Source organism: Streptomyces sp. NPDC007164 (assembly GCF_040634135.1).
GTDB lineage: Bacteria > Actinomycetota > Actinomycetes > Streptomycetales > Streptomycetaceae > Streptomyces > Streptomyces sanglieri.
In genome coordinates, this window is sequence record NZ_JBEYFB010000016.1 from 36,623 (window position 1) to 151,679 (window position 115,057).

97 protein-coding genes and 2 pseudogenes are annotated in these 115,057 nt (G+C 71.4%); 62 read left to right on the top strand and 37 right to left on the bottom strand.

Features of this window, described 5'->3' with window-relative positions; all coding sequences use genetic code 11:
- Positions 1–185: hypothetical protein (locus tag ABZ622_RS20980; RefSeq protein WP_360545219.1), on the bottom strand; the 185-nt coding region annotated here is incomplete at its 3' end.
- On the opposite strand from ABZ622_RS20980, the gene ABZ622_RS20985 reads away from it, so the two are divergent.
- Positions 184–1,386 carry an amidohydrolase gene (locus tag ABZ622_RS20985; protein ID WP_360545221.1) on the top strand — a complete coding sequence of 401 codons (1,203 nt, stop codon included), beginning with the start codon at positions 184–186 and terminating at the stop codon, positions 1,384–1,386. The genes ABZ622_RS20980 and ABZ622_RS20985 overlap by 2 nt on opposite strands.
- A 31-nt stretch (positions 1,387–1,417) precedes the next feature.
- Here ABZ622_RS20985 and pcaB read toward each other — a convergent pair whose 3' ends face one another.
- Together pcaB and ABZ622_RS20995 are read right to left on the bottom strand one after the other, a co-directional pair.
- Positions 1,418–2,779 carry a 3-carboxy-cis,cis-muconate cycloisomerase gene (gene pcaB, locus ABZ622_RS20990; RefSeq protein WP_360545223.1) on the bottom strand — a complete coding sequence of 454 codons (1,362 nt, stop codon included), beginning with the start codon at positions 2,777–2,779 and terminating at the stop codon, positions 1,418–1,420.
- A 149-nt stretch (positions 2,780–2,928) separates the two neighbouring features.
- A complete protein-coding gene (locus ABZ622_RS20995; RefSeq protein ID WP_360545225.1) occupies positions 2,929–3,696 on the bottom strand; it encodes a VOC family protein in 768 nt (255 codons plus the stop codon).
- A 141-nt stretch (positions 3,697–3,837) separates the two neighbouring features.
- On the opposite strand from ABZ622_RS20995, the gene ABZ622_RS21000 reads away from it, so the two are divergent.
- The 3 genes from ABZ622_RS21000 (at position 3,838) to thrS (ending at position 7,466) form a co-directional block, all read left to right on the top strand.
- Positions 3,838–5,526, top strand: a complete 1,689-nt coding sequence (locus tag ABZ622_RS21000; RefSeq protein ID WP_360545227.1) for an FUSC family protein — start codon at positions 3,838–3,840, stop codon at positions 5,524–5,526.
- Complete coding sequence (locus ABZ622_RS21005) at positions 5,523–6,029, top strand: MarR family transcriptional regulator (protein WP_360545229.1); 507 nt, start codon at positions 5,523–5,525, stop codon at positions 6,027–6,029. Before ABZ622_RS21000 ends, ABZ622_RS21005 begins: the two co-directional genes overlap by 4 nt.
- 186 nt (positions 6,030–6,215) lie before the next feature.
- On the top strand, positions 6,216–7,466 hold the full coding sequence (gene thrS / locus ABZ622_RS21010) for a threonine--tRNA ligase (protein WP_360545231.1): 1,251 nt from the start codon (positions 6,216–6,218) through the stop codon (positions 7,464–7,466).
- A 107-nt stretch (positions 7,467–7,573) separates the two neighbouring features.
- Here the strand turns inward: thrS and ABZ622_RS21015 are convergent, their stop codons facing one another.
- Positions 7,574–8,329: an IclR family transcriptional regulator gene (locus ABZ622_RS21015; protein WP_360545233.1), complete on the bottom strand. Its 756-nt coding sequence runs from the start codon at positions 8,327–8,329 to the stop codon at positions 7,574–7,576.
- Positions 8,330–8,737: 408 nt separating this feature from the next.
- Here ABZ622_RS21015 and ABZ622_RS21020 point away from each other — a divergent pair, with 408 nt between their 5' ends.
- The 6 genes from ABZ622_RS21020 (at position 8,738) to ABZ622_RS21045 (ending at position 14,829) form a co-directional block, all read left to right on the top strand.
- Complete coding sequence (locus ABZ622_RS21020) at positions 8,738–10,363, top strand: ATP-binding protein (protein WP_360545235.1); 1,626 nt, start codon at positions 8,738–8,740, stop codon at positions 10,361–10,363.
- Entirely contained in the window at positions 10,360–10,767 is a 408-nt protein-coding gene (locus ABZ622_RS21025) for a roadblock/LC7 domain-containing protein (protein WP_093896207.1), read from the top strand. The genes ABZ622_RS21020 and ABZ622_RS21025 overlap by 4 nt, the downstream gene beginning before the upstream one ends.
- Positions 10,764–11,135 (top strand): DUF742 domain-containing protein, encoded by a 372-nt coding sequence (locus ABZ622_RS21030; protein WP_360545237.1) that lies wholly within the window; start codon positions 10,764–10,766, stop codon positions 11,133–11,135. The genes ABZ622_RS21025 and ABZ622_RS21030 overlap by 4 nt, the downstream gene beginning before the upstream one ends.
- On the top strand, positions 11,116–11,730 hold the full coding sequence (locus ABZ622_RS21035) for an ATP/GTP-binding protein (RefSeq protein ID WP_360545239.1): 615 nt from the start codon (positions 11,116–11,118) through the stop codon (positions 11,728–11,730). Before ABZ622_RS21030 ends, ABZ622_RS21035 begins: the two co-directional genes overlap by 20 nt.
- A 66-nt stretch (positions 11,731–11,796) precedes the next feature.
- Entirely contained in the window at positions 11,797–13,350 is a 1,554-nt protein-coding gene (locus ABZ622_RS21040; protein WP_360545241.1) for a cytochrome P450, read from the top strand.
- Positions 13,351–13,482: 132 nt separating this feature from the next.
- Complete coding sequence (locus ABZ622_RS21045) at positions 13,483–14,829, top strand: 6-phospho-beta-glucosidase (RefSeq protein WP_360545243.1); 1,347 nt, start codon at positions 13,483–13,485, stop codon at positions 14,827–14,829.
- A 9-nt stretch (positions 14,830–14,838) separates the two neighbouring features.
- On the opposite strand, the gene ABZ622_RS21050 is transcribed toward ABZ622_RS21045, so the two are convergent.
- From ABZ622_RS21050 to ABZ622_RS21080, 7 genes are all read right to left on the bottom strand, one after another.
- On the bottom strand, positions 14,839–16,887 hold the full coding sequence (locus ABZ622_RS21050) for a hypothetical protein (RefSeq protein WP_360545245.1): 2,049 nt from the start codon (positions 16,885–16,887) through the stop codon (positions 14,839–14,841).
- A complete protein-coding gene (locus ABZ622_RS21055; protein ID WP_360545247.1) occupies positions 16,884–18,077 on the bottom strand; it encodes a VWA domain-containing protein in 1,194 nt (397 codons plus the stop codon). The genes ABZ622_RS21050 and ABZ622_RS21055 overlap by 4 nt, the downstream gene beginning before the upstream one ends.
- Positions 18,074–20,449: a DUF5682 family protein gene (locus tag ABZ622_RS21060; protein ID WP_360545249.1), complete on the bottom strand. Its 2,376-nt coding sequence runs from the start codon at positions 20,447–20,449 to the stop codon at positions 18,074–18,076. The genes ABZ622_RS21055 and ABZ622_RS21060 overlap by 4 nt, the downstream gene beginning before the upstream one ends.
- Positions 20,449–21,582: an AAA family ATPase gene (locus ABZ622_RS21065; RefSeq protein WP_360545251.1), complete on the bottom strand. Its 1,134-nt coding sequence runs from the start codon at positions 21,580–21,582 to the stop codon at positions 20,449–20,451. The genes ABZ622_RS21060 and ABZ622_RS21065 overlap by 1 nt, the downstream gene beginning before the upstream one ends.
- Positions 21,579–25,205 (bottom strand): DUF4132 domain-containing protein, encoded by a 3,627-nt coding sequence (locus tag ABZ622_RS21070; RefSeq protein WP_360545253.1) that lies wholly within the window; start codon positions 25,203–25,205, stop codon positions 21,579–21,581. The genes ABZ622_RS21065 and ABZ622_RS21070 overlap by 4 nt, the downstream gene beginning before the upstream one ends.
- A 287-nt stretch (positions 25,206–25,492) precedes the next feature.
- Entirely contained in the window at positions 25,493–25,936 is a 444-nt protein-coding gene (locus tag ABZ622_RS21075; RefSeq protein ID WP_360545255.1) for a hypothetical protein, read from the bottom strand.
- Positions 25,930–26,388, bottom strand: a complete 459-nt coding sequence (locus ABZ622_RS21080; protein WP_360545257.1) for an ATP-binding protein — start codon at positions 26,386–26,388, stop codon at positions 25,930–25,932. Before ABZ622_RS21080 ends, ABZ622_RS21075 begins: the two co-directional genes overlap by 7 nt.
- Positions 26,389–26,596: 208 nt before the next feature.
- On the opposite strand from ABZ622_RS21080, the gene ABZ622_RS21085 reads away from it, so the two are divergent.
- The 3 genes from ABZ622_RS21085 (at position 26,597) to ABZ622_RS21095 (ending at position 28,630) form a co-directional block, all read left to right on the top strand.
- The gene (locus ABZ622_RS21085) at positions 26,597–27,457 is read left to right on the top strand and encodes a helix-turn-helix transcriptional regulator (RefSeq protein ID WP_360545259.1); all 861 of its coding nucleotides are present in this window, start codon (positions 26,597–26,599) and stop codon (positions 27,455–27,457) included.
- Positions 27,457–27,693 carry a DUF397 domain-containing protein gene (locus ABZ622_RS21090; protein ID WP_124720717.1) on the top strand — a complete coding sequence of 79 codons (237 nt, stop codon included), beginning with the start codon at positions 27,457–27,459 and terminating at the stop codon, positions 27,691–27,693. Before ABZ622_RS21085 ends, ABZ622_RS21090 begins: the two co-directional genes overlap by 1 nt.
- A 127-nt stretch (positions 27,694–27,820) precedes the next feature.
- Positions 27,821–28,630: an SAM-dependent methyltransferase gene (locus ABZ622_RS21095; RefSeq protein WP_360545261.1), complete on the top strand. Its 810-nt coding sequence runs from the start codon at positions 27,821–27,823 to the stop codon at positions 28,628–28,630.
- A 108-nt stretch (positions 28,631–28,738) separates the two neighbouring features.
- Here ABZ622_RS21095 and ABZ622_RS21100 read toward each other — a convergent pair whose 3' ends face one another.
- On the bottom strand, positions 28,739–29,155 hold the full coding sequence (locus ABZ622_RS21100; protein ID WP_360545263.1) for a cupin domain-containing protein: 417 nt from the start codon (positions 29,153–29,155) through the stop codon (positions 28,739–28,741).
- Positions 29,156–29,207: 52 nt separating this feature from the next.
- Between ABZ622_RS21100 and ABZ622_RS21105 the strand changes: the two genes are divergently transcribed.
- Together ABZ622_RS21105 and ABZ622_RS21110 are read left to right on the top strand one after the other, a co-directional pair.
- A complete protein-coding gene (locus ABZ622_RS21105; protein ID WP_360545265.1) occupies positions 29,208–30,173 on the top strand; it encodes a helix-turn-helix domain-containing protein in 966 nt (321 codons plus the stop codon).
- 30 nt (positions 30,174–30,203) lie between these two features.
- A complete protein-coding gene (locus ABZ622_RS21110) occupies positions 30,204–30,653 on the top strand; it encodes a YchJ family metal-binding protein (protein ID WP_360545267.1) in 450 nt (149 codons plus the stop codon).
- 28 nt (positions 30,654–30,681) lie between these two features.
- Here the strand turns inward: ABZ622_RS21110 and ABZ622_RS21115 are convergent, their stop codons facing one another.
- Both ABZ622_RS21115 and ABZ622_RS21120 read right to left on the bottom strand, forming a co-directional pair.
- Positions 30,682–32,757, bottom strand: coding sequence for an MDR family MFS transporter (locus ABZ622_RS21115; RefSeq protein WP_360545269.1), 2,076 nt, complete (start codon positions 32,755–32,757; stop codon positions 30,682–30,684).
- 58 nt (positions 32,758–32,815) lie between these two features.
- Positions 32,816–33,643 (bottom strand): hypothetical protein, encoded by an 828-nt coding sequence (locus ABZ622_RS21120; RefSeq protein WP_360545271.1) that lies wholly within the window; start codon positions 33,641–33,643, stop codon positions 32,816–32,818.
- An 80-nt stretch (positions 33,644–33,723) separates the two neighbouring features.
- Between ABZ622_RS21120 and ABZ622_RS21125 the strand changes: the two genes are divergently transcribed.
- Positions 33,724–34,977: a cytochrome P450 gene (locus ABZ622_RS21125; RefSeq protein WP_360545273.1), complete on the top strand. Its 1,254-nt coding sequence runs from the start codon at positions 33,724–33,726 to the stop codon at positions 34,975–34,977.
- Between the two features lie 44 nt (positions 34,978–35,021).
- On the opposite strand, the pseudogene ABZ622_RS21130 reads toward ABZ622_RS21125, so the two are convergent.
- The 4 genes and pseudogenes from ABZ622_RS21130 to ABZ622_RS21145 form a co-directional block, all read right to left on the bottom strand.
- Positions 35,022–36,233: pseudogene (locus ABZ622_RS21130) on the bottom strand (acyl-CoA dehydrogenase family protein); the annotation flags it as partial.
- A 4-nt stretch (positions 36,234–36,237) separates the two neighbouring features.
- Entirely contained in the window at positions 36,238–36,711 is a 474-nt protein-coding gene (locus tag ABZ622_RS21135) for an SCP2 sterol-binding domain-containing protein (RefSeq protein WP_360545275.1), read from the bottom strand.
- Positions 36,712–36,798: 87 nt separating this feature from the next.
- A complete protein-coding gene (locus tag ABZ622_RS21140) occupies positions 36,799–37,062 on the bottom strand; it encodes a hypothetical protein (RefSeq protein WP_360545277.1) in 264 nt (87 codons plus the stop codon).
- Between the two features lie 213 nt (positions 37,063–37,275).
- A complete protein-coding gene (locus ABZ622_RS21145; protein ID WP_360545279.1) occupies positions 37,276–38,490 on the bottom strand; it encodes a helix-turn-helix domain-containing protein in 1,215 nt (404 codons plus the stop codon).
- A 963-nt stretch (positions 38,491–39,453) separates the two neighbouring features.
- Here ABZ622_RS21145 and ABZ622_RS21150 point away from each other — a divergent pair.
- The 17 genes from ABZ622_RS21150 (at position 39,454) to ABZ622_RS21230 (ending at position 56,645) form a co-directional block, all read left to right on the top strand.
- Positions 39,454–40,104, top strand: a complete 651-nt coding sequence (locus ABZ622_RS21150; protein ID WP_360545281.1) for a hypothetical protein — start codon at positions 39,454–39,456, stop codon at positions 40,102–40,104.
- Positions 40,105–40,234: 130 nt separating this feature from the next.
- Positions 40,235–41,701: a DUF6801 domain-containing protein gene (locus ABZ622_RS21155; RefSeq protein WP_360545283.1), complete on the top strand. Its 1,467-nt coding sequence runs from the start codon at positions 40,235–40,237 to the stop codon at positions 41,699–41,701.
- A gap of 52 nt (positions 41,702–41,753) precedes the next feature.
- The gene (locus tag ABZ622_RS21160) at positions 41,754–42,713 is read left to right on the top strand and encodes a hypothetical protein (RefSeq protein ID WP_360545285.1); all 960 of its coding nucleotides are present in this window, start codon (positions 41,754–41,756) and stop codon (positions 42,711–42,713) included.
- Between the two features lie 569 nt (positions 42,714–43,282).
- Positions 43,283–44,278, top strand: coding sequence for an ATP-binding cassette domain-containing protein (locus tag ABZ622_RS21165; protein ID WP_360545287.1), 996 nt, complete (start codon positions 43,283–43,285; stop codon positions 44,276–44,278).
- Positions 44,275–45,135: an ABC transporter permease gene (locus ABZ622_RS21170; RefSeq protein WP_360545289.1), complete on the top strand. Its 861-nt coding sequence runs from the start codon at positions 44,275–44,277 to the stop codon at positions 45,133–45,135. The genes ABZ622_RS21165 and ABZ622_RS21170 overlap by 4 nt, the downstream gene beginning before the upstream one ends.
- 3 nt (positions 45,136–45,138) lie before the next feature.
- Positions 45,139–45,942, top strand: coding sequence for an ABC transporter permease (locus tag ABZ622_RS21175; protein WP_360545291.1), 804 nt, complete (start codon positions 45,139–45,141; stop codon positions 45,940–45,942).
- Entirely contained in the window at positions 45,942–47,255 is a 1,314-nt protein-coding gene (locus ABZ622_RS21180) for an MCE family protein (protein ID WP_360545293.1), read from the top strand. The genes ABZ622_RS21175 and ABZ622_RS21180 overlap by 1 nt, the downstream gene beginning before the upstream one ends.
- On the top strand, positions 47,252–48,283 hold the full coding sequence (locus tag ABZ622_RS21185) for an MCE family protein (protein ID WP_360545295.1): 1,032 nt from the start codon (positions 47,252–47,254) through the stop codon (positions 48,281–48,283). The genes ABZ622_RS21180 and ABZ622_RS21185 overlap by 4 nt, the downstream gene beginning before the upstream one ends.
- Entirely contained in the window at positions 48,280–49,299 is a 1,020-nt protein-coding gene (locus tag ABZ622_RS21190; protein WP_360545297.1) for an MCE family protein, read from the top strand. The genes ABZ622_RS21185 and ABZ622_RS21190 overlap by 4 nt, the downstream gene beginning before the upstream one ends.
- Position 49,300: 1 nt before the next feature.
- Complete coding sequence (locus ABZ622_RS21195) at positions 49,301–50,410, top strand: MCE family protein (protein ID WP_360545299.1); 1,110 nt, start codon at positions 49,301–49,303, stop codon at positions 50,408–50,410.
- Positions 50,407–51,558 (top strand): MCE family protein, encoded by a 1,152-nt coding sequence (locus ABZ622_RS21200; RefSeq protein ID WP_360545301.1) that lies wholly within the window; start codon positions 50,407–50,409, stop codon positions 51,556–51,558. The genes ABZ622_RS21195 and ABZ622_RS21200 overlap by 4 nt, the downstream gene beginning before the upstream one ends.
- On the top strand, positions 51,555–52,817 hold the full coding sequence (locus tag ABZ622_RS21205; RefSeq protein ID WP_360545303.1) for an MlaD family protein: 1,263 nt from the start codon (positions 51,555–51,557) through the stop codon (positions 52,815–52,817). Before ABZ622_RS21200 ends, ABZ622_RS21205 begins: the two co-directional genes overlap by 4 nt.
- Positions 52,814–53,335, top strand: coding sequence for a hypothetical protein (locus tag ABZ622_RS21210; protein ID WP_360545305.1), 522 nt, complete (start codon positions 52,814–52,816; stop codon positions 53,333–53,335). Before ABZ622_RS21205 ends, ABZ622_RS21210 begins: the two co-directional genes overlap by 4 nt.
- Complete coding sequence (locus ABZ622_RS21215) at positions 53,332–53,961, top strand: hypothetical protein (protein WP_360545307.1); 630 nt, start codon at positions 53,332–53,334, stop codon at positions 53,959–53,961. Before ABZ622_RS21210 ends, ABZ622_RS21215 begins: the two co-directional genes overlap by 4 nt.
- 88 nt (positions 53,962–54,049) lie before the next feature.
- The gene (locus ABZ622_RS21220; RefSeq protein WP_360545449.1) at positions 54,050–54,547 is read left to right on the top strand and encodes a hypothetical protein; all 498 of its coding nucleotides are present in this window, start codon (positions 54,050–54,052) and stop codon (positions 54,545–54,547) included.
- A gap of 98 nt (positions 54,548–54,645) precedes the next feature.
- Complete coding sequence (locus ABZ622_RS21225; RefSeq protein ID WP_360545309.1) at positions 54,646–55,401, top strand: hypothetical protein; 756 nt, start codon at positions 54,646–54,648, stop codon at positions 55,399–55,401.
- A 23-nt stretch (positions 55,402–55,424) separates the two neighbouring features.
- Positions 55,425–56,645 carry a lytic murein transglycosylase gene (locus ABZ622_RS21230; RefSeq protein ID WP_360545311.1) on the top strand — a complete coding sequence of 407 codons (1,221 nt, stop codon included), beginning with the start codon at positions 55,425–55,427 and terminating at the stop codon, positions 56,643–56,645.
- 37 nt (positions 56,646–56,682) lie between these two features.
- On the opposite strand, the gene ABZ622_RS21235 is transcribed toward ABZ622_RS21230, so the two are convergent.
- The gene (locus ABZ622_RS21235; RefSeq protein ID WP_360545313.1) at positions 56,683–57,750 is read right to left on the bottom strand and encodes an ATP-dependent DNA ligase; all 1,068 of its coding nucleotides are present in this window, start codon (positions 57,748–57,750) and stop codon (positions 56,683–56,685) included.
- A 76-nt stretch (positions 57,751–57,826) separates the two neighbouring features.
- On the opposite strand from ABZ622_RS21235, the gene ligD reads away from it, so the two are divergent.
- Positions 57,827–58,858 carry a non-homologous end-joining DNA ligase gene (gene ligD / locus ABZ622_RS21240; RefSeq protein WP_360545315.1) on the top strand — a complete coding sequence of 344 codons (1,032 nt, stop codon included), beginning with the start codon at positions 57,827–57,829 and terminating at the stop codon, positions 58,856–58,858.
- On the top strand, positions 58,855–59,937 hold the full coding sequence (locus ABZ622_RS21245; RefSeq protein WP_360545317.1) for an ABC transporter permease: 1,083 nt from the start codon (positions 58,855–58,857) through the stop codon (positions 59,935–59,937). Before ligD ends, ABZ622_RS21245 begins: the two co-directional genes overlap by 4 nt.
- Positions 59,938–59,949: 12 nt before the next feature.
- Here the strand turns inward: ABZ622_RS21245 and ABZ622_RS21250 are convergent, their stop codons facing one another.
- On the bottom strand, positions 59,950–62,190 hold the full coding sequence (locus ABZ622_RS21250) for a family 16 glycoside hydrolase (RefSeq protein WP_360545319.1): 2,241 nt from the start codon (positions 62,188–62,190) through the stop codon (positions 59,950–59,952).
- The gene (locus ABZ622_RS21255; protein WP_360545321.1) at positions 62,187–64,679 is read right to left on the bottom strand and encodes a ThuA domain-containing protein; all 2,493 of its coding nucleotides are present in this window, start codon (positions 64,677–64,679) and stop codon (positions 62,187–62,189) included. Before ABZ622_RS21255 ends, ABZ622_RS21250 begins: the two co-directional genes overlap by 4 nt.
- Positions 64,680–64,872: 193 nt before the next feature.
- On the opposite strand from ABZ622_RS21255, the gene ABZ622_RS21260 reads away from it, so the two are divergent.
- Entirely contained in the window at positions 64,873–65,928 is a 1,056-nt protein-coding gene (locus ABZ622_RS21260; RefSeq protein ID WP_360545323.1) for a multicopper oxidase domain-containing protein, read from the top strand.
- A 57-nt stretch (positions 65,929–65,985) separates the two neighbouring features.
- Here the strand turns inward: ABZ622_RS21260 and ABZ622_RS21265 are convergent, their stop codons facing one another.
- Together ABZ622_RS21265 and ABZ622_RS21270 are read right to left on the bottom strand one after the other, a co-directional pair.
- On the bottom strand, positions 65,986–68,199 hold the full coding sequence (locus ABZ622_RS21265; protein ID WP_360545326.1) for a DEAD/DEAH box helicase: 2,214 nt from the start codon (positions 68,197–68,199) through the stop codon (positions 65,986–65,988).
- 97 nt (positions 68,200–68,296) lie between these two features.
- Positions 68,297–69,079 carry an IclR family transcriptional regulator gene (locus ABZ622_RS21270; RefSeq protein WP_360545328.1) on the bottom strand — a complete coding sequence of 261 codons (783 nt, stop codon included), beginning with the start codon at positions 69,077–69,079 and terminating at the stop codon, positions 68,297–68,299.
- 207 nt (positions 69,080–69,286) lie between these two features.
- On the opposite strand from ABZ622_RS21270, the gene ABZ622_RS21275 reads away from it, so the two are divergent.
- The 7 genes from ABZ622_RS21275 (at position 69,287) to ABZ622_RS21305 (ending at position 75,179) form a co-directional block, all read left to right on the top strand.
- The gene (locus ABZ622_RS21275) at positions 69,287–69,397 is read left to right on the top strand and encodes a putative leader peptide (RefSeq protein WP_311309001.1); all 111 of its coding nucleotides are present in this window, start codon (positions 69,287–69,289) and stop codon (positions 69,395–69,397) included.
- 163 nt (positions 69,398–69,560) lie between these two features.
- The gene (locus ABZ622_RS21280) at positions 69,561–70,586 is read left to right on the top strand and encodes an ABC transporter substrate-binding protein (RefSeq protein ID WP_360545330.1); all 1,026 of its coding nucleotides are present in this window, start codon (positions 69,561–69,563) and stop codon (positions 70,584–70,586) included.
- A 13-nt stretch (positions 70,587–70,599) separates the two neighbouring features.
- Positions 70,600–71,613 carry an NrtA/SsuA/CpmA family ABC transporter substrate-binding protein gene (locus ABZ622_RS21285; protein WP_360545332.1) on the top strand — a complete coding sequence of 338 codons (1,014 nt, stop codon included), beginning with the start codon at positions 70,600–70,602 and terminating at the stop codon, positions 71,611–71,613.
- Positions 71,610–72,440: an ABC transporter permease gene (locus tag ABZ622_RS21290; RefSeq protein WP_360545334.1), complete on the top strand. Its 831-nt coding sequence runs from the start codon at positions 71,610–71,612 to the stop codon at positions 72,438–72,440. The genes ABZ622_RS21285 and ABZ622_RS21290 overlap by 4 nt, the downstream gene beginning before the upstream one ends.
- A complete protein-coding gene (locus ABZ622_RS21295; RefSeq protein WP_360545336.1) occupies positions 72,437–73,195 on the top strand; it encodes an ABC transporter ATP-binding protein in 759 nt (252 codons plus the stop codon). The genes ABZ622_RS21290 and ABZ622_RS21295 overlap by 4 nt, the downstream gene beginning before the upstream one ends.
- The gene (locus tag ABZ622_RS21300) at positions 73,196–74,101 is read left to right on the top strand and encodes an ABC transporter substrate-binding protein (RefSeq protein WP_360545338.1); all 906 of its coding nucleotides are present in this window, start codon (positions 73,196–73,198) and stop codon (positions 74,099–74,101) included.
- Between the two features lie 4 nt (positions 74,102–74,105).
- Positions 74,106–75,179, top strand: coding sequence for an LLM class flavin-dependent oxidoreductase (locus ABZ622_RS21305; protein WP_360545340.1), 1,074 nt, complete (start codon positions 74,106–74,108; stop codon positions 75,177–75,179).
- Positions 75,180–75,245: 66 nt separating this feature from the next.
- Here ABZ622_RS21305 and ABZ622_RS21310 read toward each other — a convergent pair whose 3' ends face one another.
- Both ABZ622_RS21310 and ABZ622_RS21315 read right to left on the bottom strand, forming a co-directional pair.
- Positions 75,246–78,332 (bottom strand): alpha-L-rhamnosidase, encoded by a 3,087-nt coding sequence (locus tag ABZ622_RS21310; protein ID WP_360545451.1) that lies wholly within the window; start codon positions 78,330–78,332, stop codon positions 75,246–75,248.
- 125 nt (positions 78,333–78,457) lie between these two features.
- Positions 78,458–80,749 carry a beta-galactosidase gene (locus ABZ622_RS21315; protein ID WP_360545342.1) on the bottom strand — a complete coding sequence of 764 codons (2,292 nt, stop codon included), beginning with the start codon at positions 80,747–80,749 and terminating at the stop codon, positions 78,458–78,460.
- Between the two features lie 30 nt (positions 80,750–80,779).
- Here ABZ622_RS21315 and ABZ622_RS21320 point away from each other — a divergent pair, with 30 nt between their 5' ends.
- Positions 80,780–81,517: a heparinase II/III family protein gene (locus tag ABZ622_RS21320; protein ID WP_360545344.1), complete on the top strand. Its 738-nt coding sequence runs from the start codon at positions 80,780–80,782 to the stop codon at positions 81,515–81,517.
- A 9-nt stretch (positions 81,518–81,526) separates the two neighbouring features.
- Here ABZ622_RS21320 and ABZ622_RS21325 read toward each other — a convergent pair whose 3' ends face one another.
- Complete coding sequence (locus tag ABZ622_RS21325) at positions 81,527–82,549, bottom strand: LacI family DNA-binding transcriptional regulator (RefSeq protein ID WP_360545346.1); 1,023 nt, start codon at positions 82,547–82,549, stop codon at positions 81,527–81,529.
- A 363-nt stretch (positions 82,550–82,912) separates the two neighbouring features.
- Here ABZ622_RS21325 and ABZ622_RS21330 point away from each other — a divergent pair, with 363 nt between their 5' ends.
- The 4 genes from ABZ622_RS21330 (at position 82,913) to ABZ622_RS21345 (ending at position 86,343) form a co-directional block, all read left to right on the top strand.
- On the top strand, positions 82,913–83,710 hold the full coding sequence (locus tag ABZ622_RS21330) for a VOC family protein (RefSeq protein WP_360545348.1): 798 nt from the start codon (positions 82,913–82,915) through the stop codon (positions 83,708–83,710).
- Between the two features lie 73 nt (positions 83,711–83,783).
- Positions 83,784–84,032 (top strand): WhiB family transcriptional regulator, encoded by a 249-nt coding sequence (locus ABZ622_RS21335; RefSeq protein WP_124720677.1) that lies wholly within the window; start codon positions 83,784–83,786, stop codon positions 84,030–84,032.
- Positions 84,033–84,150: 118 nt separating this feature from the next.
- Positions 84,151–85,788, top strand: coding sequence for a GMC family oxidoreductase N-terminal domain-containing protein (locus tag ABZ622_RS21340; protein ID WP_360545351.1), 1,638 nt, complete (start codon positions 84,151–84,153; stop codon positions 85,786–85,788).
- A gap of 54 nt (positions 85,789–85,842) precedes the next feature.
- Positions 85,843–86,343 carry a tetratricopeptide repeat protein gene (locus ABZ622_RS21345; protein ID WP_360545353.1) on the top strand — a complete coding sequence of 167 codons (501 nt, stop codon included), beginning with the start codon at positions 85,843–85,845 and terminating at the stop codon, positions 86,341–86,343.
- Positions 86,344–86,400: 57 nt separating this feature from the next.
- Here the strand turns inward: ABZ622_RS21345 and ABZ622_RS21350 are convergent, their stop codons facing one another.
- The 3 genes from ABZ622_RS21350 to ABZ622_RS21360 all read right to left on the bottom strand — a co-directional run bounded on the left by ABZ622_RS21350 (position 86,401) and on the right by ABZ622_RS21360 (position 88,732).
- Entirely contained in the window at positions 86,401–87,375 is a 975-nt protein-coding gene (locus tag ABZ622_RS21350) for an acyl-ACP desaturase (RefSeq protein ID WP_360545355.1), read from the bottom strand.
- A gap of 304 nt (positions 87,376–87,679) precedes the next feature.
- Positions 87,680–87,871, bottom strand: coding sequence for a hypothetical protein (locus ABZ622_RS21355; protein ID WP_360545357.1), 192 nt, complete (start codon positions 87,869–87,871; stop codon positions 87,680–87,682).
- A gap of 9 nt (positions 87,872–87,880) precedes the next feature.
- On the bottom strand, positions 87,881–88,732 hold the full coding sequence (locus ABZ622_RS21360) for a helix-turn-helix transcriptional regulator (protein WP_360545359.1): 852 nt from the start codon (positions 88,730–88,732) through the stop codon (positions 87,881–87,883).
- 288 nt (positions 88,733–89,020) lie between these two features.
- On the opposite strand from ABZ622_RS21360, the gene ABZ622_RS21365 reads away from it, so the two are divergent.
- The gene (locus ABZ622_RS21365; RefSeq protein ID WP_360545361.1) at positions 89,021–89,353 is read left to right on the top strand and encodes an ATP-binding protein; all 333 of its coding nucleotides are present in this window, start codon (positions 89,021–89,023) and stop codon (positions 89,351–89,353) included.
- Between the two features lie 56 nt (positions 89,354–89,409).
- Here the strand turns inward: ABZ622_RS21365 and ABZ622_RS21370 are convergent, their stop codons facing one another.
- A complete protein-coding gene (locus ABZ622_RS21370; protein WP_360545363.1) occupies positions 89,410–89,826 on the bottom strand; it encodes an SsgA family sporulation/cell division regulator in 417 nt (138 codons plus the stop codon).
- A 178-nt stretch (positions 89,827–90,004) separates the two neighbouring features.
- On the opposite strand from ABZ622_RS21370, the gene ABZ622_RS21375 reads away from it, so the two are divergent.
- Entirely contained in the window at positions 90,005–91,117 is a 1,113-nt protein-coding gene (locus ABZ622_RS21375) for an oxidoreductase (protein WP_360545365.1), read from the top strand.
- 87 nt (positions 91,118–91,204) lie between these two features.
- On the opposite strand, the gene ABZ622_RS21380 is transcribed toward ABZ622_RS21375, so the two are convergent.
- Both ABZ622_RS21380 and ABZ622_RS21385 read right to left on the bottom strand, forming a co-directional pair.
- Positions 91,205–92,014 (bottom strand): phosphotransferase, encoded by an 810-nt coding sequence (locus tag ABZ622_RS21380; protein ID WP_360545367.1) that lies wholly within the window; start codon positions 92,012–92,014, stop codon positions 91,205–91,207.
- Between the two features lie 27 nt (positions 92,015–92,041).
- Positions 92,042–92,341, bottom strand: a complete 300-nt coding sequence (locus tag ABZ622_RS21385) for a YciI family protein (RefSeq protein ID WP_360545369.1) — start codon at positions 92,339–92,341, stop codon at positions 92,042–92,044.
- Positions 92,342–92,420: 79 nt separating this feature from the next.
- Between ABZ622_RS21385 and ABZ622_RS21390 the strand changes: the two genes are divergently transcribed.
- Both ABZ622_RS21390 and ABZ622_RS21395 read left to right on the top strand, forming a co-directional pair.
- A complete protein-coding gene (locus ABZ622_RS21390) occupies positions 92,421–93,098 on the top strand; it encodes an endonuclease V (protein ID WP_360545371.1) in 678 nt (225 codons plus the stop codon).
- A 66-nt stretch (positions 93,099–93,164) separates the two neighbouring features.
- On the top strand, positions 93,165–93,308 hold the full coding sequence (locus tag ABZ622_RS21395) for a hypothetical protein (RefSeq protein WP_360545373.1): 144 nt from the start codon (positions 93,165–93,167) through the stop codon (positions 93,306–93,308).
- Positions 93,309–93,356: 48 nt separating this feature from the next.
- Here the strand turns inward: ABZ622_RS21395 and ABZ622_RS21400 are convergent, their stop codons facing one another.
- Together ABZ622_RS21400 and ABZ622_RS21405 are read right to left on the bottom strand one after the other, a co-directional pair.
- Positions 93,357–94,316, bottom strand: a complete 960-nt coding sequence (locus ABZ622_RS21400) for a peptidoglycan-binding protein (protein ID WP_360545375.1) — start codon at positions 94,314–94,316, stop codon at positions 93,357–93,359.
- Positions 94,317–94,707: 391 nt separating this feature from the next.
- Complete coding sequence (locus ABZ622_RS21405) at positions 94,708–95,898, bottom strand: saccharopine dehydrogenase NADP-binding domain-containing protein (protein ID WP_360545377.1); 1,191 nt, start codon at positions 95,896–95,898, stop codon at positions 94,708–94,710.
- A gap of 203 nt (positions 95,899–96,101) precedes the next feature.
- Between ABZ622_RS21405 and ABZ622_RS21410 the strand changes: the two genes are divergently transcribed.
- The 4 genes from ABZ622_RS21410 (at position 96,102) to ABZ622_RS21425 (ending at position 101,940) form a co-directional block, all read left to right on the top strand.
- A complete protein-coding gene (locus ABZ622_RS21410; protein ID WP_360545379.1) occupies positions 96,102–97,253 on the top strand; it encodes a CaiB/BaiF CoA-transferase family protein in 1,152 nt (383 codons plus the stop codon).
- A gap of 83 nt (positions 97,254–97,336) precedes the next feature.
- Positions 97,337–98,479 (top strand): acyl-CoA dehydrogenase family protein, encoded by a 1,143-nt coding sequence (locus ABZ622_RS21415; protein WP_360545381.1) that lies wholly within the window; start codon positions 97,337–97,339, stop codon positions 98,477–98,479.
- Positions 98,480–98,514: 35 nt separating this feature from the next.
- Positions 98,515–99,729, top strand: a complete 1,215-nt coding sequence (locus tag ABZ622_RS21420; protein ID WP_360545383.1) for an acetyl-CoA C-acetyltransferase — start codon at positions 98,515–98,517, stop codon at positions 99,727–99,729.
- 39 nt (positions 99,730–99,768) lie between these two features.
- Positions 99,769–101,940: a 3-hydroxyacyl-CoA dehydrogenase NAD-binding domain-containing protein gene (locus ABZ622_RS21425; protein WP_360545385.1), complete on the top strand. Its 2,172-nt coding sequence runs from the start codon at positions 99,769–99,771 to the stop codon at positions 101,938–101,940.
- 34 nt (positions 101,941–101,974) lie between these two features.
- Here the strand turns inward: ABZ622_RS21425 and ABZ622_RS21430 are convergent, their stop codons facing one another.
- The gene (locus ABZ622_RS21430) at positions 101,975–102,706 is read right to left on the bottom strand and encodes a MerR family transcriptional regulator (protein ID WP_360545387.1); all 732 of its coding nucleotides are present in this window, start codon (positions 102,704–102,706) and stop codon (positions 101,975–101,977) included.
- A gap of 128 nt (positions 102,707–102,834) precedes the next feature.
- On the opposite strand from ABZ622_RS21430, the gene ABZ622_RS21435 reads away from it, so the two are divergent.
- The 5 genes and pseudogenes from ABZ622_RS21435 to ABZ622_RS21455 all read left to right on the top strand — a co-directional run bounded on the left by ABZ622_RS21435 (position 102,835) and on the right by ABZ622_RS21455 (position 110,155).
- Positions 102,835–103,311, top strand: a complete 477-nt coding sequence (locus ABZ622_RS21435) for a macro domain-containing protein (protein WP_360545389.1) — start codon at positions 102,835–102,837, stop codon at positions 103,309–103,311.
- Between the two features lie 162 nt (positions 103,312–103,473).
- Positions 103,474–104,496, top strand: a complete 1,023-nt coding sequence (locus ABZ622_RS21440; protein WP_360545391.1) for a helix-turn-helix transcriptional regulator — start codon at positions 103,474–103,476, stop codon at positions 104,494–104,496.
- A gap of 132 nt (positions 104,497–104,628) precedes the next feature.
- Entirely contained in the window at positions 104,629–107,325 is a 2,697-nt protein-coding gene (locus ABZ622_RS21445; RefSeq protein WP_360545393.1) for a M4 family metallopeptidase, read from the top strand.
- Positions 107,326–107,462: 137 nt separating this feature from the next.
- Positions 107,463–109,130: pseudogene (locus ABZ622_RS21450) on the top strand (IS1182 family transposase).
- Between the two features lie 128 nt (positions 109,131–109,258).
- A complete protein-coding gene (locus ABZ622_RS21455) occupies positions 109,259–110,155 on the top strand; it encodes an oxygenase MpaB family protein (protein ID WP_266909796.1) in 897 nt (298 codons plus the stop codon).
- On the opposite strand, the gene ABZ622_RS21460 is transcribed toward ABZ622_RS21455, so the two are convergent.
- Both ABZ622_RS21460 and ABZ622_RS21465 read right to left on the bottom strand, forming a co-directional pair.
- A complete protein-coding gene (locus ABZ622_RS21460) occupies positions 110,118–111,167 on the bottom strand; it encodes a LacI family DNA-binding transcriptional regulator (RefSeq protein WP_360545395.1) in 1,050 nt (349 codons plus the stop codon). The genes ABZ622_RS21455 and ABZ622_RS21460 overlap by 38 nt on opposite strands.
- 163 nt (positions 111,168–111,330) lie before the next feature.
- Positions 111,331–112,824 (bottom strand): M1 family metallopeptidase, encoded by a 1,494-nt coding sequence (locus ABZ622_RS21465; RefSeq protein WP_360545397.1) that lies wholly within the window; start codon positions 112,822–112,824, stop codon positions 111,331–111,333.
- A 212-nt stretch (positions 112,825–113,036) separates the two neighbouring features.
- Between ABZ622_RS21465 and ABZ622_RS21470 the strand changes: the two genes are divergently transcribed.
- Positions 113,037–115,031 (top strand): Xaa-Pro dipeptidyl-peptidase, encoded by a 1,995-nt coding sequence (locus ABZ622_RS21470; protein WP_360545399.1) that lies wholly within the window; start codon positions 113,037–113,039, stop codon positions 115,029–115,031.
- Positions 115,032–115,057 lie beyond the last annotated feature (26 nt).

Below are 115,057 nucleotides of genomic sequence, written 5' to 3' on the forward strand. Positions count from 1 at the left end.
GGGCTCAGCCCCATGGCGACGCCCATCCCGCGCACGACGTTGCGCACCCCCGATGGAGGGCTCAGCCCCATGGCGACGCCCATCCCGCGCACGACGTTGCGCACCCCCGATGGAGGGCTCAGCCCCATGGCGACGCCCATCCCGCGCACGACGTCGCGCACCACCGAAGGAGACCCCAGCCCCATGGCGACGCCCGCCCCCGCCCGCCCCGATGTCCTGTTCACCGCCGTCCGTTCCGCCGATGGCCGCACCCGTGACCTGCTGGTCCGCGAGGGCCGGATAGCCGCGTACGACCCGGCGGAGCCGCCCGACGGCTGTGTGACCGTGGACGCCGCGGGGGCCCTCGCGCTGCCCTCGCCCGTCGACGCGCACATCCACCCCGACAAGTCGACCTGGGGCGGGCCCTGGCTGAGCCGTGAACCCGCCGACACGCTGCGGGACCTGATCGAGGGCGACGTAAGGGCCAGGACCGCCTTCACGGATCCGGTGGCGGAGCGGGTCGGGGCGCTGATGGACCGGGCCGTCGCCCGTGGCACCCGCGCGATGCGGGCCCATGTGGACGTCGCGCCCGTCCACGGCCTCGCGGGAGTGCACGCGGTACGTGCGGCGGCCGATGCCCGCAAGGACCTCCTCGACGTCCAGGTCGTCGCCTTCCCGCAGCTCGGCCTGTTGAGCGAGCCCGGCACCGCCGAACTCATGGAGCGGGCCCTGTCCGAGGGCGCCGATGTCGTCGGCGGTCTCGACCCGATCGGCATCGACGGCGACATGGACGGCCAGCTGGACTTCGTGTTCGGGCTGGCCGACCGCAGGGGCGCACCGCTCGACATCCATCTGCACGACGGCGGACCGGCGGGCATCCGCCAGATCACCGAGATCGCCCGGCGCTCCGTCGCCGCCGGGATGCAGGGACGGGTCACCGTCGGGCACGCCTTCGCCGTGGCCGAGCTGGAGGGTGCCGAACTCGACGCGCTCGCCGTGCTGTTGGCCGATGCGGGTGTCTGTCTGGTCACCTGTGCGCTGGGCGCGGACCCGGTCCTGGACCCGGCACGGCTCACCCCGCGCGGCGTGCGGCTCGGCGTCGGTTCCGACGGGGTGCGCGATGCCTGGACGCCGTTCGGCGACGGCGACATGATCGCCCGCGCCCATCTGCTCGCGTACCGCACGGACGCCCGCACCGATGCCGAACTCGCCGCCTGCTACGAGGCGGTGGCCCAGGGCGGCGCCGCACTGCTCGGGCTGCCCGCCTCCCGGCTGGAGACCGGCGACCCGGCGGACTTCGTCCTGGTGGCGGCGGATTCGCTGCCCGAGGCCGTCGTGGACCGCCCGATTCCGTCCATGGTGGTACGCGCGGGCCGGGTGATCGCCCGCGCGGGCCGGCTGGTCTGAGGCGTGCGGGCCCCGGCGCGGCGGCGGCCGGTCAGCCGCGGTCGAGTGCGCGATCGGTGAGGGAGCCGGCGCAGCCGGTGTAGTGGGCCGGGTCGGTCAGTTCGCCCAGGTCGAGACCGGCGAGATCGGGCTCCTCGTCGAGCACATCCGCGAGGACGTCGGCCAGGTCCGTGGTCTCCGCGCGGGCCCGGTCGGCGGCGCCGGCCAGAACCTCCTCGGCGCGCTTGCGGCCGATCCGCTCGGCGAACACGGCGGCCAGCCGCTCCGAGACGATCAGGCCGTCGGTGAGCTGGAGGTTCTCCCGCATGGCGTACGGGACGACACGCAGCGAACCGGTGAGTTCGGCGGCGCGGCGCGCGGCCCCGCCGACGAGCCGCAGCAGTTCGCGCAGCGGCTCCCACTCGGCGTGCCACGCCCCGGCCGGCCGCTCGTCCTCGGCGGCGAGCGATCCGTACAGCGTCGCCGCCAGGCCCGGGGCGCGACGGGCGGCCGCCGCGATCAGCGTGGCGCGCACCGGATCTGCCCGGTGCGTCATGGCGGGTGAACAGTCGCCCTGACCCTCGGTGACCTCGCCGATCTCGGTCCGGGAAAGGCTGAGCACATCGGCCGCCAGCTTGCCGAGCGCACCCGCGGTGAAGGCGAGCGCACCCGCCAGGTCCGCGATCGGGGTACGCAGGGTGTGCCACGGCAACAGCGGTTCGGCCAGGCCGAGTTCGCTCGCGAACGCCTGGATCAGGGGCAGTCCGGGATCGATCGCGTCGATGTCCTCGGTGGGTGCGTACGCCTCGAAGGCGGCCAACGTACCGGCCATGCCGCCGAGTTGCGCGGGAAGGGACTCCCGTACGGCCGAGAGCCGGTCCCGCGCGTCGAGGATCAGTGCCCGCCACCCCGCCGCCTTGAGCCCGAAGGTGGTCGGCACCGCGTGCTGGGTGAGGGTCCGGCCGGCCATCGGGGTGTTGCGATGCGCGGTGGCGAGCAGGGCCACCGCCTCCGCGGCCCGTGCCAGATCGTCGAGCAGCGGAGCCAGGGTCCGCGCGGCGACCAGCATGGCGGCGGTGTCCAGGATGTCCTGGCTGGTCGCGCCCCGGTGCACATACGGCCGGACGTCCGGTTCCACCGCGGCGGCGAGGTCCGTCACCAGCGGGACGACCGGATCGCCGCCCGGGCGTGCGCGCAGCGCCAGATCCCGTACGTCGAACCGGCCCGCCGCGGCCGCCGCGGCCGTGACCGCCCGGCCCGCCTCCGCGGGGGCGAGTCCGCAGCCGGACTGGGCGCGGGTGAGCGCGGCCTCGGCGTCGAGCATCGCCTGCAGGAAGGCGCTGTCGCCGGTGGCCGTCTCGGCGGGGGAGCCGGCCCGCCCGGGGGCGAGCAGACCGGCATCGCTCTCGTACATCGGCTGAACTCCAGGTGGACCGTACTCGCCGCCCGCTGCGGGCGGATGTGGACCGGTGGGTGCGAAGCGGCTTCCGCGCACCGGCTGTGCGCGGAAGTCCGGGCGGTGCCGCGAGATCCCGCGGCCGTCCATCGATGGGGTGAGGGCCGTCAGCCCTCCTCGCCCATCCGGTGGATGCCGAACACCGCACCCTGCGGATCCCGTACGACCGCGATCCGCGGTCCGTCCGGGATGTCGGTCGGCGGCATCAGCAGTTCGCCGCCGGCGCCCTGGGCCGTGGCGGCCGTCGCGTCGACATCCGCCACGGCGAAGTACGGCAGCCAGTTCGACGGTGCCTCCGGCGGGAACCGGTCGTCCATGATCAGCATCCCGCCGAAGTCCTCACCGGCCACGCCCCACTGCGTGTACCGGTCCGATGCGGCGTTCACCGTCCATCCGAAGACCGCGGGGTAGAAGGCGAGCGCCGGGTCGGCCTCGCGGGTGACGAGCTCGACCCAGCCGAGCGCACCGGGGTCGTTCAGCCGCTCGGCACCGGCGAAGGCGCGTCCCTGCCACAGCGAGAACACCGCCCCGGACGGGTCGGCGACCACCGCGAACCTGCCCTGGTCGAACACGTCCATCGGGCCGACCAGCAGCGAGCCGCCCGCCGATTTCACCCGCTCGACGGTGCCGTCCGTGTCCTCGGTGGCGAAGGAGACGGTCCAGGCGGTCGGCCCGCCCGGCTGATAGACCGGGCTGAGCGCCGCCACCCGGGCATCACCGAGGTGCGCCATCGTGTAGCCGCCCGCCTCCTCGCGCGGATCGGTCTCCGAGCGCCAGCCGAACAGGGCCGCGTAGAACGACTTGGCGGCCGGGATGTCGGGGGTACTCAGCTCGATCCAGCAGGGTCCGCTGGGCACCGGTTCGGTGAGCTTCATTCGGGTTCCTCCGTGGATGCGTGGGCGCGTACGGGTGCCCGCACCTGCCGGACCCTGCGCAGTTGAACGCTATGACCTCGCGCGAGGCGCGGCCATCGGGAGGGAATGTTTTACGGGTGTAATACCTGCTAAAGTATGTGGGTGAGTGATACAACTACCCGGTCCCGGCAGCCCGCCGTCCGCAGACTCCCGCTGGCCGCCGCACTGCGTCTCGCCCGGCCCTCGGACATGTGGTTCAAACCGGCGCTGAGCGTGGTCGTCGCCACCGCCGTACCGGATCTGGTGCTGCTCGCCGTCGGCCGGCTCGACCTCGTGATGTACACGATGGCCGGTTCGCTCTGCGCGCTGTACGGCCACAACCTGCCGTACGCCCGGCGCGCCCGCGCGGTCGCCGGAGTCGTCGTGTCCATGGTCATCGGCCTGGCGATATCCCTGGTCGCGGCCTCTCTCACCGGGTCGACCACCGTTCTCATCGCCGTGGGAGCGCTGCTCGCCGCGGCGCAGAAGACGCTCTGCGACGCCACCCGCATCGGCCCGCCCGGACCGGTGATCTTCACCTTCGTCACCTCCGCCGCGCTCTTCGCCCCCCAGCACCTCGGCCAGGTGCCCGGCCACCTCGCGCTGACCCTGGCCGCCGGTGCGATCGCCTGGCTGGTCACGGCCGGCCCCGCGCTCCTGCGCCGCGAGGGCCCGGAGCGCCGGGCGACGGCCCGCGCCCTCGACGCCGCCGCCACGTACCTCGCCGACCCCGGCCACCGCACCCGGCACACCGCGGCCGCCACCGTGCACGCGGCCTGGCAGACCCTGCTCGCCGCCGGACGCCCCACACCCGTACGCCGGGACCTCGAACGCCTGGTCGTGCACGCCGAAGCCGCCCTCACCGCGGGAACCCCCGGCGCCGACCCGGCCGCCCCCGGCCCGGAGCGGCTGCGCGACTGGGCCCGGCAGACCCGCGCCCGCGGCCCCGTCCCCACCCCGGGAACGACCGAGGAACTGTTCGGCATCGACGCCGAACGGGCCGCCCGGCGGAGCGGAAGCCGTCGCGAGGCCCGCCGCGCACTGCTGCGCGGCCTCGCCCCGGGATCCCCGCTGCTGCCCATCGGCGCCCGCGCTCTCCTGGGCTGCGCCCTGGCCGGATACGTCTCCCAGGCGGCCGGCGTCGGCCGCCCCTACTGGGCGATCGTCACCGCAGCCTCCCTGTACCAGGCCAATGTGACGCTGTCCTGGAACCGGGCCCTCCAGCGCACCCTCGGCAATCTGCTCGGTGTCCTCGTCTTCGCCGCGATCCTCCCGGTCAGCCGCACCGGACCGCTGGCCCTCATCGGCTTCTGCCTGTTCTTCGGTTTCGTGGCCGAGGCCCTGATCACCCGCAACTACTGGCTCGGCTCCGTCGCCGTCACCCCGATGGCACTGCTGGTGCTGGAATTCGGCGGCACCCACCCGGCCGGTGAACTCATCGGCGACCGGGTCCTGGACACCGTCATCGGCGCCGGGGTGGGCATACTCACCGCCATGCTGGTGACCAACCGCCGCGCCGCCGGACGCCTGGAGAAGGCCCTCGCCGCGACCGACCTGGCCCGCGCCCACGCCGTACACGCACTGGCCGCCCCGCAGCCCACGCCCGCCGCGCTCGACACCGCCCGCCGCAGGCTGACCGGCTCGCTCGTCGAACTGCGCGAGGCGGACGACACGGCCGCGGGCGAATGGTGGCAGCGCGCACTGCCCCAGGAGCGGGTCCTCGCGGCCGAGCAGGCCGGACACCGTACGCTCGCCGCGACAGCAACACGGCGGGGGCCGATCGCCCGCGCCCCGGAGAACGGAGCGGTGTGACCGACGACATCGTCGCCTCGGTGGTACGGCAGTGGCAGGCCGTCAACCCGGAACTGGACACCGGACCGATGGAACTCATCGGCCGGATCAACCGCTGCGCGGCCCTGCTCCAGCAGGCCGAGGACGCCCCGCTGCGCGCCGCCGGGCTGACCCGCGCCGAGTTCGACCTGCTCGGCGCCGTACGCCGCACCGACCGCGAACTCACCCCCGGTGAACTGGCCAGGGAGACCTTCTCGTCCGGCGCCGCCGTCACCAAGCGACTGCGGGTCCTCCAGGAGCGCGGCCTCGTCGACCGCCGCGGCGACGACCGCGACCGCCGGGTCAACCACATCCGCCTCACCGAGGAGGGGCGCGGGCTGGTGGACATGCTGCTGCCCCGGCAGCTCGCGTACGAACGTGCGGTGCTGTCCGGTCTCGACGAGCAGTCGCGCACCCGGCTCAGCGCCCAGCTCAGCGAGCTGCTGGTGCAACTGGAGGGACGCATCGGCGGCGCCCGGCACTGAGAGGTGAGAGGGCGGATCAGGGGCCGGTTGTGACGGCACCGGAAAAATCCCGCGCGGATTCCCTCACGCCGCTGCTAACGTCCACCGCATGAAACGCGCTGCCATGACGACGACGCCGGAGAGTGTCCCGGTGCGCTGACAGCTGTGCAGTGAGAAGCCCCGGGGCGAGTGCCCCGGGGCTTCGCCTTGCGGTCACCCGCCGACGACCGCGAGGAGACCGCCATGCACGACCACCGCAAGCTCGGCCGCGAGCTGGGCCTGTTCGACACCGACCCGCTGATCGGCGCGGGACTGCCCTACTGGCTGCCCGACGGCGCCGCCGTGCGCCACACCCTGGAGGAGTACATCCGCACCGCCGAACGGCGGGCCGGCTACCGGCACGTGTACTCGCCGGTGCTCGGCAAGCGCGAGCTGTACGAGATCTCCGGGCACTGGTCGCACTACAGCGACGACATGTTCCCGCCGATGGACCTGGGCGGGGAACAGGTCGTGCTGCGGCCGAGCCTGTGTCCGCACCACGCCGTCATCTACCGCTCCCGCTCCCACAGCTACCGCGAACTGCCGCTGCGCATGGCCGAGCTGGGCGGCATGTACCGCTCCGAGCTGTCCGGAGTGCTCGGCGGACTGACCCGGGTGCGTTCCATCCAGCTGAACGACGCGCACATCTTCTGCACCCCGGACCAGGTGGCCGAGGAGGCACGGGCCGCCCTGGAGATGATCGGCGCGGCGTACCGGGCGCTGGGCATCAGCGCGGCCCGCTACCGGCTCTCCCTCCCCGGACCGGGCGGGAAGTACGTCGACGATCCAGAGATGTGGCGGAAGTCCACCGCCCTGCTGACCGAGGTCCTCGACAGCTCCGGGGTGGCCTACGAGGCCGCCGAGGGGGAGGCGGCGTTCTACGGCCCCAAGATCGACGTCCAGGTGGCCGACTGCGCCGGGCGGGAGTCCACCCTGTCCACCGTCCAGATCGACTTCCATCAGCCGGACCGGTTCGATCTGCACTACATCGGCGCCGACGGCGCGAAGCACCGGCCGGTCATGATCCACCGCAGCATCCTCGGCAGTGTGGAGCGGGCCGTCGCCCAGCTGATCGAGGTGCACGGCGGGGCCTTCCCCGCCTGGCTCGCCCCCACCCAGCTGGTGATCATCCCGATCACCGACGCCGAGCTCCCCGACGCCGAGGCGCTCGCCCGGCGGTGCGCCGAGCTGGGGCTGCGGGCCGGGATCGCCGGACCGGAACGCGGCACCCTCGGAGCCCGCGTCCGGGAGGCCCGTTCGGTGCCGTGCCAGGCGGTAATCGGAGCGAGGGAGGCCGCCGAGGGGCAGGTGGCCCTGCGCCTGCGCGACGGAAGCCGGCCGGCGTCGCGGCCCGCGGACGAGGCCCTCGCACGGATCGCCGCCCTGGTGGAAGCGCACGCCGTCGAACTCCGGCTGTAGGCGCCGCCGGCAGCGGACCGCCGGAGCCGGGCGCCGGAGCGGGACGGCGCGCTCCGGCGGTCCGCTCCGGCGCACCCGCGCTCGTGGGTGCGCCGGGCCGGAACCGCTCAGTCCGTGTCCAGCAGCGCGGCGGACGAGCGGAGTTCTCCGGCCAGGCGGGCGAGCGCCGCGTCGTCCCCGCGATCGGCGGGTACCGATGCCATCAGGGCGAGCCGGTCGCGCCAGCTCGACCCCGCCAGCGGCACGGCCACGGTGTTCATGCCACGGACCGACTCCCCGCGGCTGAGCGCGTATCCGAGGGAGCGGATCTCCTGGAGCTCGGCGAGCAGCGCGGAGCGCGAGGCGAGGGTGTCCGGTGTGGCCGAGGGCAGCTCCTCGCGCGGGTAGAGGGCGCAGACCTGTTCCGGCGTCATCCCGGAGAGCAGCAGCTTCCCGCCGGACGTGGCATGGGCGGGGTGCGTACTGCCGGGTTCCGGCATCACCCGTACCGGCCGGGGGGACTCGCGGCCGTCGGTGACGATGATCCGGTCACTGCTCAGCGCCGTGCACTGCACCGTCTCGCCGGTGCGCAGCACCGCGTCCTCCAGCACCGCTGCGAGCCGTTCACGGACGGCCGGGCCGAACCCCGCCGGGCGGCCGAGCCGGACCAGCTCCGGACCGGCCGAGTAGCCCCGGCCGGAGAAGTCCCGGATCGCGAAGCCGCGTCCTTCCAGCGTGCTGAGCACCCGGTGCGCGGTGGACCGGCCCACGGAGAGCAGCTCGGCGGCCTCGGAGACGGTGAGCGTGTCGTGGGCGAGGAAGAGCTGCATCAACCGGAGTCCGGTGTCCAGCGATTCGATGGTGTAGCTCCGGTTCGGTCCCATGGTGTGCCGGTTCCCCTTCGCTCGAATGTGCTCCTTTCGATCCGGTTCGATCACCTGTACGCCTGTCCCGTGTTGGGGGACGGAAGCAGGTGACCAACCGGATCGAACTGCCCGAACTTCCTTGATTCGACACTATGTTGTCCCGCTCCCCGGTACGAATCACTCTCCTTCTCGGCGGATCGCCCCGGCTGTCACTCCTTGTGTGCGCGTGACGGCGGTGCGTGTGAAAACTCGTGAGTGTATTACCGCTGGAGCGCTCGCGCAGGGGGTTGGGTGAATGTGCCGAAGCACTGATTCGATCTGACTAAGCTCACGCGCAGTGAAGTCGAGTTGATATGAATTCGAGCGCTTGTTCCCGACTGTCCTGCAAGCGTGCATACCTCCCGAATCAACCGCCAGAGGTCTTAGATGGTTCGTGTTGAATCACCGCCGAGCGACCGAGAATCCTCCGTCGCTCGCGCCGTGTTCCTGCCCGTGCTCCTGATGGGCGGCGCCACCGCCGCCGCGGCGGCACTGGTCTCCACGGCCGCGCGGATACCAGTCGTCTGGTGCGGTGCCGTCGCCACGGTCGTGGTCGCCGCCCTGAGCGTCCAACTCGCCCGCAGGGCGCGCGAACTGCGCACCCAGCGCGTGGTGTACGAACGCCGCTTCGCCGACCTGGAGCGGCGCATCGCCATCCACGACGACGAGACCGTGCGGATCAGCAAGGAGCTGCTGCCGGCCGCCATCCACCGGCTGCGCGTGGGCAATTCCCCCGAAGAGGTGCTCCGCGACGTCGTCGACGCGGACGAGATGTACCGCGACCTGCCCGACGCCCAGCGCACCCTCGTCTACACGGTGCTGCACATCATCGACAACGAAGAGGCGATGCGTGACTCCGCGCAGCGCGCCTTCGTCAACGTCGCCCGGCGCGTCCAGGCGATCGTCCACCGCCAGGCGAGTGAACTGCGCGAGATGGAGGAGCACCACGGGCGCAACCCCGACGTCTTCGACGACCTGCTCCGCATCGACCACGGCACCGCACTGATCGGCCGTCTCGCCGACTCCATCGCGGTGCTCGGCGGTGCCCGGCCCAGCCGCCAGTGGCCCAAGCCCGTACCGCTGTTCAGCGTGTTGCGCGGCGCCATGTCGCGGATCCTGGAATACCCCCGCGTCGACCTGCACTCGATCGCCAAGGTCGCCATCATCGGCACCGCCGTCGAGCCGCTCATCCACGCCTGCGCCGAACTCCTCGACAACGCCACCCGGTACTCGCCCCCGCAGACCCGGGTGCACGTCACCGCCGTCGAGGTACAGACCGGCATCGCCATCGAGATCGAGGACGGCGGCGTCTCGCTCAGCGAGGAGGCCCGCTCGCGGGCCGAGAACATGCTCGCCAGGGCCCAGGCCGGCTCCAACATGAACGACCTCGGCGAGTCCCCGCGACTCGGCATGGCCGTCGTGGGCCGGCTCTCGCGGATGTACGACCTCCAGGTCTCCCTGCGGCAGTCCGCGTACGGCGGTGTCCGCGCCGTGCTCATCGTGCCCCGCGCCATGATCACCACCGGACCCGCTCCCGGCATCGCCCACGGCATCGGCGCCACGTCGAGGCCCACCAGCGACATCGACCAGGAGGCCATGAAGCACGTCGTGCCGGCCCGCCGCAAGCCCCGTACCCCCGTGGCCCAGCGACCTGCCACCGGGCCGGTCGCACCCGCCACCCGGCCGGTCCTGCCCCCCGCCGCCATGGAGGACGACGTCCCCGTGGTGACCGAGTGGACCGCGGGCGGACTTCCGCAACGCCGCAGCCGCGGCCGGGCACCGCTCGGCTCGCACAACCTCCCGGCCCAGCCCGCCGACCCCACCGCAGGCCGGCACAACGGCCACGTCAACGGCCACACCAATGGACACGGCCCCGGCGGTGACGGCGGCGGCAAGGAGCAGCCTCCCGGGCTCTGGCTGGAGGCCTTCACCAACGCGGTCAACGGTGTGCCGCAGGACCCGAAGACCGACGAAGACTCTGACGACGCGTGGGACAAGGGAGACCTGAAGTGATCCAGCAGCGGGGAAACATGGACTGGATGCTCAAGGAACTGGCCGACGACGTACCGGACATCCACCAGATCGTGGTGCTCTCCGCCGACGGTCTGCGCATCGCCCGGCACGGCGGCGACCCCGATGTCGCCGACCGGCTCGCGGCGGCCTGTGCCGGACTGCAGAGCCTGGCCGCCGCCGTCGCCTCCGAAATCCCCTACAGCGACGGGCTCATGCGGCTCGTCGTCATCGAGGTCACCGGCGGCTTCTTCTACCTGATGGCCGCCGGAACGGGCGCGTACCTCGCGGTGCTCGCCGGTGAGACGGTCGACGCGGGGCTCGTCGGATCGCGGATGCGTGACATGGTCGTCAGGATCGGTGCCCACCTGACGAGCCCGCCGCGCCACGACGGGCAGGCCGGATGAACTCTCCCCGACGAGAACGCCGAAAAGCCGATCCGGCTCTGAGCGATCCGGAACGGCTGTACGTGATCACCGGCGATCCCGACGGCAGCGAGCGGGCGCAGCTCGACCTGGTCACGATGATCGTCGCGCAGGCACAGCCGACGCCGATGGTCCAGCCCGAGCAGGCCGTGATCCTGCGGCTCTGCCAGGCACCGTTATCCGTCGCCGAGATCTCGGCATACCTCGGTCTGCCCTTCAGCGTGGTGACCTCGCTCCTCACCGAACTCCTCGCTGCCCGGCTCATCGAATCGCGCGCACCCATCGTCCGCGCCACTCTCCCGGACAGGTCCCTTCTCGAAGCGGTGATGCATGGACTTCAGAAGCTCTGACACGATCACCGGCCCCCGGCGCGAGGACGTCCTTCCCACCACGGCGACAGCCGCGGTGAAGGTCGTGATCGTCGGCGGGTTCGGGGTCGGCAAGACGACCATGGTCGGTTCCGTCAGCGAGATCCGGCCGCTGACCACCGAAGAGACCATGACCCAGGCCGGCGTCGGCGTGGACGACAACTTCGGGGTGGAGAGCAAGACCGCCACCACCGTCGCCATGGACTTCGGCCGGATCTCCATCAGTGAGGAGCTGATCCTCTATCTCTTCGGCACCCCGGGCCAGGAACGGTTCTGGTTCCTGTGGAACGGCCTGTTCGAAGGCGCCCTCGGCGCGGTGGTCCTCGTCGACACCCGGCGCCTCGAAGTCAGCTTCGACGTCATCGGGAGACTGGAGGAGCGCGGCGTGCCGTTCGTCGTCGCCGTCAACACCTTCCCCGGCGCCCCGAAGCACCCCGTCGACGCGCTGCGGAACGCCCTGGACCTCCCCGACGAGGTCCCGATGGTCGACTGCGACGCCCGACTGCGCGGCTCCAGCCGCGACGTGCTGATGACCCTGATGCGCTATCTGCACAGTCTGGCCCTCCCACTCGCCTGACCGCAGTACCAACCCCCCTCGCGCATCCCCATCCGTCCGGTACTTGGCCTGATCCCTGGAGCGATCGTGACAACCCCATTCCACTACGAGCCCGGAGCGGCCCCCGGGCCGGTTCCGCCCCCCGAATGCCCGGCCCACGGCCTCGGCGTCGGCCCCGGCGGACTGCGCCGGTTCTACGGCCCGGAGGCCGAACGGGACCCCCACGGGCTCTACGACAAGCTGCGAGCCGAACACGGCACCGTGGCCCCCGTGTTGCTGCACGGGGACGTACCCGCCTGGCTGGTCCTCGGACACAGCGAGAACCTGCACATGACCCGTACCCCCTCGCAGTTCTCCCGCGACTCCCGGCGGTGGCGGGCCCTGCAGGACGGCAGCGTCGCCCCGGACCACCCGCTGGCCCCGATCTTCACCTGGCAGCCGATCTGCGCGTTCGCCGACGGGGCCACCCATGAACGGCTGCGCGGCGCGGTCACCGACAGCATGGGCCGGATCGACACCCGCGGCGTCCGCCGCCACGTCAACCGCTACAGCAACCGGCTCGTCAACGACTTCTGCCAGCAGGGCCGGGTCGACCTGGTCAGCCAGTTCGCCGAGCGGCTGCCGATGATGGTGATGTGCGCGATCCTCGGCATGCCCGAGGAGTACAACGACCGGATGGTCCAGGCCGCCCGCGACATGACCCGCGGCACGGCGACCGCCGTCGCGAGCAACGCCTATGTGCTCGACGCGCTGACCCGGCTCGTCCAGCGCCGTCGGCGCGAACCCGCGGAGGACTTCGCCACCTGGCTCGTCGAACACCCGGCAGGGCTGAACGACCAGGAGGTCAGCGAGCACCTCCGGCTGACCCTCATCGCCTCCTACGAGGCGACCGCCAACCTGATCGCCAACGTCCTGCGGATGGTGCTCACCGACCCGCGATTCCGGGCCAGGCTCAGCGGCGGTCACATGACGGTCCCCGAAGCGGTCGAGCAGACGCTGTGGGACGAGCCGCCGTTCACCGCGGTCTTCGGCCGCTGGGCGGTCGGCGACACCGAACTCGGCGGCAAGCAGATCAAGGCCGGCGACGCGTTGATCGTCGGCATCGCGCCGGGCAACACCGACCCGGTGGTCCGGCCCGATCTGGGCTCCGACATGGCGGGCAACCGAGCCCACCTCGCGTTCAGCGGCGGCCCCCACGAATGCCCCGGGCAGGACATCGGGCGGGCCATCGCGGACGTCGGCGTCGACGCCCTGCTGATGCGACTGCCCGATCTCGAACTCGCCGTCGAGGAGACCGAGCTGAGCTGGGTCGGGAACATCATGGGCCGGCACCTGGTGGAGCTGCCGGCCGACTTCGCCTCCCGCCCGCCGCAGGACGACAAGGAACCGCCTTCCATGGGCAGGCCCAATACGCCGCGCCAGGACTGGGAGGTGCAGTCGACCGTCCGGCACACCGCGCCCACACCCGGCCGGGCCACGGCCACCGCCCCGATCAGTACGACGTCCACGGCCACCGCCGTCGACGAATCCGGGAGTGCCGCCTTTGCCCCGTCCGCCGTCGGCGGGATCCCCCAGCAGCGCGGCGAATCCGCACCGGTGCGGCTGTGGCGCGCCGTCTCCCGGTGGTGGAGCGGCGACTGACCCGACCTGCCCCACGGGATCGAGTGCGGCACCGGCTTCCGGCCCGGTGGCCGAGGACCTTCGGGTCCCCGGCCACCGGGCCGGGCGCCGCAGGGGCCCCGGACCGGGCCCGCCCCCGTACCATGCGGAAGCGTGAAGCTGACAATTCTGGGCGGCGGCGGATTCCGGGTACCACTCGTGTACGGGGCGCTGCTCGCCGACCACGCCGAAGGCCGCGTAGACGCGGTCATCCTCTACGACACCGACGCCGACCGGCTCACCGCCGTTGCCCGGGTGCTCGGCGAGCAGGCCGCCGGCGTCCCGGACGCGCCCGCCGTCACCGCCACCACCGACCTCGACGAGGCGCTGCGCGGCGCCGACTTCGTCTTCTCGGCGATCCGCGTCGGCGGCCTCGAAGGCCGGGCGGCCGACGAGCGGGTCGCCCTCGACGAGGGCGTACTCGGCCAGGAGACGGTCGGCGCGGGCGGCATCGCGTACGGACTGCGCACCGTGCCCGTCGCCGTGGACCTCGCACAGCGCATCGCGCGGCTCGCCCCCGAGGCCTGGGTCATCAACTTCACCAACCCGGCGGGCCTGGTCACCGAGGCCATGTCCCACTACCTGGGCGACCGGGTCATCGGCATCTGCGACTCCCCGGTGGGCCTCGGCCGCCGCATCGCCCGGGTGCTCGGCGCCGACCCCGACCGGGCCCGGATCGACTACATCGGGCTCAACCATCTGGGCTGGGTCCGCGGACTGTACGTCGACGGCCGCGACGAACTCCCGAGGCTGCTCGCCGACCCGGAACTCCTCGGCTCCTTCGAGGAGGGCAGGCTCTTCGGCACCGACTGGCTGCGGTCGCTGGGCGCCGTCCCCAACGAATACCTGCACTACTACTACTTCAACCGGGAAGCGGTCCGGGCCTACCAGGACGCCGAGCAGACCCGCGGCGCCTTCCTCCGGGAGCAGCAGGAGGGCTTCTACGCCCGGATGAAGGACCCCGCCACACCCGCCCTGTCCGCCTGGGACCGCACCCGCGCCGAGCGCGAGGCCACCTACATGTCGGAGAACCGGGAGGTCGCCGGGGTCGGCGAGCGGGACGAGAGCGATCTGGAGTCCGGCGGCTACGAGCAGGTCGCGCTCGCCCTGATGCGGGCCGTCGCCCGCAACGAACGGACCTCGCTCATCCTCAACGTCCGCAACCGCACCACGCTTCCGGTGCTCGACGCGGACGCCGTCATCGAGGTGCCGTGCCTGGTCGACGCCAACGGTGCCCATCCCGTCGCCGTCGATCCGCTCCCGTACCACGCCGTCGGGCTGGTCACCGCGGTCAAGGCGGTGGAGCGCGCGGTGCTGGACGCGGCGGCGAGCGGTTCCCGCGCCACCGCCGTGAAGGCCTTCGCACTGCATCCGCTGGTCGACTCGGTGACCGTGGCCGGACGCCTCGTCGACGGCTACATCAAGGTCCATCCCCAACTCGCCTATCTCAACCGTCCGTAGGCGTAGGTACTACACGGACCCGGACCGGGGTCTCCCGGCCGGCTCGGACTCCGTCCCGCAGGAGCGGAGTTCGCTGCCGACCAGGAGGTGGAGCTGGGCGTCCAGCCATGCCCCGGATCGGGCCGCGAGGGCTTCCCCGGCCGGCCGGGCCCCGTCGTCCAGTGCCTCGGTGAAGGCGCGCAGCAGCGCCGCGGCACGGGTCAGGCCGGTGCGGGACAGCGTGGTCGCCGCTTCGTCGATCCGGGCGCGGGCGGGGACGCCGAGATGGCGCAGCCCGCTGTGCGGCACTGCCGACATCGCGGATATCGCCTCCTCCAGCGCCGCCGTCAGCGGATCGGACTGCCGCCGCGCCACCGCAACCAGGGCCGTGGAGCCGTCACCGGCGGCGAGGTCCGGCACGACCGTCCCCGCCGGGGTGAGCACCCCGAGCGGATCGATCCGCACCCCGCCACCTGACCGGTGCAGCGAACCGCTGATGTGCGTGGCGCCGCCCTCCAGCGCATCGGCCAGGGCATCCAGCGCACCGGGGCACTCCGGCCGGTACTCCGACGCCACCAGCGCCCGGCTCCCCGCCGCATCCCGCACCACGGCTTCCAGACGCTGTTCGGCGGGGTCGTAACCGACGCTCTCCACCTCGGACAGCTCGACGACATGGACCGCCTCCGCCTCGACCCGGGGCCGGATCAGCCGCGGCGGCCTGCTGTTCCAGCCTTCGGCCAGGGCGGTCAGATCCCGTACCAGCAGAGGTTCGGGCAGTTCGGTCCAGGCGGCGCCGACCGGGGTGATGGTCGTCGTGCCGAGCCTGCCCCGGGCCACCGTCAGGGCATGGCTCGGGGTACGCCGGACGCTCTCGCTGACCAGGCTTCCGGCGGCCAGCGAGGCCAGTGTGGTGCCCAGGACACGACGGGTGGCCAGCCGGTGGGCGGTCGGCACCTTGCCCTCGGCGGCCGTCCATGCCTTACGCAGTACGAGGACGGTGCCCGCGCCGGGGTGGGCGAAGTACACCTCGGAGGTCAGGGACTGCCCGGTGCCGTGGACGCGGCAGCCGAGCGAGACCAGCCGGACCCGGCGCAGCGGGGTGTCCCCGGCCTCGCGGGTGCCGAGCACACCGGGATGCGCGGCGGCCCGCCGCCGGGCGTGCACCTCGGTGAGCAGCACGGCGACCGATTCCGGGCGGTACTGGGCGGTGCGGTCGGCGTACGCGGTGAGCTGGTCGGCCAGCTCGGCGATCGCGCCCGCGGGCCAGTGCATCGACCGGGCGGTCAGCGCGGCACCGGCGCGGGCGAGGGCTCCGCCGTGCACCGGGCCGACATGGGCCACGCCCTCCGCCAGCAGTTCGTCCGCCAGCCCGAGGGCCGCGTCGAGTGCGGGCAGCGCCGTGGACGGCGTGGCGGGCCGGCCGCCGACCTGGACGGGTACGGAACGCTCGTCGGTGTCCGTGGCGTCGGCGGCCCGGAACGCCCAGACCGCCAGCGCCACCACCTCACCCCGCAGCGCGGCGGCCGCGTCCGTCAACGCGTGGGCGATCTCGCCGGGGACCGGGAAACGCACCGTGCAGGTGGGGAGTTCGACCCGGGGTTCGGGACGATCGGGGGACGGGCGGTGCACCAGGGCGGCATAGCCCCGGTCGAGGGTGCGCCGCGCCGAGGCGACCGGGCGGGTGCCGACCGCGTCGGTGAGCGCGGCGTCGTCGGTGCTGCCCGGGGACCAGTCGGTGAACGCGGCGGGGACGCCGCCCGGATCGGCCTCGGCGCTGCGCTGATGGGCCAGCACCAGGGCGATGAGATGGCGGCACACGCCCGGTGCGGCGCAGCTGCAGTCGCCCTCGTCCAGGCCGGTGCCGGGCGGCAGCGCCGTGGTGGTGCCGTCGTCGAACCTGGCCCGCACCGTGGTGTCCGGATCGGTCGTGAGCACGGGCACCGTCCCCGCGTCGAGCTCCTTCGTGGCGCGCTTGACCAGGCCCCGGTTGGCGAGCGCCGCGAGTGTTTCCGGGGTGAGGGCGAGCAGATCGGGGCGCACGGCGGCGCCGGTCCCCGCGGCGGTCGTCGGTTCGGTCATCGGCCCAGCCTCTCGGCGACGAACTCGGCGAGCCGGCCCGGCGTCATCGCCCCGATGTGCGCCCCGGCCGCCGCGAGCTTCCCGGCCGTCACCCGGTCGTAGTCCGGGTCGGCGTCCTCGTCGAGCGCGGCCAGCCCCAGCACGGTCGAGCCCTGCTCGACCAGCCCCCGCACCGTCCGCACCAGCCGGTACGGGTCGCCGCCCTCGTAGAAGTCGGTGATCAGCGCGACGACGGTGCGGCGCGGGTTCTCCACCAGGCCCGCGCCGTACTCCACGGCCCGTGCGATGTCGGTGCCGCCGCCCAGCTGGACCCGCATCAGCAGCTCCACCGGATCGGTCACGTCCGAGGTCAGGTCCACCACCTGGGTGTCGAAGACGACCAGGTGCGTCTTGAGGCCGGGCAGGCCCCACAGGCACGCGGCGGTCACCGCGGAGTGGATGACCGATCCGGCCATCGAGCCCGACTGGTCGACCAGCAGGATCAGTTGCCACTGCGTCACATGGCGCCGGGTGCGGGAGTGGAAGTGGGCGCGCTCGATGAGCAGGCGCCGTTCGGCCGGCTGGTAGTGGGCGAGGTTGGCCTTCACGGTCTGCCGGAAGTCGAAGTCCCTCGCCAGCGGCACCCGGCTGGGCCTGCGGGAGCGGGTGCCGTGGAACGCCCGGCGGACCTCCGGCTGGAGCCTGGCCATGAGCTGTCTCACCACCGACTCGACGATGCGCCGGGCCAGCCGCAACACCTGCGGGTTCATCAGATGCTTGGTGCGCAGCACGGCACGCAGCAGCGTCTGGCTGGGCTCGACCCGCTCCAGCACCGCGGGGTCGGTGACGATCTCCTGGATGCCGTACTTCTCGACGGCGTCCCGTTCCAGGCGCTCGACGGTCTCCTTCGGGAACAGCCGGTGGATGTCGTCGAGCCAGTCGACCGCGGTCACCGCGGACGGCCCGTCGCCGCCCGTCCGGGGAACCGAGCCGGAACGGCGCACCCCGCGCCGGTCGAGGTCGGGGTCGCGGCCGTAGAGCCAGTCGAGCGCGGCGTCCCGGCCGGCGTCGGCCGGACCCGGCTGTCCGGTGTGCCGTTCGGCGGCGGCGCCGAGGACCAGCCGCCAGCGCTCCAGCCCCGCGTCGGGAGCCGTGCCGGAACCCTTCTCGGGCCCGGCTGCCCGGCCGGGTACCTGTTCGGGCGTGGTCATGGGGCGGTATCCAGTTCGTAGCGGGCCAGCAGTCGGGACACGGACTCCTCCAGGGCGCGGGCCCGGGCGATCAGCAGGGGGTCCGCGGTGGTCCGCAGCAGGGAACGCGAGGAGCCGCGCACCCCGCGCCGTTCCAGCAGACGGGCGGCGATCCGGTCCCGCTCGCGCGGCGGGAAGAAGGTGAAGGCCTGCCGCAGCGCGGGCAGCCCCAACAGGAACTCCTCGTCGGACAACGCACTGACCAGGCCGTCCAGCACATCGATCAGCGACTCGGCCGCGCCGTCCGTTCCGTCGCCGTCGTCGCCCACCGCGCCGGTCACCTCGTCGCGAGCGAGCGCGAACAGCCCGGCCAGCCAGTCGCCGAGCGCATCGGCACCGGCCCTCGCCACCGTACTTGCCACCCGGGCCGGATCCCCGTACGCGCCCGGGGATCCCGGGACCCGGCCCAGGGACCGGGCCAGCCCGAACGCGGCCCCGCGCACATCGACCGGGGCCTGCGGGTCCTCGGCGATCCGCCGGGCGATCCCGGTCGCCACCTCACGGGTGACGGAGAGCAACTCCGGTGCGTGCAGCACCGCGTCGCGCACCGCGACCACGGCCCGCAGCCGGGGGAAGTCCACCCCCGACGAGCCACGCGCACCCTCCAGGAGCCACAGCAACCGCTCCGTCGCCCCGTCGATCACGGTGGCGAGCAGCGGACCGCGCGCCATGCCGAACACCCGGTCGTGCCGCCACAGCCCGAGCGCCGTGGCGAGTATCTCCCCGAGCGGGCCGGTGGCCTGCAACTCACCCACACAGGAGGAGAGTTCTTCGAGCAGCTGTTCCGAGAAGCCGCCCATTCCGCACAGCACCGCGTCGAAGAGCGCCCCCGCCGCACCGTCGGCCTCCGCAGTACCGCTCCGGGTGCGCTCGGTGAGGGCGACGGCGGCCGCCTCGGCCAGCGTGGCCCCGTACGCCCCCGCCTCCACCAGCGCGGCCTCGCGTCCCAGGACGGACTGCGCCTCCCAGCGCTCGGTGAACACCGGGTCGACACCGTGCGTGGGACCGGCGGTCCGCACCTGGCCGGGGACACCCAGCACCCGCAGCCGGTGGAGCACCCGGCTGCGCTCCAGGCCGGTGGCGTCCGTGAGATCGAGGCGGTACGTCGCCTCCGGGCCGCCGTCCAGTCCCAGCCCGGCGAGCTGCGCCGCCACGTCATGCACCAGGGGCGGCGCCGGAGTCTCCGGATGGAGCCGCCCCGTACGGTCGCCGCCGCAGGCCGCGACCATCTCGACGACCGCGGGATGGGCACCCGCCGTCAGCGTGCCCCGGCCGGTCCACGGCAGCGGCCGGTCCAGGTCGTCCGTGATCAGGGCACCCGCCAGGCCGTCCAGCACATCGATCCTGGCCGGGCTCGGGTGGCCGCGCAGCGCCGTCAGCCCGTCGGCCAGGCTGCGGGCGGCGATCAGATCGGAGGTGGACACCGGGTACTTCCGGGCCCGCAGCCGCTCGACGACCACCCGCAGCAGGCCGTCCGCCGCGGCCTCGGGGCCCGCCTCCCACACCTGCTGGTAGTAGCCGGGCGATGGCATCCCCGACTGGTACCCGGCGAACGCGTCCAGTTTCCGGAAGGAGTACGGCACCAGGAAGCTCCCGGCCATGGCGCCGTCCGGCGGTGCGGGCACCACCGGCCACCCGTCCGCGCCCCGCTCCCAGCCGGCGCCGTCCTCCCTGTCCGCCAGGTCCCCGGTTCCGGACGCGGTGAGCGCGCGGAGCGCCGGCTGGTGGAAGCCACCGGTGACCACCAGGACCGGCCGGTCACCGGCCGCCTCCACGGCAGCCCGCACCCACGCGGCCATGTACGACTCTCGCGCCCGGTCGCCCGTGTCGGCCTCCGCGTCACCGCGCACCAGCGCGAAGTACGCGTCGAGCCGCTCGGCGAGACCACCGTCCGGTTCGACCTCGAACAGGCGGTCCCACAAGGCGTCGGGGGAGTCCACCGCGAACTGCCGGCACAGCCGTTCCGTCGCCTCCGCGTACCGGGCCTCCGCGTCGGCGTAGCGGTTGGTGCGCTCGGCGAACGCCGGATGCCAGGCCGGCAGATCGATGAAGCGGACCTGCGCCCCGGCCGCCCGCCCCGCCCGCAGCGCGACCCACTCCGGCGAGTAGTCGCACAGCGGGGCCCAGGACGTCGCGGCCCGCTGTCCGTCGCGGTAGTGGCTGAACACCGCGATCGGCAGCTCGTGCCCGAGCAGCAGCTCGTCCAGCCGGCCGTTCATCTCGGCCGGACCCTCGATCAGTACCTGCGCGGGCCGGAGCTCCGCGACGGTCCGCTCGACGAGCCGTGCACAGGCGGGGGAGTGGTGACGCACCCCCAGGAACACCGCGGACATCAGTCGGCCAGCAGATGGCGTGCGTCGTGCAGGGCCTTCCACTGCGGTCCGCGACGGCGCGGCACCTGCTGCTCCAGATAGCGGCGCAGCCGGGCCAGGTCCTCCGGGCTGTCCTTCGCCGCGGTACCCGCCAGACATGCCACCACATCGGCGGCGCTGCCCGGCTCGCCGCGCAGGAACCAGCCGCGCACACCCACGGCGTGGGCGACGGACACGGCCTCCGCCGTACTCATCACCGCCGACGGACGGTCCGAACCGGCACCGCCCTTCTCACCGGCCCCGGCACGCAGCTCCCGGAACGTCCCCACCAGGACCTCCAGCACATCCCGGTCCGGCGGCGGCTCCACCCCGGAGCGCCGCAGCAGGGTCGTCACCTCCGCCTCGACCAGGGCCAGTTCGGTGTCCAGGTCCGGGATCGGGAAGACCGTCTCGAAGTTGAACCGCCGCTTGAGCGCCGCGCTCATCTCGTTGACGCCCCGGTCCCGGGTGTTGGCCGTGGCGATCACGTTGAAGCCCTGCCGGGCGAAGACCATGCCGTCCGGCCCGGTCAGCTCGGGGATGGCCACCACCCGCTCGGAGAGCAGCGACAACAGCGAGTCCTGCACCTCCAGCGGACAGCGGGTGATCTCCTCGAACCGGACGAGCCTGCCCTCCGCCATTCCGCGCAGCATCGGGGCCGGCACGAGCGACCGGGGGGAGGGCCCCTCGGCGACCAGCAACGCGTAATTCCAGCCGTACTTGATCTGGTCCTCGGTGGTGGCCGCGCCGCCCTGCACCGTCAGTGTCGAGTCGCCGCTGACCGCGGCCGCGATCAGCTCGGAGAGCAGCGACTTGGCGGTGCCCGGCTCGCCGACCAGCATCAGCCCACGGCTCGTCGCCAGCGTCACCAGGGCCCGGTCCACCAGCGAGGGGTTGCCGACGAACTTCCGGCCGATGCCGGTGTCCGCGTCACCGATGATGAACCGGCGTGCCGCACGCAGGCTCAGCTCCCAGCCCGGCGGACGCGGATCACGGTCGCCGGCGCGCAGTGCCGCCAGCTCCTCGGCGTACCGGACCTCGGCCGGGGGCCGCTGCACCGGCTCCGCCGCCCCGCCGCCCGGCGCCCCGGCACGGGTCTCCTCCCGGGCGGTCATGACGCGACGCCCTCGGTGAGTTCGGCCAGGTCACTCAGGAACTCGGACACGGTCACCGCGTCCAGGCCGGTGAAGCGGTGCTGATACTCGCCACGCCTCCAGTGATCGTCGGGCCGGCTGTCGAGCCAGACCGTCTCCAGAGTCTGGTCGGGGAACATGTCGACCACGCCGACCGCGATGCCCGGGTCCAACGCGATCACGAGATAGCAGTTGTCGCTCAGCTGCTTGGAGATCCAGCGCTCCACCCCGGCGTCCTGCGGCACCCCGCGCTCCCAGCCGCGCCGCTGCAGCCCGAGAACCTTCCCGATCGGAACCTTGAGCCCCTCGAACCGGGTGAGCCGGTACTCGTCGGTCTCCTGCCCGGAGAGCGCGAGCACACTCCGCCCGAGCTGCGGGAACGGCTGCAGGATCTCGTAGTCGGCGAACAGCTCCGACCAGGCGGCCAGTTCGTCACCGAGGTGCAGCGGGTGCGCGAGCCGCACCGTCGCGTCATCGGCCAGGACGAAGACGTCGTCCTCCGCGTCGGCGAACGTACGGTCCTCCGCCACCCGGAACGCGCTGCGCGTGCCGTCCTCCAGGTCGCTCAGCCACACCAGCCGGCGCACCAGGTGCCACAGCAGCGGATGACCGACGAACAGCTCCTGGAACTCCTGGGCCGTCCAGGAACGTCCGGTCACCATCGCGGCCTCCAGGCGCCGCACCTGGTCGGAGGCGATCGTCCGGACATCCTTCTTCAGCGCCATGAACCGTTTGCGCTCCGCCGGAGCGAGCTCCGCGTCGTCGCGGGCACCCGGCTTCGGCAGGTCCTTGCGGCGCTTGCCGTCCCCGTCCAGTACGTACGGCCGCAGCTGCTCGTCGAATCCGACCGTGAACGAACGGGGGCCGTAGTCGATGACCGTCGAGCCGTCGGCGTCCAGCCCGAGGTCGGGGACGAGGCGGTCGGAGAGCTGCTCGCCGGTCAGCCCCAGTCCCGCGGCCACCTCGGCGATCTTCTCACCGGCCCGTACCTTGAGGCCCTTGAACTTCACCCGCTGCGAGATGCCGTGCAGATGCAGCAGCGCCACATCGCTGCCGATGGCGGCCAGCACATCGAGACCCTCGACGGCCCGGTGGTGCGCCGACTCACCGGGCCAGGACCGGATCACCGGGGTGAGCCGGCGGACCGTCTCGTCGTCGCCCAGCAGCCCCAGCGCGTGCAGCGCCCACGACTCCTTCGCGGGCATGTTCGCCATCCGCCACTGCTCGAACAGGGCCCAGGCGAACTCCGCGAGCGAAGCGGACTCGGCCGTCCCGGTCAGCGCGGCGATTCCCGGGTACACCTCACCGGGCTTCGACAGCGCCAGCATCATCAGGGCGTTGCGCACCGCCGCGACCGGCAGCGCGCCGCCGGACCGGACCACGATCTGCGGCAGCACCGAAGGCTCCGCCCACCCCGGCAGCACCGGCATCTTGACGGGCAGCGCACGCTCCAGCGGATCGGCGGCCAGCAACTCGTCCACCGCTGCCGCGGCCTGCGGGCCGTACACCCGGGCGGCCTCGCGCACCACGTCGTCGCCGTGCGTCGTGGCGATCGACGTCAGTGCCTGCTCGGCGGCGTTCCGTGCGGCGCCCGCCTTGCCCACGGCAGCCGGGACCAGGAGCGGGGCGGCCGCCACGCCGTGCCGGGCGAACCAGGCACGGGCGGTCGACGCGGTGGACTTGAGGCGGACCGCCCAGTCCGCCATGTGCCGGGCGACATCCGCATCGACGAACGGGAGGAACAGCGGGGCGAGCGCGCTCGGCTGCCTGGGAACGGCGCGCAACAGCATCGGCAGCGCGGCCAGGCCGAAACGCGCGGTGATCGGCTTGAGCGTGTCCTCGCCGTCCCACAGATCGTCCGGATCCCAGGCGGCGAGCAGCGGGGCGACCACGTCCTCGTCGCCGTGCACGAACACCCACGCCGAGCGCAGATCACCGGGGGGCAGCTCCCGGCGCAGCACGTCGATGTACTCGTGCATGTCGCCGTTGTTGCGATTCCGCGTGTACCAGGAGGAGGTGGCCGCCCAGGCCGCCCGCTCCTCGGGCAGCCACTCCAGCACGGGCTCGGAGACCGCGGTCAGCCCGGTCACGGGCTTGGCCCTGGCCGTGGTGCGGGGCCGGGACCACGGCGGAGCCGTCAGCACGGCAGGCAGGACCTCCAGCGGTGCGTCGGCGACCAGATCCACCGGGTTGAGCAGTGGCTCGATGATCTCGGCGGCCTCGGGGCCGAGATCGCCGAGCGCCAGTGACACCACTTCTCGGTGGGCACCGACATGGCTCCGGAGCAGTTGCAGGGCACGGGACGTCGCTGCCGAGTTGCCGCCCGCCTCGGCGGCGAGCAGCCGCACCGCCCGCACCGGATAGCGGCGCATGGCTTCGAGGAGCGAGGGGAGGACGTGCTTGGAGTCCGCATGCGCCAGCAGGCCGAGGAAGGCGTCGTCGGTCGGCAGCTCCACCAGGGCGCCGGCGGCGAGCTTCACGCTGTCCGAGTAGTAGTGGGTGCCGCCGAGTGTGTCGGCCAGCGCCGGGGCGATGGCCGGGCCGACGCCCTCGGCGACCGTGGCGATGGTCGCGACACCGAGGGTGTAGTCCGGGCGGTAGGGCAACAGCGCCATCTGGTCGGCCGAGTACAGCGAGCTGAAGACCATGGCCCGCAGCGTGCGGTCCTGCTCCGCGTGCACCGCCGGATCCGCGCAGAGCTCGTCGACCCAGTCGGTCTCGCTCGGGACCAGATAGCAGACGATGATCCTGCGCAGGGTGTCGGTGCGGCACTCGGCCAGCGCCTCGACCGCCGCCCGGTAGGTGGCTTCGTCGGCTGCCGCGAGCAGCGCGCGGACCCGGTCGATCGGCGACCGGTGGTGCCAGGCCCAGTATTGGTGGCGGGGGCCCGGGAGCGACCTCAGCCGGGGTGCGCCCCGGGTGAGGCCGCTCTGCTGCCAGTCGGCGTCGACCGAGAACACTTCGGTCGCGGCCCGTGCGGCGAACGGGAGGCCGTAGCGCTCGGACCAGAAGTCCGCCCATCCGGAAGCGTCGGCGATCGCGGTCAGCGCGGCCGCACCGGCCGGACAGGGGTCTCCGCCGAGGTGTGCGCGCAGTGCTTCGGCCGCCGCGGTGTCCGAACGCGGCGAGTCCGCGAACTCCGCGATCCAGGCGGCGTCCTCCGCGAGCTTGGTCTCGATCGCCTCGAACGTCTCGCGCTTCGTCTTGGCCGGCCCGCGGCGCACTCCGCCGCGCCGGGGGTGCAGCACCCGCTTCCAGCTGTCGGGCAGGGTGAAGGTGTCCTCGTCGGGGAGAACGGTCGCGCTGTCGTCGACGACCGCGTCAGGGGTGGTCGCGGCCGCTGTCGGAGCCGTGCCGGTGACGGGCGTGGTGTCCGGGGCGGCGGGTGTCGAAGCGGACGCCCCGACCTCGCGGTACCCCTTCTTCTCCTTCTCCGCGATCGTCTTGACGACCTGGGCGGCGGCGGCCTCGGCCGACGCGTACTCCTTGGCCTGCGTCCGGCCCTCGCTCCCGCACCGCCCGTAGCGCACCGTCACCACGGCGCCCTCGGCCTCGGTCTCCCAGAACTTCGACGCAGTGCCCTCGACATATTCCCAGCGGCGCACAGTTCCGCCCCCTTCCCGCCCGCAGCCCGCTCCGCAGCGGGCTTTTCGATCAGTGGTGCCACAGTAGAACGGAGCACTGACAACGCAGCGTGACCGGGGTGCAGTCTGGGTAAACCCACAGGCCAGGTGCTGGGTGAGAGGCTTGCCCGCAGCGCGCGGCTCCGGACGGTGACGGCCCGCGGGACACCGGTTCGTCGACCGGCCGCACCGGCGCGCTGCATCGCCCCGACCCCTCGCCCGCCATCGATCCGTGCCTCACCGGAATCCGGTGACCGCGCCCGGCGTCGTCACGGAGCGGATACGGCTCGCTCGCCGCCGGACGATACCCAGGACGGCGTCACACCGGTGACCTGGCACACCATCAGGAACAGCGGGATGGGCGGGGTGTACGGCGTGAGGTTGTCGGGCTGGTGGATCAGCCGGGGCCGGACCGCGGGGACGAACGCCCCCTTCGCGTAGCAGGCCTGCGAGGGCCAGTCCAGATCGAGGTCGGAGCCCGCGGGCACGATCCACCACCAGCGTTCGGCGTCCGCGAAGACGCAGCCGGTGCGCGGCAGGTGGGACATCAGCCGGAAGCCGTACCGGGCGGGCACCCCCACCGCGTCGCACCCCAGGCTCGCCGACAGGGCGGGCGGCAGCGGCAGCTGGACCGTGCCGACCGGTCCGGCGGCGGGCCGCAGCTCGCGGGGGCGCCGGGTGCCCAGGAGATGGGACATCGCGTTCTTCAGCATGAGCGCTCCGAGCCGTGCGGCAGTTCCGCCCAGACGATGCGTCCCGAGCCGTTGCCCGCGTCGCGGGAACCCCAGGAACTGCACATCGCGTCGACGAGCAGCAGGCCGCGTCCGTGCTCGTCGTCCGAGGTACGGCGCAGCTGCGGCCCGCCGGGCTGGTGTCCTTGGTCCTGCACGGCTATCCGCAGCCGTCTGTCGAGGCAGCGCAGCTCGCACAGCACGCGAGCACTCATGGTGTGCACGACCGCGTTGGTGACCAGCTCCGAAACGATCAGGATCGCCGAGTCATGGGCGTCCGCGTCGAACTGCCACTGGTCGAGCCGGGCCCGGGTCAGCCGCCGCGCACCCGCCACCGATTCGGGGTGCGCGGGCAGGGCGAAGCAGTACCGGAGCGCCTCCGTCCCGGGACTGAGATCCATGAGCCGGGGGATGAGCGCACTGCCAGGTGCCACAACCGATTCCTCACAGTGGGGGCTGCGTCACGCTCCGCACACCCAGGTGAAATGAGGGCGGTCGTGACATCGTGAACTGGTTCACTCACCAACTCTCCCCCTGTCGTGAACACTTGGCAAGGGGCACTCTGAAATTTTCAGAGTGGCTGTGTTCTGGTCGGCCCGCGCATGGCACACTGCTCAAAAACAGCGCATGGGGAGGTCTGAAGTGAGCGAACCGCGGTCCGCCCCGACCGTGGGTCAGGTCGTTCTCGGCAAGCGCCTGCAGGATCTGCGGGAGCGTGTCGGCCTGAGCCGTGACCAGGCTGCCAAGGTGCTGCGGGTCGCACCTGCGACGATACGCAGGATGGAGACCGCCGAGGTCGCTCTCAAGATCCCTTATGTACAGATGCTGCTGAAGGCCTACGGGGTCTCCGACTGCGAGGCCGACGCCTTCGTGGAGCTCGCCGAGGAGGCCAACAAGCCCGGCTGGTGGCAGCGGTTCCACGACGTGCTGCCCGACTGGTTCAGCATGTACGTCAGCCTGGAGGGCGCCGCGAGCCTCCTGCGCATGTACGAGCCGCATTTCGTCCCCGGACTGCTGCAGACCGAGGACTACGCGCGCTCGGTGATGCGCACCGGAGCCGTGGGCCAGACCAGACCCGAGGACATAGAGCGCCATGTGGCGCTGCGGATGCAGCGCCAGTCCCTGCTGACACGGCCGGACGCCCCGAAGCTGTGGGTGGTGATGGACGAGACGGTGCTGCGCCGTCCCGTCGGCAGCGTCGAGGCCATGCGGGAACAGATCGACCGGCTGCTCGAAGCGACCGAGCTGCCGCATGTGACGCTGCAGATCGCCGAGTTCTCGACGGGACACCACCCGGGCACCTACGGCCCCTTCGTCCTCTTCCGCTTCGGCGTCCCCGAACTCCCCGACATGGTCTACAGCGAGTACCTGACCGGTGCCGTCTACTTCGACGCGCGCCCCGAGGTGGCCTCCTACCTCGAAGTCATGGACCGCATGGCGGCTCAGGCCGCAACTGCACAACGCACGAAGGAAATCCTCCGGGACTTCCGCAAGGAGCTGTGATGGATCCCATATACAACGGCATGCCGGCCGCCGAACTCGGCTCCGAGGGCTGGCACAAGCCGTGGAGCGGTGGGAACGGAGGCAATTGCGTCGAAGCGATGAAGCTGTCCGACGGCAGAATCGCCGTACGCCAGTCCGCCGATCCCGACGGCCCGGCCCTGATCTACTCCCCGCGCGAGATCGCCGCCTTCATCCAGGGCGCCAAGTCCGGCCAGGCGGACTTCCTGCTCACCTGATTCCGCGGCCTCCCGGGCGGGCCGGCCCCGCACCCGGACCGGCCTTCCTGCCCGAATCCGCAGCGCCGGGGCCGTCCCGGCCCCAGACTCTTGTTGTTCGCCGACCTCTGGACCCATGGAGCGCGCTATGACCGGGCACGACCCCCGAGCCATCGAGATCGACACCACCAAGCCGCATCCCGCCCGGATGTACGACTGGTTCCTCGGCGGCAAGGACAACTACCCGGTCGACGAGGAGATGGCCCGTCAGCTGCTCGCCCTCGACGCACGGGGGCGGGACATGGCCCGGGTGAACCGCGCCTTCATGCACCGGGCCACCCGATGGCTCGCCGAGAACGGCGTCCGCCAGTTCCTGGACATCGGCACCGGCATACCGACCGAGCCGAACCTCCACCAGATCGCCCAGCGGACCGCCCCGGACGCGCGCATCATCTACTGCGACAACGACCCGATCGTCCTCGCCCACGCGGCGGCCCTGCTGCGCTCCACCTCGCAGGGCGCCACCGAGTACATCCAGGCCGACGCCCGCAAGCCGGAAGCCATCCTCGAAGAGGCCGGCCGGGTACTGGACTTCGACCGGCCGGTCGCCCTGTCGCTGCTCGCCCTGCTGCACTTCCTGGACGACGAGGACGGCGCGGCCGAACTCGTCGACCGCCTCGTCGAACGGCTCGCCCCCGGCAGCTACCTGGTGCTCTCGCACACCACCGGGGACTTCGACCCCGAGCGCGCGGCGGAGGCGTCCGCCATGTACCGGGCCCGGGGGATGACGCTGCGCCTGCGCTCCCACGCCGAGTTCACCACGTTCTTCGCCGGGCTCGAACTGGTCGAGCCCGGCGTCTCGCTCTCCGCGGACTGGCACCCCGAGCTCGGCGAGGTCGTCGAGGTCCCCGGCGACGAGCCGATCCCCGGCTACGCGGGCGTCGCCCGCAAGCCCTGACCGACGCCGCACCCTCCTGGTCCGGCCGGTTCCGGGCCGTTCCGGACCAGGAGGTCCTGGCCACCACCGGCTCCGGCGCAGCGCCGGACCAGGCAGGCGCCAGCCCCTTCAGCTCCCCAGCTCATGGCCGGTCGTCGCGTCCACATGGCCGGGAACCTCGTCGTGCCGGTCGCCCACCGTCGACGTACCCGACGGCTCGAACAGCAGCAGTGAGGCCCCCTCGGCGGAGTGCGGCTTGTGCCAGGTGCCGCGCGGGACGACGAACACCGCGCCCCGGCCGAGGGTGACGGTCCGCTCCCCGTCCGCCTCGCGCAGGTGGATGTCCAGGGCGCCGTCGAGCACCTGGAAGAACTCGTCGGTGTCCTCGTGGACGTGCCACACATGCTCGCCGCGGACCTTGGCGAGCCGCACGTCGTAGTCGTTGACGCGGGTCACGATCCGCGGACTCCACAGCGTCTCGAAGGTGTCGAGCGCATCGCTCAGCAGGACCGGTCCGGGGCTGTTCTTCGTCGTGTCATCGCTCATGATCCCCATTCTCGGCGTGGTGTCCGCACCCGTCGAGTGCTAGGAATCGCACATGACGCAAGATTCCTCGCACCGGGTCGCCATGATCGTGTCGGCCGGTTCCAACCCCTTCGAGATGGGTGTCGCCACCGAACTCTTCGGGCTGCGCCGTCCCGAGCTGCCCGTGCCCTGGTACGCGTTCGAGCTCTGCGCCGGGACCCCGACCGTGCGCATGCACCACGGCTTCTTCCAGCTCTCCGGCGTCGCGGGACTCGAAGCCGTCGACCGCGCCGACACCGTCATCGTCCCCAACCGCCCGGACCCCGGCACCGCACCCGACCCGGCCGTCCTCGACGCGATCAGGCGTGCCGACGCCCGGGGCGCCAGGCTGGTCAGCTTCTGCACCGGGGCCTTCACGCTCGCCGCCGCCGGGGTGCTGGACGGCCGGCGGGCCACCACCCACTGGCGCTGGGCCGAGGAATTCGCCGCCCGCCACCCGCTGGTCCGGCTCGACCCCGACGTGCTCTTCGTCGACGAGGGCCGGATCATCACCGCGGCCGGGAGCGCCGCCGCCCTCGACACCGGACTCCACATCATCCGCACGGACCACGGCGCCGAGATCGCGGCGGCCGTGAGCCGCCGGCTGGTCTTCGGCGTGCACCGCGACGGTGGCCAGCGCCAGTTCGTCGAGCACCCGCTGCCCGACGTCCCCGACACCTCGCTGGGCCCGCTCCTCGCCTGGGCCGAGGAACGCCTCGGCTCGGACCTCACGGTGACCGGCCTCGCCGCCCGCGCCGCCGTCAGCCCGGCCACCCTGCACCGCCGCTTCCGCGCACAGCTCGGCACGACCCCGCTCGGCTGGCTGACCGAACGCCGGATCACACTCGCCCGGCGGCTGCTGGAGCGCGGCGAGGAGCGCCTCGACGTGGTCGCCCGGGCCAGCGGACTCGGTACGGCGACCAACCTGCGGACCCACTTCCGGCGCAGTACCGGACTGACCCCCGGCGAGTACCGCCGCCGGTTCACCCCGGCCCTCTGAGCCGGTCCCGCCGCAGGTCACAATGGACGCATGTCACGACGCACAAAACGACCGGGACGGCCCGCCCCCGCCGCAGCACGCATCCCCGCGGTCACCGCGGAATCGCCGTGCCCGTGCGGCCTGCCCGCGACCTACGCCCACTGCTGCGGCCGGCTGCACTCCGGGACCGCGGCCGCGCCGACCTGCGAGTCGCTGATGCGCTCCCGGTACGCCGCCTTCGTCGTCCGGGACGAGGCGTATCTGCTGCGCACCTGGCACCCGGACACCCGGCCGCCTTCCGTCGATTTCGACCCCGGGATGCGATGGGTGCGCCTGGAGGTCCTGGAGACGACCGACGGCAGTCCGTTCCACACCACGGGCACCGTCACCTTCCGCGCGCACTTCACGGACGACGGGCGGCCGGACTCGCTCCACGAGAAGAGCCGCTTCGTCCGGCACGACGGCGCCTGGGTGTACGCGACAGCGGTCTTCGTCGACTGACACCCGCGGGTGTCGCGGCCGGAGCCGGTCAGGACGCCGTTCCCGACAGAGCCTTCTCCGGTGACAGCTCCTGTGCCAGGTCCTCCGCCAGCAGCCGTTTGGCGATCACGTCCACCGCGGCCCGCAGCTGCCGGTCGTCCACCCGCTTCCCGTGCTCGTCCAGCCGCTCACCCAGCCACCGCGCCCAGGCGTCGGTGATCGCCGCCGCCTCCCGGCTCCCGGCGGCGGTGTGCGTGAACACACGACCGTCGCCGGTGAGATAGCCCTCCTCGATCATCCGGTCGAAGACCGGCACCAGCACCTCGGGCGGCAGCCGGTGCCGGGTCGCGATGAGCCGCAGACCCGCGTGGCCGACCATGCGGGTGAACAGCTCGACCTGCATCACCGCCCAGGCACCCGCCATGTCCAGCCGGGTGTCCGAATCCGCGATGATCCGCCGGGCCGTGTCGGGGCCCGCCCCGTGCAGGATCTTGGCCACGGCGAATTCGAGGAGCTTGGCCGAGTCGCCGGTGCCCGGCTGCGCGAAGCCCTCGCCCATGTCCGTCGAGCCGACCCGGGCCGTGTCCCGCAGCTGCACCTGCTTCAGGAAGAGCGCGACGAAGAACCCCAGCACCGCGACCGGCACCGTCCACAGGAACACGGTGTGCAGCGTGTCCGCGTACGCCTGGGCCAGCGGCGCGGACTGCGCGGCGGGCAGCGCGTGCAGCCCCGCCGGGCTCTGCGCCGCCTTCGCCAGCACCGCTGGATCACCGCCGGCCCGCGCCGCCGCGGCGACACCGTCGGTCAGATTGGGCTTCAGCGCGTTGGCGTAGATCGTGCCGAAGACCGCCGTGCCGAAAGAACTGCCGAGCGTACGGAAGAACGTCACGCCCGACGTCGCCGTACCCAGGTCCGCGTAGTCCACCGTGTTCTGCACGGCGATCGTCAGGACCTGCATGGCCAGACCGATGCCGACCCCGAGCACCAGCATGTACAGCGACTCCAGCCACACCCCGGTGCCGGGGCCCATCCGGGAGAGCAGATACAGCCCCACCGCCATGATCAGCGAGCCCACGATGGGGAACATCCGGTACTGGCCCGTCTTGGAGACCACGTTGCCGCTGAAGATCGAGGCGACCAGCAGCCCGAGGACCATCGGCAGCGTCCGCACACCGGACAGGGTCGCCGAGTCCCCGTCCACGTACTGCAGATAGGTCGGCAGGAAGATCATCGCTCCGAGCATCGCGAAGCCCACGATGAAGCTCAGGACCGAGCAGACGGTGAACACCGGATTCCGGAAGAGCCGCATCGGCAGCATCGGTTCCTGCGCCCGGAACTCCACGAGGCAGAAGAGCGCCAGCGCGACGAGGCCGCCCGCGAAGAGGCCGAGGATGACGGGCGAGCCCCACGCGTACTCGTTGCCGCCCCAGCTCGTCGCCAGGATCAGCGCGCTCGCCCCGACCGTGACCATCGCGATGCCCAGATAGTCGATGACGGGTCTGCCCGCGGCCTTCACCGAGGGGATCGTCCGGGCCGCGGCGACGACCACCACGATCGCGATCGGCACATTGACGTAGAACGCCCAGCGCCAGCTCAGATGGTCGGTGAAGAGCCCGCCGAGCAGCGGCCCGATCACCGTCGACACCCCGAAGACCGCGCCGATCGCGCCCTGGTACTTGCCGCGTTCGCGCAACGGGATCACATCGGCGATCAGCGCCATCGAGGTGACCATCAGCCCGCCGGCCCCGATGCCCTGCAACCCGCGCCAGACGATCAGCAGCGTCATGTTGGTCGCGAGACCGCAGAGGAAGGAGCCGGTGATGAAGATGATCGCCGACAGCTGGAAGATGATCTTCCGGCCGAACAGGTCGCCGAACTTCCCCACCAGGACCGTCGCCACGGTCTCGGCGAGCAGATACGCGGTCACCACCCAGGACATATGGGCGGCGCCGCCCAGATCCGAGACGATCGTCGGCAGCGCGGTGCCGACGATCGTCTGGTCCAGGGCGGCCAGCAGGATTCCCAGCACGATCGTCGCGAAGACGATGTTCCGGCGGCGCGGATCGAGTACGGGTGGCGCGGCGGCACTCTGCGCGACGGTCGCGGTCTCGCTGGCAGTGGTCACGCTTGCACCTTCACACCGCCCCGTCCCTCCCGCATGTGGGGGACGGCCGGACGGGTCGTCAGGCCGTCAGATCCCGCAGGGAGGCCTTCATCCGGGTCACGAACGCCTCCTGTACGGGCTCCGCCACCCGGTCCAGCGACAGATACGGATTGAGGTCCTCCAACTCGACGAGCAGCAGCTCGCCCCGCGCGGTCCGGCAGGCGTCGACCCGCTGGATGCCGTGGTCGAGGCTGTTCCACTCCACGAAGCCGCGGGCGAACGCCAGATCGGCCGAGTCCGGCGCGTACGGCTCCAGCACCCACCGCCGCTCCGGGTCCGGGGCGTACAGCGCGTACTGGAAGTCGTGGTCGATGAAGTAGAAGGACACCTCGTAGCGGAAGTCGATCCGGGGCTGGACGAGGAGCGTGCCGTCCTCGCCCTCCGGCAGCGCGGCCTCCCGTACGAACCTCAGCCCGGCCGAGTCGGCTCCCAGCTTCGGCTTGACCACGTACTCGGGGGCCTCGGGCAGCGTCCCCAGATCGGCCGCCCGGTCCACGGTGGGGATCACCGGATGACCGGCCCGGCTCAGATCGACCAGATACTGCTTGCCCGCCATGTCGCCGCGGCCGTGCAGCGGGTTGTAGACCCGGGTGCCCAGCTCCCGCGCCCGGGCGCGGAACGCGTCGTACGCCTCCTGGTAGTGGAGCACCGGACCGCTGTTGCGTATGACGACCGTGTCGAAACCGTCCAGCAGCGCGGCGGCGTCCCGGGGGTGACAGAGCGCGACATCGAACTCCTCCCGAAGCCGCGAGGTCAGCCTGATGTCCTCGTCGCAGTAGCGCCGGCCCCGCGCCTCGTAGGCGAGGTCGGTGACGAACAGGACGGACGGTCGCGAACCGGCGGGCATGGCGTTCTCCCAGGGGGTGTGTCGGCGGAGGGCTGGTCAATAGCCTTGACGGTATTGCCCGTTCACGACCCTGGAGCGTCATGACGCCTGCCCCGTACGAGCCGGTCGCACCGCAATCGCCGTCCCTGCCCGACATTCTCTCGCCCGCCTTCGCGGCCGATCCCTACGGGGCGTACCGGATCATGCGGGAGAGCGCGCCGCTGATCCGGCACGAGGCCACGAACAGTTACCTCATCTCCCGGTACGAGGACGTGGAGCGGGTGTTCAAGGACCGGGCGGGGGAGTTCACCACCGAGAACTACGACTGGCAGATCGAACCCGTCCACGGCAGGACGATCCTCCAGCTGAGCGGCCGCGAGCACGCCGTCCGCCGGGCCCTGGTCGCCCCGGCCTTCCGGGGCACGGACCTCCAGGAGAAGTTCCTGCCGGTCATCGAGCGCAACGCACGCGAGCTGATCGACGCCTTCCGGCACACCGGCGAGGCCGATCTCGTCGACGCCTTCGCGACCCGCTTCCCGGTCCTCGTCATCGCCGACATGCTCGGCCTGGACCGGGCGGACCACGACCGTTTCCACGGCTGGTACACCACCGTCATCGCCTTCCTCGGCAATCTGGCGGGCGACCCGGAGGTGGCCGCGGCCGGCGAGCGGACCCGCCGGGAGTTCGCCGAGTACATGATCCCGGTCATCCGGCGACGCCGGGACGAGCCGGGCGACGACCTGCTCTCCGCGCTCTGCGCCGCCGAGGTCGACGGGGTGCGGATGAGCGACGAGGACATCAAGGCGTTCTGCAGCCTGCTGCTCGCGGCGGGCGGCGAGACCACCGACAAGGCCATCGCCTCCGTCTTCGCCAATCTGCTCACCCACCCCGAGCAGCTCGCCGCGGTACGGGAGGACCGGAGCCTCATCGACCGGGCCTTCGCCGAGACCCTGCGCCATACCCCGCCGGTGCACATGATCATGCGTCAGACCGCGAAGGAGGTGGAGCTCAGCGGCGGTACGGTCCCGGCGGGGGCCACCGTCACCTGTCTGATCGGCTCGGCCAACCGTGACGGGTCGCGCTACCGGGAGCCCGACCGGTTCGACATCTTCCGCTCCGACCTGACCGGCACCACCGCTTTCTCGGCGGCCGCCGACCATCTGGCGTTCGCCCTCGGCAGGCACTTCTGCGTCGGTGCGCTGCTGGCCAGGGCGGAGGTGGAGACGGGGGCGAACCAACTGCTCGACGCGATGCCCGGTCTGCGGCTCGCCGACGGATTCACCCCCGGCGAGCAGGGCGTCTTCACCCGGGGCCCGCGGTCGCTGCCGGTCCGGTTCACCCCGGTCGCCGGCTGAGACCGGGGCACCCGAGCTGGAAGGGCCGGCGGGACGCGGCGGCAGCGGATGTGGCGACCGGAGATCGCCCGTGCGATGACCAGCCGCTGGATCTCGCTCGTACCCTCGAAGATCGTGTAGATCTTGGCGTCGCGGTACATCCGCTCCACGGGATGCTCCCGGCTGTACCCGGCGCCGCCCAGGATCTGGACCGCCTTCTCGGTCGCCGCCACGGCGAGTTCGCCCGCGCGCAGCTTGGACATGGAGCCCTGTCCGGCGTCGAAGGTCCGGTCGTTGCGGGCCATCCAGGCGGCCTGCCAGATCAGCAGCCGCACGGCCTCGATCTCGGTACGGATGTCGGCCAGCGCGAACGCGATCGACTGGTTCTCGATGACCGGACGGCCGAACGCCTCCCGCTCACCGGCGTACTCCAGCGCGTACTCGTACGCGGCGCGCGCGATGCCCAGTGCCTGGGCGCCGACCGTCGGGCGGCTGACCTCGAAGGTGGCCATCGCCGCCTGCCCCTTGGCGTTGGTGCCCTCGCGGGCCCGGGCCAGCCGGGCGTCCAGCTTCTCCCTGCCGCCGAGCAGACAGTGCCCGGGTACGCGTACGCCGTCCAGGAACACGTCCGCCGTGTGCGAGGCGCGCAGGCCCAGCTTCTTGAAGGTCCGGCTCGCCGCGAGGCCCTTCGTGGCGGGCGGCACGATGAACGCGGCCTGGCCGCGGGCCCCCAGAGCCGGGTCGACCGAGGCGACGACCACATGGACCCCGGCGATCCCGCCGTTGGTGATCCAGGCCTTCTGGCCGGTGAGCACCCACTCGTCACGGGCCTCGTCGTAACGGGCCCGGGTGGTCATCCCGGAGACGTCGGAGCCGGCCTGGGGCTCGGAGACGCAGAACGCGGCGACCTTCGGGTCGTCCTCGTCGCCGTAGCACTGCGGCACCCACTCGGCGAGCTGGTCCGGAGTGCCGGAGGCGAAGATCCCGGCGACGGCGAGCGAGGTGCCGAACAGCGCCATGCCGATCCCGGCATCGCCCCAGAACAGCTCCTCGTTGGCTATCTGGAGGGAGAGCCCGGTGGGGTCGCCGTACATGTCCGCGAGGGATTCGAAACCGTACAGCCCGATCCGGGCGGCCTCCTGGATGACGGGCCACGGGGTCTCTTCCCGGGCGTCCCACTCGGCGGCCGCGGGCCGGACGACCCGGGAGGCGAAGCCGTGCACCCAGTCCCGCAGATCCTGCTGCTCCTCGGTGAGGGCGAGGGAGAAACAACTCATGGGATCAGGCCTTCGGGATGTCGAAGTAGCGGGTCAGTCCCGCCGCGAGGCCGACATCGCCGGCGATCTTCAGCTTGCGCATCATGAACATGGTCACCGGATTGCCGTTGCCGGAGACCAGCTTGAGGAACTCGGCGTCCGCCATCACCAGCGTCGTGCGCGGTTCGGCCCCGGACCGGCCCTCGCCGACCGTGCAGGTGCCCTTGTCGATCGAGGTCTCGTAGACCACCTCGCTGTCGCCGGTTATCTTCCAGCGGATCAGTGCGGTCAGCGCGCCCGCCGCCTCCGGGCGGAACTGCTGCTTCATCCGGCCGAAGACCTCGCCGAGCACCCGGGAGCGCAGCTCGCCGTGCATGATCTCGCCCAGTTCCTTGGCGGACAGGCCCTTGACGATCCGGGCGAACTCCTCGGCGGAGACGGCCGCGAAGTCGAGTCCGGCCAGTTCGGCGGTGAGGTTGCCGCTGCTGTTGTCGGCCACACCAGTTCCTTACTCCGAAGTAAACTTACTTTTGAGTAAGGTAGGTGCCGGGCCGCCCCTTCGCAAGACGGGTGCCGTGCGGGGGCGTCACCAGGGGCTGCCGGGGCGCACCGCGAGCCGGGGGTGGTGCGCGGCGAGGATCTTGTTGACGCGGGCCAGGTCGGAGAGCGCCTGCTCGCGGTCGGCCCGGTCCTCGTCGCAGAGCCGCGGACCGCGGAACCTGCGTACCTCGCGCGCGGCGCAGTCGGCGTCGAATTCCGCCTGGAGGATGTGCGGCGGGATGCAGGATCCGATCAGCGCGGCGACCCGGTCCGGAATCGGCACGGGGACGAGGAGGTGCGAGGCGGTCATGGGGGGATCCCTCTCGGAATGGTCGGCCAGGAGGTGGTTCTGGGTTCGGCCGCCGGGTGCGGCGGCCGGCTTCTCCATATGTACGGGACGCGGTTCCGGGTTTCTCGTTGAGAACGTCTCCGTGTGGCAACCGTTTGAGAGTGACCGTCTATTTCGCCTTACCCGTAAGTAAGTTGACTCGTGGTGAGGACCGTGATCCGGCCGGAAGCCGACTCAGAGCGGTGTTTCGTCGCCGCGGGCCCGCAGTTGGAGCGCCCGCAGCACGGCCTCGGTGGAGAACCGGCTCTCGGGATCGGTCAGTTGCTCGCCGAAGATGGACTCCAGGTTGCGCATCCGGTAGCGGACCGTCTGCGGATGGACATCGAGCAACTCGCCCATGTGGGCCGCGGTGCCCCGGGTGTCCAGCCAGATCCGCAGGGTCTCGACCAGCCGTTCCCGGCGGGTGGCGCTGATTCCGGAGATGGGGGCCAGTTCGCGCTGGGCGAGCTGGTCGACCAGCACCGGGTCGGAGAGCAGCCACAGGGTGATGAGGTGGTTCTCGCAGAGGACGACCGGTGCGTCGTCGATGATGTTCGTGTCGACGAGTTCGAGTACGCGCCGGGCCCAGCGGATCGAGTCCGAGGCCAGGGCGATGGGCACGGTCAGGCCGATCGCGGCGTGGGTGCCGAGGAGTGCCTCGTCCAGCATGTGTCTTCGGGCGTCGTCGAAAGCTCCGGGAATCAATAAGTGCGGTTGCGGTGCGCTGAGATCGGCCAGCAGATCGCGGTCGGCCACGGCCCGGTCCAGGGCGGCGGGGGAGCGGACGGCGACCAGGGTGACCTCGTCGGGCAGCGCCCATCCGGTCTGTTCGCACAGTTCGGCGATGGCGGTACGGGGCGAGGGGCGTCCGGCGAGGATCAGGTGCAGCAGACGCCGGCGCATGGCCTCGGTCTGTTCGCCGGTCTGCGACTGCACCTCCAGGAAGCCCTCCCGGGAGAGGGATTCGAGCTCGTCGATGTAGGTGAAGAGCGCGTCGGCGAAACTGAGCATGAGGGCCGGCGAGAAGTTGTGACTCCGGCCGACCTTCTTGGCCCGGCGCAGCGCTACCCGGGCCCCGAGGCGGTAGGCGCCCTGGAGCGTCTCCATCGTGCGGCCTTCGTACGCCTCGAAACGCCCGAAGCGGCGGCACATGTCGTCGCGCAGCGAGGTCGATGCGGACGGCTCGGCGACCAGGTCCACGAAGGAGGAGAGACTCTGCTCCACGCCGACCCTGATGGTCTGTCCGTTGGGGCCGTCGAGCAGTCTGGCGTATTCCGGGTAGGCCCGGGTCACCTCGACGCCGATCTCCTTGATCAGGCTCGGCAGTTCCGGCCGCATGATGGCGGCGAATTCCTGGGGGAGCGGCCCCAGTGGATCCCCCGTGTCCAACGGCTGAATGAGTTCAGGCATGACAGTCCCCCCTGCTCTCCGGCGCCCGGTGGGGGGACGGGCGGTGGGGAAAGCGCTCCCACGAACCGACAGGTGCGTACCAAGTTCGCGATGAAGATAGACCAAGTGAGCGGTTGTGCCCACTACTTGGACAAGATCGAAGTGCAAGGGGCACATATCTCGGCCCCGTTGTGGGGCTTCGGTGCAGGTGGGACGCCAGTGCTCACTTCAGGACAATGTTTTTCGGACATCCACTCTCCCGGCAACAAGAAAGTAACCGTGGGTAACGGATTTCGGCCCGGGTGATTGGTGCGGATTCGTGCCGCTGATGTGCGTCTTCCCGGAGTGCTGTGACCGTGGCGGGGCGCGGTCATTTGCAGCCTCTCGGGCTGCGGAATTACAAGGGGAACGTGCTATTCGGGGAAGGGGAATCCTCTGGCGACGGCGGGTAAATGTCAAAACCGGTCGGCCGGAATGGATAATTCGCCGGCGGTTCGCCGGTGGTGGTGTGTTCCGCGGTCCGGGGCGGTGTTCCGCGACGCCCGGCGGGGGTTGGACCGCGCGGTGGACGCGGGGTGCCGGGGCGTCATTCGGCCGAGGTCCCGACGATCTTACCGGCGGGTATGTGGCCGGTCGGCGGGCCGGCCCGCCGACGGTGACTGCGCCTGGGATGAGTGTCCGGCGGGGGCCGGGGCGCATGACACGGCCGTAACTACTCACTTTCGTATAGAAAATCGCGGCGATCTGCTGAGTTGTCGCTAAGGCAGAATGCTTTTGCTGAGAGGCGCGGGGATTTTCTGCGCCGGGTATTGCCGCGTTGGGCTACTGGCTCGTAACGTTCGATCCGCACGGAGTTCGATCACGCAGTCGAGTCCATCGACTTCTGCGTTCCACGATGTGAGCCGCCCTTGTGCCGGGCCCATTCCCAGGGCGTGGTGCGAGGTAATCGGGTACGTCCAACTCCACTTCCCGGAGGTAAGTTCCGTGAGAAACACCCTCAGACGAGCATTGTTCGCCACGACCGTCGCCGCAGCCGCGTTCGGCTTCGCCGCCACGTCGGCCTCGGCCACCGCCCTCGCGCAGTGGACCGTGGTCAACCCCAACGCGAACGGCACCTTCACGGCCCAGCTCAAGGCGGGCACGGTGGCGACCCTGGTCGACACCAACACCAGCCAGCAGGTGGACTGCTCGGTGGGTACTGCCAGTGGCACCGCTCCGAGCGGCACGTACTCCACCGGCGTCGGCATCGCGAAGATCACCGCCGCCGCCTGGGGCTCCACGGCCAGCCCGTGCCCGGGACCGCTCGGCTCGAACTTCACGGCCTCACTCGCATCGGGTGCCGTCATCAGCATCGACGCGAGCAGCTACAGCGGTGGCATCACCTCGGGAAGCCTGTCCGGGGTCAAGGTCAACCTGACCGGTGACACCATCCTCGGCACCTGCAAGGCCGTGATCTCCGGGTCCGTGAGCAACGTGACGTACAACAACGCCACTGGTGAACTCGACATCAACACCGGCACCGGCCTGAAGGTCAACAGCGCCGACAACTGCTCGGGGCTGCTCAACGCGGGTGACTCGGCGACGTTCGACGCGACGTACAAGGTCGCTGCGCCGCTCACCATCACCTCGCCGTAACCGGACCGGAGCCGGTGGCAAGGAAGGGCCGCGGAGCGGAGTTTCACCTCCTCTCCGCGGCCCGCCGTCGGCAGGTCCCTCCGCAACACGCACGAGTGCCGAGCACCGAGACGACGGCAGGTAGGCCGAGATGAGAACAAGGACCACGGACCCGCGGCGCGCCGCGCGCATCGCCGCAGTCGGTGCGGTGACGCTCGTGGCGGGATTCATGCCGGGAACGGGAGCCGCGACCGACACCCGGACCGCCGAGGCGGACGTCGCCTACACCTGTGACCTTCCCTCCGGCGCGCAGCCGGTCGCGGTGCACATCGCGGCGGAGCTGCCGGTGACCACGAGCATCGGGACGGCGATCCGGCTCCGGGACGTGGCGCTCTCCTTCGAGCTCCCGCGTTCCGTTCTCTCCGCGTCGCCGGGGGCCGAACCGGTGGCCGTCTCGGGATCCGCGCGGATGCTGACCGAGGTCTCGCAGCGGGGCGAGTCGACGGATGTGCCCTGGCAAGGGCTGGAGATCCCGGAGCTCCCCCTCCCCGCCACGGGCGACCTCTCGCTCCGGGCGACGGGCGAGGTGCCGACGATCACGCCGAGATCCAGCGGCGACGTGCTCTTCGCCCTGGGGCAGCTGGACGTGGGCCTCGCCCCGCGCGCCGCGGAGGGCGCCGGGGACGCGCCGCCCCCGCCGGCCTTCTCGTGCAAGGTCGATCCGGACCAGAGCGCGGAACTGGCCGCGGTCACCGTTCCCCCGGAGAGCGGAACCACGCCGCCTTCAGGGGCCGCCCCCGAGCCGTCCGGGGGCACCACCCCCGACCGGTCCGGCGGCGCGAAGGCCGGACGGGCGGCGGACCTGCCGTCGGGGGGCGTGCAGCCACCCGCCGACTGCACGGTCATGACCGGTCCGCTCCCGCAGGTGCCCAAGCCGGCCCACGGCTACATGGCGGGATACTCCAACGTCAACAAACTGGCCGGGGCGATCAAGCTCAACGACCCCGGACACCTTCGCCTCAACCTGAACACGTCCGTCTCCTTCCTCAGATGCCCGACGGGCGTGAAGAGCTGGCTGACCACCGACGGCACGCTCGACTACAAGGGCAGGGCCCAGATGCCGCCGGCCGAGGCCACCTTCCTCACCTTCGGCTTCATGCCGACGACGGCGAAGGTGGAACTGATCCTCGAAGGCAGGATCGACATCGGAACGCTGGGCGACTCGGCCCCCGACCCGGAGACCAAGAAGTACAAGGAGACGACGACCGCCATCGCTCCCATGCGTGCGCGCCTCTACGACGTGGAGGTCAACGGGGAGCCGCTGGACGTCGGCCCCAACTGCCGCAGTGCGAGCCCGATGACGCTGGAACTGGTCGGCAAGGGGGCGTCCGGCGTGGGCGGCCCCGAGGGCTACACGGTGAAGACCGGGGGGCCGCTGACCGGCTACGCGGATGTGCCGCCGTTCACCGGATGCGGGGTCACGGAGGATCTCGACAACCTCTTCACCGCCTCGGTCTCCGGAAAAGCCAACTACACGAAAATGATGCAGTCCCCGCTGTGTGTCGAAGGCGTTCCGGCGAACTGTCCCGAGCCGCCGAAGCCCGAGCCCGAACGCTGAGAGCTGTTCCGCAAGCGCTGACTCCCGGACCACCAGAAAGGCTGGACCAAACATGCGAGCTGCCCCGAAAAGCGTCAGACCCGCCCTCCTCGGCGCGCTGATGGCGGTCGCCGTCGGCATTCCGCTGAGCACCTCGCCGGCGAGCGCCGCCTCCGCCCAGGAGATGAACGGCAACTGGGCGCCCTTCACCCGGTGCCCGGTCGACGACCCGGCCATGCTGGCCGCGGACGGACAGACGAACATCGCGATCTGCGTGGCCTCGCACTCCGAGAGCGGCTCCATCAAGCTCGGCAACACCCTGGCGACGACCGGTGCCAACGACCTCCAGTTCGGCGTCGTACGGAACACGGCGACGGGCGAGTCCAAGGTCGTGCCGCCCGCGGGCGGGGCGATCGTGGGAGCGCCGACGGAGATTCCCGGCGGCCTGCTCGGCCTCATGTGCCCGAGCGGGATTCCGGTGGTCAGCGACATCTGCAGGCAGTTGACGGACAACAGCCTCAACCGGGTCGTCGCCACCGTGCAGTCGGCCGGCACGCCCAGGAACTTCGACGTGGCCGCAGGGATGCAGAGCGGGAAGACGATCGTCGACATCCCGGTCCGCATCCATCTGGAGAACCCCTTCCTGGGTTCGAAGTGCTACATCGGGACCACGTCCGACCCGATCGTGCTGCGCCCGAAGAACCTCACCCAGCCGGCCATCGGCAGCAAGCGCTTCGACGCCAACGGCACGGCGAACACCGGCGGTGCGCTCAACCGCATCGAGCTGACCGGAAACGCGCAGGGCGACGCGGGCTTCGCCGTCCCCGGGGTGAGCGGCTGCGGACCCCTGACCCTCGGTGAGCTGAACTGGGCGGTCAACCTGAAGACGGCGCTGCCGTCGGCGGCCGGAAAGAACAACCTGGTGCTCAACAACGCGGCCACGTACACCGGGGGCCTGGCATTGCCCGGTGCGGCGGCTCCCCATGCCGGCCGGCTGCTTTCGGAGAGCTGGCACGCGGGAGTGGCGCGGTAGGTACCTCTCCGGTACCTCATTTCGCGGAGTACGGAGATCAGCGATGCCGCCCGCCCCGCCCGGCGCATTCTTCCGGGCGCGGCGGGCGTTTGCATACCGGTGTGCCGAAGGGCTCACTCATCGACAAACGGGCGATGCGCAATACTCACTCGCTCACAAAAACAAAAAGTCCGTCGAATGGCGTGCAAAAAGTTTACGAACCGGTATTGCGGTGGCTGGTTACCGGGCCGTAGCGTCCCGTTGAGCAGCGGGAAAACGTATCCGCTGCTGCCTGTTCGGTACCTCTGGAGCCCCAGCGGCTCCGGTTCGCCGGCCGCGGGGCCCCGGTTCGTGGGCCGGAAACCTTGCGCAGATTTCGACAAAGCCCGCATCCGGCTTTGTCACTCGGTGACAAATGATCCACACCGAGAGCCCGGTTCGTCGATTTCCGCTGTTCAACGGCTTGTCCTGGCGGTTTCGACGGACATAGCGTGCGCCTCCTGGTGCATGTGTGACGAGCCGCCAACGCATTTCTCAGAGCCGGAGCGCTGACAGATGACTTCGTTCACAACAACTTCGAAGGAGGGCCGATGGGAATCGAAGTAGTCGTCGAGGGCCTCACGAAGTCCTTCGGCAAGCAGAACATCTGGCAGGACGTCACCCTTACACTGCCCGCCGGCGAGGTGAGCGTGATGCTCGGGCCTTCCGGCACCGGAAAGACCGTCTTCCTGAAATCCATCATCGGTCTGCTGAAGCCGGAGCAGGGACGCGTCCTCATCAATGGCGTCGACATGGTGAACAGCCCGGAACGCGAGATCATGGAGACCCGTAAACTCTTCGGGCTCATGTTCCAGGACGGCGCGCTCTTCGGATCGATGTCGCTCTTCGACAACATCGCCTTCCCCCTGCGTGAACACACCCGCAAAAAGGAATCGGAGATCCGCCGGATCGTCATGGAGCGGATCGACATCGTCGGCCTGCTCGGCGCCGAGGGCAAGCTGCCGGGCGAGATCTCCGGCGGGATGCGCAAGCGGGCCGGCCTCGCCCGCGCCCTGGTCCTGGACCCGCAGATCATTCTCTGCGACGAACCGGACTCCGGACTCGACCCGGTGCGCACCGCGTACATCTCCCAGCTGCTCATCGACCTCAACGCGCAGATCGACGCGACGATGCTGATCGTCACCCACAACCTCGACATCGCGGCCACCGTCCCGGACAACATGGGCATGCTGTTCCGCCGCAACCTCGTCACCTTCGGGCCGCGCGAGGTGCTGCTCACCAGCGAGGTGCCCGTGGTCGCCCAGTTCCTCGCCGGGCGCCGCGAAGGGCCCATCGGGATGGCCGAGGAGAAGGACGCCGCCACCCTCGCCGCCGAGGAGATGAACGGGTACGGAGTCGGCATCAGCTCCGCCAACGGGCCGCGCACCGTCGTACCCCAGCTGGAGCCGTCGCCCGGCATGCCCGTACGGCAGGCCGCCGTGCGCCGCCGCGAACGGGTCCTGTCGATGATGGGCCAGCTGCCCGAGGCGGCCCGCACGGCCATCATGAAGAGCTACACCCCGGCCGCGGGCGGTGGACGCCCGTGACGGCCCCCATGCCGGTACTGCCCCCCGAGCCGCCGGCCACCGAGGCGGCCGGTGCGGCGGCGCCGAAGCAGCCGGCCCAGAAGCCCCCGAACCGGCTGCTCTCCCCGCTGCGCGAGACCGGGAAACTGTTCTCGCTCGCCGCGACCGTGAGCCGCGAGGTCTTCCGACGGCCCTTCCAGGTAAGGGAGTTCATCGAGCAGTTCTGGTTCGTCGCCAGCGTCACCATCCTGCCCGCGGCGCTCGTCTCGATCCCGTTCGGCGCGGTCATCGCCCTCCAGGTCGGCTCGCTGACCCAGCAGCTCGGCGCCCAGTCGTTCACCGGCGGCGCCAGCGTCCTCGCGGTCATCCAGCAGGCCAGTCCGATCATCGTGGCCCTGCTGATCTCCGGCGCCGCGGGCTCGGCCATCTGCGCGGACCTCGGCTCCCGGAAGATCCGTGAGGAACTCGACGCGATGGAGGTCATGGGCGTTTCGCCCATCCAGCGCCTCGTCGTCCCACGCGTCCTCGCCACCATGCTGGTCGCCGTGCTGCTGAACGGACTGGTCTCCGTCGTCGGCACGCTCGGCGGCTACTTCTTCAACGTGATCCTCCAGCACGGCACCCCCGGCGCGTACCTGGCCAGCTTCTCCGCCCTCGCCCAGCTCCCCGACCTGTACATCAGCGAGGTCAAGGCACTGATCTTCGGCTTCATCGCGGGCATCGTCGCCGCCTACCGCGGACTCAACCCGCGCGGTGGCCCCAAGGGCGTCGGCGACGCGGTCAACCAGTCCGTCGTCATCACCTTCATGCTGCTGTTCTTCGTGAACACGGTCCTCACGGCGATCTACCTCCAGATCGTCCCCGCGAAGGGGAGCTGACCGATGTCGATGCTCAGCTGGCTGGACCGATCCGGCGAACAACTCACTTTCTACGTACGCGCGTTGGTATGGGTTCCGCGAACCCTTCGGCGCTATCTGCGCGAGGTCCAGCGGCTGCTGGCCGAAGTGGCCTTCGGCAGCGGCGGTCTCGGCGTCATCGGCGGCACCATCGGCGTGATGGTCGCGATGACCCTGTTCACCGGCACCGTCGTCGGCCTCCAGGGGTACGCCGCCCTCAACCAGATCGGCACCTCCGCCTTCACCGGCTTCATCTCCGCCTATTTCAACACCCGCGAGATCGCCCCGCTGGTCGCGGGACTCGCGCTCTCCGCGACCGTCGGCGCCGGCTTCACCGCCCAGCTCGGCGCGATGCGGATCAACGAGGAGGTCGACGCACTGGAGGCGATGGGGATCCGGTCCATGCCCTACCTCGTCTCCACCCGGATCATCGCCGGGGTCGTCGCGATCATCCCGCTCTACGCGATCGGACTGCTCTCCTCGTACCTCGCCTCCCGCTACATCACCGTCCTGTTCAACGGGCAGTCCGCGGGCACCTACGACCACTACTTCAATCTCTTCCTCTCCCCGGACGACGTGCTGCTGTCGGTGCTCAAGGTGCTGATCTTCAGCGTGATGGTGATCCTCGCCCACTGCTACTACGGCTTCCACGCCACCGGCGGGCCCGCCGGGGTGGGGGTCGCGGTCGGGCGGTCGGTACGCAACGCCATCGTGCTCATCAGCGTCACCGACTTCTTCCTCTCCCTCGCCATCTGGGGCGCGACCACGACGGTGAAGGTGGCCGGCTGATGAACTCCCACCGGACGCAGACCGTCCGCCGCAGACTCGCCGGAGTCACTTTCCTCCTCGTGCCCGCCGTGCTCGTCTGGGTCTCGGTCTCGGTGTACCGGAAGGACTTCACCGACGACGCCACCGTGACCGTACGCACCGCGAGCGTCGGCAACGAGATGCACGACAACGCCGATGTGAAGCTGCGCGGCGTCGTCGTCGGCCAGGTCCGCGACATCGCGGCCGACGGGGACGGGGCCCGGCTCACCCTGGCCATCGACCCCGGCAAGCTCGACCGGATCCCGGCCGACGTGACCGCCCAGATGCTGCCCACCACACTCTTCGGGGAACGCTTCGTCGCCCTCGTACCGCCCGAGCTGCCGTCCACCCAGCCGCTGCGGGCCGGATCCGTCATCCCGCAGGACCGCTCCAGCAACGCCATCGAGCTGGAGGAAGTCCTCGACAACGTCCTGCCACTGCTCACCGCGGTCAAGCCGGAGAAGCTCGCCGCCACCCTCGGCGCGGTCTCCCAGGCGCTCGAAGGACGCGGCGAGAAGCTCGGCGACACTCTCGCCACGCTCGACGCCCACCTGGCGAAGTTCAACCCCCAGCTCCCCACGCTCAACGCCGACATCAAGGAACTCGTCAAGGTGAGCAAGGTGTACGGGGACGCCGCGCCCGATGTGCTCGACGCACTCACCGACTTCACCACCACCAGCGGCACCATCGCCGAACAGCAGGCACAGCTCGCCGGGCTGTACGGGTCCACGACCGCCTCCGCCCAGGACCTCACCTCGTTCCTGCGGGAGAACAAGGACAACCTGATCCGGCTCTCCGCCGAGAGCAGGCCGACGCTGGAACTGCTGGCGAAGTACTCCGCCGAATTCCCCTGCACCCTGCGCACCCTGGCCGGTTTCGTCCCGGCCATGGACAAGGCGCTCGGCAAGGGCACCGACAAGCCCGGACTCCACGTCACCATCAAGCCAGTGAAGTCCAAGGGCAAGTACGTGCCCGGCAAGGACACCCCGGTCTACGACGCGACCGGCGGACCGCACTGCTACTCCGTGCCGTACGTGGGCAAGGCCGTACCGACCGCGGACACCCGCGCGGCGACGCCGGTCACCGCACCCGGCACCGCCCCCGCCGAACAGCCGGCCGGCCCCGCGCCGTCGGGCCCGCAGTCCGGTCTCGGCATGCCCAACTCCCCGCAGGAGAGCCAACTCGTCAACGAGCTGGTCGCTCCCTCACTGAAAGTCCAGCCGCAGACCCTGCCCGACTGGAGCAGCGTGCTCATCGGTCCGGCCTTCCGCGGTGCGGAGGTGAAGCTCAAGTGAAGCGCCGCTCTCTCGCCGCTCCGCTCACGAAGTCCATCGTCTTCATCCTGGTGACCGTGCTGGCCACCACCGTGCTGGCGCTCTCCATCGCCAACACGAGCGTCGGCGACACCACCTCGTACAAGGCCAGGTTCACCGACGCCACCGGACTGGTCGTCGGCGACAGCGTCCGGATCGCCGGGGTCAAGATCGGACAGGTCGAATCCATCCGGGTGGCCGACAAGAGGCTCGCCGAGGTCGGCTTCGCCGTCCGCAAGGGGCGCACGCTCCCCGCGTCGGTGAGCGCCTCGATCAAGTACCTCAACATGGTCGGCCAGCGCTACATCGACCTCGACCAGGGGGCCGGACCGGTCGGCCGGAGCTTCGCCGCCGGAGCGACCATCCCGGTCTCCCGCACCATCCCGGCGCTCGACCTCACCCAGCTCTTCAACGGCTTCCAGCCGCTCTTCGAAGGGCTCTCCCCGCCCGACGTCAACCAGCTGGCCGGCTCCATCGTCCAGGTGCTCCAGGGCGAGGGCGGCACCGTGGACAGCATCCTCTCGCACGTCGGCTCGCTGACCGGCACGGTCGCCGCCAAGGACAAGGTGATCGGCGAGGTGATCAAGAACCTCAACACGGTCCTGAAGACCGTCAACGACCGCGAGGCCGGATTCGACGACCTCGTCGTCACCCTGCAGAAGCTCGTCGCCGGATTCGCCGGCGACCGCAAACCGCTCGGCCGGGCCGTCACCGCCATGGGCGCGCTCACCACCGTCACCGCGGACCTCCTCGACGACGGCCGGGCGCCACTCAAGAGCGACATCAGGCAACTCGGGCGCCTGAGCGACCAGTTGGGCAAGGGCACCCCGCAGATCGAGAACTTCCTGCAGAAGACCCCGGCCAAGATGGCGGCGATCAGCAGGCTCACCTCGTACGGCTCATGGCTCAACCTCTACCTCTGCGAGGCCAAGGTCGGCGGAGTGACCACCGAGGACGGCAGCGCCCCGCCCACCGGCATCGAGGTCAGGAAACCGAGGTGCCAGTCATGAGGATCAAACCCGTACGGGAACGCAACCCCGTCGCCGTGGCCGTCGTAGGACTGCTCGTCCTCGCCCTCGTCGGCCTGGGCGCCTACCGCGTCGACTCGCTGCCCCTCATCGGCGGCGGCACCACCTACAGCGCCGACTTCACCGAGTCCGCCGGACTCAGCGAGGGCGACGAGGTGCGCGTCGCCGGAGTCAAGGTCGGCGAAGTCACCGGAGTCTCGCTCGACGGCCCCAAGGTGAAGGTCGGCTTCAAGGTCGAGGACGTCTGGATCGGCAACTCCTCCACCGTGGGCATCGCCATCAAGACCCTCCTCGGCGAGAAGTACCTCGCCGTCGACCCGCTGGGCAACGCCCCGCAGGACCCGGACGAGCGCATCCGGGCGAGCCGCACCACCTCCCCGTACGACGTCACCCAGGCGTTCAACGGACTCGGCGAGACCATCGGCGAGATCGACACCGCACAGCTCGCCAAGAGCTTCGAGACGATCTCCGCCACCTTCAAGGACTCCCCGCCCGACGTGAAGAGCGCGGCCGAAGGGCTCTCCGCCCTCTCGAAGACCGTCTCCGAACGGGACGCCGAACTCGCCACCCTCCTCAAGGGCAGCAAGCAGCTCACCAAGACGCTCGCCGACAAGAAGAGCAGCTTCGAGACCCTGCTGAAGGACGGCAATCTGCTCCTCGGCGAGATCCAGGCCCGCCGCGACTCCATCCACCTGCTGCTCACCGGCACCCGGAACCTGGGCACCCAGCTCACCGGCCTCGTCAAGGACAACAACAAGCAGCTGAAGCCCACCCTGGACTCACTCGGCCGGGTCACCGCCGTACTGGTCAAGAACCGCAAGAGCCTCGACAAGGTGCTCTCGCTGGCCGGCTCGTACAGCCGGCTCGTCGGCAACACCCTCGGCAGCGGCCGCTGGTTCGACAACTACGTCTGCGGAGTCGTCCCGAAGGAGTACGTGCCCGCGGGCACCCCCGCCGGGGCCGAGTGCAAGCCACCCCAGCAGCAAGGCGGCCGCTGACATGAGAATGAAGCGCATCGTCGGCATCGGCGCCGGACTCGCCGTGGTGGCCGTCGCCGCCACCACCGGCGTGATGGCCATGGACGACGGGGGAACGACCACCGTCACCGCCTACTTCGACCAGGCCACCGGCGTCTACGCCGGATCGGACCTGCGGATCCTCGGCGTCAGGGTCGGCCGGGTCGAATCGGTCACGCCCCGGGGCAAGGAGGTCGAGGTGATCCTGCGCGTCGACAAGGGCGTCAAGGTCCCCAGGGCCGCGCACGCCGTGGTCGTCGCCCCCAGCCTCGTAGCCGACCGCTACGTCCAGCTCGCCCCCGCCTACGACGGCGGACCGGAACTCGCGGCGGGCGCCGTACTGCCCGCCGCGAACAACGCCACCCCCGTCGAGGTGGACCAGCTGTACGACTCCATCACCGAGCTCTCCAAGGCGCTGGGCCCGGAAGGAGCCAACGCCGACGGCGCGCTCTCCGGACTCCTGGACACCGGGGCCAAGAACCTCGACGGCAACGGAAGGGCCATCGGGGACTCCATCGAGCAGTTCGGCAAGGCCACCAAGACCCTCGACGCGAGCAGCGGCAACCTCTTCGACACGCTGTCCTACCTCCAGACCTTCACCACCATGCTGAAGGACAACGACGGAAACGTGCGGGCCGCCGAACAGCAGCTCAACTCGGTCACCGGGTTCCTCGCCGACGACAAGGAGAACCTCGGCGCCGCGCTGAAGGAACTCGGCACCGCACTCGGCCAGGTCAAGGGCTTCATCCAGAAGAACCGCGGCGCCCTGAAGGCGAACGTCGACGCCCTGGTGCCACTCACCCAGACCCTGGTCGACCAGCGGGCCTCGCTCGCCGAGTCGATGGACACGCTGCCGCTCGCCGCAGGCAATGTCGTCAACGCCTACGACCCCGTCAACCGCACCCTCAACGGCCGCACCAACCTCAACGAGCTCTCCATGGGACCGCTCACCGGGGCGAGCGGACTCGCCGGCCTCACCCCGGTGGACAGCGCACGCCGCAAGGCGCTGCCCACCCTGCCGCTCCCGGCCGTCGGCACCGTCTACGGCACCCCGGCGAAGACCGCCACGGAAAAGAAGGGGGCGAACCGATGAGCCGTGCGCTGCGCAGACCCGGGCCCCGCACGACCGGCATCGCCGCGGTGCTGGCCGTGGGCGTCGGCCTGGCCCTCGTCGTCACCGCCTCCGGCCTGCCGTCGTTCACCGGGATCGACCAGGTGCCGCTGCCCGGCGGCGCCGACCTCGGCGACCACCCGTACGAGATCACCGCGGAATTCGCCGACGTGCTCAGCCTCGCCCCGCAGGCATCGGTCAAGGTCAACGATGTCGCCGTCGGCCGGGTCACCAAGGTCTCCCTGGGCTCCGGAAGCTGGAACGCCAAGGTCACCATGCGCGTCAACGGCAAGGTCGAACTGCCCGCCAACGCCTACGCCCACCTGGAACAGTCCAGCCTCCTCGGCGAGAAGTACATCCAGCTCGCCGCCCCGGCACGCGGCACCGCACAGGGCAGACTCGCCGACGGAGACCGCATCCCGCTGACCCGGACCAACCGGAACCCCGAGGTCGAAGAGGTCTTCGGCGCCCTGTCGATGCTCCTCAACGGCGGTGGCGTCAACCAGCTCAAGACCATCACCACCGAGCTGAACAAGGCACTCGCCGGCCGCGAACCCCAGATCCGCTCCATGCTCGGCCGGGTCAACACCCTCGTCACCGACCTGGACGACCACAAGAAGGACATCACCGACGCCCTCGACGGCGTGAACCGGCTCTCCGCCACCCTCGCCACCCGCAAACAGGACGTCGGCACGGTCCTCACCGGGCTGAGCCCCGGCCTGAAGGTCCTGGAGAAACAGCGCGGCTCGCTCCTCACCATGCTGCGCTCGCTCGACACCCTCTCCACCGTGGCCGTCGACACGGTCAACAAGAGCAAGGCCGACATGATCGCCGACCTCAAGGCCCTCGCCCCCAGCCTCAAGGCGCTCGCCGACTCCGGCCGCGACCTGCCCGACTCCCTCCAGGTGCTGCTCACCTACCCCTTCACCGACGAGGTGCTGCGCGGGGTGAAGGGCGACTACCTCAACGTCTACCTGGATGTGACGGCCATGCCCGGCACCCAGATCGTCCCGCCGATCGTCCCGGCGGTCCCGCCGAAGACCGGGACCGGTACCGGCGCGACCAGCCGGGCACTGCCACTGCCCCTCCCCGCGGTACCGACGGCGGGCACGAACGGGAGCAGCCGATGATCACCCTCGCCGTCCGGCTCAAGAACATCGCCTTCCTGATCACCGCGGTGCTCGTACTCGGCTACCTCGGAGTGCGGTACGCCGACCTCGGCCACTACGTCGGCCTGCGCAGCTACTACACCGTCAAGGTCCAACTCCCGCGCACCGGAGGGCTGTACACCCACTCCAACGTCACCTACCGCGGAGTCTCGGTGGGCCGGGTCGGGCCGATCGAACTCACCGACGACGGGGTCGAGGCCGAACTGCGCATCGAGAAGGACGCCCCGAAGATCCCCGACGGCCTCAAGGCCGTCGTCGCCAGCCTCTCCGCGGTCGGCGAGCAGTACGTCGACCTGCGGCCCACCCGCACCGAGGGCCCGTACCTGGCGAACGGCTCCGTCATCGACCAGGCCGACACCACCGTCCCCGCCCCCGTCACCAACGTCCTCACCAGCGTCAACGACCTGGCCGGCTCGGTCGACCTGGAATCCCTGCGCACGGTCGTCGACGAGTTCGGCACCGCGTTCGAGGGCCGCGGCGACGACCTCCAGGTACTGCTGGACACCGGGAGCGAGTTCGTACAGGCGGCCGACGACGCGCTGCCCGTCAACACCCGGCTGATGGCCGACGGCCGGACCGTGCTGCGCACCCAGGCCGAACAGGGCGAAGCACTCAAGGGCTTCGCCTCCGGCGCCGCGGAACTGGCCGCACAGCTCAAGGGATCCGACACCGATCTGCGCAAGCTGATCGCGGTCGCCCCCGACGCGACCGGACAGATCAGCGGACTGCTGCGGGACCTCGACCCGAGCTTCGGCGTCGTCGTCGCCAACCTCCTCACCACCTCCGAGGTCGCCGTCACCCGCCAGCGCGGCATCGAGGAACTCCTGGTGAAACTCCCCGCGGTGGCCGCCGCCGGATCCAGCGCGATCGACGAGAAGGGCGCCCGGTTCGGCATGTCGGTCACCTTCTTCGAACCCCTGCCCTGCACCGCCGGATACGGCGGCACCGTCTACCGCAGCGGTCTGGACACCTCGGCCGGCCCGCCCGTCAACACCAAGGCCCGCTGCACCTCCTCGCCCGGCACCGGCATCAACGTCCGCGGCAGCGCCAACGCGCCGAAGGGCGGCGCCGTGCCCGAGCCCGCCCGGCCCGGCTCGATGCTGCTGGGCAACGGATCCGAGAACCGGCTCCCGGGGGCGCTCGGCGTCACCGGCCGGGCCCCGGCCGCCGACGACGGCATGGCCGGACTGCTGGGACTCGGACAGGAAGGCGGCCGATGACGCCCCGGACCAAAACCCTGACCGGCTGGGCGGCGCTGCTCGCCGCGGTACTGATCTGCGCCCTCGGCGGCTGGTCGTACGCCCGGGCGCGCGGCGACGACGGCCTGGCGTACGCGAAGAGCCGCGATGCCGCGCTGGCCGACGGCAGGCACCACCTCGCCCGGCTGAACAGCCTCGACGCCAAGGACGCCCGGACCGTGGACGCCGGGCTCGGCGGCTGGCTCGGCTCCTCGACCGGGCCGCTCCACGACCAGCTCGCACGCACCCGGAGCAAGGACGCGAAGGAGCTGACCCGGGCCGGCGCCACCGCCCACGGGAAGGTCACCGACGCGGCGCTCACCGCGCTCGACGAGCGGACCGGGACGGCGGAGCTGATCGCCACCGTCGATGTCGAGGTCACCCCGCGCACCGGAAGGAGCGGCACCGAACGCAAACGCTTCGAGGCCACACTGTCCCGGACCGCGGACGGCTGGAAGGTCAAGGCGCTGACCGCGATCCCGGTCGGGAGCGGCGCATGAAACAGCGGGGAGGGACGGCGGTCGTGAGCACCGACGTGGACGCGCGGGACGTCGAGGAACACGAGGAGGCCGCGGCGGAGCCCGGTGCCGTCACCGACGAGGGGCAGCCGGACCCGCCCGCCCCCGCCCGGCGGTGGCCGCGCGTCGTGGCGGCGGTCCTGGCCGTCGCACTCCTCGTGGCCGGCGGAGCGCTCTTCGCCCAGGGCAGAGCGCTGCGCGACACCCCCGCCACCGCCAACCGCGCACTGACCGACAGCGAGGCGACCACCCGGGTCGCGGGCGATGTCAGCAACGCACTCGGCAAGGTCTTCTCCTACAGCCCGCAGGCCACCGCCGTCACCAAGGAGTCGGCGAAGCAACTGCTCGCAGGCAAGGCGCTCCAGCAGTACGCCGCCCTGTTCGGCCAGGTCGAGAAGCAGGCCGCCGACCAGAAACTGACCCTCACCACCCATGTCGTGCGCGCCGGGGTGACCCGGCTGACGGAGAACAGCGCCCACTTGCTGGTCTTCCTCGACCAGGTCTACGAGCGCGAGGGCAAGCCGGCCACCACCGCCGCCGCCCAGCTCTCCGTCACCGCCCAACTGCGGGACGGCCATTGGACCGTGGTCGAGATCACCTCCAGATAGCAGTACCCACACACGCGCAACTCGGTACGGATCGGCCGGCAGGGGAGAGACAGCAATGGCACGGGTACGGATCACGAGGAACCCGCTGATGGCGGCGGCGGTCGGGCTGACCGTCGTGGCGGCCGGCGCGGCGGCCTGGGGCGGAGTCTCCCGCTACGAGGCCGCGCACGACGAGTCGGCGGCGTACGCGCAGGCGCGCGACGACGCACTGGCGGCGGGTGAGCAGGCCGTGCAGAACATGAACACGCTGGACCACCGGAAGCTGGCGAAGGGACTCGACAGCTGGGAGGACTCCACCACCGGCGATCTGCACCAGCAACTCGTCGACGGGCGGGACGCGTTCGTGAAGCAGATCCAGGAGGCGAAGACGGTCAGCACGGCCCAGATCCTGTCCGGGGCAGTGACCGAGCTGGACGACCGGGCCGGAAAGGCCGGAGTGATGGTGGCGCTACGGGTCACCGTGACCGCGCCGAAGGGCAAGCCCGCGGTGAAGGAGAGCCGGATGCTCGGCCGGCTCAGCCGTACCTCCGAGGGGTGGAAGCTCAGCGCCCTCGGCCAGGCGCCCGTCGGCAACACGGCCGGCTGAGAGGCGCTCGCCGGACCGCGTCCGCATCCCGGTCCGAGGTCACCCGACCGCCTCCGACGCCACCGACTCCCACCCCGCCACCGAGAGGACCACCGGACATGTCGACGACCCGTCACCTCGTCAACCGTCAGCGCCGCCTGGCCACCGTCGCCGCGGAGCGCGCCGCCGCCCCGGCCCGCGGGACCGCGACCCCGGACACCGCACTCGACGGACCGGCGCTGGACCCGTCCGCGAAGGACACCGGCACCGACGACGAGGCCGCGCAGGACGAGGCCGGGGACGGGGCCGGTCCGGCAGCGTCCCCGGAGAAGAAGGAACCGAAGGGCGAACGGCCCTCCCGTCTCCGGGTCCGGCTGCCCGCCGTGCTCTGCGCCCTCACCGTGCTCCTCGGCGCCTTCTCCGCCTGGGCGTTCGCCTCGGCCGGCAGCCTGCGCGACGACCCGTCCCGGCAGAACACCGCGCTCACCGACATCAGCCGCACCAGTGAGGTGAAGGGCCGGATCGCCGACGCCGTCGGCGCGGTCTTCTCGTACGACTACGCCTCGCCCGAGAAGTCCGAACAGGCGGCCGGTACGCATCTGGTCGGCAAGGCGGTGCAGCAGCACAAGGACATGCTCGCCCAGGTCCGGGCGCAGGGGCAGAAGCAGAAGCTCGTGCTGACCACCACCGTCACCGACAGCGGTGTGGAACTCCTGGACGGCGACCGGGCCCGGCTGCTGATCTTCGCCGACCAGAGCAACACCCGTACCGGTAAGTCGGACGAGACGACCTACGCGGCGGCCATGTTCGCCGTGGACGCCGTTCGCCGCGGCGGCACCTGGCGGATCTCCGCCATCGATACGTTCACCCGGTGACCCGGGGGGAGAGGGGAGCACGCATGAGGTTCACCGGCACGACGCGCCGCGGACTCGGCGGCACGGCGGTCGCGGTCGCCGCGATGGCCGCGCTCACCGCGTCCCAGGCACCGGGAATCGTCGCCCACGAAGCGCCGCCGAAGGAGCGCCCGGAGACCGACGAGGTCAAGTGGTCGCACGTACCCAACGACGACTCGTACCACACCGAACTGCCGCCGCTGCAGTCGCCGGAGCCACCGAAGGCCGGCAAGAAGCAGAGTCCGGCCGCCGCCCGGTCCTGGTCCGAGGCGGGCATCCCGGCCACGGTGCTCGCCGCCTACCGCAAGGCGGAGCGCACACTCGGGCGGACCGACCCCGGCTGCCGGCTGCCGTGGCAGTTACTCGCGGCGATCGGCAAGGTCGAGTCCGGCCAGGCGGGCGGAGGCCGGGTCGACGCCAACGGCACGACGCTCTCACCGATTCTGGGACCGGTGCTCAACGGCGCGGGATTCGCGAACATCCCGGACACCGACGGCGGCGCGTACGACGGCGACCGGCGCTACGACCGGGCGGTCGGCCCGATGCAGTTCATCCCGTCGACCTGGGCCCACTGGGGCCAGGACGGGAACGGTGACGGGCGCCGCGACCCCAACAACATCCACGACGCCGCACTGGCCGCCGGACACTACCTCTGCGCCGGACCGCGCGATCTGTCGGTGAAGGCCGATCTGGACCGGGCGATCCTCAGCTACAACCACTCGGACACCTATCTGCGCACCGTGCTGTCCTGGCTGGAGTTCTACCGCAAGGGCATCCACCCGGTGGCCGACGGCAAGGGCACCGTGCCCAGGAGCCCCGGCGCGGGCGGACCGAACAAGCCGAAGCACCCCGTCGGCGGCCCCGGCGCCCCGGACGGCGGCATCGTGGTGGGCCCGCAGCCCGGCGGCTCGCACCAGCCCTCGCCGTCCACCACCCCGAAGCCCTCCGGATCACCGACCGGCTCCCCGGACCCCACCCTCTCCCCGGACCCCGCCGACCCGGGCACCGGATCACCCGATCCCACCGACAGCGGACCGGCCACCCCGGACCCCGGCACGAGCCCCGACCCCGGCACGACCGAGCCGGGCCCCGGCTGCCCCACCGAATCACCGTCACCGTCACCGGACCCGACCGGGACGGCCGGCACCACCGAGTCCCCGGACCCCGACCCGAGCACCACCGAGGACCCGTGCGCCACGCCGCCGGGCCCGGAGTCTGCCGGGTGACCCCCGACCGGGCGGCCGAAGGCCACCCGACGGGCTCTCAGCGTCCGCCGGCCGACAGCACCTGGGCCAGGTCGTACCGCACCACCTCCTCCAGCTGCGCGTAGGTGCAGCCGGCCGGGGTGCGGTCCGGCCGCCAGCGACGGAACTGGGCGGTGTGCCGGAAACGGTCGCCCTCCATGTGGTCGTACGCCACCTCGCAGACCCGCTCCGGGCGCAGCGCCACCCATGACTGGTCCTTCTTCCCCGACCAGCGGCTCTGCGTCCCGGGCAGCCGGGCCCGCTCGTGGGCCTCGGCATCGGCCCAGGCCGCCCACGGGTGACCGGCGAAGCCGACGCGCAGCGGTTCCAGCTCCGCGACCAGCTCCTCCCGGCGCTTCATCGAGAAGGCCGCGCAGACGCCGACGTGCTGGAGCACGCCCGCGGAGTCGTACAGGCCGAGCAGCAGCGAGCCGACGACCGGACCGCTCCGGTGGAGGCGGTACCCCGCCACCACGCAGTCCGCGGTCCGCTCGTGCTTGATCTTGTACATCACCCGGGTGTCGGGGCGGTACGGCAGATCGAGCGGTTTGGCCACCACACCGTCGAGCCCCGCGCCCTCGTACCGCTCGAACCACTCCTGGGCGAGTGCCGGGTCCGTGGTCGCCGGGGCGAGGTGGACGGGGGCCGAGGCGTCGGACAGGGCAGCCTCCAGCACGGCGCGGCGGTCGGACTGCCGGGTGGAGAGCAGTGAATCGTCGCCCACCGCCAGGATGTCGAAGGCGATCAGACTGGCCGGGGTCTGCTCGGCGAGCAGCCGCACCCGCGAATCGGCGGGGTGGATGCGCTCGCTGAGCCGGTCGAAGTCGAGCCGCCCCTCGTACACGATCACGATCTCGCCGTCGATCACACAGCGCGGCGGCAGACTGTCCCGGACGGCGGTGACCAGTTCGGGGAAGTAGCGGGTGAGCGGCTTGCCGGTGCGGCTGCCGATCACCACCTCCTCGCCGTCCCGGTGCACGATCGCGCGGAAGCCGTCCCACTTGGCCTCGTACTGCATGCCCGGCGGGATCCTGGACACGGACTTGGCGAGCATCGGCTTCACGGGAGGCATCACCGGCAGATCCATGGCCCGATTCTCACGCAACACCTGACACAAGTCTCCCGATATGCGCCATATGTGAGCCCGGCCTACCGTGACCGACATGGGCGCAGCGGTGAAAGCAGTGGAACTCGAAGCCGGCGGACGGGCCGTACGGCTCTCCAGTCCGGACAAGGTCTACTTCCCGGAGAAGGGCTACACCAAGAGGGACGTGGCCGAGTACTTCCTGGCCGTGGGGCCCGGCATCACCCGGGCGCTGCGCGACCGGCCCACCACCCTCCAGCGCTTCGTGGACGGCGTCGAGGGCGAGTTCTTCTACCAGAAGCGGGCCCCGAAGAACCTGCCCGACTGGATCCCCACGGCCAGGATCGCCTTCCCGAGCGGCCGGCCCGCCGACGAGATCTGCCCCACCGGGCTCGCCGCCGTCATCTGGGCGGCCAACCTCGGCACGCTCACCTTCCACCCCTGGCCGGTCCGCAGCGCCGACACCGACCACCCGGACGAACTGCGCATCGACCTCGACCCGCAGCCCGGCACGGACTACGCCGACGCGGTGCGCGCCGCCCACGAGCTGCGGTCCGTGCTCGACGGCCACGGGCTGCGCGGCTGGCCCAAGACCTCCGGCGGCCGAGGCATCCACGTCTTCGTCCCGATCGCACCGGAGTGGACGTTCACCGAGGTCAGACGGGCCACCATCGCCGCCGGGCGGGAACTGGAACGCCGCATGCCGGACCGGGTGACCACGGCCTGGTGGAAGGAGGAGCGCGGCGAGCGGATCTTCGTCGACTTCAACCAGACGGCCCGCGACCGCACGATCGCCTCCGCCTACTCCGTGCGCCCGCGCGCCTGGGCCCCCGTCTCCGCACCACTGCGCTGGGAGGAGATCGACGACGCCGAACCGCGCGACTTCGACATCAGGACCATGCCGAAGCGCTACGCCGAAGTGGGCGATGTGCACGCGGACATGGACGACCACGCCTTCCGGCTCGACGGCCTGCTGGAGCTGGCGGACCGGGACGAGCGGGAACGCGGACTCGGCGACATGCCGTACCCGCCGGAGTACCCCAAGATGCCGGGCGAGCCGAAACGCGTCCAGCCGAGCCGGGCCCGGCACGACGAGGGCACCGAGGGATGAGCGCGACCGACGACCCGGAGCCCGCCGCACCGCACGGGGCGCACGGCAGACCGCTCACCCGGAGCCAGAAATGGGCCGCCTACAAGGACTCGCCGTACTTCCCCGCGACCGTCCTGCTGTTCATCCTCGCGGCCGCCGCCGGGCTCTTCGCCGGTTCCTACACCTACGCGATGGCCAACCCGACCCCGCACCGGATCCCGGTCGCCGTGGTCAGCCGGCCGGCGCCGGTGGGCGGGAAGGAGTTCGTCGCCGCCATGGACAAGGCGCTCGACGCCTCGCTCGACATCCATGTGTTCGCGACCCGGGCGCGGGCACACGAAGCACTGGAGGAACAGGAGGTCTTCGCGATCATGCGGGCCGGTGACCGCGGTGTCTCGCTGGACGTGGCGAGCGCCTCCGGCGCCGCGGTCGCCCAGCTGCTCGCGGAGTCCGCGGTGAAGGTGGGGGCCGAGACCGGGGAACCGGTCGCCGTGCGGGACATCAAGCCCCTGCAACGCGGCGATCCGCGCGGTCTCGCCCTGTTCTACATCTCGCTCGCCGCCGTCATCATCGGCTTCGTCGGCGCGATCCAGCTGAGCGTGCACGCCCGCGCCCTGATCCCGCTGGAACGGATCGCCTTCACCATCGGCTACTCGCTGCTCGGCGGCTTCGCCATCGCCGCGGTGGTGGACTGGTGGCTGGGCGCGGTGGACCTGCCGTTCTTCGAGTCCTGGATGATCCTGGCGTTCACGATGTTCACCTCGGGCATGGTCTTTTCCATGTTCAACACCCTGATGGGGCGCTGGGCGATGATCCCGACCTGGGGGGTGATGGTGCTCCTGGGGAACCCGTCGTCCGGCGGGGCGGTTTCCTGGCCGCTCCTGCCGTCCGTGCTCGGGCACATCGGACGCTGGCTGCCGCCGGGGGCGTCCGTCAACGCCCAGCACACCGCGGTGTACTACCAGGGCCACCAGCGGCTCTTCCCGTATCTGGTGCTGGGCGCCTGGGCGGTGGTCTCCTGCACGGTCTTCTGGGTGTGGCGCCACCGGCACCCGGGAGGCCGTGACCACATGCCTCAGCACGCGGCCACGGCCACCTGAACCGGTCCCGGGCTACAGCTCCTTGATACGGATGTCGCGGTACGAGATGACGTCCGAGGTGCTGTGGACCTGGAGTCCGATGTAGCCGGACGAGTACCGCCTGCCGTCGGTGCCCGGGTCGTCGCCCCGCGGCGGCTCGAAGACCTGGCCGCGGTCGTTGTCGAACTCGTTCAGCAGGACACCGTTGCGGTAGACCGAGTAGTGCTGGTCCACCACCCGGATCTCGTAGTCGTTCCAGGTGCCCTTGGGGGTGACGCCGGCGCCGGCCAGACCGATCCGGTCGAAGCCGTAGAGCGAGCCGGTCTTGTACATGTCGCCGTCCGGCTTGTCGAGGATCTGCACCTCATGGCCGTACTTGATGGCGACCCACTCCGGGCGGGGCTCCTCCGGGTTGTCGTGGACGTTCGGGAAGCGGACGAAGACACCTCCGTTGGCGTTGCCCGCACCGGGGGCGTCGTCGCGCCACTGGAGCTTGAGCGAGAAGTCGCCGTACTGCCGGCCCGGGAACCAGAGCATCCCCATGCCGTCCACGGTCGTGGAGCTGGTGATCGAGCCGTCCGCGTTGAGCCCGAACTTCCCGCCGCCGACCTGCTGCCACTTGGCCAGCGATTCGGCCGTGCCGTCGAAGAGCTTCCGGTAGCCCTCGTCCTGGCCCGGCTCGCCGATGCCCGACTGCTTGGCCGCCCGGTAGATCTTCTTGTGCTCACGGGCGTCGATCACACCCGCGGTGAGCAGCTTGTCCAGGACACCGTCCACGTGCTTGAGGAACAGCGCGTGCGCGGACCAGTCCTTCTCGTCCTCGATCAGTTCATTGATGGTGCAGCGGTTGCCCGTGATGCGGTTGGGGACACCGGTGTCGACCGTGCCGACGATGACGGTGAGCCGCTCGTCGAACTCCGGGCAGTTCGGCGCCGGCACGCCCCCGCTCTGCGCGACGGTGAACGACACCTGTTTCGCCGCGGAGGTGTTGCCGGCTTTGTCCGTCGCCCGGTGGGCGACGGTGTGGTAGCCGACCCGGTCGACGATGACGGTGGCGGTGTACGCGAGGTACGGGCCGCCGTCGAGCGAGTACTCGACCTTGTCCACGCCCGATTCCGCGTCGGTCGCGGTGAGGGTCACCTTGGCGCTGGTGAGGTAGGCGTTGTCGGAGTTCTTGGTGCCCTCGACCTTCGCGGAGGTCTCCGGCGGGGTCTTGTCCTGCGTCGGCGGTGCGACCACGGTGAACTCGGCCGTTTTCTCCGCCGCCGCGTTGCCGGCCTTGTCGGTGGCGCGGTAGCGGACCGTGTGCGTACCGGTCTCGTGCACCATCACGGGCGCGGTGTACGGCTGCCAGGCGCCGTCCGCCCCGAGTGCGTACTCGATGGTGTTGACGCCGGACCCGGTGTCGGAGGCGGTCACGGTGACCGTCGCCATGCCCAGGTACTGACCCTGGTCGTCCTTCTCGCCGGACACGGTCGCGGAGGTCTCCGGCGGGGTCTTGTCGTCCGTCGGCGGTGCGGCGACCGCGAATTCGACCGTTTTCTCCGCCGCCGCGTTGCCCGCCTTGTCGGTGGCCCGGTAGCGGATGGTGTGCGGACCGACCTCGTCGACCACGACCGGTGCGGTGTACGGCTGCCAGGCGCCGTCCGCCCCGACCGCGTACTCGACGGTGTCGACGCCGGAGCCGTCGTCGGCCGCCGAGACGGTGACCGTCGCCTGACCGATGTACGCGCCGTCGGCGTTCTTGTCACCGTCCACCTTCGCCGACGTGTCGGGCGCCGTGGTGTCCTCGCCGCCACCGCCGTCGGTCACGGTGAGAATGCCCTGCATCGCCTCGTGCCCCGGCATGGTGCAGTGGTAGAAGTACCGGCCGGGGGTGAGCGTGACCTCGGCGGTGTGCTTGCCGCCCTGGTCGTCGCCCGGGTTGGCCAGGATGTTCAGCGTGACGTCGTTGTTGAACTCCGGGTCCGAGACGCTGAACGTGAGGGTGTGCGGCATCCCGGTGGTGTTGCCGGTCGCCGCGCTGTTCTCGAAGACGATGGTCGCCTTGCCGGCCACCGCGGTCTTGGGGGCGGACAGATAGTGGTCGATGGGGTCGCCCGCGGTCCAGGTGAGAACCTGCTCGGCCGCCGCATCCGCTTCCCCGGGAGCCGCCGCACGGCCGTACGCCGCCGTCGAGGTCAGCCCCAGCACCATCAGGAAAGAACCCAGCAACGCGAGCCACAGCCTGGCGGGGCGGTACCGCCTTCGGGAGAGGACCGGACGATGTCTCACTGCACTGCCGCCTTCCTGGCCAGATCCTCGGCGGCCGGGGTCGGACCGCCGCCCTTGTACGTCACGCGCCACAGCGCGGACTTGGAGTCGGAGGTGAAGAAGCCGCGCCCGTAGTCCAGGACATACAGCGAACCGTCCGGGGCGAACTTCCAGTCCATCAGGTTCCGGATGCCGTCCGCCCCGACCGGGATGATCTTCCGCAGCGACTCGGCGTGGGTGGGCAGGCCGCCCCTGCCGACCGTCTTCGGGTCGGTGAGCACGGCGTGCCGGGGCTGGGTGTCGTCGTAGAAGTCACCGACGAACCACTTGCCGTCCCAGTAGGAGGGCCACTTGTCGGCGCTGGTGCTCGCCGCGTCGTACCGGTAGACCGGGCCGTTCATCGTGGCCTGGCCGCCGCCCTTGAGCCACGGCAGCAGCTGCTTCTGGTCCTCGACCTTGTAGCTCGGGATGCCGTCGGCGTCACGCGGGTAGTCCACGCCACCGCCCTGCGGCGAGTACCAGATGGTGTTGGAGGTGACCGGCGGCAGGTTCACCAGGCCGTCGTTGTTCGGCGACTCGTTCTGGGGATGGTCGCAGTCGTACCAGCCGAGCGGCTTGGCGGGGTCGGGCAGATTGCGGTCCCGGTAGGGCTGCTTGTTGCCCATGCAGTACGGCCAGCCGTGGTTGCCCGCCTTCGTGATCGCGGCGAACGTGTCGTACTTGGCCGGGCCCCAGGTGGTGGAGGGCGAGCCCGCGTCGGGGCCGACCCAGCCCGCGTACAGCGTGTCGGTCGACTTGTCGATGGAGATCCGGGCCGGGTTGCGTACACCCATCACATAGATCTCGCCCCGCGTCCTGCCACCGCCCTCGTCGGGCTCCTTGCCGGTGAAGAGGTTGCCCTCGGGCAGCGTGTAGGTGCCGTCGTCCTCCGGGTGGATCCGCAGGATCTTCCCGTTGAGGTTGTTCGTGTTGCCCGCGGTGCGGCGGGCGTCGGCGAACGAGACGCCCTTGTAGTTCGGCTGCGGGTTGTTCCCGGAGTAACCGTCGCTGAAGCCGGAGGAGTTGTTGTCACCGGTCGCGATGTACAGGTTGCCCTTGGAGTCCCAGGCCATCCCGCCGCCCGCGTGGCAGCAGCTGTGCACCTGTACGGGCCAGTGCAGCAGCACCTTCTCCGAGGACAGGTCCAGCTTGTTGGTGGACAGGTCCATGGTGAACCGGGAGACCTGGCGCACCGCCATCTGCTTGTCGCGGTCCAGCTTCGAGTGCGGGGTGTAGTGCAGATACACCCAGCCGTTCTTCTCGAAGTCCGGGTCCAGCTCGATGCCGAGCAGCCCCTCCTCGACCTTGACCAGCTCGTCGCCGCCGCCCTTGTTGCCGAAGATCGTCAACTCACCGGCGAGGGTGACTTTCTTGGTCTTCGGGTCGTAGACGTGGATCTGCCCCAGACCCTTGCCGATGTCCGGGTCGTTCCAGTCGGTGACGACCGGCCTGCTGCTGTCGGCGCCGCCGCGCCCGATGTACAGCACGCGCCCGTCGGGGGCGACGACCACCCCGTGCGGCTCGCCGATCTGGTCGTTCTGCCCCGGCTGATTGGACTGGGTGACGCGCTCGGCCTTGTAGTTGGAGTCGATCGTCGCCTTGCAGTCGGATTGCGAGATCCGGGTCGTCCAGTCCAGCGCGCCGCGCAGATGGTCGCGGAAGTCGGTCTCCGCGAAGCTGTCGGCCGTACCGCCCATCGCGGTGTAGAAGGACCGCCCGCCGTCGTAGTCGCGGCACCAGGAGACCGGGTGGTCCCAGCCGTTGGCACTCGCGCCGGGCTTGTAGGTGATCTCGCGGACCCTGGCCACGGTGTGCACATCGCCGGACGGGTTCTTCGTCCAGTTCAGCCACTTGTCGGGGCGCTTCCACTCCAGCGGGAGGCCCTTGGTCGCCGGATGCTGCCGGTCACCGATCTCGACCGTCGCACGCTGTACGGCGGTCGGGCTGCCGGCGGCCGGGCGGGCGCCGACCAGGCCGGTGAACCAGTCCGAGTACGGCTCGGTGCGCGCGGCGTCATGGATGCCGAGGAAGCCGCCGCCCGCCTCCATGTACGCCTCCAGGCCGGCCTCCTGCTCCGGGTCCAGGACGTCGCCGCCGCCGGTCAGGAAGACCACGGCGTTGAACTTGCCGAGCCTCTTGCCGTTGGTGAAGACGGCCGGGTCGTCGGTGGCGACGGTCTTGAACCGGCCGGACTCCGGGCCGGTGAGGCCGATGCTCTCGATCGCCGCGATCCCGGCGTCGACCGTCGGGGACTCCTCGGTGGCCGAGGCGTGGAACACCAGTACCTTGACGTCGGCGCCGCCCGGCGGCGACGGCAGGGACAACGTTGTCGCCAGGGAGCCGGGCGGCTCCGGATAGGGCCTGGCCTCGGCCGCGTTGGCGCCGAGCAGGGAAGCGGTCAGTGCGCCGGCCGCGAGGCCCGCCGCGAGTCCGCGTCGCGATCCGGACCTGCGATGTGGTGCGCGCTGCATGTGGTCACCCACCCCTCTTTGGTCACTGCAACAGCGCATGAAGCTAGACCTCTTTTCGTGGTCCGCCAATAGCTATGGCAGCAATCGCACGAACTTTGTCCTGACTGTGGATAAACGGCAGTCCTCCGGCTACGGTGTGGCCCGTCCGGGGCGGGTCGGCGCTCCAATTCCTTGGATCGGTGGGGAGTTCGGCATGGACAGAAGGAGCTTCAACCGGCGGCTGCTGGTCGGCGGCGGAGTGGCGGCCACGACCGGTCTGACATCGTTGTCCCTCGGTGCGATCGAGGCCAGCTCGGCGGAACCCGCGGTGAAGACCGCCCCGGCGGGCGGCGTGGTCCGTCATCTCAAGCTGTACGCCGAGAAACTGGCGGACGGTCAGCTCGGATACGGCCTGGAGAAGGGCAAGGCATCGGTCCCGGGCCCCCTCATCGAGATCAACGAGGGCGACACCCTGCACATCGAGTTCGAGAACACGACGGATGTGGCGGCCAGCCTCCACGCGCACGGCGTCGACTACGACATCGCGAGCGACGGCACCCGGATGAACAAGAGCATCGTCGAACCCGGCGCCACCCGTACCTACACCTGGCGCACCCATGCCCCCGGCCGGCGCAAGGACGGCACCTGGCAGCCGGGCAGCGCGGGCTACTGGCACTACCACGACCATGTCGTCGGCACCGATCACGGCACCGGCGGCATCCGCAAGGGCCTCTACGGTCCGCTGATCGTCCGGCGCAAGGGCGATATCCTGCCGGACAAGACGATCACGATCGTCTTCAACGACATGACGATCAACAACAGACCGGCCCACGAGAGCCCGAACTTCGAGGCCACGGTGGGGGACCGGCTCGAAGTCGTCATGATCACGCACGGCGAGTACTACCACACGTTCCACATCCACGGTCACCGCTGGGCGGACAACCGGACCGGGCTGCTCACCGGCCCCGACGATCCGAGCCGGGTCATCGACACGAAGATCGTCGGCCCGGCGGACTCCTTCGGCTTCCAGGTCGTCGCGGGCGAACACGTTGGCGCGGGTGCCTGGATGTACCACTGCCATGTGCAGAGCCACTCCGACATGGGCATGGCCGGACTGCTGCTGGTCGCCAAGCCGGACGGCACCGTGCCGGGGTACGAACCGCACCACATGGCGGCCCACGGCACGGCATCCGAGGGCGCGGCGAAGGAATCGGCGAAGGGATCGGCGAAGGGCACCGCCGCGCACGGTCCGGCGGCACACGGCTCCTGACACGGCGGGCCCGCGGTGCCGGGACGCCGTCGGGGCGCGCACCCGCCCCCGACGGCGTCAGCCCTCCGGCACCTCCAGGGCCGCGGCGTCCGCTCCGGTCGCCAGCCGCAGCTGTTCCTCCTCGACGATGCGCCGGGCCAGCGACCCGTCCGACACGTCCACCGCGTCCGGCGTCGTCTCGGCGACGTCGCTGCGCCGCGCGTACAGGTCGAACAGCCGCTCCTTGCGGGCCAGGATGTCCAGCATCCGTTCGTCGACGCTGTCGGCCGCGAGGAGCCGGTGCACCTGAACGGTCCGTATCTGCCCCATCCGGTGGGCGCGGGCCACCGCCTGGTGCTCCATCGTCGGTTTGATCTGCGGCTCGCAGATGATGACGACCGAGGCCGACTGCATGTTGAGCCCGACACCGCCCGCCTGGATCTGGCTCAGCAGAACGGCATGGCCGTCCACGGCACCGAAATCGTCGATCAGCCGCTGGCGGCGGGCGGCCGCGAGGCTCCCCGACAGCGGGCCGAAAACCGGTGAGTCCAGGGCCTGTCCGACCGTCTGGAGCACTTCACGGAAGTAGGAGAACACCACGACCTTCAGGCCGCTGTCCGCGGCCTCGGTCACCAGCTCGCGCAGCCGGTTCAGCTTCGCGGACGTGGCGGGCCGGGCGTACGCCGCCCGGCGCATCCGCATGAAATGCCCGGCACCCACCGCCTCGCGGTAGGCGTCGAGGTCCTCCGGGCTGAACTCCTCCCACTCGTCGACCTGCACCAGCGCCGGGAGTTCGGTGAGCACGTCCACCTGGTTGCGCCGCAGATAGGCCGGGGCGACTGCCCTTCGGAAGACGAGCGAACCGGCGGCCCCATGGGTGGTGCGTATCGAGGGGGCCAGCTCCGGCTGGAGGTGACGGACCAGGCTGCGGAACTCCTCGACGCGGTTCTCCATGGGCGTGCCGGTCAGGAACAGCACCCGTTCGGTGTGCTGCGTCCAGCCGGACACCGCCTGGGACCGGCGGGTGGCGGGGTTCTTGACGTAATGGGCCTCGTCGACCACCAGCATGCCGGGCCGGGTGCCGCAGTTCGCGGCGGCCGGCAGGGTGTGCAGGGCGTCGAACGTGGTGAGGGCGACCCCGCCGCCGCGACGCCATTCGTCGAAGGCGGACTGCCGCTCGGGGCCGTGCACCGGCAAGGTGCGCAGGGTGGAACGGGCCCGGATCTCGCGCGCCCAGTTGATCAGCACGCTCGCCGGGCAGACCACCAGGAAGTGCGTCTCGCCCCGCGCCGAGAGGTGTGCGAGCGCGGCGATGGCCTGCACGGTCTTGCCGAGCCCCATCTCGTCACCGAGGATCACCCGCTTCTGCGCGAGCGCGAACCGGGCGCCGAACGACTGGTAGCCGCGCAGCGAGACCCGCAGATGGGCGTCGTCCAGCCGCAGACCGCGCACCCGGTCCGCCATCTCGGACGGCAGGAACCCCTCGGCCGCGTCCCGGGCCGCTCCGGTGCCGGACATCTCGGCGATCAGGCTGTAGTACTCGGCGGACCGCAGCTCGAAGTCCACCCAGGCCGCGATGTCCGACTCCGCGCCCCGCAGCAGATCGACCGAGACCTGCCCGAACAGCAGGGGCAGCTCGCGCTCGTCGGCCTCGGCGACGACGGCCCGCACCTCGGCGACCGCCTCCAGCGCCCGGGAGCGGGCCTGGCGCCGGGTGAACACCATGCGCAGCCGCCCCCGCGCCGGTCCCGCGGCGGCCAGCAGGGGTTCGAGCCGCCCGACGAGCCGGCCCGCCGCGGCCACCGCCCGCCGCACGTCGGGACCGGCCTCGACCAGTCGGTGCAGTGCGACGACCAACGCGGTCGTGGCGTCGTCCGGCGCGTCCACGTCTATCCGGACCGCGACCGTGTCCCGCACCGCGTGGGCGATCTGCCCGGCCGCGGCCAGCACCTGGTCGGCGGTCTGCGCACCGACCCCGGGGATCTGGCGCAGCTCGTAGCGACTGGTCTCGTGGACCTGGCCGACGGTGGTGAGACCGGCCTGCTCGACCGCGCCGATCCGCAGCCTGCCCTCGGTGACGTCCTTGAGCCTGGAGGCCGGGATCGTGGCGAGCTCCCGGCGGACGAGCGAGTCGAGCAACGGCATCAGCGTGGAGTGCACGGCATCGACGGCGCTGGTGTGATCGGCCAGCACGACGCGTGCCGTCTCCAGCAGCCGCTCGGCCTCCGTCAGCAGCTCACGGGCGGCCCTTCCGGTGGGCGCCCCGTCCTCCGTCGCTCCGGCCTGTGTCATCTACGTCCCTCTGTCCGCGCAGCCCGGCTGCCGTCCTGCCCGGCACCTGGCCCGGACGATTCCTATCGTGCCACGCGGCACCGACAGACCGGGCTGCTCAGGGCCTCGGCGGACGGCGCTCGGCCGGGGAGAGCAGCAGGACTTCCAGGGCCCGCGCGCAGGAACGGGCCTGCGCCAGGAACCAGTCGGTGCGCGCGTCCGTGATCACGGACGGGGTGGCCCGGACCGCCAGGGCGAAGCGGGCATGACCGGCGCCGTCCAGGACCGGGACCGCCAGGGTCCGCACCCCGTGCGCCGACTCGCCGTCGTTGAGCGCGTAGGAGTCGGACCGCACCTTCGCCAACTCGGCCTCCAGGGCCGCCGGTTCGACGATCGTCCGGTCGGTGAACGCGGGCAGCGGGGGCAGCGAGGACGGCCCGCCCTCGCCCGGCCGGGCCCAGGCCAGCAGGACCTTGCCCAGCGCGGTGGAGTGCAGCGGCCGGCGCAGCCCCACCTTCGGCGTCACCGAACCGCCCGCCACGATCACCGCATGGGGGCCGCTGCGCAGTGCCAGGTCGGCCGTGGCGCCGGTGCGTTCGGCGAGATCGGTCAGTTCGGGGGCGGCCAGATGCAGGCCCCGCTGGTGGTACGAGAGCCTGCCCAGCTCGGTGACGGCGGGGCCCAGCCGGTAGCGGGAGGTGCGGGCGTCCTGCTCCAGGAAGCCGGCGCCGAGCAGGGTGCGGGCCAGGCGGTGCGCCGTGGAGGCGGAGAGTCCGAGGCGGCGGGCGAGGTCGGAGGCGCTGAGGTCGGGGCCGTTGTCGTGGAAGCAGTGCAGCACGTCCAGGGCGCGCCGGACGGCCTGCGCGCCACCGGGAGCACGCGCTGCCGCGGCCTCGGTCATGTCGGTTCACTCTCCGCTCGTGAGGGGCTTCGGGCATGTGGTTGCCACATTACGGCAGTTGAAAGATGCGGATTCGCGGCCCGGTTCCTGGCCGGGAAATACTCCGTTCACGCTCGATCCCACATGATGGGAAGCGAGTTGTGGGCCGGTTCGGGTCCGTGGCAGTCTGCATCACGTCACCACCGACGAGCGGAAGGGAGCAGTGCCATGGCCGGCCGCCGGACAGCGACCCCCGCCCACGCCGCCCCGGTCCCGCTCGCCCTGACGCTGCGCCGTCACATCGACCTGGCGCGGGTCTCCAGCGCCGCCTGTCGCTGACCGCTCCCCCCCCGTAGCCCCTTTTCCGCCTCACTCCGCCGCGTTCCGACACGGTCCGGAGCGCTTCGCCGTACGCGGTCCCGCACCCCCGACGTACCTGCCGCGCGCCCACCGCACCGTCCGCCTGCGCGCCCCCTGCTTCGCCGACCCTCGGGAAGACTCCATGACGCATGCCGTCCTGCCCCGGACCCTCTGGTTCACCCGCTGTCCCGTACCCACCGCGACCGGCATCGCCGCCGACCGCCGGTGGCTCACCGAAGAGTTCGCCCCCGACGGCATCGAGGTGCGGTCCCTCCAGGACGCCGCACCCGGCGCCGACCGGGCCGCCCACTACACCCACGCCCTGCCGGGCCTGTTCCGCGAAGGCGGCAACGTACCCGCGCTGTGGGCCCGTTCACGCGGGGAGCGGACCCGGCTGATCGGTCTCACCTGGATCGAGGAGCGGCAGACCGTACTGGTCCGTCCCGGCTCCGGGATCCGGGGCGTCGAGGCACTGCGCGGACTGCGGCTCGCCGCACCCGTGCACGACATCGCCATCGACTTCTGGCGGGCCATGGCCCTGCGCGGCTTCGAGGGCGCACTCGCCGCCGCCGGACTCGGGCCGGACGACGCCACGTTCGTCGATGTGCCGGCCGCCGGACACCGCGACCAATGGGGTGCCGAGCTGGCGGCGCTGCGGCGCGGCGACGTCGACGCCGTGTACGTCAAGGGCGCCCTGGCCGTCGAGGCCGCCCGGCGGGCCGGTGCGGAGGTCGCCGTCGAACTCGACGAGGCGGCCGACCGCCGGTTCCGCGTCAACAACGGCACCCCGCGCCCCATCACCGTCCACCAGCAGCTCCTCGACGACCACCCCGGCCTCGTCGACCGCTTCCTCGCCGTCCTGCTCAGGGCCGCCGACTGGGCCGCCGAACAGCCCGCCGAGGTCGCCCGGATCCTCGGCGCCGAGACCGGCGCGGGCGCCGAGGGCGTCGCCGGGGCCTACCGGCCGGGCACCCATCTCACCCTCCACCCCGATCTCTCCCCGGACCGGCTGACCCTGCTCGCCGAGCAGGAGGCCGGGCTGCGCGCCCACGGCTTCCTGCCCGAACCCGTCGACATCACGGCCTGGGCCGACCCCGAGCCGCTGCGCCGCGCCACCGCACTGGCCGCCTCCCGCCCCGCCCACCGCGCCTTCGCCCCCGAGTTCTGAGGACCCCGACACCATGAACCTTCCCCGACCACTGCGCACGGCCGCCGCCCCCGCGCTCCTCACGGCCACCGCACTCCTCGCCCTCACCGCCTGCGGCTCGTCCGAGGCCGACAGCCGCTCCGGCGCCGGGCACACGGTCGAGATCCGCATCCCCGACCCCGGCAACTCCGGGGTGCTCGCCCTCGGCAAGAAGGACGGCAGCCTCGACAAGGCGCTCGCGAAGGCCGGCGCCAAGGTGCGCTGGACCGGCAGCGCCGGACCCTTCGCCCCGGCCGCCCAGGCGATGAACGCCGACCAGCTCGACATCGCCACCGGCTCCATCACCTCCGGCATCACCTCGCTCGCCCAGCGCCCCGGCTTCAAGTTCTTCACCGCGGTCGCCCCGGACGCGGCCGGCGAGGGCATCCTCGTAAGGAACGGCTCCGGCATCGGATCGGTCGCCGACCTGGTCGGCAAGAAGGTCGCCGTCAACCAGGGCGGCACCGGCGAGTACCTGCTCCTGAAGGCACTCGACAAGGCCGGCATCCCCGCCGACAAGGTCGAGCGGGTCTATCTGCGGCCCGACCAGACGGCCGCCGTGTTCAACGCGGGCAAGGTCGACGCCTGGGCGGTCTGGGCGACCTACGCCGTGGCCGAGATCGGCAGCGGCAAGGCCCACTTCGTCGCCGACGGCGCCGCGATCGGCTCCGACAACTACAGCCTCAACGCCGTACGCACCGGCTTCGCCGAGCAGCACCCCGGGGTCGTCAGGGCGCTCTACCGCTACCTCCACGACGCCGCCGCCAAGGAGAAGCAGGACCCGGCCGCGTACCTGAACGTCTTCACCGATGTCGGACCGACCGCCGTCACCGGAAGGGCGAAGGAGGTCCAGACCGCGTTCACCCGCAAGGGCGGCACGGTCGACCCCATCGGACCGGAGGACATCGAACGCTTCGAGGACGTCGCCGGCTTCTACGCCGAGCAGAAGGTCACCCCGGACCAGGTCGACGTCGCCGCCCACCTCCTCGACATCGAGAAGCTGAAATGAGCGGGACCACCCCGTACCAGGGCCTCGTCCGGCCCCGCCCGCAACGGAGCAGGGCACGCGGCCGGAGCTACTCCGCGACCGTCCGGGCACTCGGCCCGCTCGCCCTCCTCGTCCTGTGGTGGGCGGCGTCCGCCACCGGCGTCCTCACCCCCGACGTACTCGCATCGCCCGCCGAAGTGCTCCGCGCGGTGGGGGAGTTGTGGGGCAACGGGCAGCTGCCCGACGCACTCACCACCTCCCTCACCCGCTCCGGCCTCGGCCTCCTCATCGGGCTCGCCGCCGGACTCGTCCTCGGCATCACCACCGGATTCACCCGCCTCGGCGACGAACTCCTCGACTCCTCCATCCAGACCCTGCGCACGATCCCGTTCCTCTCCCTGGTGCCCCTGTTCATGGTCTGGTTCGGGATCAACGAGACCGCGAAGATCCTCCTCATCGCCGTCGCCACCACCTTCCCGATGTACGTGTCGACATCGAGCGGGGTACGCGACACCGACCCCAAACTCGTCGAGGCCATGCGCAGCTTCGGCATGGGCCGCCTCGCCCTCGTACGCGAAGTCGTCCTGCCCGGGGCCCTGCCGTCCCTGCTCGCCGGACTGCGGCTCTCCATGACCCTCAGCGTCATCGCCCTGATCGCCGCCGAGGAGATCAACGCCACGGCGGGCATCGGCTATCTGATGTCCCAGGCACAGAGCTACGCCCGCACCGACATCCTGGCCGTCTGCATTCTTGTCTACGGGCTGCTCGGACTCACCGCCGACATGGTCGTACGGCTGCTGGAACGCCTACTGATGCCCTGGCGCGCCACACAGGGAGCCCCCCGATGACCGACCCCGCCCCCCGACCCGCCGTACGCGTGAGGGAACTGCGGCGCGTCTTCGGCGACCGCGCCGTCCTCGACGGCCTCCGGCTCGACATCGCACGGGGCGAGTTCGTCGCCCTGCTCGGCGCGAGCGGCAGCGGCAAGACGACCCTGCTGCGCATCCTGGGCGCACTCGACGGAGCCGACGGCGGAGAGGTCCTCGTCCCCGAGGCCCGTACCGTCGTCTTCCAGGAACCCCGCCTCGTACCGTCGAAGAAGGTCCTCGCCAATGTGACGGTGGCCCTGCCGCGCGGCCGCTCCGGACACGGGCTGCGGGCCCTGGCCGAGGTCGGCCTCGAACGGCACGCCGACGCCTGGCCCGCCACCCTCTCCGGCGGCGAGGCACAGCGCGTCGCCCTCGCCCGCGCCCTGGTCCGCGAACCCGAACTGCTGCTGCTCGACGAGCCGTTCGCCGCACTCGACGCCCTGACCCGGCTGAAGATGCAGGACCTGGTGGGCGAGCTGTGCCGGAAGCACCGGCCCGCCGTCCTCCTCGTCACCCACGACGTGGACGAAGCCGTACGGCTCGCCGACCGGGTCGCCGTACTGCGCGACGGCCGGCTCGTCACCGACGAACCGGTCACCGTCGACCGGCCGCGCGACCCGGGCGACCCCGCCTTCGGAGCCCTGCGCCGACGCCTCCTCGACGACCTCGGCGTCGAGACGGCCCCGCACCACCCCTCAACCGCCCCCGAACGTACCGAAGTCGGAGTGATCTGAATGACCATCACCATCGGCGTGCACAGCAGCAACCCGTCCCTCTACCACCTGTACCACCTCACCCGGCTCGGCCTCGCCCAGGAGGAGCTGGCGCCGCTCGGCGAGAGCGTCGTCTTCCACCCGTACACCAACGGCGTCCGCACCGGCGAACTCCTCAGCCGCGGCGTCATCGACTTCGGCGGCACCGGCTCCACCCCGCCGGTCACCGCCCAGGCCGCCGGCCACGACATCGTCTACACCGCCGTCTCCGCCCCGCGCCCCGGACACGGCGCCCTCCTGGTCCCCGAGGACGGCCCGCTACGGACGGTCGCCGACCTCAAGGGCGCCACCGTCCACCTCGCGATCGGCTCCTGGCAGACCCACCTCGTCGCCAAGGCGCTCGACGACGCCGGGCTCTCCTACGCCGACGACATCACCGCCGTCCGCAGCGCCGACGACAGCGAGGAACTGCTGCGCACCGGCGCCGTCGCCGCCTGGGTGGCCCAGGGCGCCCAACTGGCCGCGGCCCGCCGCACCGGCGGGCTGCGCACCCTGATCCGCACCGGCGACGTCATCACCGACCGCTCCGTCTTCTTCGCCCGCCGCGACCTGGCCGAGAGCCGCCCCGAGGTCGTCGAGGCGCTCACCCGCGCCCTCCAGCGGGCCGACGACTGGGCGGCGGCCCACCCCCGTCGGGCGGCCGGGATCGCCGCCGCCGACCTCGGCGGAAGCGCCGACGACTGGGAGACCGCGCTGCGCGCCCTGCCGTGGAGGATCGAGCCGGTCACCGACGCCTTCGTCGCCGAGCAGCAGGAAGCGGCCGACATCTTCCACCGCACCGGCTTCATCGACCGCCCGGTCACCGTCGCCCACGCCCTCGCCGGTGCCGGCGAAGGTGCCGCCACCGGTGCGGACAAGGCGGTATGACGGCATGGCGACCGAAGTCCTCTGGTATGTCATCCCGCGCGAAGGCGCCTACCCCTGGGAACCCGAGGGCCGGCGGCCGGTCGACCTCGGCTACCTCGCCCAGCTCGCCGGCACGGTCGAACGCCTCGGCTACAGCGGTGCGCTGCTCGCCACCGACCTGTACGACGTCTGGCCGCTCGGCAGCGCGCTGGCCGCCTCCACCAGCACCGCGTTCAAGCCCCTGCTGGCCGTCCACCCCGGCCTGATCTCGCCCACCCTGCTCGCGAAAATGGCCCTCAGCTTCGACAACCTGTTCGGCGGCCGGCTCCGCTTCAACGTCGTCAACGGCTCCACCAAGTCGCTCCAGGAGTACGGACTCCATGTGGAGCACGACGAGCGGTACGAGCTGAGCGCCGAGTACTGGTCGATCGTGAAGCGGCTCACCGCGGGTGAGGTCTTCGACCACAAGGGCCGCTTCTACGACCTGAAGAACGCCGGCGCGTCCTTCGGGGAGCTGCGGCCGGTCCAGGAATCGCACATCCCGCTCTGGTTCGGCGGCTCGTCCGCCCCCGGGATCGAGATGGCGGCCGAGCACGTCGACGTCTTCCTGACCTGGGGCGAACCCCCGCACCTGCTCAAGGAGAAGCTGGAACGGGTCAGGGCGCGGGCCGCCGCGTACGGCCGCACGCTCAGGATCGGGCTCCGGCTCCACCTCATCGTCCGGGACACCGAGGACGAGGCCTGGGCGGCGGCCGACCGGCTCCTCGACGTGACGAGCGGGGCGACGTACGCCCGGCAGCTCGGCGACCGGGCGGGGGAGGACGGCGTGGGCTGGCAGCGCCAGTTCCGCCAGCACGGCGGCAAGGTCCCGGCGCACGCCCGGGAGCTGGAGGCGCACCCCAACATGTGGCCGGGGATGAGCCTGTTCCGGCCGGGGCCGGGCACCGCGGTCGTCGGCTCGACGGCCCAGGTCGTCGAGCGCCTCAAGGAGTTCGAGGAACTGGGCGTCGACACCTTCATCCTCTCCGGCAACCCGCTGCTGGAGGAGGCCTACCGGGTGGCGGAGACGGTGCTCCCGGCACTGGGCATCACCCGCTGACGAGGCAGGGGCAGGGGCGGGGAGCGCCGAGGAGTGCCCCCGCCCCTGCCCTGGACAGGGCGTCGCTCAGGCGGAGAAGCGATGCGTGCCGGAGCCGACGGCGAAGACCGCGCAGCCGTCCTCCAGACGCAGGAACCGTGCCGGGCCGTGGGCCACCTCCGACGCGGCGGACGCCGCTATCCACACCTCGGCGGTGGTGTTGACGGGCAGCGAGACCTCCAGCCGGAAGGTGCCCGAGGCGGTGCTCCAGCGGGTGGAGACCGGACCGTACGGTGAGTCGAAGCGGGCCCGGGCCTCGTTCACCCCGCCACCGGGCCTGGGCCGGACGACCAGGTGCCTGAACCCCGGACCGCCCGGCGCGATCCCGGCGATGTGCGCGTACATCCACTCGCCCACCGAGCCGTACGCGTAGTGGTTGAAGGAGTTCATGCCGGCGTCCTGGAAGGAGCCGTCCGGACGGACCGAGTCCCAGCGCTCCCACATCGTCGTCGCGCCCCGCTCGATCTGGTAGCCCCAGCTCGGGAACGTGCGCCGGTGGAGCAGCCGGTGGGCGACATCGGTGCGGCCGGCCGCGGTGAGCGCGGGGAGCAGGCGCGGTGTGCCGAGGAAACCGGTCGACAGATGCCAGTCCCGGGCCTCGATCAGCTCCACGAGCCGGTCGGCGGCGGCCCTGCGGTCGTCCCCGGCCAGCAGGTCCATGGAGAGTGCGAGCACGTACGCGGTCTGGGTGTCGCCCTTGACCCGGCCGCCCGCCGAGACGTACGCCGCCCGGAACGCGTCCCGCACCCTGGCGAACAGCGCACGGTACGGCGCCGGGTCCTCGCCCAGCACCTCGGCGGTCCGAGCCACCAGGTCGGCGCTGTGGGCGTAGTAGGCGGTGCCGATGACGTCCTTGGGCGTCTCGTCGTCGGTGTTGAGCCAGTCGCCGTAGCCCTCGGCCGGGCGCAGACAGCCCTCGCTGTGCCGGTCCAGGTACTCCAGCCACCTCAGCATCGAGGACCAGCTCCGCTCCAGCACCCGCACGTCCCCGTAGGCGCGGTGGAGCGCCCACGGCACGGTCACTCCCGCGTCCCCCCAGCCCGCCACCCCCTTGCCCAGCGGCCCCACATGAGGGGCCACGTCGGGGAACGCGCCGTCGTCGGACTGGCTGTCGCGCAGGTCCCGCAGCCACTTGGTGAGGAAGCGCGCCGAGTCCATGACGTACGCGGCCGTCGGGGCGAACACATTGATGTCGCCGGTCCAGCCGAGGCGTTCGTCCCGGGCGGGGGTGTCGGTGGGCACGGAGAGGAAGTTGCCGCGCAGGCCCCAAGTGATGTTGTCGTGCAAGCGGTTGAGCATCGGGACGTCGGTGGCGAAGTCGAGCGTGAAGGGTGCCGAGGTGTGCATCACGAGACCGGTGACGGCTTCCGGGGCCGGGGTGCCGGGATACCCGGTCACCTCCACGTAGCGGAATCCGTGGAAGGTGAAGCGCGGCTCGTACGTCTCCGGGCCGCCGCCCTTCAGGGTGTACCTGTCGGTGGCGCGGGCCGAGCGCAGATTGGCCGTGTACGGCGTGCCGTCGGGGTTCAGCGCCTCGGCGTGCCGCAGCCGCACGGTGGTGCCGGCCGGGCCGGAGACCTTGAGGCGGACGGAGCCGACCATGTTCTGCCCGAGGTCGAAGACGAACACCCCGGGCCGGGGCTCGGTCACCTCCCGTGCCGACAGCTCCCGCACCACCTCGACGGGCCGGTCGAGCTGGGCGACCGGCTCGGCGCGGACCCCGCCGACCGGTTCGGCCGGGAGCCAGCCCGAGTCGTCGAAGCCCGGCTCCGTCCAGCCCCCGGTCTCCCGGCGGGCGTCGTACTCCTCGCCCGCCATCAGGTCCGCGTCGGTGACCGGCCCGGCGGCGGCCCGCCAGCCGGGCGCCGACACCACGCGCTCCGTCGAGCCGTCCTCGTAGGTGACCTCCAACTGGGCCAGGAGCGCCGGCCGGCGACCGTACTGGTGCGGGCCGAACCAGCCGATGCCGCCCGCGTACCAGCCGGACGCGAGGTTCACCGCCAGCGCGTTGGCACCCGGGCGCACCCGGCCGGTGACATCGTGCGTCCGGTACTGCACCCGCCGGTCGTAGTCGGTCCAGCCGGGGGCCAGCCGGTCCCGCCCGACCTGCCCGCCGTTGAGGTGTGCCTCGTACAGCCCGAGAGCGGTGGCGTACAGCCTGGCCCGCGCCACCGGACGGTCGGCGAGCCGGAATTCGTGGCGGAGCTGGATCACGGGGGCATGGGCGGGCGGGGCGGAGGTCCACGGCCCGGCGCCCCAGGGCGCCAGGACGGTGGCCGCGGACCAGGAGCCGTCGTCGTACCCCGGGGAGTGCCAGCCGCCGGACGGCTCCCGGTCGGTGGCCCGCCAGGCGCCGTCGGTGGGTATCCGCCGCACACCGTCCGCCGTCGACAGCTCCAGTACACCGAGCACCCCCGCGGCGCCGTCCACGGGCGGAGTCGCGGTGATCGCGAGAACGTTGGCGCCGGGTATCAGCCGCTCCGTGACATCGACGACGCGCGGTGAACGTCCGGTGACCACGGGGGCGTCGGTCTCGGTGTGATCGGCCTCGAAGCCGTTGACGTACACGGTGCAGCCGCCGTCCGCCGTCACCACCAGGCGGGCGGCCGTGACGGCCCCCGGCTCCGGCACCTCGACGACGGTGCGGAACCAGCGCGCCCCCGGACCGTCACCGCCCGCCGGACCGTTCCCCGGCGCCCAGATCCGGAACGACCCGGCCGGATCCGGGGCCGCGGTGAGCGCGGCCGGTGCGCCGATCCACTGCGCCGACCACTGCGAGGGTTCGCACAGACCCGTCTCCCACCAGCACGGTTCGCTCCACTCGGAGCCACGGCCCGCCGTGTCCCAGGCACGCACCGACCAGAAGCAGCGGGTGCGCGGCCCGAGTCGGGGGCCGTCGTAGGGGACCAGTACCGAGGCGTCGGAGGCGACCGTGCCGCTGTCCCAGATGTCGGGGGCGGTGAGCAGGGCGGGATCGGAGGCGACCCTGATCCGGTAGGCGGTCTGGGCCTGGCCGGGCTCGTCGGACTCCAGACGCCAGCTCAGTCGCGGACGGGGCTCGTCGAGACCCAGTGGATTCCGGTCGTACTCGGTGGTCGGGTGCGTGACCCGCAGGGCGGGCGCGGAGGGGGGCGGGCATGGCGGATTTCCTCGTCTCGATGGCCTGGCCTGGTCGTTGCGGAGCTGCGGTCCACGGGCCGCAGGGGCGCGGCCGGCGGTCCGTGCGGGCCGCGCGGCGGCTACCGGCAGTCGAAGCGCAGGGCGACCTCCGCCGACAGGTGCACCGCGTCGATCAGGGCGGCGCCGGTGGTGTCCTCGTGGCTGTCCAGGAGGATCCCCTCGGCGTCCGCCGTCCCGGTCGCCGTCGACCGGGGCTCGACGCGCAACTGGATCCCCGCACCGGCCAGCGCGTCCCGGAATCGGCCGAGCTTCACCCGCCAGGGGCGGCCGTGGTGGTAGTCGTCGCCGATCAGGCGGCCGGTGGCGGCGTCGAACATCCGGCACAGATCACCCGTGTAGGCGATGTCCGCCCACAGGGTGGCCAGCTCTTCGGCGGGCACGCCGGGCGTGCGCAGCAGCCAGCGCGACGGGGAGAGCTTCTCCACCACGAGCGCCTGCGGGGAGAGCGCCGGACGGGGCGCCGCCGCCGTGTACCGGGTGAGCGGACCGTCCTGCTCCACCCGCACCGCCCGGCCGGCCGTCTCCACCGTGTCCGGTGCGGGCAGCGCCGACCAGGTGAACGGCTCCGGCTCCTCGCCGAGCGCGACCCGGCGGCCGACCGTCACCGAGTCGCCGTCGAGCGTCAGGTCGTCCGGGGCCGTGACGAACCGGCGCCCGCCCGCCACCGTCCGGACCTGGCCGTGCTCGGCCTCCGCCCGGCCCAGGGTGACGATCCGGAGCCCGTCGCCCACCGTGAACGAGCCGTCGGTGACGACCGTGACCCCGTCCGCCTCCTCGTGGACCGTGCCCGTCGTGTCGATCCCCTCCGGGCCGGCGCCCCGCAGGGTGTACTCGACGTCCGCCGGGCCCGGCCGGAAGAACACGGTGTCCCGGCCCAGCCGGGCCAGCGGCTGGGCGGTCGCCGAGATCAGCGTCACCCCGTCGCCCAGGGGCAGCTCCACGGGCAGGATCGCGCAGCCGCCGGACGCCACGGCCAGCCGGGCGCGACGGGGGATGCGGACGTCACCCGAGTCCAGCCGCACCGCGAGCGACACGTCCTCACGCGGGCTGAGCGGCGTCCGGTTCCCGTAGTTGGCGAGCAGCACGAACGCGGCGGTGCCGTCCGAGCGGACGGCCGTGCGCAGCCGGTCCTCCTCCGGATCGGTGACGGCGTCGTGGGGCTGCACGGCCCGCATCCCGCCCAGTCCGGCACCGAACTCGGCGACGAACCGGTTGAGCGGCGCAGCCCGGTAGAAGGAGTCCCGGCGCTCCCCGTACTCGCTGACCGGCGCCCAGAAGTCGTAGGAGCGCAGCGGGAATCGCGGCTCCTTGGTCATCCAGCCGAAGTCGCCGCGGACCGGATTGGTGCCGCCGTGCATCATGTAGTAGCCGACCATGACGGTCTCCACCGCGCCGAGCCTGGTCAGCGCGGTCACCAGGACGTCCTCCGGGACGGTCACCGGCCGGTAGGCGGCCCTGGACGGGGAGCCGCCGCCCAACTCGCAGAACGCCACCGGGAGATGACCCCGGAACGGATAGGTCTGGCCGGTGAAGACGGTCAGACCGCTGTTCCGCGGCCGTGGGTGCAGGTCCATGTAGCCGCCGTAGCTCACCATGTACGTGTCCTGCGGTGGCTCCCCGGTCCCCGCGCCCCAGCCGGTCATCGAGAAGACCGGGGCGGCGATGCCCGCCTCCCGCGCCAGCCGGTGCAGGTGCTCCATGTGCGCGGTGAACCCCTTGCCCGTCGGGCCGCGATGGTCCGTCGCGGTGTCGCCGAACAGGGTGCGCCAGTGGTTGGGCGCGTGGGTGAGCTCGTTCTCCAGCTGGACGAGGACGACGGGTCCGCCGTCCTGCCAGTACAGGCCCGACAGTTCGGTGCCCAGCCGCCGGTAGTAGCGGCCGACGAGCTCCAGATAGCGCGGGTCGTCGGAGCGCTCGGTGACCGGCATGCCGAACAGCCAGGGCGGCAGCCCGCCGACGGAGAACTCCGCGTTGTTGTACGGGCCGATGCGCGGCGAGAACAGCATCCCGTGCTTCCGGCAGAGCAGGGCGAAGCGCCGGATGTCGTTCCCGGCGGTGAAGTCGAACTCGCCGGGCCGGGGCTCCACCAGGTTCCAGAAGACGTACGAGGAGATCATCGTGCAGCCCGCGCTCCGGAGCGCGAGCACGGCCTGCTCCCATTCGTCCTCGGGGTAGCGCTGTGGCTGGAACTCGCCCGCCACCAGGGGCAGCGGCTCTCCGTCGATCTCCAGGTAGTAGTTGGTGGCGGTGAGCCGCCGTCCCCGCGGGTCCGTGCCGCCCCAGTGCGCGAGATGGTCCCGGCGCAGGGTGAGCGCCGTGTCGCGGGCGTCATGGACGATGTCGTGCGTCATGTGTGGTGCCGTCCTCAGTCGAGATAGCCGATGACCGGTGCCCAGCTGGTGGTGTCGTACGAATTCGCCCCGGCCGGGCCGGAGTCGAGGATGAAGCGGAGGGTGATGATCGTGCGCTCCCGGACCGCCGGCCGCGAGGTGGGATTCGCCGCGAAGGGCGGTCACAACGAGGAGCCGCACAACCACAACGACCTGGGCAGCTTCGTCGTGGCCGTGGACGGCGAGCCGCTGCTGGCCGAGCTGGGCGCGGGCTTCTACAACGGGCAGTACTTCGGCCCCGACCGCTACGACATCCTGTGCACCGGATCCCAGGGGCACAGCGTCCCGCTGCTGAACGGCACCGTCCAACGGGACTCCCGGGAAGCCGCGGCCGAGGTGCTGGCAGCCGAACACGCCCCGGGCCGCGCCCTGTTCAGGATCGACATCTCCGCCGCCTACCCCGTCACCGGACTCACCTCCCTCGTCCGGGAGTTCGCCTTCACCGACGGAGTGCTCACCCTGCGCGACCGGTTCGAGGCCGAGGCCCCGCTCGACATCACCGAGCGGTTCATGTCCTTCGCCCCGATCGAGGTGACCGCACCGGGCGAAGCCCTGATCCGGGGCGACGCCGCGGCCCTGCGGCTGTACTACGACGCGACCGCGTGGCAGCCACGGGTGAGCCGGTACCCCCACGTACGCCAGGACGCGACCCGGACCACCGTCCACAGCCTCGACCTGCGCCACACCGGCGCCACCGCGCACTTCGAATTCCGGGCGCACCCCGAGTGACGTACCGCCCTACGCGCCCGGACGTCCGCGGCGCAGGGAACTCTCCCTGACGATGAGCTCCGGCTGGATCACGATGGTGCGGACCGGCAGCGGCCCGTCGGCCTCGGCCTGGTCCCGTACCAGGTCGACGGCGGTCCGCCCGAATATGTCGCGGGGCCGCCGCACGGTCGTCAGCGGAACCGTCGTGGTGGCCGCGAACTCCATGTCGTCGAAGCCGACCAGCGCGATGTCGGAGGGGACACGCAGACCGGCCCGGTTCCCGAGCGACTGCATCAGGCCCAGGGCCACCGAATCATTGGCCGCGACGATACCGTCCGGCCGCTCGGCCGGGCCGCGCGCCGCGATGACCTCCCCGACGTGCAGCCCGGCGGTCACGATGCGCTCGTCGGTGGGAATCACCTCCAGCGTCACACCGGGGTGTTCCCGTACGGCCTTGCGCGCGCCGTCGAGCCGCTCACCGATCTGTCGGACCGACTCCGGCCCGCCGACGAAGGTGATCGACCGGCACCCCTGCTCGATCAGGTGGATCACGGCCCGCCGGGTGCCGAGCGCGTCGTCCACCGCGACCGACGAGAAGCGGTCCGACGGGGCGTAGGCGTCGACCAGCACGGTGGGGATGTCGCGTGCCGCCAGGAGTTCGAGGTCCTCCGGCCGGGTGGTCCCGGACGCGAGAATCAGCCCGCGCACCCGCTGCTGCACGAACATGTCGATGTACTGGGACTCCCGCACCGGGTCGCCGTCGCTGCTCGCCAGCACGAGGAAGAGCCCGTTCTCCGCGGCCCGCCGCTCCACCGCGTGCGCCACCTCGCCGAAGAACGGGTTCCTGAGCTCCAGCGCGACGAAGGCCAGGGTGTTGCTCCGCCCCGTACGCATCTGCCGCGCCGCCTCGTTGCGGACATAGCCGAGGTCCTTGATCGCCCGGCGCACCCGGTCCGAGGTCGCCGGAGCCACGCGATGCGGCGTGTTCAAGTACTTGGACACCGTTCCCACGGAGACCTCCGCCAGTTCGGCGACCTCTCGGATGCTGACCACCGCTGCGTACCTCCCGGGCCGGCCGCAGAGGCCGGCCGACTCCTGGACAGTGAATCCTTATCCGCATCACCTTAGCCCCGGTACGAAGCCTCTGGTGGCCACTGCGGGAGCACGAAAACAGACATCTTCGAACAGTGCCAATGATACGTTTCACCGATCACTGCGACCGATGTCGGACACCGACCAGTCCGTCCCTCCGCAATCACGGACATGGACGCGAGGTGGGTCCCGTACACCGGTCGGCACGGCAAAGGGGTCCGAGCACCGGGCGCGGGCTGCGGTGGCCGGTGCCCGGTGCGAGACTCGGAGCGTCGGGAAGGACTCCCGTGCCGCACGGCACGGGCACCGTCGAAGGAGCCGGCCATGCTCACCACCCGCTATGTCGACGGAGCGCCCAACTGGACCGATCTGGGCACACCCGATCTCGACGGGGCCGTCGACTTCTACACCGGTCTCTTCGGCTGGGAGTACGCGGCCGGCGGTCCGGAGACCGGCGGCTACGGGGTGTTCACCCTGGACGGGAAGACGGTCGGCGGCGCGATGACGGTCACCGAGGAGCAGGCCGAGCCGTCCTGGTCGGTGTATTTCCGGTCGTCGGACGCCGATGCCACGGCGCACGCGGTCGAGCAGGCCGGCGGCACCGTACCGTTCGCTCCGATGGATGTCCTGGACTTCGGCAGGATGGCCGGATTCAAGGACCGGGCAGGGGCCTTCTTCGGCGTCTGGCAGCCCGGGGAGAACCCGGGTCTGGGCGCCGTCGGCGTCCCCGGAAGCCTCTGCTGGGCCGAGCTGTACACCCCGGACGTGCCCGCGGCCGCCGCGTTCTACCGCGCGGTCTTCGGATGGGAGAGCGCCCGGGCGCCGTACCCCGGGGGCGGTTCCTACACCGTGATCCGGACCGGCGACGGTGGCGAGGAGACGGGCTTCGGCGGCTTCGTGCCGCTGAACACGATGCCGACGAGGGCGGTGGCCGGGCCGCACTGGCTGCCCTACTTCGAGGTGGACGACTGCGACGAGGCGGCCGCGGACGTGGAGCGGCTGGGTGGCCGGCTGACCCTGGAACCCATGGAGATGGAAGGTGTGGGAAAGTTCGCCGGTGCGGCCGATCCGGAGGGGGCCGAATTCGCTCTGATCAAGAGCGTGCCGCCGTCGCAGAGCTGACCGGAACTCATCGGCGCGCCGCATTGATGAAGCGTTGATCGGTCGTTTATCGCGACCGGGCACTGTGGACCGCATGCTGATCAACACCGCGGCCGACCCCGCACTCGCCTGGCAGGAGACTGCGCTGTGCGCCCAGGCGGGGCCCGAGTTCTTCTTTCCCGCCCCCGGCAGCTCCACCCGCGAGGCCAAGCAGCTCTGCAACGCCTGCGAGGGGCGCGAGGCCTGCCTGGAGTACGCCCTCGCCAACGACGAGCGCTTCGGTGTGTGGGGCGGGCTGTCCGAGAAGGAGCGGGACCGGCTGCGCAGAACCGGACGCGACTGAGGTCACCCGTTCGGACCGGGTGGCGGCGGCCCCGGGGCCGAACACGCCCTGCCCGTGCGACGATTCGGACCTCCGCACATCCGTCGCGGCGTTCGCGTGAACCACGAGGGGATCCGGGTTGAGCGGGTACGACTACATCGTCGTCGGGGCGGGATCGGCCGGCTGTGTGCTGGCCGCGAGACTCTCCGAGGACCCGACGGTCCGGGTCGCGTTCCTGGAGTCGGGCGGGCGTGACCGCAGACCGGAGATCCGTATCCCGGCCGCCTTCCCGAAGCTGTTCAGGACGGCGTACGACTGGGACTTTCGCACGGTGGCGCAGTCGGCCCTCGGCGGCCGCGAACTGTACTGGCCGCGTGGCCACACGCTCGGCGGATGCTCGTCGATCAACGCGATGATGTGGGTGCGCGGCCACCGCGACGACTACGACGCCTGGGCCGGGACGGCCGGCGACGACTGGTCGTACGACGCGCTCGCCCGCTACTTCAGGCGCGCGGAGCGGTGGACCGGCGACACCGCGGACGGCACGGTGTACGGCACCGAGGGCCCGCTGTTCATCTCGCCGCCCCGCGCCCCCAACCCGCTCACCGGCGCCTTCCTGGACGCCTGCCAGGACGAGGGCCTCCCGCTGCTGGCCGAGCTGAACGGCCCCGACCACAGCGGCTGCGCGATCACCCCGCTCAGCCAGCGGGGCGGACGCCGCTGGAGCGCGGCGGACGGCTATCTGAAACCGGCCGGCCGCCGCCCCAACCTGGACGTGCTGACCGGCGTCCGGGTCCGGTCCCTCGCCCTCGAAGGCAACCGGGCCGTCGGCGTGATCACCGAGAACGCCCCGGGCGCGCCGGTGATCACCGCCCGCCGCGAGGTCGTCCTGAGCGCGGGAGCCATCGGTTCGCCGTATCTGCTGCTCCGCTCCGGCATCGGCGACCCCGACCGGCTGCGCGAGGCGGGCATCGAGGTGCGCGTCGAGTCCCCGGACGTCGGCCGCCACCTCCAGGACCATCTCTCGTTCGCCGTGACGATGCTCTGCCCCCGGCCGGTCACGCTGACCGGAGCCGACAGCCCCGCCAACGTGGGCCGCTTCCTGCTGGCCCGGCGCGGGCCGCTCACCTCGAACCTCGCCGAGGCGGTCGCCTTCGTCCGCAGCACACCGGAACTGGCCGCACCGGACCTCGAACTGATCTTTGCCCCGGCGCCGTTCGTCAACCACGGTCTGACCGCCCCGACCCAGCACGGGATCACCATCGGGGTGGTGCTCCTCCAGCCCGGGAGCGCGGGCCGGATCACGCTGGACCCGAAGGAGCCGGGCCATGAGGAAACGGGTTCCGGCTCCGGACCCGCGGCCGACCCGGGACTTCTGATCGACCCGGGCTATCTGACGTCCGAGGCCGATCTCGGCCGTCTCATCGCCGGGGTCCGCCGCGCCGAGTCGCTGCTGGCGAGCCCCCGGCTCGGGGCGCACACCTCGGGCCCGATGGGCGGGTACCCCGGCCCGGTAGACGACGCCCGCCTCGCCGAGGCGATCCGTACCGGTGCCGAGACGCTGTACCACCCGGTCGGCACCTGCCGCATGGGCGCGGACCCGGCCTCGGTGACCGATCCGCGGCTGCGGGTGCGCGGTGTGCCGGGGCTCCGGGTCGTCGATGCCTCCGTGATGCCGCGGATCACCCGTGGCCACACCCACGCACCGACGGTCGCGATCGCCGAGAAGGCGGCGGAACTGATCCGGGAGGACGCGCGGCAGCCGGCCGCGCCGTGACGCGAGGGGCGGGGCCGTGGCCGTAACCCCCCGCCGGCCTGGGACGATGCCCGTATGAATGATCACGACCGGGACAGTTCGCTCGCGGCGGCCGTACGGCTGCGCACCGAGGGCCACCGGGAGGAGGCCAGGCAACGACTGCTGGCCCTCTCCGCCGAGTTCCCCGCGGACGGGGAGATCGCCTATCAGACCGCCTGGGCCCACGATGTGCTCGGGCTGGAGGCCGAGGCGGTGCCGTTCTACGAACGCGGCCTCGGCGGGACCGGGCTCTCGGAGGAGGACCACCGGGGCGCGCTCCTCGGCCTCGGGAGCACGTACCGGGTGCTCGGGCAGTACGAGACGGCCGTGGAGGTGCTGCGCGGCGGTGTCGAACGGTTCCCCGACGACGGGGCGCTGCGGACGTTTCTGGCCATGGCGCTGTTCAACACCGGTGACCACCACGAGGCCATGCGGCTGCTGCTGGAACTGCTCGCGACCAGCAGCACGGACCCGTATGTGCGTCAGTACCGGGCGGCCATCGAGCACTACGCGCGGGACCTGCACGAAACGGTGTGAGACCCGGCAGCCCCTGTCCGGCCGAACGCCGGACGGGGGCTGCCGGACCCGGGGCCGTCAGGCTCCGGCGCGCGCGGCCATCCGTGCCCTGCGGGCGGCCAGCTTCTCGTCGAACTTCGCCGCCTCGCTGTCCAGACCGCCCATGTACAGGCCCAGCTCGTCCTGCGCCTTCAGGCCCTCGGGGCCCAGGCCGTCGATGGAGAGGACCTTCAGGTAGCGCAGCACGGGCTGGATCACGTCGTCGTGGTGGATGCGCATGTTGTAGATCTCGCCGATCGCCATCTGCGCGGCGGCCCGCTCGAAGCCCGGCATGCCGTGACCGGGCATCCGGAAGTTGACGACGACGTCGCGCACGGCCTGCATCGTCAGGTCCGGGGCGAGCTCGAAGGCCGCGCCGAGAAGGTTGCGGTAGAAGACCATGTGCAGGTTCTCGTCGGTCGCGATCCGCGCGAGCATGCGGTCGCAGACCGGGTCGCCCGACTGGTGGCCGGTGTTGCGGTGCGAGACCCGGGTGGCCAGCTCCTGGAACGCGACGTACGCCACGGAGTGCAGCATCGAGTGGCGGTTGTCCGACTCGAAGCCCTCCGCCATGTGCGCCATCCGGAACTGCTCCAGCTTGTCCGGGTCTACGGCCCGCGAGGTGAGCAGGTAGTCCCGCATCACGATGCCGTGCCGGCCCTCCTCGGCGGTCCAGCGGTGCACCCAGGTGCCCCAGGCGCCGTCACGGCCGAAGAGGGAGGCGATCTCGTGGTGGTAGCTCGGGAGGTTGTCCTCGGTCAGCAGGTTCACCACCAGGGCGATCTTGCCGATGTCGGTGACCTTGGACTGGTCGGCCTGCCAGGCCTCACCGTCCTCGAACACACCGGGGAAGTTCCGTCCGTCGGAGAACGGCACGTACTCGTGGGGCATCCAGTCCTTGGCGACCTTGAGATGGCGGTTGAGCTCCTTCTCCACCACCTCTTCCAGGGCGTACAGCAGCTGGGCGTCGGTCCACGCCTTCGGGCTGCCGAGGTGGGGAGCGGTGATCGTCACGGGGGACTCCTGGGGACGGGAGAATTACCTACGGATACGTAGGTTACGAGACCGTAGGTTAAAGCGGCGGTAAGGCCACCGCCAAGCCCGCTCTCGCGATGCCCGGTTACGTAACGTTATGTGCGCAGGTCCCGGGATGGACGCGGGCCCGTGAACGGGATCCGGTGCGGCACGCCGCGCGGGTCCGTACCGGCGGATTCCGGTTGACCGGGACCGGCCGGCCCCCGGCTGCGGGGCGCTCAGAGCTGTCGGCGTACTCGGAGCGAACCGTCGCGGGGGGCGCGGGCGCGGTCGGGTGGTGCGGTCAGAGCAGGTGGTCCGCCGCGCCGGACTTCACCGCGGAGATCAGCGCCCGCAGTGCCTCCACGGAGTCGCTGACATGGGCGGTGGTGTCCGTGGTGGAGCCGATGTACGCCCTGCCCTGGTCGTCGAGTCCGAAGCGGAAGCAGTTGGCGCCCTCGCTGCAGAAGGCTTCGTCCCAGCAGATATCGGTCATGGTCGCTCCTCAGAGGTCCTGGGCTATGGATCGGATGAAGTCGCGCGATTCCTCGACGGGCAGTGCGAGTATGCGCAGGCGCTCCAACAGGCCGCGATAGCGGCGCAGTTGCATGTCGGAGTCGAGCAGCATCGAACCATGCGAGGAATCGAGCTGCACGGTGTCGAGCTGCGGCACCGCGGCGCCCACGTAGGTGAACGACTGTCCGGCGCCCGGGAAACCGCCGGCCGCGAACGGGATCACCCGGACCGTGATCCGGTCGCGCTCGGACTGTCGCAGGATGTGGTCGAGCTGGGCCCGTGCCACCTTCGGGCCGCCGAACTGCATGCGCAGCGCCGCCTCGTGGACCACCGACTCGTACAGCGGCGGACGGTCCCGCTCCAGTACCTCCTGGCGGCGCAGCCGCAGCGACAGCCGTGCCATCAGGTCGGGTCCGGGCAGTCGCGGATCGGCCGTGTCGAAGACCGCCCGCGCATGCTCCTCGGTCTGTAGGAGACCGGGAATGTGCGTGGTGGTGGAGGTCGTCAACTCCGCTGCGTGGTATTCGAGTTCGGCGATGTCGAGCAGGGCCGGCAGCAGCAGTCCGCGGTGTTCCTCCCACCAGCCCCTGGCACGCTCCTGGGCCATCTCGGCGAGCAGCTCGACCAGTCCGCCGTCCGGGCAGCCGTAGTTGAAGGCGAGGGTGCGGACCCGTTCGGCGCTGATGCCGAACCGCCCCGATTCGATGTTCGGGATGCGGGTGCGGTCGACGCCGAGCAGTGCGGCGGCCTGCTGCACGGGCATGCCCGACTGTTTGCGCAGTTTGCGGAGTTCGTGCCCGAGCCGCTGCTGTCGGGCGGTCGGTGTGCTTCTGGGCGGCAAGGCGTGGTCCCTTCCGGGGGCGGGGAACGAAATGACCGGAACCGCACAAGTAGTAGCACTGTGCTCCGGGGTGCGCTACGGTCGGTAGCGCCAGTCTCACACGCGGCGATCGCGCCTATGTGTGATCGTCACCACAATTACCGAAATGTGAGCATCTTGATGAAGGGCGCACTGCGTTGTCTTCCGGCCGTCGCATCTGCCGGACCCCACCCCCCGGTGGCGGGCAACCTGAGTTATTCGTTCGCACTGCCCGGCGGCGCCTTCTGCGCCGGCCTCGCACGCGGAGCCGTGAGTGACCTTCTCTCCCGGCACGGCCTGGCCGACCTCCGGGAGACGGCCGTACTCGCCGCCTCGGAACTGGTCGCCACCGCCTACCGGTTCACCCCGGACCGGGAGATGCTGCTGCGGGTGCACTGGCAGTTCGACGCACTCCGCATCACTCTCTACGACCAGCACCCCTCCCACGGCTCGGCCGTCAGGTCCGAGGAATGCCGCGAGCGCCGCAGCGACAGTATGTGGCTGCTGGCCGCCGCGGTCGGCGCACACGGCGGGGACTGGGGGCTGGCGCCCGCGCTGACCCCCTCCGGCGGCTGCAAGGCCTGGGCCTTACTCCACAGCTGACGCCCCGCCGGCACGGCCGGGCCGAGGGGCCGGCCCGGCCCGCCGGACGAGGGTCCTCAGCAGGGACCGCCGAGCAGATCGGTCAGGCCGCGGTCGAGATCCAGGAACCGGTGTTCGTCGCCGACGGGCACCATTTCCTGCGCCCGCTCCAGAAAACGGCGCAGCTCCGCCGTTAGGACGTGCACCATCGCGATTCCCTCGACGGCATGGAACTCCAGAACCGTACGTTCGTAGCCGAACGGCCTGACGCGTACGTCCCCGACACCGGCCGCCCCGTCCATCCCCGCCGCCAGCAGCTCGCGCGAGAACTCCCAGGCGACCTCGGTGCCTTCCAGGGTCGCCGGGGCGGGAAACGCCATGCGTACGGCGAACGGATCCTTCGGGTCGTAATGCAGAGTGGCGGGAAGGGTCTCCATCCGCGGTGCGGATGCGACCATGCGGGCCTGCACGGACTGCTCGATGACGGTGGACAAGACCTGCTCCCTTTCTCGGCCAGATGAACGGTTCCCGGCACTGATACAGACGAGGGAAGTCCCTCATCCGTGCACCGGAGGGTGGCGTGAGCTGTATCACCGCCAGGACCCGGTGCCCGGCCGGTTCCCGGCGGCGTGCCCTGGACTGGGCACGACTCGTGGGCTAGCTTCCAGCGCCATGAGGGTCAAGGGGAAGACGAGACGACTGATGCCATGGGGGCTCTGTGCGGCGGCGCTGACCGCGGCACTGGCCACACCGGCAGCCGCGGCGACACCGTGGGAACACCACCGGCCCGGCGAACGACCGGCCTGGACGCTCACCGACACCAAATCCGACGCCCGCTTCCGCGGGCTCGCCGCCGTAAGCCGCCGCACCGCCTGGGTCGCGGGCACCGGGGGCACCGTACTGCGCACCTCCGACGGGGGCAGGCACTGGCGCGATGTGTCGCCGCCGGGCGCGGCCCGGGAGGCGCTGGAGTTCCGCGACATCGAGGCGTTCGACGGCAGGCGCGCGGTGGCCCTGGCCATCGGGGAGGGCGAGGCCTCCCGCGTGTTCCGCACGGACGACGGGGGAGCGACCTGGACGGAGTCGTTCCGCAACACCGACGCACGTGCCTTCTACGACTGCCTCACCTTCTTCGACAGCCGGCACGGACTGGCGATGAGCGATCCCGTGGACGGCAAGTACCGCATCCTGTCCACCTCGGACGGCGGCCGGAACTGGCGGGTGCTGCCGAGCGCGGGCATGCCGGAGGCCCGGCCCGGTGAGGCGGGATTCGCCGCAAGCGGCCAGTGCCTGGTCTCGTCGGGCCCCCGGGACGTCTGGCTCGCCACCGGAGGCGCCGCCACCGCACGGGTGCTGCACTCCGCCGACCGCGGGCTGACCTGGACCGCGGCCGAATCGACCATCCCCGCCGGCGACCCGGCCCGAGGCGTCTTCGGGCTCGCCTTCCGCGACCGTCACCACGGCATCGCGGTCGGCGGCGACTACCGTGCCGGAGAGCCGTCGCCGAACGCGGCGGCCGTGACGGGCGACGCGGGCCGCAGCTGGCAACAGGCCGCCACCCCGCCCACCGCCTACCGCTCGGGCGTCGCCTGGCTGCCGCACAGCAGGTCCGGCGCGCTGGCGGTCGGCCCGACCGGCACCGACCTCACGACGGACGGCGGCCGCACCTGGCGCACGGTCGACACCGGCTCGTACGACACCGTCGACTGCACCCCGGACGGCGGCTGCTGGGCCGCGGGGGAGAAGGGCCGCGTGGCACACGCGGGGCAGCGTCCGGCCCGGTAGCCGGGACACCACGGGTCCGCAGGGTTCCCCCGCCGCCTCCCCGCACCGTCGGGCAGGCGGCGGGGCGGCCTGCCCGACGCCCCGGCCTCAGGCGAGCAGCCCGGACAGCCGGGCCGCCTGCCGCTCGGCCGTTCCCGGCGGGTTACGGGGATGCCGGGGGTCGTCGAAGGACAGGAGGAACAACCAGACGAGCGCCAGCAGTCTGCGGCATTCCGGCAGCCGCGCACGTTCGGCGGCGGTCAGGTCGAACCGATCGAGGAACGCCGCCGCATCGAGCGGCGGACCGATCCAACCGCCCACGTGTTCCGTGATCTCCGCCAGTTCGAAGGGCCGGTCGCTGAGACCGGAGTCCTCGAAGTCGACGACCCGCACCCGAGCGCCGTCCCACAGATAGTTGGCGAGGTTGCCGTCCCCCGGACCGAACACCATCGGGACGTCCGGCGCGTCGGCCCGGTCCATGCCCGAACGGCAGAGCCAGGCCAGACCACGGTCCATGGCCTCGCCCACCTCGTCGCCGGCTCGCGGGCGGACCCGCGGCATCCAGGCACGGATCCGGGCGATGAGCCGCTGCTGCCGACCGGGCCGCACGGGGACCCCGGCCAGGACATCGGCCGGCACAGCCGCGTACAGCTCATCGAGGGCCGCCGCCAGGGCCCGCAGCCGCCGATCGTCGAGCGGCCGGCCGCGCAGCGGCTCGCCCGGCACGCGCTCCATCACCACCACCGGTTGCTCCGCGGCGAGGTCCACGCTGTGCGGGACCGGGGCCAGGCCCGGCGCGTACGCGGCGAGAAGCCCGAGCGCGCGCCACTCGCGCTCGCACTGCGCGCGGCTGCCGGGCCGGAACGTCTTGATCACGCGGTCGGACCGGAGGTCGACGGCGTGCGTACTCCACGGCACGGTGGCCCGCTCCGTTCCGAGTCCCCGCTATCCGGGCAACTGCTGCCGGTAGGGGGCGAGTTCGTCCGAGGTCTTCGTCGCGATGAACTCGGTGATGCGGTACGCGCACACGCCCCGTACCGAGAACGGATCCTGCGAGACGATCCGCTCGATCCCCGCGCGGTCGTCCCCGACGGCCAGGATCACCCCGCCGTCGCGCGGGTTCTTGCGGCCCGACGCGATGAACACCCCCGCCGCGTACTGCGCGTCCAGCCAGACGACATGGTCCTGGAGCAGCTCGTCGACGCGCTCGACAGGGGCGGTGTAGGTCAGTTCGAGTACAAACATGCTCGCCAGGCTACGGGGACGCCGGGCCACGGCGGCCCCCGGGCCCGTCCCGTGGGCAGCCCCTAGACTCGGCCGCACCATGACAAACCTTGCGATGCCCGCCGGTGAGGCCGAAGCCCGAGCCGTCCAGGACACCCTGCGCTCCCGGGTGGTGCTCGACGAACCCGGCCCGCCACCCGGAACCGGCCGGGTCACGGGGGTGGACGTCGCCTACGACGACGAGCGCGATGTCGTCGTCGCGGCGGCGGTCGTCCTCGACGGGGCGACGTTCGCAGTGGTCGCCGAGACCACCGCCGTCGGCCGGGTCACCTTCCCGTACATTCCCGGCCTCCTCGCCTTCCGGGAGATCCCGACCGTGCTGGCCGCGCTCGAATCCCTGCCGGTCGACCCCGGACTGGTGATCTGCGACGGATACGGCCGGGCGCACCCGCGCCGCTTCGGGCTCGCCAGCCACCTCGGGGTGCTCACCGGCCTCCCGGTGATCGGAGTCGCCAAGAACCCGTTCACCTTCTCGTACGAGCAGCCGGGGCCCCGACGCGGTGACTGGTCCCCGCTGCTCGACGGCGAGGAGGAGGTGGGCCGGGCGCTGCGTACCCAGGACGGCGTGAAGCCCGTCTTCGTGTCGGTCGGACACCGGACCGGCCTGGACAATGCCTGCGCCCACACCCTGCTGCTGGCCCGCGACTTCCGCCAGCCGGAGACCACCCGCAGGGCCGACTCGCTCTGCCGGAAGGCGCTGCGGGAGGCGGCCGTCTGACGGTGCGAAGAGCGTGAGTACGCGTACGGATACCGTTTGCCGATCATCACCGGCAAGCTTGTACGCATGAACGAACATCGAACGTCCACGCGATCCGGCACCGTCTACCTCGCTCAGCGCCGGGTCGCGATAGGGATGACACTCGGGATGATCGCGGGAGTGGCCTGGGCCGTCTCGATGATCTGCACACTGGTTTCCTGGGCGCTCTGAGCCCACGGCGCACGGCCGCCCCCGGTCCGCCCGACCGGCGGCCCGAGGCTATGTGTGCTGATCCGGCCCCTGGGCGTTGAGCAGCGCGCGCCAGGTGCCCTCGTCCCCGATCCCCGTCGCCGGCAGATTCCGGGACTCCTGGAACTCCTTGAGCGAGCGCATGGTCGAGAGGGTGTACGTACCGGTGCTGTCGGTCGGCACCCCGGAGTGGTGCAGCAGGTACTGCACCGCCGTGACGGCGTCGGGCTTGGTGGTGCGCGAGTCGACCGTGATGACCAGCAGCGGCCAGGTGTCCTTCCCGACCTTGCCGTCCGGGGTCAGACCGTGTGCGGCCTGGAACTGCTTCACGGCCTGTGCCGTGGCCGGACCGTAGTCGGCGTCGACCTTCACGTCGAAGCCGTTGGCCCGGAGCAGCAGCTGCACCGTACGCGCCTTCCAGAGCACATCGCCCTTGCGGGCCAGCGGCCAGTCCGTGCCCTGCGACGGCCGGTCCGACACGTGCGCCGTGGCCTTGGCATCGCCCTGTCCGGCGGTCGGCACCAGCCACCACACGAAGCCGCCGAGCACGAGCAGGAGGAGCGAGGCGATGGCCAGGGTCGGATACGCGACGGGGGAGCGGTCCCACCAATGGGCCGTCGCCCCGCGCCGGTCGGCCGGTCCGGCGGGCATGGACGCCGTTGCGGGCGCGGCCGTGGCCGACGGGCGCTTGCGGGACGGGGCCGCCCCCGCCGCCGCGTCGGCCAGGGCGCACGCCCGGACCAGGTCGTCGGCCGGGGCCCGCAGCGCCGAGTGCAGCTGCTCGACGATCCTGCGCGGTGCGTTGGAGGCGTGGGCGGGATTCAGATAGCGCGACAGGGTGGTCTGGTCGACGCCCAGCCGCTTGGCGAGGGACTGCTGAGTGGGTTTCTCGCGGCCGTCGCGGGCCGACGACTCCCACCAGTTCCTCAGCAACTCGGCGAGTGCACGCCCCGGCTGCTCGTCACGGCCCGCCACAGTGTTGTCCGTCATGGTTCTTCCCCGACTCTCTGTGTGCATAGCCGCAGGTCAACGCCGTGCATCGGGAACGTGCCCAGGTGCGCCGACCCGCGGGACGCAGATCGTAGTGAAAGCCCCGTTCCCCACCGCACGGCCGAGGAGCGGCCGACCCGTCGGCCCTTCGGGTGCGCTCCGCCCCCACCCCTTCCCGGGGGTGCTCCTGCCTGCGGATACGCGGCGGAGCGGGTACTCATGGGCCCTTCGCCCGTGGAACGGGGAGATCCGGGCGCGCAGCGGACATCACCCGTACGAGTGCGCGTCGCCCCGGGCGGCACGGGTCGCCGTGGGGACGAGTCGCCCCCCGCCCCGGGCGGCACGGGTCGCTGCGGGGACGAGTGGCCGATCCGCCCCGGGCGGCCGTAGCTCAGCGGGCCGAAGCGACCCGGAAGCGCAGCCCGGCCGAGCGCAGCCGCCCCAGCAGGGCGTCACCCATCGCGGCGGCCGTGGTGACCTGACCCGAGGCCGGCGGGAGCTCGTCCAGGGCGAGGCAGAGCGCGGACTCGGCGAGCATCTTCGCCGTCTCGTCGTAGCCGGGGTCACCGCCCGAGACCTCGGTGAAGACCCGGTGCCCGCCGCCCTCGCCGACGAAGCGCACGGTGAACCAGCTGCGCCGGCGGCGCTCCGCGTCCGGCCCCTTGCCCGGCTCGTACCGGTCCATCAGCCAGGACCGGGCCGCCGGGACCTGTGCGGCGCCCAGCAGGGCGCCGACCGCGGCCGTGCCACCGAGCGCCACGGGCAGATGACGTACCGAGGCGAAGTGGCGGTAGCGGAAGTCGGGGCCGTAGCGGGCCAGCACCCGCGCCGAGCGTTCGACGACCCGCGGGTCCAGCGTCGGCAGCGGGAGCGCCCAGGTGCCGGTCTCCGCGCTGAAGTGCGGGGTGCCGAGCAGGGCGCGGGCCCGGCGGGCGACCAGCCGCGGTTCGTGCAGCCGGCGCTCCCGGGCGGCGCTCAGCATCCGGGGCCCGCGGCCCATCGCGGTGAGCGCCGAGGCGAACGTACCGCCGGAGAAGACGGCGTTGCTGCGTACGAAGCCGTCGACGGTCAGGGGCACGTCCCGCGGCAGCTGCTGGACGGTGAAGTACACCCCGAGGTCGTGCGGTACGGAGTCGAAGCCGCAGGCGTGCACGATCCTGGCCCCGGTCTCGCGGGCCCGCGCGTCGTGCTCCAGATACATCCGGTCCACGAACTCCGCCTCGCCGGTGAGGTCCGCGTAGTCCGTCCCCGCCTCGGCGCAGGCCGCGACCAGCTTCTCGCCGTACCAGACGTAGGGGCCCACCGTCGTGGCCACCACATGGGCGGACTCGGCGAGTTCGCGCAGCGAGCGCTCGTCCTCGGCGTCGGCGTGCAGCAGCGGGAGCTCCGCGCAGCGCGGGTCGATCGCGGTGAGCCGTTCGCGCAGGCGCTCCAGCTTGACCCGGTCGCGTCCGGCCACGGCCCAGCGGCAGCCGGAGGGCGCGTGGGCGGCGAGATATCCGGCGGTGAGGGCGCCCACGAAGCCGGTGGCGCCGAAGAGGATTACGTCAAAGGGGCGTTGTACCCCGTTCTGCCTGTTCATGAGTGCCTCCGCGGGGCCGGCGCCGATGTGGCAGGCAGAGGTTAGCGGAGGGGGTCGTGGCGGTGTGCGGCCGGGCGGCCCCCATGGGAGAGGATCCCGGAGAAGGTACTAAGCGCTTGCTCGCCCCCAGGGGTTGTGCGGAGCGCGGCGCGTTCTTAGCATCATCGCTGTTACATCAGTTGTGTCATACCGCTGGGGGCTCGATGGCAACGACAGAGCACGGCTCGCACGGCCCGCTGTCAGGGGTGCGGGTGGTCGAACTGGCAGGCATCGGACCCGGCCCGTTCGCCGCGATGCTCCTGGCCGACCTCGGCGCCGATGTCGTCAGGGTCGACCGGCCCGGCGGTGCGGGGCTGGGCATCGACCCCGCGTACGACCTCACCAACCGCAACAAACGCTCCGTGCTCGTCGACCTCAAGGCCGAGGACGGAGCGGCCCGGGTACTCGATCTGGTCGAGCGCGCCGACATCCTGATCGAGGGCTACCGGCCGGGCGTCGCCGAACGCCTCGGAGTCGGCCCCGACGCGGCGCTGGCCCGCAATCCGCAGCTCGTCTACGGGCGGATGACCGGCTGGGGCCAGGACGGGCCGCTCGCCGAGCGGGCCGGCCACGACGTCGCCTACATCGCGCTCACCGGCACTCTTTCCATGATCGGCAAGCCCGGCGAGCCGCCCACCGTCCCGGCCAATCTCATCGGCGACTACGCGGGCGGCTCGCTCTATCTCGTCGTCGGTGTGCTCGCCGCCCTCCATCACGCCCGCACCCCCGGCGGCCGGGGCCAGGTCGTGGACGCGGCCATCGTCGACGGTGCCGCCCATCTCGCCATGATGATCCACGGAATGCTGGCGGCCGGCGGCTGGCAGGACCGGCGCGGCTCCAACCTCCTGGACGGCGGCTGCCCGTTCTACGGCACGTACGAGACCGCCGACGGCCAGTACATGGCGGTCGGGCCGCTGGAACAGCGCTTCTACGAGGAGTTCGGCAGGCTCCTCGGGATCGGGGACGACGCCCCGGACCGGAGCGACATCGGCCGGTGGGAGGAGTTGCGCACCGTCGTCGCCGACCGGTTCAGAACCCGTACGCGTGCCGAGTGGACCGAGGTGTTCGAGGGTTCGGACGCCTGCGTCGCCCCCGTCCTCTCGCTCCGCGAGGCGCCGCACCACCCGCACCTCGCCGCCCGCTCCACCTTCGTCGAGCACGACGGGCTCACCCAGCCGGCGCCCGCACCGCGCTTCTCCGCGACCCCCGCCTCCGTACGCCGCGCACCCGCCCGGCCCGGCGCGGACACCGCGGCGGTGGCCGCCGACTGGGACGTACCCGGCATCGCGCGGAGCCCGGAGCAGGACGCCGGTTGAGGAGCGGCCCGATGTGATCCCCGGCGGGCCCGCACCGGACCGGCCCGTCCCCACCGTCAAGAACTGGTTCCAGGAGGCACGCGATGCAGCGGCAGATCTTCACCGAGGAGCACGAGGCGTTCCGCGAGACCGTGCGTACCTTCCTCACGAAGGAGGTTCTCCCGCACTACGAGCAGTGGGAGAAGGACGGCATCGTCTCGCGCGGGGCATGGCTCGCGGCCGGCCGGCAGGGGCTGCTGGGCCTCGCCGTGCCCGAGGAGTACGGGGGCGGCGGCAACACCGACTTCCGCTACAGCGCCGTTCTGGCCGAGGAGTTCACCCGGGCCGGCGCCCCCGGCCTCGCGCTCGGGCTGCACAACGACATCATCGGCCCCTACCTCACCGGCCTCGCCACCGACGAGCAGAAGCGGCGCTGGCTGCCCGGATTCTGCAGCGGCGAGACCATCACCGCCATTGCCATGACCGAGCCCGGCGCGGGCTCCGACCTCCAGGCCATCCGCACCACCGCCGAGGACAAGGGCGACCACTGGCTGCTCAACGGCTCCAAGACCTTCATCTCCAACGGCATCCTCGCCGACCTCGTGGTCGTGGTCGCCAGGACCACCCCGGAGGGCGGCGCGAAGGGGCTCTCGCTGATCGTCGTCGAACGCGGCGCGGAAGGCTTCGAGCGGGGCCGCAACCTCGACAAGATCGGCCAGAAGTCCCAGGACACCGCGGAGCTGTTCTTCAACGACGTCCGCGTGCCCAAGGAGAACCTGCTGGGCGAACGCGACGGCGCCTTCATCCATCTCATGACCAACCTGGCACAGGAACGGATGGGCATAGCGGTCTCCGGGATCGCCGCCGCGGAACATCTCCTGGAGATCACCACGAAGTACGTCAAGGAGCGCGAGGCCTTCGGCAGGCCGCTCTCCAAGCTCCAGCACATCCGGTTCGAGATCGCCGAGATGGCCACCGAGTGCGCCGTCACCCGCACCTTCATCGACCGCTGCATCGTCGACCACTCCGACGGCACGCTCGACGCCGTGCACGCCTCGATGGCCAAGTGGTGGGCCACCGAACTGCAGAAGCGCGCCGCCGACCGCTGTCTCCAACTCCACGGCGGATACGGCTACATGGCGGAGTATCCGGTCGCCAGGGCATTCACCGACGGCCGCATCCAGACCATCTACGGCGGCACGACCGAGATCATGAAGGAGATCATCGGCCGCTCGCTGCTCGCCTGACCCCTTCGCACAACCACCCTCGAAAGGCTGCTGTCTTGAGTACCGAAGCGTTTGTCTACGACGCGATCCGCACCCCCCGCGGCCGCGGCAAGGCCAATGGCGCCCTGCACGGCACCAAGCCGATCGACCTCGTCGTCGGCCTCATCCACGAACTCCGCAGCCGCTTCCCCGGCCTCGACCCGGCGGCCGTCGACGACATCGTCCTCGGCGTGGTGAGCCCGCTCGGCGACCAGGGCTCCGACATCGCCCGGATCGCCGCCATCGCGGCCGGTCTCCCGGACACCGTCGCCGGCGTCCAGGAGAACCGCTTCTGTGCCTCCGGTCTGGAAGCCGTCAACCTGGCTGCCGCCAAGGTCCGTTCGGGCTGGGAGGACCTCGTCCTGGCGGGCGGTGTCGAGTCGATGTCCCGGGTCCCGATGGGATCCGACGGCGGCGCCTGGGCGATGGACCCGATGACCAGCTTCCAGACGGGCTTCGCCCCGCAGGGCATCGGGGCCGACCTCATCGCCACCATCGAGGGCTTCTCCCGCCGCGACGTCGACGAATTCGCCGCACTCTCCCAGGAACGCGCCGCCGAAGCGTGGAAGGACGGCCGCTTCGCCCGCTCCGTCGTCCCCGTCAAGGACCGCAACGGCCTCGTCGTGCTCGACCACGACGAGCACATGCGGCCCGGCACCACCGCCGACTCGCTCGCCGCGCTCAAGCCGTCCTTCGCCGCGATCGGCGAGATGGGCGGCTTCGACGCGGTGGCGCTCCAGAAGTACCACTGGGTCGAGAAGATCGACCACGTCCACCACGCGGGCAACTCCTCCGGCATCGTCGACGGCGCCGCACTCGTCGCGATCGGCAACAAGGAGGTCGGCGAGCGCTACGGACTCACGCCGCGCGCCCGGATCGTCTCCGCCGCCGTCTCCGGCTCCGAGCCGACCATCATGCTCACCGGCCCCGCGCCCGCCACCCGCAAGGCCCTCGCCAAGGCCGGGCTGACCATCGACGACATCGACCTCGTTGAGATCAACGAGGCGTTCGCCGGGGTCGTGCTCCGCTTCGCCAGGGACATGGGGCTCCCCCTCGACAGGATCAACGTCAACGGCGGCGCCATCGCGCTGGGCCACCCGCTCGGCGCCACCGGCGCGATGATCCTCGGCACCCTCATCGACGAACTGGAGCGCCGCGACCGGCGCTACGGCCTCGCCACCCTCTGCGTGGGCGGCGGCATGGGCGTCGCCACCGTCATCGAGCGACTCTGACCGTCCCCGGCCACCCCTGCTTACGGAGAAGACAGACACATGACCGAGAGCACGACCATCCGCTGGGAACAGGACGAGACCGGCGTCGTCACCCTCGTACTCGACGACCCGAACCAGTCCGCCAACACGATGAACCAGGCGTTCAAGGACTCCATCGCGGCCGTCGCCGACCGTGCCGAGGCCGAGAAGGACGCCATCCGCGGCATCATCTACACCTCCGCCAAGAAGACCTTCTTCGCGGGCGGCGACCTCAAGGACATGATCAGGATCGGTCCGGAGAACGCCCGGCTGGCCTTCGACACCGGCACCGCCATCAAGAACTCGCTGCGCCGCATCGAGACCCTCGGCATCCCCGTCGTCGCCGCCATCAACGGCGCGGCGCTCGGCGGCGGTTACGAGATTGCGCTCGCCTCGCACCACCGCGTCGCCCTCGACGCCCCCGGCTCCCGGATCGGCCTGCCCGAGGTCACCCTCGGCCTGCTGCCCGCCGGTGGCGGCGTCACCCGCACCGTACGCCTCATGGGCATCGCCGACGCGCTGCTGAAGGTCCTCCTCCAGGGCACCCAGTACACCCCGTCGCGCGCCCTGGAGAACGGCCTGGTCCACGAGGTCGCCGCCACCCGCGAGGAGATGCTCGAAAAGGCCCGCGCCTTCATCGACGCCAACCCCGAGTCCCAGCAGCCCTGGGACGTCAAGGGCTACCGGATCCCCGGCGGCACCCCGTCCAACCCGAAGTTCGCCGCCAACCTGCCGGCGTTCCCGTCGAACCTGAAGAAGCAGCTGAACGGCGCCCCCATGCCCGCGCCGCGCAACATCCTGGCCGCCGCCGTCGAGGGCTCCCAGGTGGACTTCGAGACCGCGCTGACCATCGAGGCCCGCTACTTCATCGAGCTGGTCACCGGCCAGGTCGCGAAGAACATGATCCAGGCGTTCTTCTTCGACCTCCAGGCCGTCAACTCCGGTGCCAGCCGCCCCAAGGGCATCGAGGAACGCCAGGTCAACAAGGTCGCCGTGCTCGGCGCCGGGATGATGGGCGCCGGCATCGCGTACTCCTGCGCCCGCGCCGGCATCGAGGTCGTCCTCAAGGACGTCTCCACCGAGGCCGCCGCCAAGGGCAAGGCGTACAGCGAGAAGCTGCTCGACAAGGCGCTCTCCCGGGGCCGCACCACCGAGGCCAAGCGCGACGAACTGCTGGCCCGGATCACCCCGACCGGCGACCCGGCCGATCTGGCCGGCTGCGACGCGGTCATCGAGGCGGTCTTCGAGGACACCGCCCTCAAGCACAAGGTGTTCCAGGAGATCCAGGACATCATCGAGCCGGACGCGCTGCTCTGCTCCAACACCTCGACCCTGCCCATCACCGTGCTCGCCGAAGGCGTCTCGCGCCCGGCCGACTTCATCGGGCTGCACTTCTTCTCGCCCGTGGACAAGATGCCGCTGGTCGAGATCATCAAGGGCGAGCAGACCGGCGACGAGGCCCTGGCCCGCGCCTTCGATCTGGTCCGCCGGATCAAGAAGACCCCGATCGTCGTCAACGACTCGCGCGGCTTCTTCACCTCGCGCGTCATCGGCCAGTTCATCAACGAGGGCGTCGCCATGGTGGGCGAGGGCGTCGAGCCCGCCTCCGTCGAACAGGCCGCGGCCCAGTCCGGGTACCCGGCCAAGGTGCTCTCCCTGATGGACGAGCTGACGCTCACCCTGCCCCGCAAGATCCGCAACGAGACCAGGCGGGCCGTCGAGGAGGCGGGCGGCACCTGGCCGGGCCACCCGTCGGACGCGGTCATCGACCGGATGGTCGACGAGTTCGGCCGGACGGGACGCAGCGGCGGCGCGGGCTTCTACGAATACGACGAGAGCGGCAAGCGCACCCGCCTGTGGCCCGGACTGCGGGAGCACTTCACGAAGCCCGACACGGATGTCCCCTTCATCGACATGAAGGAGCGGATGCTGTTCTCCGAGGCACTGGACAGCGTCCGCTGCCTGGAGGAGAACGTCCTGATCACCGTCGCCGACGCCAACATCGGCTCCATCATGGGCATCGGCTTCCCGCCGTGGACCGGCGGCGTGCTCCAGTACATCAACGGGTACGAGGGCGGCCTGCCCGGCTTCGTCGCCCGCGCCCGGGAGCTCGCGGAGCGGTACGGCGACCGCTTCCTGCCGCCCGCGCTGCTCGTGGAGAAGGCCGAGAAGGGCGAGACCTTCCACGACTGAGCCCACGACCGGCGCCCCCCCCCGCGGGCCGCGTTCACTCCGCCGTGAACGCGGCCCGCAGCTCCTGCTTCAACGACCGCTGGAACGCGGTCACCAGCGCCTGGAGCACCATCGGCTGCATATGGGCGGACAGCGACTTCATCGCCGCCACGTGCTCGGGGTCCGCCTCCCGCTCCCGGTAGGGACCCCACACCTCGTCCCGGAACAGCCGGGTCAGGTCCTGCGCGGCGGACCGCGAGTGCTCCAGCAGCACCGTACGGGCGGCCAGGATCGTCTCGTGGGCGATCGGCACACCGAGCAGCTCCACGCCGAGCCGCAGCAGCCCCGGATCCACCCGGTAGCACCCGTCGACCGGCTCCGCGCGCTCCAGCACACCCATCGCGGCCAGCCGCGCGATGTCCTGCCCGGTCAGCGCCCGGCCGGCCCGCCGCTCCAGCTCCGCCCGCGTCGCGTCCTCCGCCGAGTCGGGTGCCCAGGAGGCCACCAGCGCGCGATGGATCGCCAGGTCGTGTGCGCTCAGGTCCGGCGGCAGCTGTTCCAGATAGCGTTCGATCGCGGCCAGCGTCATGCCCTGGTGCTGGAGCTCCTCGATGAGCGCCAGCCTGGACAGGTGCTCGTGGCCGTAGTGCCCGACCCGTCGCGGCCCGATCACCGGGGGCGGCAGCAGACCCCGGGTGCTGTAGAAACGCACGGTGCGTACCGTGACACCGGCGCGCGCCGCCAGCTCGTCGACGGTGAGCGTCGGCTCCTCGGTGTCGGTCGCCATGTCTGCTCCTCGTGTCCGACCCTGCGGGCGAGCGGCTGTACGCGCGGCCCGCCCCGGTGCAACAGTATTGCTGTCTCACCATTGATGTGAAAGTGCTCGGTGTCGGAGGCGGGACATAACCTGATGCCATGTCCGGGATCACGTATGTACGGGGGGACGCGACCGCGCCCCACGGCAAGGGCGTCAAGCTGATCGTCCATGTCTGCAACGACCTCGGCGGCTGGGGCAAGGGGTTCGTCCTGGCCGTCTCGCGCCGCTGGCCCGAGCCCGAGGCGGCCTACCGCCGCTGGCACCGGGAGCGCGCGGGCAACGACTTCGGCCTCGGCGCGGTGCAGTTCGTGCAGGTGAGCCCGTACATCTGGGTGGCGAACATGGTGGGCCAGCGGGGGATGCGCACGGGGAGCAACGGCGTTCCGGTGCGCTACGAGGCGATCGACACCGCCCTGGAGGCGGTGGCCGACCGGGCCCGCGAGCTGGGGGCCTCGGTCCACATGCCGCGGATCGGCTGCGGGCTGGCGGGCGGGAAGTGGTCCCGGATCGAGCCCTTGGTAGAACTGCGGCTGACCGGCCGGGGCATACCGGTGACGGTGTACGACTTCGACTGAGGCCAGTACCGCCCCCACGGCCTCGGCCTGCGGAAGTCCGCCGGATAATCTGACCCCGGCCGACGGGCGGCGGGAAGAGGGGTGGGTCCGGTGGCGGGTGCCGAGACGGGGCGCGGCGGGTCCGGCCGTCCCGATGCTGTCGCGCCGCGCGACCCGGCAGACATGTCCCTGCTGACCCTGCTCGGCCTCGGACCGGACGAGGACACGGTCTACCGTCTGCTGGTGGACCGTCCCGACAGCGAACCGGGCGCGCTCGCGGGCCCGTTGAGCGGCCCGGCGGTGACACGTGTCCTCGACTCGCTCGTCGATCGCGGGCTCGCCAGTGCCTCCCGGCCGGACGCCGACGGCAGGGTCCGGTACCGGGCCGCCTCGCCCGTCCTCGCGCTCGGACCGCTCCTCGAATCCCGCCGGTCCGCGCTGCACCGGGTCGAGTCGCTCGTGGGAGACCTCTCCGAACGGCACCGCTCCGCGCAGCTGTACGGGGCGGGCGCCCCGGTGGAGGTGCTGTCCGGTCCGGCGGCGATCCGGCGACGGCTGCTGACGATGCAGCAGCGGGCCACACGAGAGGTGTGCGCTCTGGTGCCCAACAACCGGGCGCCCGCGGTGCTCACCTTCCAGGACAACCAGGAGATGGACTCCGAGGTGATGGGCCGCGGAGTGATCCTGCGCAGCGTCGTGGAACGCGCCTGGCTGGAGAAGCCGGTGACCGCGGCCCTGCTCACGTCGAGCGTGGCCGAGGGCCAGCACATCTCCGTCACGGAGCGGCTGCCGATCAAGCTGGTCATCGTGGACCGTCGCATCGCCCTGCTGCCGCTGGACCCGGAGCGCGAGACGGAGCCGGTGGCACTCGTCGTGCACCGGACGGGCCTGCTCACGGCTCTGGTCTCGCTCTTCGAGGAGCACTTCGAGAGGGGCTGGCGGCTGACCCTGCCCGGTACGGAACAGCGCGAGGAGTCCTCGGTCACGGCGATCGACCGGCAGATCGTGGCCCTGCTCCACGTCGGCCTGACCGACGCCGCCATCGCCCGCCAGTTGGGGATGGGGCATCGCACGGTGCAGCGGCGGCTGCACGCGTTGATGGACGAGGTGGGCGCGGCGACGCGTTTCCAGCTCGGCTGGCACGCCGCGCGGGCCGGATGGCTGCCCGAAACATCGGACAACTCGGTCGCAGAAGCGCATTCCTGAGGCGTAATTACGCCACGGCGCTTTCACGCCAGCGTCACCCCCTGTTCACGCAGCGTCCCATGACGAACGATCGGCACGTCAACGTCCGAGACGCCCGACGTCTCGGACGCAGGTGTGCGATGGGGAGGTCCTGTGAGACGAACAAGCGTGCTGCGGACGCTGGCGACCGGGGTGGTCGCCGCCGCGACCGGCGCGGCACTGATGGGCGCACCGGCCTGGGCGGACGACACCGCCACGGCGCCGGCGGCCGACCCGGGAGGCGTCGCCCCCGCGATGACCCAGGGCCTGGACAAGGCCCCCCGGGCAGGCACCCCGGCCCAGGCGGCCCGAGCCCACCTGAAGGCTCATGAGGACACGTACAAGGTCCCGGTCTCCGAGCTGAGCACGGTGAAGACCACCAAGGACGGCAAGCAGTCATCGGTGCGCTTCCAGCAGAAGCACGACGGTGTCCCGGTCTTCGGCGCCGAGTACGCGGTGCAGACGCAGGCGGCGGACGGCGGCCAGCAGGTCACCTCCGCGACGGGCACGCTCTACACCGACCTCACGGTCTCCACGACGCCCACGGTGAGCGAAGCCACCGCGAAGCATCGGATGTTCTCCCTCGACCGCGGCCTGTCCGGCGTCAAGGGTGCGAAGACCGAGGCGCACGGCCTGTCCGTGCTGCCCGACACCCAGGGCGGCAGGCTCGCCTGGCACTTCACCGTCACCGGCGGCAAGGCGAACGGCAGCCCGGTCCGCCAGGAGGTGTACGTCGACGCCCGCGTGGGCGGAATCGCGCTCTCGTACAACAACATCGACGCCGCCGACGCGTCGCCCGCGGAGGCGACGGGCGTACGCGTCGACGGCAGCGAGGCGAAGCTGAACGTCAACAAGGAGACGGACGGCTCGTACACGCTCGTCGACTCGACGCGCGCCATGTACCCGAAGACCGGCGGCCAGATCCGTACGTACGACGCGAACCGCAAGGACTACAGCCTCGTCGCGGGCGGCCCGGTCACGGACGACGTCCCGCTGGGCACCTCGGCGGGCGACCGCTTCGACGGCGCGAACACCACGTCGGGTGCGGTGGACGCGCACCTGAACGCCGCCAAGGTCTACGAGTACTACAAGGACCAGATCGGCCGTGACGGCGTCGACGGCAAGGGCGGCACGATCTACTCCGTCGTCAACGTCGCCGCCGGCGGCAAGGACTACGCCAACGCCTTCTGGGACGGCTCCAAGATGGTCTACGGCCACATGGACGGCGTACCGCTCTCCGTCGGCCTGGACGTCGTCGGCCACGAGATGACGCACGGCGTCACCGAGCACTCCGCCGGACTCGTCTACCTCAACCAGTCGGGCGCGCTCAACGAGGCGATTTCCGACTACTTCGGCAACGCCATGGAGACCGCCGACAAGGGCATCGCCATGAGCGACCCGACGTCCGGCCTCATCGGCGAGTACCTCTGCAACGGCACCAAGCCGCTGGCGGAGTGCGCCCTGCGCGACCTGAACGACGGCCGCAACGCGCAGAAGGACTACATGCCCATCACGCTCGACATCGACAACGGCGGAGTGCACTACAACTCCACCATCGTCGGTGGCGCGCTGTGGGACATGCGCAAGAACATTGACAGCAAGCTCGCCGACCAGATCGTCTACCGGTCCGCGCAGAACTACCTCACCCCGCTGTCCGGCTTCACCGACATGCGCAACGCGGTCATCCTCGCCGCCAAGTCCCTGAACGTCTCCAAGGCCGATCTCGCCGCCATCACCAAGGCGTTCGACGGCCACGGCATCGAAAACGGCTGGGAGCACAAGGGCGGTACGCACGACGGCACCACCATCGGCGCCGACATCCTGCCCGCGTACGAGGTATACAGCGGGGTCGACGAGCAGGCCGCCCAGATCAACGGCGACGTCTACGCGATCAGCCACGGCGACGCCATCGCCTGGGACCAGGGCAGCGCCGCCTTCGGTATCACCGTGGGCCGCTTCGACAAGAAGCCGACCCGTGAACTGGCCCAGAAGGACGCCTACCTCCTCGACCCGTCCCTGGACGACGACCGCATCGCCTTCACCCGCATCGCCGCAGACGGCATCGGCATCTACGGGACCGGTGCCAAGGGCCAGGGTGCGATCAAGAAGCTGGTCGACCGCCCCGACGCCGACGAGACCGAGCCCGTGACCGACAACGGCGCGCTCGCCTACATCAGCACCACCGCCGACGGCGAGCAGGAGGTCATGCTCCGCAAGGCGGACGGCAGCACCGTCAACGTGACGCCCGACGCCGGCAGCAAGGCCAGTCACCTCACGATGAAGCACGGCCAGATCGCCTGGGCCGGTGGCGCCGACGGCACGTATGCGCACGTCTACGACATCGCGAAGGGCACCACGCAGACCAAGCGGATCGCCGGCTTCCTCTTCAACTACATCTCGGACATCCAGCTCACCTCGGAGCGCGTGTTCTGGCGTGAGACCGGTGGCCTCCTGATCCCGAGTTCCACCTTCATGTCGGCGCCCCTCGGCGATCTCGCCAAGTCGGCGAAGCTGACCTACCCCAAGGGCACGTACATGGCCCAGTTCTCGGTCACCGACGAGTACTTCGCGTACTCCACGTACGACTTCTGGGGCGCGCTCGGAGCATGGGGCGACCCGATGAAGGCGATGGTCTCCAGCACCGCCGACACGGTCGCCGGGCTCAACAACTACAGCCGGATCTCCTGCTCCTCCGGTGCCCAGCTCGCCCCGTCGCTCGGGGACGGCCAGCGCGTCGCCTGGCTGGACACGAGCGCGGCGGCCACCGACGTGGTGACCCGCGGCACGTTCGCCGGAACCTGCGAGCAGTAACCACGCGGCACCGCACCGCACACGGGGGCGCCGCCGGATTCCGGACGCTGTTGGTCAATTCGGGCCCGTGCGTGACGTCGGCTCCCAAGACCCGGTTGTGGTCTTGGGAGCCGAGGTGTCGTATGGGGTGGGTGTCGATGTCTATGCAACCGAGCGGGCCGGCGGAGATTCCGGTGGAGACGGTGCGGGTGGCGCAGGCCGCGTTCCCGAAGGGGAGCCTGGCGATCCGGGTGCGGGACGAGTTGGGTCCGTTGTTCACCGACGAGGAGTTCGCGGGTCTGTTCCGGGCGCGGGGGAAACCCGCCTGGTCACCGGGGCGGCCGGCATTGGTGCTGGTGTTGCAGTTCGTCTAGGGGCTCACCGACCGGCAGGCCGCCGAGGCGGTGCGGGCAAGGATCGACTTCAAATACGCCCTCGCGCTGGAACTGGCTGATCCGGGCTTCGACTTCTCGGTGTTGTCGGAGTTCAGGGATCGCCTCATCGAAGCGGACGCCGGGCGGATGGTGCTGGACGGCATCCTGGCCGCGGCCCGGGAGAAGGGACTGCTGAGGACGGCCGGTCGGGTCCGGACCGACTCCACGCATGTGCAGTCCGCGGCACGGGAACTGTGCTGGCTGGAGATGGTGGCGGAGACGCTCCGTTCGGCGTTGAACGCGCTCGCGCAGGCTGCCCCCGACTGGCTGGTGGAGATCGCCGGGCCGGACTGGTTCAGGCACTACGCCACCCAGGCCGAGGACTCCCGGTTCCCCAGGGCTCACACCAAACGCGAGGAGGTTGGCCAGCGGATCGGGACGGACGGGACGCGACTGCTTGAGGCTGTCCTCTCGCTCCAGGCACCGGCCGGACTGCGGGAGCTGGAGCAGGTCCAGATCCTGCGGCAGATGTGGGTTCAGCACTTCCACCTGACCGGGGGCGAGGTGCGGCGGCGGGACCCAAAAGACCGCCCACCGGGCGCGACGCGCCTGGTCACGCCCTATGACCCCGAGGCGAGGGGCAGCAAGAAACGCGACATCCTGTGGGACGGATACAAGACGCATCTCACCGAGACCTGCGAGCCGGACACCCCGAACCTGATGACAAACGTGGCCACCACCGACGCCACCGTCCCGGACAGCGTGATGGCCGGCCCGATCCACGCCTCCCTCGCCGAACGGGACTGCCTGCCCGGCGAACACTGGGCCGACGCCGGCCACCCCAACGCCGCACAGGTACTCGCGGCCCACCGCGACCACGGCGTCGCACTGCACGGCCCACTGGCCACCGACACCAGCCCTCAAAAGAACATTCTGTTCCAGCGGGACGCGTTCACCCTCGACCGGGACCGTCGGCAGGCCACCTGCCCGAACGGGATCACCAGCCCCCAGTGGCACCCCCGCCACTCGCGAAGCGGCCTGGCCGTCATCCGGGTCCGGTTCAGCCCCGCCGACTGCCGCGCCTGCCCCGACCTGCGTGTCTGCACCAGCTCCCCGAACTCCGAACGCCGCGAGCTCACCCTCCAGCCCCGCGAGGAGTACGCCGCTCTCCAGGCCGCCCGGGCCGAACAGCACACCGACGCCTGGAAGGACCGCTACAAGATCCGCGCCGGGGCCGAGGGCACCATCTCCCAAGGCGTCCGGCGTTGCGGCCTGCGCAGATCCCGCTACCAGGGCCTGGCCAAAACCAGCCTCCAGCACCAGCTCACCGGCGCCGCCATCAACCTCGCCCGCATCGACGCCCACCTCACCGAAACACCCCGGGCCCACACCCGAACCAGCCACTTCGCACGGCTTCGCCCCGCCGAGTCGAAACTCGGCGGGGCGAATTAACCAACAGCGTCCGGATTCCGGTGGGCGCCCCTGCCGGGGGTGCGGGGCACCGGTCCGGCGGCGATCGCATACTGGATCACACAGGGGCCGGGCATCCGCCCGTACGCCCGCCGCATTCGGAGCACCGCATGACCAGCGATCCGGCCAGAGACGGCACCCCCGCACCGCCCCCGCCCGGCGGTGTGCTCTGGAGCCTCTCCGGCGACATCCGGGCCCTGCTGATGCTGCCCGCCGCGCTCACCCTCCAGGTGGCACACCCGGCGGTCGGCGCCGGGGTCGACGAACACTCCGTCTTCCGCACGGACCCCTGGGGACGCGGCGAGAGGTCCCTGCGCTCGCTCCAGCTCTGGGTGTACGGGGGCGAGGCGGCGGCCGAGGAGGGGCGCAGGCTGCGGGCCCTGCACCGCACCATCCAGGGCACCGACACCCGGGGGCGCCGCTATCACGCGCTGTCGCCCGCCAACTACGCGTGGGTGCACGCCACGGGCTTCCCGGTCTACCAGCACGCCGCCCGCTATCTCGTCCGGCCGCTCACCCCGGCACAGGAACGCGCCCTGTACCGGGAATGGCTCCAGGTCGGCAGGATCCTCGGCATCCACGACCGGGACATGCCGCAGACGATCGAGGAGTTCTGGCCGTACTACCGGAAGGTGCTCGCCGACGAGATCGAGGCGACCGCGGTCGTCGAGGACCTGGTCGCCGTCGACCGCCCCGTCCCGCCGCCGGACCGCGGACCGCTGCCGCTCAGGCTGCTGCTGAAGGCGCTGTGGCCGGTGCTGTTCCCGCCGTTGGCCCGGTTCCGGCGCTTCGTCACCATCGGGCTGATGCCGCCGGACGCACGCGAGGCCATCGGGCTGGAGTGGACGGACCGGCAGGAGCGCAGACTGCGGCGCTTCAGCGGGGTGGTGCGACGCGTGGTGCCGGTGCTCCCCGAGCGGCTGCGCTATCTCCCCTACGCGCGCCGGGCACGGGCGGCCCACCGCGGGATCACGCGGAGGCCCGGCGCACCAGCTCGGTCGGTGTGATCACCGAATCCCGCTCGTCGCCCCCGGCCTCGCCGTCGAGCCGGCTCATCAGCATCCGCACCATCAACCGGCCCATGCCCTCGACGTCCTGACGGACCGTCGTCAGCGGCGGCTCGGTGGCCTCGGCTATCGACACCATGTCGTCGAAGCCGACCAGGGCCACCTCGTCCGGCACACCGCGGCCGCGCTCGCGCAGCACCCGCAGGGCGCCCGAGGCCATCAGGTCGTTGGCGGCGAAGACCGCGTCCAGGCCGGGGTGGCGGTCGAGCAGTTCCGCCATCGCCCGCGCGCCGCCCTCGATGGTGAAGTCACCTTCCACGAGCAGCGTCGGGTCGTTGTCGGGCAGCACGTCGCGGTAGCCGTCCACCCGGTCCAGGGCCGAGGTCTGGTCGGGCGGTCCGGCGATGTGCGCGATCCGCCGCCGCCCCAGGGCGACGAGATGGCGTACGGCTGCGGCCGCGCCGCCCCGGTTGTCGCAGTCGACGTACGGGACGGCCAGTTCGCACGCGGCGCCCGGCAGGCCCGGACGGCCGCCGTACACGGTGGGCACCCGGAACCTGCGGATGATCGCGGGGAGTTCGTCGTCGGTGTGCAGTGAGAAGGCCAGCACACCGTCCACATGGCCACCGGCCAGATAGCGGGCGACCCGGTCGAAGTCCCCGCTGCCCTCCACCAGGAGCAGGACCAACTGGGAGTCGTGCAGGGTGAGTTCGCGGCTGATGCCACGGATCTGCTGGGAGAAGAACGGGTCGGAGAAGATCCGGAACTCCGGCTCGTCGATGATCACGGCGACCGCGCCGTTGCGCCGGGTGACCAGGGTCCGGGCCGCGTGGTTCGGTACGTAGCCGAGCTCCTCGACCGCCTTGCGCACCCGGTCGGCCAGCGGCTTGCGCACCCCGGCCCCGCCGTTCACCACCCGGGAGACCGTCGCCCGGGAGACCCCGGAACGGGCCGCCACCGCTTCCAGGGTGGGGCGGGCATCGGCGGCGGGGCCGTGGGACGGACCGGGCAAGGGACGCTCCTCGTACACGCGGGATCGGGCCGGAATCGGCCGGGGCCGGCCGGACAGCACCGACGCCATCAGCCTAACCGGCGCCGCCGGACCGCCGCCGGGCCACCGTCGCCCCACGTGGAGGAGGAGGGGCGACGGTGTCCGGACCAGGTCGGCGTCCCGGTCAGCGGTGGTCGTGCACGGAGTTCGTCGCCGCGATCTTCTTCCAGGAGGCGGGGCGGGCCGGCTGCCCGGCGGCGTGCAGGGCGTGCGTGCCGGCCGCCGCCGGGGCCCCGGGCCGCTCCGGCCGGAACAGCCAGGCGTCGAAGAGGGCGGCGAGCGGCTTGCCCGAGACCCGCTCCGCGTATGTCACGAAGTCGCTCACGCTCGCGTTGCCGTGTGCGTGCTCGGCGGGCCAGCCCTTCAGCAGCGCGAAGAACGTCTCGTCGCCCAGCTCGTTGCGCAGCGCCTGGAGCGCCGTCGCGCCCCGGTCGTAGACGGCCGCGTCGAACTGGTTGTCGGGGCCCGGGTCGCCCGGCTTCACCGACCAGAAGGGGTCGTCGGCCGGGTGCAGGGCGTAGGTGTAGTCCGCCAGTTCCTGCGCGGTTCCCTCGCCCTCCTTCTCCGACCACAGCCACTGGCTGTAGCGGGCGAAGCCCTCGTTGATCCAGATGTCCTTCCAGCCCTTGAGGGACACGCTGTCGCCGTACCACTGGTGCGCCAGCTCATGGACGACGACCGAGACATTGGCGCCGCCCGCGAACTGCTTGGGGCTGTAGAACGGCCTGGTCTGGGTCTCCAGGGCGAAGCCGCTGGTCACATTGGGGGAGTAGCCGCCGAGCGCGTCGAAGGGGTACGGCCCGAAGACACCGGTCAGCCACTCGGCGACCTCGGTGGTCCGCTCGATGCTGGCGCGGGCCGCACCGGCGTTGGCGCCCAGGTCCTTGCTGTAGGCGTTGAGGACCGGCAGCCCGTCCGAGGTGGTGTCCGTGGTGATGTCGAACTTCCCGATTGCCAGCGTCGTCAGATAGGTCGCCTGCGGCTGGGCGGAGCGCCAGTTGAAGCGGGTCCAGCCGAGCTTCGAACTCTGGGACTGGAGCGTGCCGTTGCTGATCGCCTGGGTGCCGTCCGGGACGGAGACCGAGATGTCGTACGTCGCCTTGTCCAGCGGGTGGTCGTTGCTCGGGTACCACCAGGCGGCCGACTCCGGCTCCTGGGCGGCCACCGCGCCGTCCGGGGTTCGGACCCAGGACGTCCAGCCGTTGATCTTCACCTCGGAGGGCTTCCCCGCGTACCGCACGACCACCGAGACGGCCCTGCCCTTCGCCAGCGGGGCCGCCGGGGTGATCTCCAGCTCCTGCTCGCCGTTCTTCACATGGCCGGCCTTCTTGCCGTTGACCCGCACCTCGGAGACGTCCAGCCCGAAGTCCAGGTTGAAACGGGAGAGTTCCTGGGTGGTCGTGGCGAGGATGGTCGCCGTGCCCTCCAGCAGATCGGTGGCGGGCTGGTACTTCAGCCGCAGGTCGTAGTGGGACACGTCGTAGCCGCCGTTACCACTGGCCGGGTAGTAGGGGTCGCCGATGCCCGGGGCGCCCACGGTGCCTTCGGCGGCCGAGGCCGGGACCGCCAGCAGCAGGGAGGCCGCGATTGCGCTCGGGACGATGAATCTGCGGTGCACGGAATGCTCCAAGTCGTCGGGGCGAATGATCTTTCGAACCGTCACGTCGACACTATTCAGCGACTGCCGCAACAGTCGTGTCCATGGCCACAGCTGTCACACGATCGCCATTCGGCCGCCACTCCGGCCCGCCGGATTTGCGCCACGATCATGCCATTCATCTCGCTGATCGCCCTCTGTCGCGGAGGAGTTGACCGGGGTACCTTCCGCCCATGCCGATTCGTGCGCGAGGCCCCCGTTCGAGTTACCGATCGCTGGTGGTGGCGGCCGTCGCCGCCCTGACGGCCGTCCTGCTCTCACCGGCCGGCGCCCAGGGCGCGAGCCCGGGGAAGGCCCGGCCGCCGGAGAGCAGGCCCGTCTACTCGTACGGGGACGCCGTCCGCGAATCGGTCTGGGTCGACACCGGACTGGACGGCGACGGGGACGGGCGGAGCGACCGTGTCGCCGCCGACATCGTCCGGCCGCGCGAGCCCGCCCGGCAGGGCCGGAAGATCCCCGTGATCATGGATGCCAGCCCGTACTACTCCTGCTGCGGGCGGGGCAACGAGAGCCAGCTCAAGACGTACGACGCCGACGGCCGGCCGGTACAGTTCCCGCTCCACTACGACAACTACTTCGTGCCGCGCGGTTACGCCTTCGTCGCCGTCGATCTGGCCGGAACCAACCGGTCCGACGGCTGTGTGGACGTCGGCGGCCGCTCGGACGTGCAGTCCGCCAAGGCCGTCATCGACTGGCTCAACGGCCGCGCCCGCGGCTACACCACCCGCACCGGCTCCGCCCGCGCCTCGGCCGGCTGGTCGAACGGCCGCACCGGGATGATCGGCAAGAGCTACGACGGGACCGTCGCCAACGGTGTCGCGGCGACCGGTGTCGACGGGCTGCGGACCATCGTGCCGATCGGCGCCATCTCCTCCTGGTACGACTACTACTTCGCCCAGGGCGCACCGCTGTACGGCAGCGGCCCCGACTGGCTCTCCGGCTACGTGGAGAGCCCCGAGGCGCGCGGCCGCTGCGCCGCCGTCCAGCAGCGGCTCGTCGACGGCGCCCCGCGCACCGGCGACTGGACGGGGCTGTGGACCGGGCGCGACTACGTGAAGGACGCCCGCAAGGTCCGCGCCAGCGTCTTCGCCGTACACGGCATGCAGGACCTCAACGTCCGGACCAAGCACCTCGGCCAGTGGTGGGACGCGCTCGCGGACCGGGGCGTGGAGCGCAAGATCTGGCTCTCCCAGACCGGCCACGTCGACCCGTTCGACTACCGGCGCGCCGAATGGGTCGACACACTGCACCGCTGGTTCGACCACTACCTGCTCGGCTACGACAACGGCATCGACCGTGAGCCGATGGCCGACATCGAACGTCACCCCGACCAGTGGTCCACCGACCGGGTCTGGCCGCCCCGTACCACCCACGCCACCACCGTGCGCCCCGGCACCGGGAACGCGCCGGGCGTCGGCACCCTGGCCCTGAAGCCCGCCCGCCCCGGCGCCACCGAGACGTTCACCGACGATCCGGCGCAGGGCGAGACGGAGTGGGCCGCGGACCTGGACCGCACCACCGGCGCCAAGGCCGGCTTCCGCACCGCACCGCTCACCACCGGCCTGCGGCTCTCCGGCTCCTCCGAAGTCACCGTCACCGCCACCCCGAACACGACGACCGCCCATCTCTCCGCGGTCCTCGTGGACATCGGCCCCGACACCATCCGTGACTACGGCTCGTCCGGCGAGGGCATCACCACCCTCACCGAACGCAGTTGCTGGGGCGCGAGCACCGCGGGGGACAGTTCCTGCTTCAAGGAGACCAGGGCCAACGCCGCCGCCGTCGACCGGACCGTGGTCAGCCGGGGCTGGGCCGACCTGGGCACGTACGCCGACGCGCGCAAGGGCCGCCCGCTGACTCCCGGCAGGGCCGTCACCCTCACCATCGACCTGGCCGCCACCGACCATGTCGTCCCGGCCGGACACCGCCTCGCCCTGATCGTCGCCGGCACCGACCGCGACCTCATCGACCCGCCGGACTCCACCCCCACCCTCACTCTCGACCTGGCCCACACCTTCGCGAAGCTGCCGTTCGTCGGCGGCACCGGCGCCTTCGTCCGCGCCACCACGGGCTCCGCGGCCGTGCCGGACAGCCCCAGGACCGCCGACGTGCCCGGCGTCACACCGCCGCGCCCCGCCGCCCGAGTCCCGGGCGGCGATCACGCGTAACGCCTCGTCCGGCCGCGAAGGCCCCT

What these genes read in the sequence shown, in the direction of transcription:
- ABZ622_RS20985 (WP_360545221.1), top strand. Translation starts at nt 184, where the DNA reads ATGGCGACGCCCGCCCCCGCCCGCCCCGATGTCCTGTTCACCGCCGTC.
- pcaB (WP_360545223.1), bottom strand. Translation starts at nt 2,779, where the DNA reads ATGTACGAGAGCGATGCCGGTCTGCTCGCCCCCGGGCGGGCCGGCTCC.
- ABZ622_RS20995 (WP_360545225.1), bottom strand. Translation starts at nt 3,696, where the DNA reads ATGAAGCTCACCGAACCGGTGCCCAGCGGACCCTGCTGGATCGAGCTG.
- ABZ622_RS21015 (WP_360545233.1), bottom strand. Translation starts at nt 8,329, where the DNA reads ATGGGACCGAACCGGAGCTACACCATCGAATCGCTGGACACCGGACTC.
- ABZ622_RS21020 (WP_360545235.1), top strand. Translation starts at nt 8,738, where the DNA reads ATGGTTCGTGTTGAATCACCGCCGAGCGACCGAGAATCCTCCGTCGCT.
- ABZ622_RS21030 (WP_360545237.1), top strand. Translation starts at nt 10,764, where the DNA reads ATGAACTCTCCCCGACGAGAACGCCGAAAAGCCGATCCGGCTCTGAGC.
- ABZ622_RS21035 (WP_360545239.1), top strand. Translation starts at nt 11,116, where the DNA reads ATGGACTTCAGAAGCTCTGACACGATCACCGGCCCCCGGCGCGAGGAC.
- ABZ622_RS21050 (WP_360545245.1), bottom strand. Translation starts at nt 16,887, where the DNA reads ATGACCGAACCGACGACCGCCGCGGGGACCGGCGCCGCCGTGCGCCCC.
- ABZ622_RS21055 (WP_360545247.1), bottom strand. Translation starts at nt 18,077, where the DNA reads ATGACCACGCCCGAACAGGTACCCGGCCGGGCAGCCGGGCCCGAGAAG.
- ABZ622_RS21060 (WP_360545249.1), bottom strand. Translation starts at nt 20,449, where the DNA reads ATGTCCGCGGTGTTCCTGGGGGTGCGTCACCACTCCCCCGCCTGTGCA.
- ABZ622_RS21065 (WP_360545251.1), bottom strand. Translation starts at nt 21,582, where the DNA reads ATGACCGCCCGGGAGGAGACCCGTGCCGGGGCGCCGGGCGGCGGGGCG.
- ABZ622_RS21075 (WP_360545255.1), bottom strand. Translation starts at nt 25,936, where the DNA reads ATGCTGAAGAACGCGATGTCCCATCTCCTGGGCACCCGGCGCCCCCGC.
- ABZ622_RS21090 (WP_124720717.1), top strand. Translation starts at nt 27,457, where the DNA reads ATGGATCCCATATACAACGGCATGCCGGCCGCCGAACTCGGCTCCGAG.
- ABZ622_RS21095 (WP_360545261.1), top strand. Translation starts at nt 27,821, where the DNA reads ATGACCGGGCACGACCCCCGAGCCATCGAGATCGACACCACCAAGCCG.
- ABZ622_RS21100 (WP_360545263.1), bottom strand. Translation starts at nt 29,155, where the DNA reads ATGAGCGATGACACGACGAAGAACAGCCCCGGACCGGTCCTGCTGAGC.
- ABZ622_RS21105 (WP_360545265.1), top strand. Translation starts at nt 29,208, where the DNA reads ATGACGCAAGATTCCTCGCACCGGGTCGCCATGATCGTGTCGGCCGGT.
- ABZ622_RS21110 (WP_360545267.1), top strand. Translation starts at nt 30,204, where the DNA reads ATGTCACGACGCACAAAACGACCGGGACGGCCCGCCCCCGCCGCAGCA.
- ABZ622_RS21120 (WP_360545271.1), bottom strand. Translation starts at nt 33,643, where the DNA reads ATGCCCGCCGGTTCGCGACCGTCCGTCCTGTTCGTCACCGACCTCGCC.
- ABZ622_RS21125 (WP_360545273.1), top strand. Translation starts at nt 33,724, where the DNA reads ATGACGCCTGCCCCGTACGAGCCGGTCGCACCGCAATCGCCGTCCCTG.
- ABZ622_RS21140 (WP_360545277.1), bottom strand. Translation starts at nt 37,062, where the DNA reads ATGACCGCCTCGCACCTCCTCGTCCCCGTGCCGATTCCGGACCGGGTC.
- ABZ622_RS21145 (WP_360545279.1), bottom strand. Translation starts at nt 38,490, where the DNA reads ATGCCTGAACTCATTCAGCCGTTGGACACGGGGGATCCACTGGGGCCG.
- ABZ622_RS21155 (WP_360545283.1), top strand. Translation starts at nt 40,235, where the DNA reads ATGAGAACAAGGACCACGGACCCGCGGCGCGCCGCGCGCATCGCCGCA.
- ABZ622_RS21160 (WP_360545285.1), top strand. Translation starts at nt 41,754, where the DNA reads ATGCGAGCTGCCCCGAAAAGCGTCAGACCCGCCCTCCTCGGCGCGCTG.
- ABZ622_RS21165 (WP_360545287.1), top strand. Translation starts at nt 43,283, where the DNA reads ATGGGAATCGAAGTAGTCGTCGAGGGCCTCACGAAGTCCTTCGGCAAG.
- ABZ622_RS21175 (WP_360545291.1), top strand. Translation starts at nt 45,139, where the DNA reads ATGTCGATGCTCAGCTGGCTGGACCGATCCGGCGAACAACTCACTTTC.
- ABZ622_RS21180 (WP_360545293.1), top strand. Translation starts at nt 45,942, where the DNA reads ATGAACTCCCACCGGACGCAGACCGTCCGCCGCAGACTCGCCGGAGTC.
- ABZ622_RS21190 (WP_360545297.1), top strand. Translation starts at nt 48,280, where the DNA reads ATGAGGATCAAACCCGTACGGGAACGCAACCCCGTCGCCGTGGCCGTC.
- ABZ622_RS21195 (WP_360545299.1), top strand. Translation starts at nt 49,301, where the DNA reads ATGAGAATGAAGCGCATCGTCGGCATCGGCGCCGGACTCGCCGTGGTG.
- ABZ622_RS21200 (WP_360545301.1), top strand. Translation starts at nt 50,407, where the DNA reads ATGAGCCGTGCGCTGCGCAGACCCGGGCCCCGCACGACCGGCATCGCC.
- ABZ622_RS21205 (WP_360545303.1), top strand. Translation starts at nt 51,555, where the DNA reads ATGATCACCCTCGCCGTCCGGCTCAAGAACATCGCCTTCCTGATCACC.
- ABZ622_RS21210 (WP_360545305.1), top strand. Translation starts at nt 52,814, where the DNA reads ATGACGCCCCGGACCAAAACCCTGACCGGCTGGGCGGCGCTGCTCGCC.
- ABZ622_RS21215 (WP_360545307.1), top strand. Translation starts at nt 53,332, where the DNA reads ATGAAACAGCGGGGAGGGACGGCGGTCGTGAGCACCGACGTGGACGCG.
- ABZ622_RS21220 (WP_360545449.1), top strand. Translation starts at nt 54,050, where the DNA reads ATGGCGGCGGCGGTCGGGCTGACCGTCGTGGCGGCCGGCGCGGCGGCC.
- ABZ622_RS21225 (WP_360545309.1), top strand. Translation starts at nt 54,646, where the DNA reads ATGTCGACGACCCGTCACCTCGTCAACCGTCAGCGCCGCCTGGCCACC.
- ABZ622_RS21230 (WP_360545311.1), top strand. Translation starts at nt 55,425, where the DNA reads ATGAGGTTCACCGGCACGACGCGCCGCGGACTCGGCGGCACGGCGGTC.
- ABZ622_RS21235 (WP_360545313.1), bottom strand. Translation starts at nt 57,750, where the DNA reads ATGGATCTGCCGGTGATGCCTCCCGTGAAGCCGATGCTCGCCAAGTCC.
- ligD (WP_360545315.1), top strand. Translation starts at nt 57,827, where the DNA reads ATGGGCGCAGCGGTGAAAGCAGTGGAACTCGAAGCCGGCGGACGGGCC.
- ABZ622_RS21245 (WP_360545317.1), top strand. Translation starts at nt 58,855, where the DNA reads ATGAGCGCGACCGACGACCCGGAGCCCGCCGCACCGCACGGGGCGCAC.
- ABZ622_RS21255 (WP_360545321.1), bottom strand. Translation starts at nt 64,679, where the DNA reads ATGCAGCGCGCACCACATCGCAGGTCCGGATCGCGACGCGGACTCGCG.
- ABZ622_RS21260 (WP_360545323.1), top strand. Translation starts at nt 64,873, where the DNA reads ATGGACAGAAGGAGCTTCAACCGGCGGCTGCTGGTCGGCGGCGGAGTG.
- ABZ622_RS21265 (WP_360545326.1), bottom strand. Translation starts at nt 68,199, where the DNA reads ATGACACAGGCCGGAGCGACGGAGGACGGGGCGCCCACCGGAAGGGCC.
- ABZ622_RS21270 (WP_360545328.1), bottom strand. Translation starts at nt 69,079, where the DNA reads ATGACCGAGGCCGCGGCAGCGCGTGCTCCCGGTGGCGCGCAGGCCGTC.
- ABZ622_RS21275 (WP_311309001.1), top strand. Translation starts at nt 69,287, where the DNA reads ATGGCCGGCCGCCGGACAGCGACCCCCGCCCACGCCGCCCCGGTCCCG.
- ABZ622_RS21280 (WP_360545330.1), top strand. Translation starts at nt 69,561, where the DNA reads ATGACGCATGCCGTCCTGCCCCGGACCCTCTGGTTCACCCGCTGTCCC.
- ABZ622_RS21285 (WP_360545332.1), top strand. Translation starts at nt 70,600, where the DNA reads ATGAACCTTCCCCGACCACTGCGCACGGCCGCCGCCCCCGCGCTCCTC.
- ABZ622_RS21290 (WP_360545334.1), top strand. Translation starts at nt 71,610, where the DNA reads ATGAGCGGGACCACCCCGTACCAGGGCCTCGTCCGGCCCCGCCCGCAA.
- ABZ622_RS21295 (WP_360545336.1), top strand. Translation starts at nt 72,437, where the DNA reads ATGACCGACCCCGCCCCCCGACCCGCCGTACGCGTGAGGGAACTGCGG.
- ABZ622_RS21300 (WP_360545338.1), top strand. Translation starts at nt 73,196, where the DNA reads ATGACCATCACCATCGGCGTGCACAGCAGCAACCCGTCCCTCTACCAC.
- ABZ622_RS21305 (WP_360545340.1), top strand. Translation starts at nt 74,106, where the DNA reads ATGGCGACCGAAGTCCTCTGGTATGTCATCCCGCGCGAAGGCGCCTAC.
- ABZ622_RS21315 (WP_360545342.1), bottom strand. Translation starts at nt 80,749, where the DNA reads ATGACGCACGACATCGTCCATGACGCCCGCGACACGGCGCTCACCCTG.
- ABZ622_RS21320 (WP_360545344.1), top strand. Translation starts at nt 80,780, where the DNA reads ATGACCGGTGCCCAGCTGGTGGTGTCGTACGAATTCGCCCCGGCCGGG.
- ABZ622_RS21330 (WP_360545348.1), top strand. Translation starts at nt 82,913, where the DNA reads ATGCTCACCACCCGCTATGTCGACGGAGCGCCCAACTGGACCGATCTG.
- ABZ622_RS21335 (WP_124720677.1), top strand. Translation starts at nt 83,784, where the DNA reads ATGCTGATCAACACCGCGGCCGACCCCGCACTCGCCTGGCAGGAGACT.
- ABZ622_RS21345 (WP_360545353.1), top strand. Translation starts at nt 85,843, where the DNA reads ATGAATGATCACGACCGGGACAGTTCGCTCGCGGCGGCCGTACGGCTG.
- ABZ622_RS21355 (WP_360545357.1), bottom strand. Translation starts at nt 87,871, where the DNA reads ATGACCGATATCTGCTGGGACGAAGCCTTCTGCAGCGAGGGCGCCAAC.
- ABZ622_RS21375 (WP_360545365.1), top strand. Translation starts at nt 90,005, where the DNA reads ATGAGGGTCAAGGGGAAGACGAGACGACTGATGCCATGGGGGCTCTGT.
- ABZ622_RS21385 (WP_360545369.1), bottom strand. Translation starts at nt 92,341, where the DNA reads ATGTTTGTACTCGAACTGACCTACACCGCCCCTGTCGAGCGCGTCGAC.
- ABZ622_RS21390 (WP_360545371.1), top strand. Translation starts at nt 92,421, where the DNA reads ATGACAAACCTTGCGATGCCCGCCGGTGAGGCCGAAGCCCGAGCCGTC.
- ABZ622_RS21395 (WP_360545373.1), top strand. Translation starts at nt 93,165, where the DNA reads ATGAACGAACATCGAACGTCCACGCGATCCGGCACCGTCTACCTCGCT.
- ABZ622_RS21400 (WP_360545375.1), bottom strand. Translation starts at nt 94,316, where the DNA reads ATGACGGACAACACTGTGGCGGGCCGTGACGAGCAGCCGGGGCGTGCA.
- ABZ622_RS21405 (WP_360545377.1), bottom strand. Translation starts at nt 95,898, where the DNA reads ATGAACAGGCAGAACGGGGTACAACGCCCCTTTGACGTAATCCTCTTC.
- ABZ622_RS21410 (WP_360545379.1), top strand. Translation starts at nt 96,102, where the DNA reads ATGGCAACGACAGAGCACGGCTCGCACGGCCCGCTGTCAGGGGTGCGG.
- ABZ622_RS21415 (WP_360545381.1), top strand. Translation starts at nt 97,337, where the DNA reads ATGCAGCGGCAGATCTTCACCGAGGAGCACGAGGCGTTCCGCGAGACC.
- ABZ622_RS21425 (WP_360545385.1), top strand. Translation starts at nt 99,769, where the DNA reads ATGACCGAGAGCACGACCATCCGCTGGGAACAGGACGAGACCGGCGTC.
- ABZ622_RS21430 (WP_360545387.1), bottom strand. Translation starts at nt 102,706, where the DNA reads ATGGCGACCGACACCGAGGAGCCGACGCTCACCGTCGACGAGCTGGCG.
- ABZ622_RS21435 (WP_360545389.1), top strand. Translation starts at nt 102,835, where the DNA reads ATGTCCGGGATCACGTATGTACGGGGGGACGCGACCGCGCCCCACGGC.
- ABZ622_RS21440 (WP_360545391.1), top strand. Translation starts at nt 103,474, where the DNA reads ATGTCCCTGCTGACCCTGCTCGGCCTCGGACCGGACGAGGACACGGTC.
- ABZ622_RS21455 (WP_266909796.1), top strand. Translation starts at nt 109,259, where the DNA reads ATGACCAGCGATCCGGCCAGAGACGGCACCCCCGCACCGCCCCCGCCC.
- ABZ622_RS21470 (WP_360545399.1), top strand. Translation starts at nt 113,037, where the DNA reads ATGCCGATTCGTGCGCGAGGCCCCCGTTCGAGTTACCGATCGCTGGTG.